Genomic DNA, 112085 nt, shown 5'->3' with positions numbered 1-112085 from the left:
GGCTTCACACTCTGCACGGCCGCCCCCTGGTCGGCCCCCTCGAGCAGCCGGGCGAACTCCTCCCGGGTGGCCGGCTGGGTCTCCGGCGCCTCGTCCACGCCCCCCGTGGTCTTTTCGTCGGTCATCGCTTCGGTACTCCTTCGGGCGAAAGTTTGCGAGAGCATACACACCGCCCCCGACCGGGACAAGTCCGGAACGGGCCGGGTTTGACAACCCCGGCGGCCTGATTTAGCTTCCCTGCGCCCCGCAGGCAAGGGAGGATGCCATGGCCGTCATGCTGTCGGTGCACCCCGTGACCCCCCAGACCCGGCACATCCGCCGGGCCGCCGAGGTCCTGCGAGACGACGGCGTGATCGTGTATCCCACCGATACCGTGTACGGGTTGGGGTGCGACATCACGAGCAAACACGCCGTGGAGCGCATCATGCGGATCAAGGGCCGCGACCCCAAAAAGCCCATGAGCTTCGTGTGCGCGGACCTCACGCACATCAGCCGGTACGCCCGGGTGTCGAACTTCGCCTACCGGATCCTGAAGCGCTTCCTGCCCGGCCCCTACACCTTCGTGCTCGAGGCGAGCCGCGAGGTCCCGCGGCTTTTGCTCACCAAGCAGAAAACGGTGGGGATCCGGATCCCGGACCACCCCGTGTGCCTGGAACTCGTGAAGGAACTGGGAAACCCGATCCTCTCGACCAGCGCGAACCTGAGCGGCGACGAGCCCCTCAACGACCCGGCCGAGATCCAGAGGGTGCTGGGCGGGCAGGTGGACCTCATCCTAGAATGCGGGGTGCTGCCCCGGGTGCCCTCCACCGTGGTCTCCCTGGTGGGCGACCGCGTCGAGGTGCTCCGGGAAGGGGCCGGCGACGCCACCTTCTTCCGGGAACTGGAGGAGGGGTGAGCGGCTCGGAGGCGAGGCGGCTGTCATCGTTTCCGATTCCACCGAACTCGCCTGGCCCACAGGGGACGTTTGCCCGGCCGGCCTCACGTCGGGACGCTCGGCAGGGAGCCAGGGGGCTCTAACCCAAGACAATACGGAAAGGAACCTTTCGCCATGTCCGGTTTCGGCGCCGTGGGAGCTTTCTTCTACCCGTTCCGGGGGCTCCGGTTCCTGGGCCGCCACCCGCGACTCCTGGGGATCGTGGCGATCCCGGTGGCCGTGAACACCCTGCTGTTCTCGCTGCTCGTCTGGTTCGCCGGCAGCCGGTTCGACCGGTGGCTCGAGGCGCTCCTGCCCCGGGGCGAGGGCTGGTGGTGGGCCCTGGCCTACTGGGCCCTGTGGGTCCTGGGGGCCGCGGTGCTCCTAGTCGTGGTGCTCTACACCTTCGCCCTGGTCGGCAACCTGATCCTCGCGCCGTTCAACGACCTCCTGAGCGACCGGGTGGAGCGGATCTACACGGGCCAGACCCTGGAGGAACCGTTTCGCCTAGGGGCCTTCGTGCGGGACCTGGGCCGGTCGTTCAAGGCCGAACTGGGGCGGATCGCCCTGTACCTCGCGGGGTTCGCCTGCGTGCTCGCCCTCAATTTCATTCCGGCCCTGGGCACGGCCGCCTCGGCGGTGCTCGCCCCGGCGCTCGCGTTCTTCTTCCTCGGCTGGGAGTACCTGGACTACTCGATGGAGCGCTGGCACCTGCCCTTCGGGGCGAAGCGGCGGACGGTCTTCCGGAACACCCCGGCCGTCGTGGCCTTCGGGTGCGGGGTGTGGCTCCTGTTGATGATCCCGCTCCTGAACCTTCTGGCGATCCCGGTGTGCGTGGCGGGCGGCACGCTCCTGTTCTGCGACCTCCGGAACGCTGGCCGGGTCGAACTGCCGGCCCCCACCGGTCGGCCCGGCACCCCGCCCCAGGAAACGGACACCCCATGATCTCCGACCCGAACTGGAAGGAGCGCTACGCGTCCCGCGTCATGGGCCGGGATGCGGCGCTTTCGCTCATCCAGCGGGGTGCCAAGATCTTCGTGGGCTCGGCCTGCGGGGAACCCCAGCACCTGGTGGAGGGGCTCGTCCAGAGGGGCCGAAACCTTGCGGACTCGGAGATCCTCCACATCCTGACCCTCGGCATCGCCCCCTACGCGGAGGAGAAGTTCTCCCGGACCTTCCGGCACAACGCCTTTTTCATCGGCGACAACACCCGCCGGGCCGTGGCCGAGGGCCGGGCCGACTACACCCCCGTGTACCTCTCGGAGCTGCCGAGCCTGTTTCGAAGCCGGCGGATCCGGCTCGACGCGGCCCTCGTGCAGGTGACCCCGCCCGACCGCCACGGGTACGTGAGCCTGGGGGTGAGCGTGGACGTGACCCGGGCGGCCGTGGAGACGGCCCGGGTGGTGATCGCCGAGGTCAACCCCCACATGCCCCGGACCCTGGGGAACTCGTTCGTCCCCGTGGAGCGGTTCGACGCGCTGGTGGAGCACGCCGCCCCGGTGATCGAGTACCTGCCGCCGGTTCCCGACGAGACCGCCCTGCGCATCGGCCGCAACATCGCGCGCCTGGTGCCCGACGGGGCCACGATCCAGATCGGGATCGGGGCCATCCCCAACGCCGCGGTGCACGCCCTGCGCGACAAGAAGGACCTGGGGGTGCACACCGAGATGTTCTCCGACTGGCTCCTGGAGCTCGTCCGGGCCGGGGCGGTGACGAACCGGCGGAAAACCCTTCACAAGGGGAAGGTGATCGCCTCGTTCTGCATGGGGTCCCGGGAGCTTTACGACTTCATCGACAACAACCCCATGGTGGAACTCCACCCCAGCGAGTACACCAACGACCCGTTCGTGATCGGCCAGAACGAGAACATGGTCGCCATCAACACCGCCCTGGAGATCGACCTCACGGGGCAGGTGTGCTCCGACTCCATCGGCCACCAGTTCTACTCGGGGATCGGCGGACAGGTGGATTTCATCCGGGGCGCCGCCCGAAGCCCCGGAGGCAAGGCCATCATCGCCCTGCCGTCCACGGCCCGAAACGGCGCGGTCAGCCGGATCGTGCCCCAGCTCTCCCCCGGGGCGGGGGTGGTCACCACCCGGGCCTCGGCCCGGTACGTGGTGACCGAATGGGGCTACGCGGATCTGTTCGGCAAGACGATCCGGGAGCGGGCCATGGCGCTCATCAACATCGCCCACCCCAAGTTCCGAAAGGAACTTCTCGACGCGGCCCGCCGGCTCCACTACGTGTGGCCCGACCAGATCATCCCCACGGCCCTCGACCTCTACCCCGAGAAGTACGAGCGGTGGGTCGAGGTGGCCGGGGTGCCGGTGCTTCTGCGGCCGGTCAAGGTGACCGACGAGCCGCTCCTCAAGGACCTGTTCTACAGCCTGTCGGACGAGTCGGTGTACCGCCGCTACTTCACGGTCATCAAGTACATGCCCCACGAGCGGCTCCAGGAGGAGCTGGACCTGGACTACGAGACCAAGATGGCGATCGCGGCCGTGGTGGAGCGCGAGGGGGTGGAGGAGATCGTGGGGCTCGCCCAGTACGTGCTCGACGAGGCGAGCGGGCTTGCCGAGGCGGCCTTTCTGGTGCGAGACGACTGGCAGGGCAAGGGGCTCGGCCGGCTGCTCGTGAACTACCTGATCGAGATCGCCCGCGACAAGGGGATCCGGGGCATCACGGCCACGGTCATGCCCGACAACCGGGCCATGCTCCACCTGTTCCAGAAGGCGGCCAAGAGGATGGAGACCCGGTTCGAGGACGGGGCCTACGTCCTGGAATTCGAGATCTGATCCCGCGGGGCCCCTCCGGCCCGGCCCCCCTCAGACCCAGTTGCGTTCAAAGCTACCGTTTCCTGATTCAGCCCGGCAAGGGGCCTGGTTCCGGCCGTGCGCGAGTGCGGCATCCGGCTTACGCCCGGCGCTCCACCAGGCCCTTTCCCGGGCCCCCGGGCTGGGTGTCTGTTGGAACGCAACGGGGTATCAGCCCCCCGGCTCCTCCACGTCGAGCCGGATCGGGGCCTCCTCGGCGTGGTAGGCCTCCTGGTAGTCCTCCCGCAGCACCTCCACCCGGCCGAACCGGGTGCTGAGCTCCAGTTTGTAGGCCAGGAACCACATCATGTAGATCCCGAAGGCCCACCACACGAGCTGCCACCACCAAAGGGGCGGAACCCCGAGGGGCCAGGTGCCCGGATCGTTGGGGTTCATCAGGCCGAAAAACGTGTTCCCCACCACGGCCAGGGGGCCGATCCCGAACAAGAACCACAGGAGCACCAGGGCCCAGGCCACCCGCTTGAGGGGGGCCTTGTCCGGGGCGACCGAGGCGTGATCCCGGAGGTACCGGTGGTAGTTGAGGCGCCGCAGGTACTCCTTGCGGTCGGGCTGGGTCACGGCCGACACGGCCACCGCCACCACCAGGTTGGCCAGGATCCCCCACCCGGCGCAGTGGATCGTGAGCGGGTAGGCCCCGAACCCCAGGGCCCGGTGGAGCGCCACGAATGGGGCCCAGTGGAAGGGGTAGGTCAGGATCACGGCCGCCATGCCCGCAACGAGCCCCGCCACCACCCCCTGCCGCGTGAACCACGGCACGTACAGGGTGGCGAGAAGCGGCACCCACATCTGGGTGCCGAACGACACGGCCAACCCCCCCAGGAGCACCAGGGCGTCCTCCGAGTAGGTGGCCACCAGCAGCGCGGCCAGGGTGATCACCACCACCCACACCCGGCCCCAGAACTTCTGCTGCCCGGCGGTGGCTTGGGGGTTGAGGTAGCGCACGTAGAGATCCCGGGTGATCATGCCTGCCGTGGTGGACATGTAGGCCGATCCGGTGGACTGCATCGCCGCCAGGGCGCAGATGGCCAGGAACCCCACGAACATCGGGGCCTGGTCGCTCACCAGGTTGATGAGAGCGGGCACCAGGTTCTCCTGTCTCCCGTCCGCCAGGAGATCCAGGGGGATCGCGCCCCGCTTCAGGAGGGCCCAACCGCCAAGGCCCTGGAGGTTCGAGAAGAGGAACAGGCACGCCCCCACCCCCAGGGCGCTGGCCCACACCTGCTGGGGAGCGAAGGGTTTGGGGTTCGTGTTGGAAAACGCCCACATGGTGAACGCCGGGGAGGCCTGGATGCCCATGAGGGCGAAGAGGTAGGTGAGGATCATGGTGCCGGTCCACATGCCCCCCACGGCCTGGTCGGCGCTCGGCACCGCCTGGATCGCCCCGGGAACGGCGACGAGCCGGTGGTACCCCTGGGGCGTGAGGGCGGGCCGGCCCAGGAGATCGGTGCCGGCGGCCAGGTCGCCCCGCACCATGTCGGCCAGCGCCTGGGTGAAGGGCCCCCATCCCCCCACCTTCACCAGCGCGATGACCCCGATCGCCACGATGCCGGCCATGAGCAGGATGCACTGGGCCGTATCGACGTAGGCCACCGACCGAAGGCCCCCCAGCACCACGTAGAGGAGCACCACGATCGAAAGGGCCCACATGCCGAAGTTCACGCCCACCACGCCTTGGCTGAGCACGTTGAAGAGCACCCCGGAGGCCTTGAACTGGAGCCCCAGGTACGGCACCGCGTAGAAGAGCGCCACCACCACCGTGAGCCAACGCATGGCGTCGCTGCGGAAGTAGTCGCCGTACATCTCCCCCGGGGTCACGTATCCGTGGCGCTTCCCCATCATCCAGATCCGCTTGAGGAAGATGACCCCGGTGAACGGGATGGCGATCACGTAGAACGCGGCGAAGGCGTAGGGCAGGCCGTCGCGCCACACCAGGGCGGGGTGCCCCACGAAGGTCCAGCCCGAAAACGAGGTGGCCGTGGCCGCCAACACGAACACCCACATGGGGATCTGGCGGCCCGCGATGAAGTAGTCGGCCGCGGTCCGGGCCCGGTAGAACCCCTTGACCCCCCAGAAGAGGCAGTACGCCCAGTAAAACCCGGTGAGCACGAAGAGCCAGATCACGGACTCGTGGGTTCCCATCGGCGGTCCTTTCGGGTCGGCGTGCAAAGGAATGGCTGGAACGCTGGGAGGCCGGGAGGCCCAACCCCGCTCCCGTTTCGGTGTTCCCCCCCCCGAGAAGCCTCGTCGGGCCCCTTCCGGGCCCAGGACGCAGGGCTGTAACGCCCGAGGCAGGGCCCGGGTGGAGAAGCGGCATCCAAGCCGCGATCCGGGCCGAAGGCCCGAAAGGATGTTGTCGCGGCCCGGAAGCGGCTCCCACAGATTGGGAGATCCGCTGACGCTGGAATCACAAAGGATTTTGGCGTCCTAGCGTCCCAGCCTCCCAGCGTCCCAGCGGGAAGTTACTTGGACCCGGTCGGTTCCTCCCGGGCGAGCAGCCGAAGCTGCGCGAGCACCCGGTCGCGCACGACCGGGGTCGGCTCGGCGGGCGCCACGAGCTCTCCGTCGCGGATCAATTCCACAGTCCGGACCTCCCAGTCGCCGCCGCAGGGGCACCGCTCGGTCGGTCGGCGCCCCCGGGGCACCACCCGGCTCGCCAGGCACAGGGGGCAGCCCAGGGTGTCCTTGCGGCCCGAGCGCTTCCCCCGCTTCGCCCGGGGTTCCCCCTCCACCTCCACGATGTCCATGGAGAAGTCCACGGTGCGGGCCGCGCTGATCGAGGTACCCACCCCGAACCCCTGGACCAGGGGCCGAAGCTCCCGGAGGTCGTCCTCGGTGAGCCCGCCGGAGAGGAAGATCCCCACGTGGCCGAACCCCCGCAGATCCAGCTCCCAGCGCACCTCCTCCACGATGCGCTTGAAGTTCCCGCGGCGGCTCGAGGGGGTGTCGAGCCGCACGGCAAAGAGATCCCGGCCCAGGGCCTCGGCCACCCGCACGGCCTCGAACTTCTCGTCGTTGAAGGTGTCGATGAGGCTCACGAGTTTCACCTTGGGCCCCACGGCCCGCCGGAACGCCCGGGTGGCCTCGACGCAGTCGCCGATGATCAGGATCAGGGCGTGGGGCATGGTGCCGGTGGGCTCGATGCCGAGCTGCTCCGCCGCGGCCACCGTGGCCACGCCGTCGCAGCCGCCCAGATAGGCGCTGCGCTCAATCATGGGCGCGATGGCCGGGTGCATGCGCCGGGCCCCGAACGACACGAGGAGCCGGTCGCCGGCGGCCAGCCGGCACCGGGCCGCCTGGGTCGCGATGCCCGAGGCCTGGCACAGGAACCCGAGGACGGCGGTCTCGTACACCCCGAACTCCCGGTAGTCCCCCTCGATCTCGAGCACCACGTCCCAGGGCCGGAACACCGATCCCTCGGGCAATCCCCGCACCGTCACGGGCAGCCGCCGCAACACCTCCAGGGCCTCGTCCATGCCCGCCAGGATGGCCCAGTCCCACCCGTCGGGCAGGCTTTTCGCCACGAACTCGGCCACCACCCGCTTGCGGATCCCCTCGTTCTCGAGCACCCGGAGCGTGCGGGTGAAATAGACGTCGGTCACCTTGCCGGACAGGATGTCGTCGTTGGTCGCGGTCCAGAGTTTCGGCATGGGCGAATCCTTCGGTGCGAGTGCGTCACGAGAAAGCTGGGAGGCTCGGAAGCGCCCCAGGGCCCCCTTGGGGCCCCCTACGCAGGACGGTAACATCCGAGTCAGGATTGAGGGTGGGAGCGGCGACCGTGTCAGGTACCAGAGGACAGAAGACAGAGGACAGGGGGTTTCTGACATCTGTCGTCTGAATTCTGATCCCTGATACGGCAGCCGCTCCCACAGGTTGGCAGAGGCGATGCCGCCCGCATCCCGAAGGCTGCTGGTCACGCCCAGCCGCCTAGCTGCCTGGCCGCCAAGCCGTCGAGCGTCCCAGCCTCCTCGCGTCCCAGCGGGAAGTTACTCGGAAGCTCCCCCTTAGGAGGCCCCCCGGGGCCTCCTCCGTGTCCTCCGTGGTTCCCTCACCGCCCCTCCCGGCCCACCAGCCGGGCCCCCAGCACCCGCTCCATCTGGCGCAGGGCGAAGGCGTGATCGTCGGGATCCAGGCCGGCCACGGCGTCCTCCACCACCTCCACGTCGTAGCCCCGCATGGCGGCGTCGGCCGCCGTGTACAGCACGCAGATGTTCGTCACGCATCCCACGAGGCGCACCGTGTCGATGCCGTGCTCCCGGAGCACCTCGTCCAACCGCGATCCGTAGAACCCCGAGTAGGTGGTCTTCTCCACGATCGGGTCGTAGGGGGAAGGCTTCAAGGCGTCCACGACCCGGGCGCCCCAGGTGCCCCGGACGGCATGGGGCGGCCAACCCATCCGGGAAAACTCCGGGTCGTCGGGCCGGTGGGCGTCGCACACGTAGATCACGGGCTCGGCCCGGAACCGGGCGTCCTCCACCTCCTCCACCATGCGCGGCAGGAGGTCCGCGGTGGACGGCACCCGGAGGCTCCCCTTCTCGTCCACGAAGTCGTTGAGCATGTCGATGACCAGAAGCGCCCGTCTCATCTCACCATCCCTCCTCCCCCACCAGGGGCACGAACCGACACCCCCCCAGGTTTTCGCGCAGGAACCGGTTTCCCTTGCGGGTGATCCTGAGGAGTTCCTGGATGCCCCGGTCGCCCACGGGGATCACGAGCACCCCGCCCTGGGGATCGAGCTGGGCCTCGAGCGACGGCGGCACCTTGGGCGCACCGGCCGTCACCACGATGGCCTGGAACGGGGCCTCCTCCGGAAGGCCCAACGTGCCATCCCCCACCACCACCCGGACGCGGTCGTACCCCAGGCGGGCCAGGCGCTCGGCCGCCTGTCGGGCCAGCTCGGGGTCGCGTTCGATGGACACGACGTCGCGGCCCAGTTCGGCCAAAATGGCGGCCTGGTACCCCGAACCGGTGCCGACCTCGAGCACCTTCTCGCCTCCCCGGAGTCCCAGCGCCTCGGTCATGAGCGCCACCATGTAGGGTTGGGAGATGGTCTGCCCGCCGCCGATGGGAAGGGGCGAGTCGTCGTAGGCCATGTGGCGCAGGTTCTCCGGCACGAACTCGTGCCGGGGCACCCGGGCCATGGCCTCGAGCACCCGCGGGTCGCGGATGCCCCGCGCCCGGATCTGGGTGTCCACCATCTGGCGGCGAAGGAGGTCGTAATCTCTCGGCATAGGGTGTCGGTGCCTATACGCCCAAGAAAGTCCGGTCACGTTCCCGACGGGGGCCCCGGCGGGACGACTGCCGCTTCGGGGCCCGGGTCACCGTGGGCTGCTGCCCAGGTTCTACCTCCGCGGCGTCCAATAGAAGGGGCGCCGTTTTTGGTGCGCGACCGCCAAGATACGGATTTCCTGGGGCCGAACCGAGTACACGATGGTGTACGGAAAATGGGGAAGCGTCCACCTTCTCACCCGTCCCCGGAGGAGGGGCGCTGCCTCTGGAAACCGGCGGATGTTCTCGATCGTCCTCTCGACTTCCCGGATGAACACCGCGCCGAGACCTGGGCTTTCCAAGTCGTAGAAATCGGCAGCCTCGTTCAGCTCCTGTTCGGCTGCCTCGTGGATCGAGACGGCCAGACTCACTTCCGACGCGCCTCGGTCCTACGGTCCAAACTCTCCGCGATAACCGTTTCCGCGGGCCGAGCCCGCGCCTCCCCTCGTTCCATCTCGTCGTCTCGGCGAACGGCCTCGTCGAGCCAAAGGGATTCCACCTCCCCTTCGCTCGTGTCGTCGAGGCTCGCCAGCAACTCCCGAACAAGGTAGGCGCGGGCCTCGGGGCTCAACCGGAGCGCCGCCTTCTTCAGTTCTTCTACGCTCATGGGCTCCCTCAGTGAGAGCAGGAATCCGCCCGGGCGGCTGCGACGCCCGCCTCGCGGAACGCGCCGCACGCGAACGCACACGAGCCAGGACGCCGTTCCTCCGGGCGCGACGCGGCACGGACCCGCGCCCGCTTTCAGGATAGGCCTCCCGCCCCCCGTGTCAACGGCCCGGCGGGCGGCGGGCGAGTTCCGCCAGCACCAGGCGGGCCACCCCCTTCAAGGTGTCGAACACCCCCACGCCCTGGGTGGCCACGGCCTCGAACTCCGGGAGCCCCGGCCGGCCCAGGACCGCCCGGAGCTGGTCCACTGTCAGGGCCCCCGGGAGGTCGCGCTTGTTGTACTGGATGACGGTGGGCACCCGGTCGCGCCGAAGCCCGTACCCCGCCAGGTTTCGGCCCAGGTCGGCCCACGACTCGGCGTTGGCGTCGACCCGCAGGGGGTCGCTATCGGCCACGAACACCACGCCGTCCACCCCTTTCAAGATGAGCTTCCGGCTCGCGGCGTAGAACACTTGGCCGGGCACGGTGTAGAGGTGGAACCGCACCTGGAACCCCCGCAGGGTCCCGAGGTTCAGGGGAAGGAAGTCGAAAAAGAGGGTCCGCTCGGTCTGGGTGGCCAGGCTGATCAGTTGGCCCTTCTGGCGGCCCGGGGCCCGCTGGTGGATGTACTTGAGGTTCGTCGTCTTCCCGCCCAGCCCGGGCCCGTAATAGACGATCTTGACGTTGATCTCCCGGGCCGAGTAGTTGACGAAGGCCATGGCATCAGAACCGGAACAGCTCGTCGATGTCCTGGTCGGTGAGGTCGGCCAGCGGCCGGGCGGCCGGGCGGCCGGCCGAACGCATCCGGCCCAGGATCCGCCGGAGCACCTGCTCGATCTCCCCCCCGGCCCGCCGCACCCGCAGCCGCACCATCCCCAGGGAGGCCTCGGTGCCGAAGATCACGGCCAGGATCACGAGGTTCCCGATCAGGCTGATGTGGATGGAGTCGCGCTTGCCCTGGTGAAACAGGATGGTGAAGTCGTTCTCCCCCACCAGGCGGGCCATGCTCGCCGTGGCCGCGATGTTCGAGGCCGCCAGCGAGCAGAAGCTCGTCACGTCGAGCCCCGAGGTGTCGCCCCACTCGGCCACGAGCTGGCCGTTCACATCGAGGAGGAGCACCGCCCGGGCCCGGCTGTCGGCGTGGACCCGGGCCAGGATCCGCCGGAGGGCCCGGTGCTCCTCCTCGAACACGACCAACTGGGGCACGCCGTCCCGGAGGGTCATGAGTCCTCCTCCAGCCCCTCGATCTCCAGGATCCGCTCGCCGGCCACGTAGGGCTTCGACACCACGGCCCGCACCCGTTCGAGCTTCTTCAAGATGTCCCGGATGCGAAGCACGTTCGACTGGATCGTGCGGCTCTTCTTCAACACATCCTCGTTGTCGGCGTGGCGCCGTTCCAGGGCCTCGGCGCACATGAGGATGGCCGCCAGCGGGTTATTGACCTCGTGGGAGACGCTCGCCACCACCCTGCGGAGGGTCTTGATCTTTTCGGCCTCGGTCAGGAGCGCCTGCTGACGCACCCGCGACACGGCCGAAGCGATCCGCGCCTGGAGCTCCCGGATGTCGAAGGGCTTCGCCACCAGGTCGTCGGCCCCCAGCTCGAGGCTCCGCATCCGGTCCTCGCCGCCGCTCCGGGCGGTCACCACCACCACGGGCACCCCGGCCGTCTGGGGCTGCGCCTTGAGTTCGCGCAGCACCTCCCACCCGTCCATGTCGGGGAGCATGAGGTCGAGCAGGATGGCGTCGGGCGGGTGTTCCTTCGCCCGCTCCACCCCCTCGGCGCCCGAAAGGGCCCCGTCCACCTGGAACCCCTCGGGCTCGAGGAAGAGTTCCACGAACCGCACGAGCGCCGGGTCGTCGTCGATCACGAGGACCCGGGTGGTCGCGGCCGCCGCTCTGGGCGGGGGGTTTTGGATGGTCAGGTCCACGGCTCGTCCTCCTCGGCCGGCGCGTTCACCCCCCTGACCTCGACGCCCAGCCCGCCCCGTGCCAGCGTGACGTCGAGGGCCTGCCCGGGGGAGCAGGTCCGGGCGTCCCGCACCACCTGGCCCTCGGCCGTGCGCACCAGGGCATATCCCCGGCCGAGTACCCGGCGGGGCCCGAGGGCCTCGGCCCGGCCCACCAGGGCCTCGAGACGAACCCGTCGTCGCGCCACGGCCTCCCGGGCGGCCCGGTGCAACCGGGTCTCGAGGTTCTCCCGGCGCTCCCGCCAGGCCCCCAGGCGCACCCGGGGGTCGAGCCCCCGCAGACGCACCTCCAGGCCCGAGAGCCGGCGCCCCGCCTCGGCGAGCGTCCGGTCCAGGGCCGCCCCCGCCCGGTCGGCCAGGGCGTCCACCTCGATCCGGCGGCGGGCCACGAGGCTCCTGGGTGCCCGCCGCCACGGGTCGGCCGCGGCGAGCCGGGCCCGAAGCTCCCCAAGCCTGGCCCCGGCGGCCCGGTGGAGCCGCGCCTCCAGAGCCCGCAGGGCCTCGACCCAGCGGGCCCATTCCCCGGCCGCCAACTCCGCCGCGGCCGAGGGGGTGGGGGCCCGCACGTCGGCGGCGAAATCCACCAGGGTCACGTCGGTCTCGTGGCCGACCCCGGTGATGACGGGCACGGGGCACCGGGCCACGGCCCGGACGAGGTCCTCGTCGTTGAAGGGCCAGAGGTCCTCCAGGCTTCCCCCGCCCCGGACGAGGAGCACCACGTCCACCTCGGGGTCGGTGGTCAGGAGCCCCAGGGCCTCCCGGAGTTCCCGGGCGGCGTTTTCCCCCTGCACGCTCGCGGGCGCCACCACCACCCGGAGCCCCGGGGCTCGGCGGCCCAGCACCTGGAGCACGTCGCGCAGCGCGGCGCCCGTGGCCGAGGTCACGACCCCCACGGCCCGGGGCAGCGGCGGCACGGGCCGCTTGCGCTCGGCCGCGAACCACCCCTCGGCCGCCAACCGTCGTTTCCGGGCCTCGAACTCCCTGAGGAGCGCCCCCTCGCCCGTCAGGGGCTCCAGGATCTCGGCGATGAACTGCAGGTCGCCCCGGGGCTCGTACACGCTCACCCGGCCCCAGGCCAGCACCTCGATCCCGTCCGCCAGGTCCACGGCCTGGAGCCGGAGCGTGGAACGGAAGCACACGGCCCGGATCTGGGCGGCCTCGTCCCCCAGGGTGAAGTAGGCGTGGCCCGACGAGGGGACCCGGAGGTTCCGGACCTCGCCCCGCACCCACGCCGTGCCCACGCCCGCCTCCACCACCTCCCGGACCCGGCCCACCAGGTCCGAGACGGTCCAGACGTCCTCGGCGGCCCAGCTACTCAGCGTACACCTCCCGCACGCCCGGGTCCTCCTCCAAAAACGCCCGGAGCTTTTTGAGCAGATCGGCCTCGAGCTGGCGCACCCGTTCCCGGCTCACCCCGAACTCCTCCCCCAGTTCCCGCAGGGTCACCGGTTCGTCGGCCAGGAGCCGTCGGTCCAGGATGGCCCGGTGGCGCTCGTTCAGGGTCTCGCGGAACTCCTGGATCCGGTGGCGCACCCGCGCGAGGAGCTCCCGCTCGGCCAGTTCCTCGCTCACGTCGGCCTCGTCGTCGGCCACGAAGTCGAGCCGCGAGGCCTCCGAGTCCTCGTCCACCGGCGCGTCGAGCGAGACGTCGCCGCCGGAGAGCCGCTTTTCCATCTCGATCACCTCGTCCTCCCGCACGTTGAGGCGCGAGGCGATGAGCCGGGGCTCCGGTCGAAACCCGGCCGCCTCCAACTCGGCCTTGGCCTTCTTCAGGTTGAAGAAGAGCCGGCGCTGGTTCTGGGTGGTACCGATCTTGACGAGGGACCAGTTGTTCAGGATGTACCGGATGATGTAGGCGCGGATCCACCAGGCCGCGTAGGAGGAGAGCTTCACCCCCCGGTAGGGGTCGAACTTCTCCACCGCCCGCATGAGCCCGATGTTGCCCTCCTGGATGAGGTCCATCAGGTTCGCCACGTTGCGCCGGAACTCGTAGGCGATCTTGACCACGAGGCGCAGGTTCGCGAGCACCAGGGTGTAGGCCGCCCGCACGTCCCCCTGCTCCCGGTACCGGATGGCCAGGGCCTTCTCCTCCTCGGGGGTGAGAAGGGGGTACCGGCTGATCTCAGCCATGTACTGCTGGAGCGGACCGGCCTCCACGAGGTCGGTGGAGGGCAGCGCGGGGAGCTCCGCCTCGTCGAAGTAGCTCTCCCCCTCCCAGACCTCGGCCTCCGCCTCCTCGGGCTCGGGTTCGGCCTCCGGTCCCTCCCCCTCCGATTCCAGCTCCTCCAGTTCCGGGAGCTCCTCGGTTCGCCTCTCGTCCATCCGTTCCTCCGACGCCGCGGGGGCGTTCGGGAACGCCCCGCGGGTTAGGGTCTTTTCCCATGACACCCTTTGCACCAGCCGCGCAGGGCTGGCCGGCCCAGGCACGACAAGCACGTCGGGGTGTGGGGGTCGTGACACGACGCGCAGTCCATGGCCCGGCCGGGCCGCAGGGGGTCGTGATCGGCCCCCAGGGCGTGGCGGAACCGGCGGTGGCGTTTGGGCACGTCGTCGTGGCACCCGGTGCACCGGCCGGCCACGTCGTCCACCTCGTGGCCGGGCCCCCGATGGCACCCCCCGCATCCCTCCGCCCGCACCCCGGCATGGGTTTCCCCCTGCCAGCGGTGGCACTCCCCACAGGCGGCCGTATCGTGGCACCGCCGGCAGGCCTCCTCCCCGCCGGGATGGAACCCCCGCCCTTCGCCGGCGGAGCGCTCCAACATAATCCGTTCCGCCCCCATGTCCACCCCGGCCCGCACCCTGCCGCCCTCGGCCGGTATTCGGACATGGTACACCCCCTCCTCGGCCGCGACCACCGGCAGCGCCCGGTCCCCGACCCGCACCCGGGGGGCTTCGGCCGCCTCGACGACGAGCCAGAGGCCCGACCGGCCTGCCCGCTGGTCCGGGAGCGGCGCGAGCACCCGCCCCCCGGCGGCCAACCCCACGGCCGCCCCCAGCCCCACCGCCGCCACCAGCAGCCACGCTCCCCGGTTCATCACGCGCTCACCCCTTGTGCTTTCAGCGACGCCAGCCATGCATCGGCCGCCCGGGCCCCGTCCACCGCGGCGCTTACGATGCCGCCCGCCCATCCGGCCCCCTCGCCCACGGGGTAGAGCCCGGGGAACCCCGGGCTCCCGAACCCCTCGTCCCTCGCAAGCCGCACCGGGCAGGAGGTGCGGGTCTCGACCCCGACGAGCACGCCCCGGCCGAGGGGCGGCACCTGCCGGGCGAGCGCCGGCAGGGCCCGGCGCAGGGCCTCGGCCACGACCCCCGGGAGGCACCGGCCGAGCGCCACCGGCACCGCGGGCCACGGGCAGGAGGTCCGCGGGATCGCCCTCGAGGGCCGGCCCGCCAGGAAATCGTCCACCCTCTGGGCCGGAACCGCCCCGGGCCCGGCGGCCTCCCACGCCCCCCGCTCCCAGGTCCGCCGCCAGCCAAGCCCGCCGAGGACCCCTCCTCCCCAGTCCGCGGGGTCCACGGTCACCACCAGGGCCGCGTTGGCCCACCGGCCCGACCGGCGGGACCCGCTCATCCCGTTCACCACGAGTCCGTCGGGCTCGGTGCCGGCCGGCACCACGGTGCCCCCCGGGCACATGCAAAACGAGTACACGTCGCGCCCCCCGGCCCGGGCCTTCACCGCGAACTCGGCGGGCGGCAGCGCCGGGTGGCCCGCCCACCGGCCGTACTGGCGCCGGTCCACCGCGGCCTGGGACACCTCGATCCGAACCCCCACCGCAAACCCCTTGGGCTCGGCCGGCACGCCCCGGCCGACGAGGGTCCGCAGGAGGTCGGCCGCCCCGTGCCCCGGGGCCAGGAACACGGCCGGCCCCTCCACCGGCCCCTCCCGGGTTTCGACCCCGACCACCCGCCCCCCGCGAACCCGCAGGTCCTCGACCCGGGTCCGGAACCGGAACTCGCACCCCGCCGCCTCGAGGCGCCGCCGGATGCCCCGAAGAACGGTCCGGAGCCGGTCGGTGCCCAGGTGGGGCCGGGCCTCCCACAGGATCTCCTCGGGGGCGCCGCAGGCGACCAGGGTTTCAAACACCCAGAGTTTCCGGGGATCGCGTCCCCGGTAGGTGAGCTTGCCGTCCGAGAAGGTTCCGGCGCCGCCCTCGCCAAAGGCCACGTTGGACTCCGGGTCGAGCTCTCCCCGGCGCCAGTAGGCCGCGACCCGCCGGGTGCGCTCGGGGAGCGCGTCGCCCCGGTCGAGGAGGATCGAGGGCACCCCGGCCGCCGCGAGCCGAAGCGCCGCGAACAGCCCCGCCGGCCCCGTGCCCACGACCACGGGCCGGCCCGGGGGGCGCGGGGGTTTCGGGGGAACCGGGGGAACCTCGGGCGTCCAGGGGGCCGCGCCCGCCGGCAACTCCCCGCCGGGCGGAGCGTCGAGGGCGAGCGCCACCCGGTACACGAACCGCGGCTGCCCCCGGCCCCGGGCGTCCAGGGACCGGCGAAGGGGCTTCCACGCCCGAACGCTCGACGCCGGAACCCCCAGGCGCTCGGCCGCCATCTCGCGAAGCCGGTCGGGGGGCTCCCCGGGCCCCAGGGCCACCCCCGAGACGGCCCACCACCCGGCGCCGGGCTCAGGCCGAGGCATCGAGCCCCCGGCGGCCGGCCAGATACCTCCGGATCACCTCGGCCGCCTCGTCCGCCAGGGGCTCGAACGACACGCTGGCCCGGTACCGCCGGGGCAGGGTGAGCCCGCCGAGCTCGGCCACCACGTTCCCCACCACCCGGGCCGACACCGTGACCACGGGCTCCCGGCCGAGCTCCAGGAGGATCTCGGGGATCCGGGTGCCCGGCCGGAGCCGGCCGAGCTCCGCCTCGTACTCGAAGGCGCAGCCGCCCTCGCTCACGTTCACCACGGGCGCGTCGCACCGAAACGGTTCGAGAAACGAAAGGGAGGCGTCCCCCACCGTGTCCACCCGGGGGCTCCGGCGCCGGCGCTCGCCCCGGACCACCGTCGGGTAGGCCACCTTGAACGCCGGCAGCTCGTCCAGGTACTGGACCTTCCCCAGGATCCGGGCCTCGAAGGTGTAGCTGACGCCCTGGATCAGGCTCTCGAAGTCGAGGAGCCGGCCGGGCACCCCGAACCGGTCCCCCTCGGGCGGAGAGAAGGTGTCCACGAAAAAGCCGTCCCGGCCGAGCCCGAGCACGACCGTGGTGAACGCCTCGCCCCCCCCGGGCCGCACGAGCACCTGGCTCCCCGCCTTCTGGAGCTGCTCCAGCACCCGGATCACCTCCTCGGGCGGGGGCGGGATCTCGGGCTCGGGCTGTGCGGGCGGCGGTTCCTTGGCCTTGGGTTTGCGAAACAGCACGGTGCGCGCTCCTTGTCGTTTCGGTTGGAACGCCGGAATGCTGGAAGGCCAGAAGGCCCAAACCCCCTACGCGATTCCAGCGTCTTTTCCTCTCCCCCCTGCGGGATCGGGCCCAGAGCCGGGAGGGTGTCGTCCTCAGAGGCCTCCGGCCCGTTTCGATCTTCGCAACCCGCGGTAGGCCGCGGGGCGGCCTGGTCGCAAGAAGCTCCGTAGGCCGCGAGGCGGGGCCTGTTTGCAAAAACAATAACTTCCGCCTCGGCCACACGGCGCGCCGCGGCCGTCTGGACCACGGGACCGACGACCGCGAGACCGGCGACCGTCGACCGTAGTCAGTGGACAGACGGCAGAAGATAGGGGGTTCTCTGACCTCTGACCTCTGAATTCTGGCCCCTGACACGGCGGCCCCGCCGGGCAGGACCCCCGCGTACCTTTTAGCAAAACCGCCTCCCCGCCGCCACCGGCCCCGTGCCGGCGGCCGTTCGGTCACCTTGACTCCCCGGGGAGCCCACAGGCGCCCCTGGGGAGCGCCGCCCACCGACCGGTCGTTTGAAAATCCGCACACCGCGTTTTATTCCTACTGAAGAAATTTCACTCAAACTGAATTTTGGTGTTGAACCCCGGAAAACCGGCGTGCTATGTTCTGCCACCGTGAACGCTTTTCACCTGTTTTGGTGGGCCGGCCCAACACCCATCGCGGAGGAGATGCCATGGACCTTGTGACCCCCTACGACAACATCCCGGTGAACCTCGACGGCCCCAACATGGCCGATTATGACGAGGTTTGCCGGACGTTTCGGCTGAACGTGCCCGAGTACTTCAACTATGGGTTCGACGTGATCGACCGCTGGGCCCAGGACCGTTCGAAGCTCGCCATGGTGTGGGCCGACCGCACCGGCGAGGACATCCGCAAGTACAGCTTCTTCGATCTGATGCAGCTCTCGAACCGGTTCGCCAACGTGCTCCGGGACCTGGGGTTCAAGAAGGGCGACCGGCTCTTCGTGATGGTGCCCCGGACCGTGGAGTGGTACGCGGTGATGCTCGGGAGCTTCAAGCTCGGCGTGATCCCGCTGCCCTCCCCCAACATCCTGGTGCCCAACGACGTGCGCTACCGGGTGAACCAGGCCGAGGCCTCGGGCGCCGTGATGTGGTACGAGCACGTGGACAAGCTCGACGCCGTGCGGGGCGAGTGCCCCACCATGAAGCACACCATCGCGGTGGGCGGCCCGGCCGAGGGGTGGCTCTCGTTCGAGGACCTGATGGCCAAGGCCTCGCCCAAGCTCGACCGCAGCGAGGTGGAGCCCACCCGGTCGGACGACATCATGCTCATCTACTTCACCTCGGGCACCACCAAGTATCCCAAGATGGTGCCCCACACCCAGGCCTCCTACGGCATCGGCCACATCATCACGGCCAAGTTCTGGCAGGATCTGAAGCCCACGGACCTCCACTGGGCCCTGTCGGACACCGGCTGGGCCAAGGCCGCCTGGGGCAAGCTCTTCGGCCAGTGGCAGATCGGGGCGGCCGTTATGGTCCACGACGCCTCCGGCAAGTTCGACGCCAAGACCCACCTGAAGCTCATCGAGAAGTGCGGCGTCACCACGTTCTGCGCCCCGCCCACGGCCTATCGGATGCTGATCCTCGAGGATCTCACGCAGTACGACCTCTCCAGCATCCGGCACTCCTGCTCGGCCGGGGAGCCCCTGAACCCCGAGGTGATCAAGGTCTGGAAGGAGCACACCGGCACCACGATCTACGACGGGTTCGGCCAGACCGAGACCGTGAACCTCATCGCCAACTACCCCTGCATGCCGGTGAAGTTCGGCTCCATGGGCAAGCCCACCCCCGGCTTCCACGTGGAGGTGGTGGACGACGACGGCAACCCCGTGCCCGTGGGCGAGGAGGGCCACATCGCGGTGAAGGTGAAGCCCGAGCACCCGGTGGGGCTCTTCAAGGGGTACTGGAAGAACGAGGAGGCCACCGCCGAGGCGTTCGTGGGCGACTGGTACTACACCGGCGACAAGGCCTACAAGGACGAGGACGGGTACTTCTGGTTCGTGGGCCGGGCCGACGACGTGATCAAGGCCTCCGGGTACCGGATCGGCCCCTTCGAGGTGGAGAGCGCCCTGCAGAGCCACCCCGCCGTGGCCGAGAGCGCGGTGGTGGGCTCCCCGGACCCCCTGCGGGGCACCATCGTCAAGGCCTTCGTCATCCTGGCCCCGGGGTTTGAGCCCTCGGACGAGCTCGTGAAGGAACTCCAGGAGCACGTGAAGAAGGAGACCGCGCCTTACAAGTACCCGCGGGAGATCGAGTTCGTGAAGGATCTCCCCAAGACCGTGTCCGGAAAGATCCGGCGGGTCGAGCTCCGCAAGATGGAGGAGGAGCGAAAGCTCGGCAAGACTGCCTGATCCCACGACTCCGGGGCGGCCCACGGCCGGGGCCGCCCCTTCCTTTCGGCCCCCCATTCGACCAAACGTTTGGTCGCTTTCGCGCGGACCCGGCCCGGGCGGGTGCCGCCAGCGGGGGCGCTGTGCTTCGGTTCCGGCGGGTCCGTTGGGAACCGCCCCCCCTACAGGAGGAAAGGAGCTTTCATGCGTTCGGCGTACCGCAAGGAGTGCTGGCTCGCCCTGACCGCGTTCGTGGTCGCGGCGTTCCTGACCCACATCTACCCGCTGTATTTCTGGTTTCCGAAGCTGACCGAGATCGAGATGTTCGGGTTCCCGGCCCACTACTTCCTCACCCTGTTCCTGGGCTGGGTGGTCCTGATGCCGCTTTATGCCCTCTACATCCGGGTGAGCGAGAAGATCGACCAGGAGATCGTGGAGACGAGCCGCCGCACGGCCGAGGTCGAGGCCCGGGCGGCCGCGGGAGGGGAGCGATGAGGCGCACGATCCGAGGGGCCCCGCCCGCCGTCCTGGCCCTGGCGCCCTGCGGGGCCTGGGCGGCCGACGGCATGCAGACCTACAAATTCGAGCCCACCCAGAGCCTCTCGACCCTGGGGCTCGTGTACACCCTGGCCATGGTCACCCTGTTCCTGTGGGTGGGTTGGTGGTCCAAGCGCCGGGTGGCCACCTCCGACGATTACTACACGGCGGGCCGGGGCATCGGGGCCCTCTCGAACGGCCTTGCCATGACCTCCAACTACATGAGCCTGGCCACCTTCCTGGGGTTCACGGCCCTTTTGTGGAAGCTCCAGTTCCTGCTCGTGGCCTTCGTGATGAGCTGGCTGAGCGGGTTCGTGCTGATCTCCGTGAGCGTGGCGCCGAGCCTTCGGCGGTGGGGCAAATTCACCAGCATGCAGTTCATCGGCGAGCGCTACGGGAACACCGCGAAGATCATCTCTGTGCTGTGCATGATCCTCTTGGCCCAGCTCTACCTGGTGGGCCAGATGAAGGGCATCGGCAACGTGTTCCAGGTGATGTTCCACTGGGACTACACCACCGGGCTCGTGGTGGGCGGCATCGTGGTGACCCTCTACGTCACCATCGGCGGCATGTACGGCCTGTCGTACAACCAGACCCTCCAGGCGATCATCATGGGCATCGCCCTGGTGCTCCCCACCTCCATCATCCTGTGGAAGCTCAACGCCGGCCCCGGAGCCCTGTTCCCGCCCTTCGGGTACACGAAGCTCGTGCCCGAGATGGTGGCGGCGCTCCCCACCTACTTCGACCCGTTCACCACGGTGAGCGGGAAAATCCCGGTGAGCTTCAAGTACTACACCGGCATCGTGCTGAGCCTCGCCATGGGCACGATCGGGCTGCCCCACATCGCCATGCGCTACTTCACCGCGCCCAGCGTGCGGGAGGGCAAGAAGGCCACCCTCTGGGGCATCTTCTTCATCGGGCTCGTGTTCTTCACCACCTTCGCCATCGGGTTTGCGGCCAAGCTCTACACCACCAAGGTGCTAAACGCCCAGGGCCTCGCCATTGACCCGAAGGAGGCCGACCTCCTCGTGGTGATCATGAGCCAGGCCTTCACCCCGGCCTGGGTGGCGGCCCTTCCCATCGCCGGCGCCCTGGCCGCGGGGCTCTCCACCGTGGGCGGCCTCCTCATGGTGATCGGCACCGGAATCGGCCACGACATCTACACCACGATCTTCCCCGAGGCCGACGACCGTAAGAAGATGAAGATGGGCCTCTTCTTCACGGCCTTCGGCGGCATCGTGACGATCCTGCTCGCCCTTCGGCCGCCCGAGTTCCTGCTCACGAGCGTCATCTGGGCCTACGTGGTCTCGGCCTCCACCTTCACCCCCGTGCTGATCCTCGGCATCTGGTGGAAGGGCGCGAACCGCGCCGGGGCCATCGCCGGCATGGTGGTGGGCGGGGTGCTTTCGGTGGTCCTGTGGTGGACCAAGGGCCAGCTCTTCGGGCTCCAGCTTGTGAACCTCGGGCCCCTGGGGCACCTGGTGGCAGCCATCTTCACGGCCTCCGCCGCCTGGTTCGTGACGATCGTGGTGAGCCTCGTGACCGGCGGGGAGAAGGACGAGAAGGTGCTTCGGGAGGTGGACCGGATCCACGGCTGGCTCGACTACGACCCGGCCCGGTACAACGGCAAGCTCTTCCCGGCCGCCCTCGCCGCCCTGGCCCTGGCGCTCATGGTCTGGTCGGCCACGCCCGACCACGCGCCGGCGAAAACCGCCCGGGCGCCGGCCCCGGCCGCCACCGTGGCCCAGAAGTAGGCCGTTCCGACGCACGCCACCAAAGCGGGGCCCGGAGGGGCCCCGCTTTTTTCACGGGCTTCGTTGTCCCCGGAGTCTCCACGGGCGGCCGGCCCGGGGCGTGACGGGCCGCGGTACCCTGGGCCCCGCCCTCCCCCGCCGCCCGCCCGTCGGCTCCCGGCTCATCCCCGCGCGCCGGCGCTCCGGGAAAGCTCCTCGAGGGCCGCCAGGGCTTCCTCCGCCTTCGCCTTCGGCACGAAGATGTGATCGTGGTGGTAGCCCGCGACCACGTTTGCGCTGATTCCGCGCTCGGCCAGCCTGCCCGAAAACGCCGCCGTCAACCCCACCGCCTCCAGGCTCGAGTGGACGCGCAACGCGATCCACCGGAACACGCCCTCATACCCCAGGCCCCTTTCGTCGGCCCTGGATTTGGGAACGACCAGCGTCAGGCCCTCCGCCTCCAAGACGGACGCCACCGGCTCCAGGTCCGCATGGTCCCCGTACCGGGCCTCCGGAAACGTGCAAAACACGTATTCCCCTCCCCTCAGCACCGGAGCCATGGACCCCAGCAGCTTCCCCAGATCCTTCTCGCCGGACATGGCTCCTCCGCCTTCCTCACGACCTCACCGAACCGCCCGGGCGGGGCCGCGGGACGGGCGTTCAGGAATCGACCGCCCGAGCACACCGCCCGTTCCCCACTCCGCCCCAGAGCCCCCTTTGCCCCCGCGATCGCCCCCCGTGGGGGCCCGGGGCGTCCCGCGGAAGCCGCGAGCTCGCCGGGCCACAACGCCACCGCTACCCCTAGGGCCCCAATAACTTCAAAGTCTGTCCCCCCACCCACGGGTTGTCAGCGCCGCCCTCGACGCTGCACGCCATGCCCGGCGTGCGTAGAGAAAGGGCCCGCCAGAACGAATCTGGCGGGCCCTTTGACGACGGACAAGCGAGGGTCAGGCGGCCTTCGGGCCCTTGCGTCTGCGATAGCCGGCAAGCCCAGCGAACCCGGTCCCGAGGAGGATCAGGGTGCCGGGTTCTGGGACAGGCGTGTACGTGAAGTTATCCATAAAAAAGCGAGAGTTGTTGTTTCCTGCGTCAGCGGTGAAGACGAGCTTGTCGATCACGGCTCCGCCCCAATCGAAAGTGAACTCCTGCCAGCTCTCGCTGATACTCACGGTCTCTGGGACGCCGATTTGTACGCCCAAAGTGTCGAAGGCCGTCACGGTCAGATTCTGGGCCTGGTTGGCAGCAAAACGAACTTTGAACGAGAAGGCGTCGAGGGTAAATCCGAGGGGCCCTTGGTAGTCCATAGAAGCGCCGCTGATGCCTCTCGCGCAGATCTCCCCGTCCCATTCACTAGTCTTCCACCCCCCGTCCCAACTAAATCCCGCGTACGAGCCACCCAGGTCTTGCAGACTCGTGCCGCGATCGTCGAAATCGATCGTTATCGCGACTGCCCGGGCGGGCACAACGCCGGCGACAAGTGCCGCCACGGCGACCATCATCCACACTGTTCCGGGTTTCATCTTTTTGTCCTCCTTCCCGGCACACACCCTGCGTTTGCCGCGTTCATCCGGGTGGGGGCTTCCATCCCCACCCAATTCCTGTTTCCCCCTCTTTTCCCGGTGAGGAGGGCGGCACCGCCGATCCCCGGACCGTGCCGCCCCAATGGTCGTGCCCCTTGCGCGAGCTATGCAAAAACCAGTCCACACCATAATGTTTCGCTTTGGCCTATTCTTCGCTCCACCAAACATCGCGGTCTGACAACGAGTTCGGGCGCAACACAGGTTCCCGACCGGTACGCCGCTGACGACACTTGCTGTGCAGTGTGTAAGTTGTTTCCACATTCTGGACTCCTGTTTCCGTCCACATACGCATCGCCGGAGGAGCAGGAGGAGAGCCCGCGGCTTCGTCTGGGCACTGAGGGTTAACGTGTCGGACGTGAGAGTTGCGCTTCAGGACGGGACGGGGAGATAAAGGATTGCGTTTTTCGCGCATCACTTTCCCCGGGTCGAGTTCCCTGTTGTGATGAGTTCTCGACGTATGCAAGGACGCGCCGGCGCGCGTCCAGCCCGTTTCCCGAAAGGCCGGTCGGGTGGGTGGTGGGTTATCCGAGGGGCTCGGCGGCCACTCTCGAGGGGCATCAACCCGAGACGCCCAACTCACCCAGGTGGGCGAGATCCGCCACGAGGTTCCCGGGGCGATGTTTACAAGGGCGAGCGTCGGCGTCTGGCATGGTTACCGGACCCTGTGGTTCGGGCGCAGGCGGACGTACAGGGCGTAGGGGAACGAGAACAGGTCCCGCAAGCCGGCCACGGTGGACACGTGCCGCACGGCGTGGAACACCCGGGTCCGAAGGGCCTCGAGAACCTCGGCCTCGTCCACGGTCCCGGCCTCCTCCACCCGCCGGAGGGCCCAGAGGGCCGCGATCCCCACGAGCGCGCTGCCCAGGAACAGGAAGTCGAGGTTTCGGAAGCTGGCCGTCAGGACGACGCCCTGGGCGTCGAGCAACCGGGAGGCCCACCGGATCTCCACGTCGATGGCTTCGCCCGCCAGGCGGTTCCCGGCCCAGCCGGCCAGCACGGGGGCCGTGGCCGCCACGGCGCCGGACACGAGGGCGTTCGCCGCGAGGAAGGTGGGAGCCCGCCCCCGGGGCGCCGCCTTGAGGACGAGGTTGCCCACGCAAAGGTTGGTGCCGGCGGTCGCCACCCCGGCCAAGGCGTGGAGCGCGAACACCAGGGGCAACGAGAACGGGTGCGGGTCGGGCAAGGTCGTGAACGGCCACAGGAGGTACACGAGGAGGTACGCCGGAACCGCTACGGCCAGCACGGCCCGGTTGCTAAACCGGTCGGCCAAGGCCCCCCACAGCGGGTAGAAGGCCACGTTCACGAGCTGGCTCACCACGGAGGCCGCCACCACGAGGCCCACGCCCCACCCCAGGGACCGGTACAGGTACACGGCGAAGAACGGGGCTCCCAGGTTAGCCGCGAACCCCCACAGCGCCGTGAAGGCCACCACCCGCCGAAACCGGGCGTCGCGAAACGGATCGGCAAGGGCGCGCCAGGCCGACGATGGGGCCCCGAGCTCCGCTTGGGGCTCTGGCACCTCGGCCAGGAACCACAGGCTGGCGAGCCCGAAAGCGCCCGCCAGGACCAGTGTGCCGGACAGGGCGGGCCCCTCGCCCACCGCCGTTCTCGCCAGGTCCACGGCGAACCCGGCGGCGAGGCCCGCGCAGGCCGCCACCGCCGTCGAGATCCCCAGACGCCGCCCCATGACCCGCCCGAGCCGCTCCTCGGGAAGGAGGTTGCGGACCCAGGAACTGAACCCAAGGGCCCCGACGGTGCCGAAGCCGTGGAATACCGCCACCAGGGCAAGGAGGGCCGGCACCCGGAACGCGGGGGGCAGCACCCAGGGGACGAGCGCGACCCAAAGCCACGACGCGCGAGCGAACAGCGTCGCCCACAGGACCACCCGCTTCGTCCCCGGCACCCTCGTGAGCCACAAACCCGCGGGCAACTGCACGAACTGCATGAGCGGGCCGAGGGCGGCCAGAATCCCGACCGCCAGGTCGGAAGCCCCCAATGCCAGCGCGTAGGCCACCAGGAACGGGCCTCCCGCCAGGGCGCCCATGGCCTGGGTGGCCACGGCGTCCCCCACCAAGGCCCGCTCGGCGCGGGCCCGGTCGGCCTCGGCCACCTCGCTGCGGGGACGGTCCCGGAACCCCTGTCGCAGCCGATCCCACACGATCCGCGGAACCTGTCGCAAGGTCATGGCCCGTTTCTCCGTTCGCCGCCCCCCGCGCCGACCGCTGGGGGGGACGCCCCCCGGATCGGCGGAGGTGGGCAAAACCTGTTGCTTGGAGAAACGACGGGGGAAGGAACGAACCGGGGGGATCCCCCCTGGAGGGGGTTATTCGATAAGCCGGGGTTGGGGACGCGTCAAGACGTCTTCCCGTTGTCGGACGATCCCAGCCCGAGTTCGGGGTAGAGGGTCTTTACGCAGTCGGGGCACAGGCCGTGGGTGAACTCCAGGCCGGCGTGGGTCTTGAGGTAGGTTTCCAGGTGCTGCCAGTACCCGGCGTCGTCGCGGATCTTTTTGCAGCCCGCGCAGATGGGGAGCAGGGTCTTGAGCTCATGCAGGGCCTTGAGGTGACGGGCGATCACCCGATTCTGGGTCCAGAGCCGGGTGAGCATCTCCCCGGAGAGCTGGGCCATGGGGTCCCGGCCACGGTGCCGCTCAAAGGCCTCCACGAACCGCTCGATGTGGCTGGCGTACTCGGCGTCGGCCGGGCGGCCGGAGGTCTCGGCCGCGTGCAGGAGGAGCACGTCCATGGCCGGATCGAGCAGGTAGAACTCGAGCCGAAACGCGGTCAGGAACGCCTCGCCGGCCCCGGCCGGGGCCGCGCCGTCCAGGAGCGCGGCGACCTGGCGTTCCAGGGCCTCCAGATCGCCGCACAGGGTTTCGGGCCGCTCGAACACCCGGGGGACCGGCTCGTCGCCCCAGGCCGCCCGGGCCCGGGCCCAGATCTCCACGTGTCCGGCCTCCTCCCGGCCCATCTCCTCCCACAGCTCGCGAAGCTCGGGCTCGGCGGCCGCGTCCGCCAGGCGGGCGTACAGGGTCTGGGCCATCCGGTCGATCCGGAGGCAGGGCTCCAACAGGCGACGGGCGGGCATCCGGGACATGGGCGTGCGGTGCTCCTGGTTCGGTTCCAGGGAAAGAGGCGGCGAAAGGTACCGCGCCCTCCGGCCCGGCGCAAATCTCACCCCGCCCCGAACACCACCTTGTTCAGGACCTCGACGACCTTCTCCTCCTCGAAGGGCTTCAGGATGTAGTGCTTGGCCCCGGCCTTGGCGCACTCCACGATCTTGTCCTTACTCGACATGGAGCTGACCATGATCACCGTGGCCCCGGGGTCGATCTTTTTCAAGAGCACCAGGGTCTGGATGCCCCCCATCTGGGGCATCACCAGATCCAGGGTCACGAAGTCGGGTTTGAGTTCCTTGTACTTCTTGACCGCCTCGAGCCCGTTGGAGGCCGTGGCCACCACCTCGCAGCCGTGGCGCTCCAGGATCTTCGTGAGCTCCTTCTGGATGTAGGGGCTGTCGTCCACCACCATCGCCCGTTTCGCCATGGGTTCCTCTCCTTCTCGCCGCCGTGCCGGCTCAGGGCGCCTCGGGCGCCAGCGAAATCACCAGGTCGAGCCTGCCCGCCTCGGTCTCGAGGGGCAGGAGAACGCTCTCCACCCCGTTTCCGAAGTCGAGGCTCACCTCGGGCCCCTCCATCACGGCCGGGGGGGTGATGCCTTCCCGGATCCCCAGGTCGTAGAGGTGGCCCGTGGCGTTTCCCACGATCGTGTTGGCGAGCTCGGCCAAAACGGCCCGCACATCCCCGGCCTCGGCCGCGGGTCCGCCGAGCATGCGCTCGCATACCGCCAGGGCCACGTCCTTTGGGGCCGTGAGGAGCACCGAGCCGTTGAGCCGCCCCTGGAGCCCGATCAGGATGCTGACCCGGTTGTCCAGAAGCATGTCCCCCACCCGGCGGGGCTTCCCCACCCTGACCTGGGTCCGGGCCATCTTCTCGAGCACCCGCACCGAGGGCACGAGAAACGCGTTCACGTACTCCGCCTTCATCGCTCACTCCACCGCCTTCGTGACCCGGATGACCTCCGCCAGGGTCGTCACGCCGGCCACCACCTTCCGCAGTCCGTCGAACCGGAGATCCCGGAGGCCCGTGGCGTAGGCCGCCCGCCGGATCTGGCTCGTGCTCGCCTTCTCCAGGATGAGCTCCCGGATCGCCTCGTCCACCTTGAGCACCTCGTGGATCCCGGTCCGCCCCCGGTATCCCGTTCCCCCGCAGTACCCGCAGCCCTTCCCCTTGTAGAAGGTCACCTTGCCCACCAGGGCCTCGGCCCCGGCCTCGGCGATCTCGGCCGGCTTGGGGTCGTAGGGCGCCTTGCACTGGGGGCAGATCCGCCGCACGAGCCGCTGGGCCAGAACGCCCAGGAGCGTCGGGGCCAGCAGGAACGGGGCCACCCCCATCTCCACGAGCCGGGTGATGGAACTCGGGGCGTCGTTGGTGTGGAGGGTCGAGAGCACCAGGTGCCCGGTGAGGGCCGCCTCGCCGGCGATCTGGCCGGTCTCGGGGTCGCGGATCTCGCCGATCATGATGATGTCGGGGTCCTGCCGGAGGATCGAGCGCAGGGCGCCGGCGAAGGTGAGGCCCCGCTTGGGGTTCACGCCCACCTGGTTGATCAGCGGGATCTGGTACTCCACCGGGTCCTCCACCGTGACGATGTTCTTCTCGATGGAGTTGATGGCGTTCAGGGCCGCGTAGAGGGTGGTGGATTTCCCGCTCCCCGTGGGCCCGGTCACGAGCACGATCCCGTTGGGCTGGCGGATCAGGGACGTGAAGATCTCCAGGTTCCGGGGGGAGAACCCCAGGTCCTCGAGCCGCACCCGCACGCTGGCCCGGTCGAGGATCCGCATGACCACCTTCTCGCCGTAGTAGACCGGCAGCACGCTCACCCGGAACTCGAGCTCCCGCTCCCCCATCTTGAGCTGGATCCGGCCGTCCTGGGGCCGCTGCCGCTCCGAGATGTCGAGATCGGAGAGGATCTTGATCCGGCTCACCACGGCGGGGGCGAGCCGCACCGAGAACGCGAACCGCTTCTGGAGCACCCCGTCGATCCGGAACCGCACGAGAAGGTTTTCCTCGCCGGGCTCGATGTGGATGTCGCTCGCGCCCTCCCGCACGGCGAGCTTCAGCACCTTGTCCACGAGCTTGACGATCGGCGCCTCTTCGCCGGCCCGCCGGAGGCTCTCGATGTCGACCCCCTCACCGCCGGAGTCCACGTCGAGCCGGCTCAGGGTGACGAAGTCGTCCCGCTCCCCCTCTTCGTCCTCTTCGCCGTCGCTTCGGTAGTGGGCGTGGATCGCCTGGAGGACCTGGGTCTCGCTCGCGAGCACCGGCTGGATCGGGCGCTTGAGCATGCCCGACAGCAGATCGATGACCTCGATCTTCGTGGGGTCGGCCACGGCCACGGTGACCTCGTCGCCGATGGCAAAGAGCGGGATCACCCGGTGCCTGCGGCAGAACTCGGCCGGCACCTCGGCCGTGAGGTCGTCTTGGATCTCCACGTCCTCCAGGTCCATCACGGCCAGGTTGAACTGGCGGCCCAGGGCCTGGAGGAACTCCTTCTCCTTGACGTACCCCGCCTCCACGAGGAACTTGCCCAGGGGCTTCCCGGCAAGCCCCCGGTGCTGGCGCTCGGCGAGGGCCTGCTCGAGCTCCTCGGGGGTGAGGGCCCCGTCCTCGACGAGGAGCTGGCCCAGCCGGGCCTCAACTTTTCTGGGAAGGGCCTGGGTCACGGCCTACTCTCCGAACAGGGCGTCGATGTCGTCCTGGCTGACCCGCACGTCCTCGGGTTCCTCCGCCGCCCGGGTGGCCTCCTCGGCCGCCTGGAGGAGCTCGGCCAGGGCCCCGTCGTCGGCCGGCGGCGGGGACGACGATGCGGGCGGGGTCGCCGCCGCGGGCTGCGGGGCCGGCTCCGCCTGCCGTTGGGCGGCGGCCATCGCCCCTCCGCACCCGCCGCAGAACCGGTCGGTCGAGAGGTTCCGGAACCCACACCGGGGGCAGAACGAGGCCAGGGCGAACCCGCAGTTCCCGCAGAAGTTTCGTTCGGGGGCGTTCACGTGTCGGCATTGGGGGCAGTTCATGGCTTCCTCACCACCACGCGGTTTCGTCCTTCGTGTTTGGCCCGGTAGAGCGCCTCGTCGGCCAGCCCGATCAGGTCCTGGGCCCGTTCGACCGCCGCCGACGGACACGCCGCCACCCCGAAGCTCGCGGTGACCCGCAGGACCTCCCCCTGGGCGGGAAACGGGTGGTTCTCCACCGTGAGCCGGAGCCGCCGGGCGAACTCGGCGGCGCCCTCCACCTCGGTATGGGGCAGGAGCACGCAGAACTCCTCGCCGCCGTACCGGCCCGCCACGTCCGAGGTCCGGATGGCCTCCCGGACCACCCGGCCCATCTCCCGGAGCACGTCGTCCCCGGCCTGGTGGCCGTAGGTGTCGTTGAGGCGCTTGAAGTGGTCGATGTCGAACATCACGAAGGAAAGCGGCGTGCCGTACCGGTCGGTGCGCTCGAACTCGGTCTCGAGCACCCCCATGAAGTGGCGGCGGTTGTAGAGGCCCGTGAGGGGGTCGGTGGAGGACAGGCGCCGGAGCTGCTCGTTGGAGGCCTTGAGGGCGTCCTGGAGGGCCTTGATCTTGAGCTGCACCTTGATGCGCGCCAGGAGCTCCCCTCCATCGAAGGGCTTGGTGACGTAGTCGCTCGCGCCGAGCTCCAGGCCCCGGATCTTGGTGTCCACGTCGGTCTCGCCGGTCAGCAGGATCACCGGCACGTCCCGGAGTTCCGGCCGCGCCCGCACGAGCCCCAGGAACTTGAACCCGTCTACCGTGGGCATCACGAGGTCGCAGAGCACGAGATCCGGGGGGGAGGCCAGGGCCTTCTTGAACCCCTCGAGCCCGTTCCCGGCCTCCTCGGCCGAGGCCACGAAGTCCACCCGGTCGAGCAGGTCGAGGACCTCCCGCCGGAGCCCGGGCGAGTCGTCCACCACCAGGACCCGGAAGTCCCGGCGGCCCATGAGCCCCTGGGGATCGTGGGGTTCCGCGGGGTCTAGCCCGGGGGCGCCCTCCACCACAGCGGCGTTCGGGTTGGTTTCCACGCTTCGGTCTCCTCCGGCCGTTCCACGCGCACACCCGGCGGCAGCCGAAGCCCGAAGAGCTCGGGATCGATCTGGGCCGCGGGCTCCACCCGTTCAACCTCCAGTACATAATCGGCAGAGGGTTCCCGAAGCTTCAGTCGGATATGAGAGGGGTATTCAAAATCGGCCCCGGCGACCCGGCCGTCCCAGGAGAGTTCGGCCTCGACCCGGCCGTCCCGGAGGAACCGGGCCCGGGCCGGCCGGTCGGCCCCCGGCTCCCACTCCACCTCCTCGGTCCACCCGTCGGGGCCCGCGAAGACGAGCACGGTCCCCCCCTCCGGGGTCTCCCAGGCCCCGACCGGCCGGCCCACACGGGGCACCCGGCCCAGGAGGATCTGGGCGAACCATAGCCCCCCGGAGTCGAGTTCCACGGCCCGGCGCTCGGCCGGGAGGTAGGCGAGGCAACGGTCCCCCCGGCACCCGAGCGACAGGACCGCGGTGCCGAAGGGCCCGGCCGCGGCGTCGAGCCGGAGGCCCTCCCCTTCGGCCACGGCCGCCCCGAACCGGGCGCTTCCCAGGGGGCCCGAACGAAACCGCCCGGCCAGCCGCAGCCGACCGGGCGAGCGGTCGAGGGCCCCGAGGCGCTCGACCCAGGGGGTCGGATCGCGGGCCGGCCCCGCCCCCGGCCGCACGAACCGGGGGCCGCATGCGGCCAGGGCCAAGACGAGCGCGAGCCCCAGGGCGCGCCGGGTCACTCGAGCTCCTCCAGCTTGCGGCGGACCGCCTCGGAGTCGGGGGCGAACTCCAGGGATTTGCGGTAGGCCTCCCGGGCCTCGTCGGTGCGGCCGAGCTTACGCAGGGCGTCGCCCAGGTGATCCCAGATGATCGGGTCCTCGGGCTGGGCCTCCAGGGCTTTCCGGAGGGTCTCGGCCGCCTCCTCGTACCGGCCCTGCTGGTAGTACACCCACCCGAGGCTGTCGGTGATGAACCCGTCTCCGGGCTTGAGCTCCAGGGCCTTCCGGATCAGCCGCTCGGCCTCTTCCAGGTGGATGCCCTTCTCGGCGTAGGTGTACCCGAGGTAGTTGAGGGCGTGGGGGTCGTCGGGGTTGAGCTCCAGGGAGCGCTTCATGTACTCGACGCTCCGCTGCCAGTCCTTCATCTTGTCGTAGAGGACCCCGAGGGTGAAGTAGACCCGGTGGTTTTGGGTCTCGTGCTCGGCCAGATAGGCCTCCAGCACGTCGGCGGCCTTCCGGAACTCCCCCCGGTCCTCCCAGAACCCGGCGAGCGCCAGGGTGACCTCCTCGTCGTCGGGGTGCTCGGCGAGCCAGCCCTCCAGGAGTTCCCGGGCCTCGTCGGGCCGGTCGAGGCTTTCGAGCGCGATGGCCCGGCGGACCAGGGCGTCGGGGTACTCGGCCGCGTCCTCGGGCACCTTCTCCAAGGCCTCCAGGGCCTCGGCGTATTTCTCCTGGGCCAGCAGGCTCACCCCCAGGAGGTACCAGGCCCGGGGATCCTCGCCATGGGCCTGGGCCATGGTGCGGAACACGGTCTCGGCCTCGGCCGGCCGGTCCTCCTGGAGGAGCAGGATCCCCAGCCGGAACCGGAGCGACGGGTCCCCCCCGCTCCAGCGCTCGGCCGCCTCGAACACCTCCAGGGCCTCGTCCACCCGGCCCTGTTTGAGGAGCACCTGGCCCAGGCGGAACCGGGCCTCCACGTCGTGGGGGTTCGCCTCGATCACCCGGCGGTAGAGGGCCTCGGCCTGCGGGGCGTTTCCGGCCTCGGCCTCGAGCGCCGCCAGGGCCCGGAGGGCCGCCCGGTGGTTGGGGTCCCGGTCGAGGGCCCGGCGGAGGGCGGCCCGGGCCTCCTCGGCCCGGCCCAGGCGGGCCAGAAGCCGCCCGCGCGCGAACCACGCGTCGGCCGAATCCGACGCCTCGGCCCACCGGGCCGCCAGTTCCGCCGCCTCCTCCAGGCTCCCCTGGGCCTCGTGGATCCGGACGGCCAGGTCGTAGGCGCGGTCGCCCGCGCCGGCCCGGGCGGCCTCGGCCGCGGCCTGGGCCGCCTCGGCGCTTCGGTTCATGACCTGGAGGAGCTGGGCCCGAAGCAGCAGAAGCTCCGGGTGCCCCGGCCGGCGGGAGAGCCCCTCGTCCACCACGGCCAGGGCCTCGCCGTACCGGCGCTCCCGGGCCAGCGTCCGGGCGATCTCCGCCCGCAGATACGCCGACGCCGGGTCCCCGTCGAGGGCGGCCTCGAGGCTCCGGAGCGCGGCCTCGGCGTCCCCCTCCCTCTGGTGGAGGTAGGCCTCGATCACCGCCGGCACCGGCGAGGCCGCCGCCAGGGCCGGGGCGAGGAGAAGGGCCACCGCCCACCGGCCGAACCGCCTCATTCCTTTGCCTCCCGGGCCAGGAGCTCCCGGGCCCGGGCCCGGAGCTCGTCGAGCCGCACCAGGGCCTCCACCGGGGTCAACCGCTCCACCTCCACGGCCGCCACCTCCCGGGCGAACCCGGTGAGCCGGCGCTCCCGGGCCGCGGCGAAGAGGTCGAGCTGCTGGGCTCCCGGGGGGCCGGCCACACGGTGGCGCAGCGCGAATCGCGGCTTTCCGCCCTCGTCGAGCTCCCCCTCCTCCAGGTTCCGGAGGATCTCGGTGGCCCGGTCCACCACGGCCTCGGGCAGCCCCGCGAGCCGGCCCACCTGGATCCCGTAGGACCGGCTGGCCCCGCCCTCCACGAGCCGCCGCAGGAAGATGACCCGGCCCTCCCACTCCTTCACGGCCACGTTGAAGTTGCGCACGCCCTTGAGCGTGCGCTCGAGGTCGGTGAGCTCGTGGTAGTGGGTGGCAAACAGGGTCCGGCACCCCAGGTCGTGGATGTGCTCGGCCACGGCCCAGGCGATGGAGAGCCCGTCGAAGGTGGAGGTGCCGCGGCCGATCTCGTCCAGGACCACGAGGCTCCGGGGCGTGGCGTTGTGGAGGATGTTCGCGGTCTCGGTCATCTCCACCATGAAGGTGGACCGGCCCCGGGACAGGTCGTCCGAGGCTCCCACCCGGGTGAAGATCCGGTCCACGAGCCCCACCGCGGCCGACTCGGCCGGCACGAACGACCCCATCTGCGCCAGGAGCACGATGAGCGCCGTCTGCCGGAGGATCGTGGATTTCCCGGCCATGTTGGGCCCGGTGATGATCGCCAAATGCTGCTCCTCGTCCAAGACGAGGTCGTTGGGCACGAACCGCTCCCCCTGGAGCGCGGCCTCCACCACGGGGTGCCGGCCGCCCCGGATCTCGAGGGCGAACCCCTCGTGGACCCGGGGGCACACGTACCCGCGCTCCACGGCCACCTCGGCCAGGGCCGCCACCGTGTCGAGCACAGCCAGGGCCCGGGCCCGGGTCTGGAGCGCCTCCAGGTGCCCGGCCACCTCGTCCCGGAGCTCCAGGAACCTCCGGTACTCCAGGGCCTTGGCCCGGTCCTCGGCCCCCAGCACCTTGGCCTCCATCTCCTTGAGCTCCGGGGTCACGAACCGCTCGGCGTTCGCCAGGGTCTGGCGGCGCTCGTACTCGGGGGGCACCAGGTGGAGATTCGCCCGGGTCACCTCGATGTAGTACCCGAACACCTTGTTGAACCCGATCTTGAGCGACCCGATCCCCGTGCGCTCCCGCTCCCGGGCCTGGAGGGCCGCGATCCAGCCCCGGCCGTCCCGCTGGATGAGCCGCAGCTCGTCGAGCTCGGGGTCGAACCCGTCCCGCAGAAGGCCGCCCTCGGTCAGGACCACGGGCGGGTCATCCACCAGGGCCCGGGCGAGGAGGTCGGTGAGCTCGGGCAGGGGGCCCAGATCGGCCCCCAGGTCCCGCAGAAGCCCGGCGTCGGCGTCCTCCAGGAGCCCGGCGAGGGCGGGCAGCGTCTCCAGGGACGACCGCAGCGCCACCAGGTCCCGGGCGTTCGCGGTGCCCATGGCCACCTTTCCGGCGAGCCGGCCCACGTCGTAGACCTGCTTCAGGGCCTCCCGGATCCGCTGGCGGGTGTCGCCCCGGCGCACGAGTTCCCCCACGGCCTCCTGGCGGCGGCGGATCGCCTCGACGTCCCGCAGGGGAAACGCCACCCACTCCCGCAGGCACCGGCCGCCCATCGGGGTGCGGGTGCGGTCCAACAGGTGCACCAGGGTGCCCTCGCGCCGGCCCCCGGAGATCGTGGTGAACACCTCGAGGTTCCGGAGGGTGGTCTCGTCGAGCACCAGATGGGCCCCCGAGGCGTGGCGGCCCACGTCCCGCAGGTTCGCGAGCGCGCTCGGGTAGTTGGCGGCCACGTAGGCCAGCACGGCGGCCGCCGCCCGGATGCCCTCCCCCAGGTCGTCCACCCCGTAGCCGGCCAGGTCGGCCCCGGCCAAGTGCTCCCGCAGGGCCTTGCGGGCCCGCCGCCGGTCGAACTCCTCGGCCGGCCGCGGGGTCACCTCGACGCCCCGGGGCCAGGCCGCCGGCACCTCCTCGCCGTCGGGCACCAGGACCTCCCGGGGGCCGATCCGCCCCAGTTCGTCGGCCAGCTCCTCCCAGGTCCGAACCTCCCCGATCCGGAACGCGCCCGTGGTCACGTCGGCGTAGGCGAACCCCACGGCGCGCCGGCCCGGCACCACGGCCGCGAGGTACAGGGCCTCCTTGGCCTCGATCATCTCGGTGTCGGTCACGAGGCCCGGGGTGATGACCTGGACCACCTCCCGGCGCACGATCCCCTTGGCCTCCCGGGGGTCCTCCACCTGCTCGCAGATCGCCACCTTGTACCCGCGCTCCACGAGCCGGGCGATGTAGCCCTTGGCCGAGTGCCAGGGCACCCCGCACATGGGCACGGCGTTCTCGCCCTTCTCGCGGCTGGTGAGGGTGATCTCGAGCTCCCGGCTCGCCACCTCGGCGTCCTCGAAAAACATCTCGTAGAAGTCGCCGAGCCGAAAGAGCAGGATGCAGTCGGGGTGGGCCTGCTTGAGCTCCAGGTACTGCCGCATCATCGGGGTGAGCTTGGCGGCACCGGGAGCCTTGGGGGCGGGGACGGCCGGCATGGCGGTTCCGGGCTAGAGGGTGGGTTCGTCCTCGGCGGGCGGGGGCACCGCGGGAGGGGATTCCTTGACCGGGGCGGCCGGGGCCGGCGGCTCGGCCGGAGGCCGGATCTCGGCGAGCTGCTTCTTGAGCGCCTCCACCTCGGCCTCGAGTTCCCGGATGCGCCGGTCGCGCTTTCGCACCTCGGCCCGCCGGGCCAGCCGCTCGAAGATGCCGTGGAACCCGGCCACGAGGAGCCCCAGGAGGAAAAAGGCGCCAAACAGCAGGGCCACCGGGAACGGCGGCGTCGAGTAGAGGTGCCACAGGTCCCAGAGCTTCACGTGGAACTGGATGGTCTGGCCCAGGGCCTGGAGGTTTTCGGGCTGGATCGCCACCAGGGCCACGGCCACGATCACCGCGGCAAGGACCACCCGTTTCAGGAACCGAAGCATGCACGCGCCTCCCGCAGAAGGGGTTCAGGAACTCGGGGCCCCGGCGGGCCAGATCCGCCGGAGCTCGTCGTACAGGTCGCCGAGGTACTGGTTCACGACCCGGACGTCGTCCAACACCGGCAGGAAGTTCGTGTCGCCCACCCACCGGGGGACGATGTGAAGGTGGAGGTGCTCGGCCACCCCCGCGCCGGCCGCCCGGCCGAGGTTCAGGCCCACGTTGAACCCGTCGGGCCGAAGCGCCTCCTGGAGCACCCCCTTGGCCTCCACGGCCAGGGCCCAGAGCTCGGCGGCCTCGTCGGCCGTGAGGTCCTCCATCCCGCCCACGTGGCGCTGGGGGAGCACCATGAGGTGGCCGGCATTGTACGGGTACCGGTTCAGGATGACAAAACACCGCTCGCCCCGGCGCAGCACGAGCTGGGTCCGGTCGTCCCCCGCGGCGAGCGCTGAGCAGAACACGCACCCCTCGGGCTTGGGGCCCCGGATGTACTCGATCCGCCACGGGGCCCAAAGGAGCTTCCGGGTCACTCGGGCACCTCCACGAACTCCACCCGCCCCACCCCGCCCGGCCCCACCTCCACCAGGGCCACGGTGCGCCGGGGGGCCCACCGGCGGTCGAAGGCCGAGCCGGGGTTCACGAACCGCACCCCCCCGATCGTCCGGTCCTCGGCGGCGTGGCTGTGGCCGAACACCACGAGCTGGACACCTTCGTTCCGGAACACCTGGGCCACCCGCTCGGCGAGCCCGGCAGGCGGCCCCCATCCGTGCACCAGTCCCACCCGGCACCCCCCGAGCTCCAGCACCCGGGTGGGCGGCAGGCGCCCCCCCAGGCCCGGGCCGTCCATGTTCCCCAGCACCCCGTGGTAGGGCCGGGGCTCCACGAACTCCAGGTAATCCACCACGGCCGGCCCCGTGTGGTCGCCGGCGTGGAGGAGCACCTCGGCCGGCCCCAGGGGGCCCCGAAGCAGGGCCTCGAGCCGGTCGTCCGGCTCGGCCAGATGGGTGTCGGAGAGAAGGCCCAAGAGCATGGTCACCGTTTGGACGTTGGGACGTTGGGACGCTGGGACGCTCGGACGCTAGGACGCTGGGACGCTGGGACGCTGGAAGGCCAAGCCCCCCCGGCGTGTATCGCGCATCAGCTCTTTCCTGCGAACACGATGGCACCTCCGATGTGCCGCGCGGGGGGAGGGCACCCCAGTTCCGTCCCCCGCCATGAGGCCCCACAGGGGCCGAGGGTTCGTCCACCCAAAACCCGACCGGCGACCGACGACCGGCGACCGGCGACCGTTTTTAGAACCTACGCTTGGAGTCCAGGAGCAGGGTCACCGGGCCGTCGTTCACGAGCTCCACCTCCATCTCGGCCCGGAACCGGCCCGTTTCCACCGGCACCCCGAGCTCCCGCAGCCGCGCGGCCACGGCCTCGTACAGGGCCTCGGCCTTGCCCGGCTCGGCCGCCCCGGTGAACGAGGGCCGCCGGCCCTTCCGGCAGTCGGCCAAGAGGGTGAACTGGCTCACCAAAAGGACCCCGCCGCCCACGGCCGAGAGGTCCAGGTTCATGCGGCCCTGGGCGTCCTCGAACACCCGTAGGCCCGCCACCTTCTCGGCCACGTAGGCCACGTCGGCCTCCGTGTCGTCGGGCTCGACCCCCACGAGCACCAGGAAGCCCCGGCCGATCCGGCCCACCACCTCGCCCCCCACCCGCACCTCGGCCCGGCTCACCCGCTGGACCACGGCCCTCACGGACGGTTCTCCTTGGCCACCTCGAGGGCCGGGGCCAGGGCCTCCAGCCGCTCGACCCACTCGGCCGCCCAGGCCCGGTAGGCCTCCCGCTCGGCCCTGGGCACCGGGTCGCCGGCCGGGTACTTTTCGGTCAGGGGGTTCACCCAGCGGCCGTTCTTCTTCACCCGGAAGTCCAGGTGGGGCCCGGTGGCGAGCCCGGTGGCGCCCACGTACCCGATCACCTGGCCCTGCCGCACCCGCACCCCCTTGCGGATGCCCGGCGCGAACCGGGACAGGTGGTTGTAATAGGTCTCGTATCCCCGGCTGTGGCGCACGATCACGGTCTTGCCCGCCTGGCCCTTCCACCCCGCGTACCGGACCGTGCCGTCGGCCACGCTCCACACCGGGGTGCCCCGGGGCGCGGCGTAGTCCACGCCCCGGTGGGGCCGGACCACCTTCAGCACCGGGTGGCGACGGGCCAGGCTGAACCGGCTCGAGATCCGGGTGAACCGAAGCGGCGAGCGCAGGAAGCTCTTCCGGACGCTTCGCCCCTCGGGGTCGAAATACCCCTCGGTCTTGTCCGACCGGTAGTACACGGCCGTGTGGGTTCCGGCCTGCCCCCGGTACTGGGCGGCCAGGATCCGGCCGTTCCCCACGAACTCGTCCCCCACCCAGAGCTGCTCGTAGATGGCCCGGAACTCGTCGCCCTCCCGGGTCTCCCGGGTGAAGTCCACGTCCCAGGAGAAGAGCTCCACGAAGGCCATCACGAGGTCGGCGTCGGCGCCCGCGGCCAGAAACGACCCGTACAGGCTCCCCTCCACCCGGCCCACCAGGCTCTTCTGGCGGCGCTCCACGGGCACGTCCACCTTCCAGGCCCGCCAGCCGCCCTCGGGCCGAGCCTCGGCCCGGTACACCTCCAGCGGGCTTCGGCGGTACTCGAACCGCAGGAGCCGCCCCTCCGGGCCCACCCAGACCTCGTAGGCGTCGCCCGGCCGCATGCGTTTGGGGTCGAGGACGGGTTTGAGCGCCTTGGCGAAGGCGAGCACCTCGGCCGCGGGCACGCCCGCGGCACCGAGCACGGCGGCCAGGTTTTCCCCCCGGCCCACCTCTCCCGCCTCGCGCCGCACGTTGGCCGCCTCCAGGAGCCCCTGTTCGGCCCGGTCGCCCAGCACCTGGACCACGGGCGGCAGCTCGGGCGCCACCACGGGCGCGAACACCGGCGCCGCGATCTCCGCCGGCAACCGCGGCGGGATCGAGGACCACAGCCGCTCGGGCCGGGCCAGGAGGAGAAAGCAGGCCGCGAGCAGGAGGGCCTGGAAGATCGCTCGGTCGGACGGTCGTCGCATGGGCTCGTCAAAACGGGAACGCGGCCGGACCCACCCGAGGGGCGCGGCGCCGCAAAGCGTCCCGGCATGGTAGCCGAAGCCCCCCACCCCTTCAAGCGCCCCGGCCCTTGTGCAACGCCCCTTCGATGCGGCACCCTTGGGGGCCGGGCGGGAGGCCCCGGGCCCGCAGAACGGACCGGGAAGACGGGATCAACGGCCCTCCCGCGTTCCCGCTTTCGAGCCTCCGAGCTTTCCAGCCCAAAGGACTCCCATGAACCACCGCCTGTTCCGCCTGCTTTTGAACCTCTACCCCCCGTTCCTCGGGGCCGGGATCCGGGTGCGCCGGGTGAGCCCCGACTACAGGGAGATCGACGTGGAACTGCCCCTTCGGTTCTTCAACCGGAACTACGTGGGCACCCACTTCGGGGGCAGCCTCTACGCCATGACCGACCCCTTCTACATGCTCATGCTGATCCACAACCTGGGGCCGGGCTACGTGGTGTGGGACAAGGCGGCCGAGATCGAGTTCGTGAAACCCGGCCGGGGCACGGTGCGGGCCGAGTTTCGCCTGGACCCGGACGCGCTAGAACGGATCCGGGAGGAAACCCGAGGCGGACGAAAGGCGCTTCCCACCTTCACGGTGGAGGTGCGGGACGGGGGCGGGGACGTGGTGGCCCGGGTCAAGAAGGTCCTGTACGTCCGGGAGAAGGCGGACCGCGCCCGGCCCCCCGCCTCGGCAGGGAGCCCGGGTGCGGCGTAGGGCGGCGCGCGGGCTCGCGGCGGGGTTCGGGGTCCTCCTCTTCGTCGCCGGGTGCCAGGGGTCGGGCCCCGGCCGGGCCACGGTGTCGGGGAAAACGGCGTTCCGGGGGATGGGGGTCGAGGGGGTGCGGGTGGAGGCGTACCGGGCGACGGCCCCGGGTCCCCCGGTGGCGGAGACCCGGAGCGGGTACCACGGGTCGTTCCACCTCCGGCTGCCGCCGGGGCGCTACCGGCTCGTGGCCGAGGGCGAGCTCCCCTCGGGTTCGGGCGCCGTTCTCCTCCGGGGAGAGACCCGGATCCGGGCCGGTCCCGATCGCCTGGACCAGGTGGTGATCCCCCTTGCGGCGGCCCCGCCCTGAGCCGGGCTCCTGGGCCCGACCCGGGTCGCCCCCCCGGGGGAGGATTTGACAACGGGGGAACCTGTGCGAGGGTGGGGGTGGAAGAGCCCGCTTCTCGTGCCACGGCCCCCGCCGGAAGGAGCACCCGATGTTCCGCGCTGCCGCCCTCCTCGCCGCCGCCCTCCTCACCCTCGGTGCCTGCGCCACCACCTCGGGCCGCCGGGTGGCCCAGGAAGACCTGGACCGGATCCAGAAGGGCAAAACGACCCGGGCCCAGGTGATCGAGATCCTGGGCGAACCCCAGACCGTGAAGCAGACGGCCGAGGGGACGATTCTCGTGTACGGGTACTCGGAGGCCCGCGCCGACGCGACGAGCTACGTCCCGTACCTGGGAAGCCTGTTCGGAAAGACCAAGACCGAGAATCAGGTGGTCTACATCTTCCTGGACAAGGCCGACGTGGTCCGGGAGATCCAGGTGGAGCAGGGCCGATCGGAGAGCGGGCAGAAACTCTGACGGTGCCCGGGGATGACTCACACGAACGGAACTATTGCCAGCTTCCCCTCGTTGCTACGGAAATCAGCGGGTGGGGGGCGTGTGGAGAGCCGGGTGCGGCCCTGCACGTCGCCGCGCCCCACCGCGCTTGGTCTGCTTCGGAAGTTCCGGACTTTCCGCTACCGGCGCCCCGAACTGCCCACCCGGCCGGAAGCTGGCCCCATGCCCTCGCGATCTCCTTGCGCGCCTCTATTGACGCCGGGTTAGTGGCAAGTGAGGCGGCGAGCAGTCGGGGCGCTCCCCAGGGCCCACCCTCGCGGCCCGGGTTTCATGGCGTGCCCCGGCCCGGGGCCGTTCCGGCCCCGGGTCCCACCCTCTCCCAGGCCAGCACGGCCGCGGCCTGGTCCTCCAGGGCTGAAACCAGTTCTGCGTACGGGAGAACTTCGGACAAGGTGGGGGCGTCGATCCAGCGCATGGGATCCCCTCCTCGCGCCAGGGAGAGGGTTCCGGCCCAGCGCGCCTCCTCCCCCGCGGCCGCGGGGGGTGGGGGCAGACCGGCGCGGGATCAGGCCCCGGGCGGGCTTCCGCGGCCCGGCGCCGTGCCCAGGTACACCACGTGGCGCCGCGCCCCGGTGACCGGCCGGTGGACCCGCACGGAGAACCCGGCACGCCGCAAGGTCTTTTCGAACCCCGGGTCGTGGTCCTCGCCCCACACGGCAAACCGGCCTCCCGGCCGCAGGGCCCGGCGGACCGCGGCCACGGCCCGGGTGCCGTAGAGGGGGTCGTCGCGGCGCCGGGCGCTGAGGTGGGGCCCCTGGTAGAGGTCGTACACCACGGCGTCGACCCCCCCGGCCGGCGCCCTCGCCACCACCCGGGCCACGTCGGCCACCTCGACCCGGACCCTGTGGTCCTCCACCGCCCGGCCGGTCAGGCCGGCCAGGGGACCCCGGCACCACCCCACCACCGCCGGGTTGATCTCGGCCACCACCACCCGGGCCGAGGCCGGAAGCAGATCCAGGACGCTCCGCAACGTATAGCCCATCCCCAGCCCCCCCACCAGGACCCGGGGGGCCGGCCGGGCCGCGAGGCCCTCGCAGGCCAGCTCCCCCAGAACCACCTCGGACCGGTGGGTCGCGCTCGACATGAGCACCCGGCCGGCCACCGTGATGAGGTAGTCCCGGCCCCCCCGGCACCGGAGCTCCAGGGGGCCCTCGGGGGTGGCCACCCGGTCCAGGGTCTCCCAGGGCAGGGCCACCAGATCACCCCGCCGGGGCCGGCGCCGCGGCCCGTCCCCCCCGCCACCGCCGCGCCCGGTCCGGCCGGGGGCGCGGGCGGCCCCCCTCGGGCCGGGGCGCCGGGGCGCCGTAGTCGAACCCGGCCAGGGTGCGGCGCTCCAGGGCCGCCCCCAGGGCCCGCTCGATCGCCCGCACCATGCCGGCGTCGTCCGGGGTGGTCAGGGTGAAGGCGTCCCCGGTGCGGCTCGCCCGGCCGGTGCGGCCGATGCGGTGGGTGTAGGCGTCCAGCGTGTCGGGCATGTCGTAGTTGATCACGTGGGACACCCCGGCCACGTCGATACCCCGGGCCGCGATGTCGGTGGCCACGAGGATCCGGTATTTGCCGGACCGAAACCCCTCCATGGCGGCCCGCCGCCGGGCCTGGGAGAGGTTCCCCTGGAGCGAGGCGGCCCGGTGGCCGGCCCGGGCGAGCTGCTCCGCGAGCCGCTTGGCCCGGTGCTTCGTGCGGGTGAACACCAGGACCGACCCGGCCGGGGTCCGGCGCAGGAGCTCCAGGAGGAGCGGGGTCTTCCGGTGGCCCGGCACGGGGTAGAGGGCGTGGGTCACGGTGGCCGCGGCCGGGGCCGGGTCCACCCGCACGGTCACGGGGTCCCGGAGCACCTCGCCCACGAGCCGCCCGACCTCCCGGGGCATGGTAGCCGAAAACAGAAGGGTCTGGCGCCCGGCCGGGAGCCGGCCGAGGATCCTCCGGACGTCGGGCAGAAACCCCATGTCGAACAGGCGGTCGGCCTCGTCGAGCACGGCCACCTCCACGCCGGAGAGGTCGCAGGTGCCCCGGCCCAGGTGGTCTAACAGCCGGCCCGGGCAGGCCACCACGATCTCGGCCCCGCCCCGGAGCCGGGCCACCTGGGGGGCCATGCCCACGCCCCCGTACACCGTGGCGCACCGAAGCCCGGTGCCCCGGCCCAGGGACCGAAACGCGTCGTGGATCTGCTCGGCGAGCTCCCGGGTGGGCGCGATCACCAGGGCCCGCACCCGGCCCCGGGGTCCCCGGCTCAGGCGCTCGAGGATCGGCAGGGCGAAGGCCGCGGTCTTTCCGGTGCCGGTCTGGGCAAGGCCCAGCACGTCCCGGCCCTCGAGGGCCGGCGGGATGGCGCGCCGTTGAATGGGTGTGGGGGAGACGAAACCGCAGGCGGCCACGCCCTTCGCCACGGGCGAAGAGAGGCCAAACGATGAAAAGCTCAAGCAACCGTCCTTTTCTTGGGGGAAGAAACCGCCACGCGGCGGAAAGGGGCTTCAGGCGGGGGCGCAGAAGCGAGGTGGGGCCACCCTACAGGGAATCGCCGGGAAAAGCAAACCGGGGGCTTCCTGCGAGGGGCTCCCGCCGGGCCGCCGCGACCGAACGCTCTCCCCTACCCCTCGGCCACCATCCGGATGGCGGCCCGGGGGCAGAAGGCGGCGCAGATGCCGCAGCCCTTGCACCAGGCCAGGTCGATCGCGATCCGGCCCTCGGGGTCGCGGGTGATGGCGAGGTCGGGGCAGAGCTGCCGGCACACCTCGCACCGGTCGCACCCGGCCGTGCGAAGGCAGGCCCGGGCCAGCGTGGCCGCCCGGTCGGACACGGCCCCCGTGGGGAGGGGCACCGAGTCCGGGGGGGGCCAGGCCGGACGGCCCAGGAGGGCCAGGGCGGACGCGGCCGCCCGCCGGCCCGAGGCCAGGGCCTCGGTGAGGTAGCCCGGCCCGGTTGCGCCGTCCCCGGCCGCAAACACCCCGGGGAGGCCCGGGACCTCGCCCCCGGGGCCCGTGCGGACCCGGCCCCGGCCGTCCAGGAGGCCGGCGGGCAGGAACGGGTGCTCGGGCGCCTGCCCCACGGCGGCCAGCACCCAGTCGGCCCCGAGCTCCTCGACGCGGGCCCCCGGGGCCACGGGCTCCCCCCGGGGGGCGGGGCGCGTCTCCCGGAGCCGCAGGAAGACCCGGTCCCCCCGGGTCTCCACGGCCTCGGGCGCCCGCAGGAACCGGAACCCCACCCCCTCGGCCCGGGCCCGGGCGACCTCGTCGGGATCCGCCGGCATCTGGGCCTCCTCCCGGCGGTAGGCCACGAGGACCTCGTCGGCCCCGGCCCGCACGGCCGCCCGGGCCGCGTCGAGGGCCACGTTGCCGCCCCCCACCACCACGACCCGGCCCGAAAGGGCCGGCGGATCCCCCCGGCAGAAGGCCCGCAGGAACGACAGGGCGTCGAGGCACCGGCCTCCGCCCCACCCGGGCACCCCGAGCCCCAGGCCCCGGCCGGCCCCGAGGGCCAGCACGACCGCCCCGTGCCCGGCCCGGAGGCGCTCCAGGTCCTCGGGGTCGCGAACCGGGGTCCCGAGCCGCACCTCGGCGCAGAGCCCGAGGATCGGCGTCAGGTCCGCGGCCACGGCCTCCCGGGGCAGCCGAAACGGCGGGATCGCCTGGACGAGCATGCCCCCGGGTTCGGCCGCGGCGTCCACCAGGGTCACCCGGCACCCGGCCAGGGCCAGGTCCCGGGCCGCCGCGAGCCCGGCCGGCCCCGCCCCCACCACGGCCACCCGGGGCCCGCCGGCCGGGGGGCCCGACGCCCCCCAGGGCGCGTCGCCCCCGGCCAGGGCCGCCACCTCGGCCTTGAGCCGCCGGGCCTCCACGGCGGGGGCGGCCGCGCAGGCCGCCTCGCAGGGCCGGTGGCACAACACCCCGCTCACGGCCGGCAAGGGGTTCGGGCCGAACACCAGGGCCGCGGCCGCGGCCAGATCGCCCCGGGCCAGGGCCTCGGCGTAGGCCCCGGGGTCCTGGCCGAGGGGGCAGGCGGCCCGGCAGGGCGGGGCCTCGGCCAAGCCGGCCCGGGCCCACCCGGGGGCGCAGGCCCAGTCCCGGTCCTCGCCCAGGGTTTCCAGCACCGAGGCCGGACACGCCCCCCGGCACACCCCGCAGGTCCCGCACCGGGCCGGGTCGATCTCGGGCCGAAACGCCCGGGTCACGGCCCGCCCCCCAGGCCCCGGGCCCGGCGCCAGCCGGCGAGCCGGTCCGCCAGGCCCCGGCCCAGGCGCAGGCCCTCCTCCAGGGCCCTTCGGTTGAGGTCCCGCAGCCGCGCCGGCACGCTCTCGGCCACCGCACGGGCCACCGCGTCGGCGGTCACGAGGGCCGTGGCCCCCACCACCGCGCCCAGGAGCACCACGTTGGCCACCTGGGGGCTTCCCAGCCGGTCCCGGGCCGTCTCGACCGCCGGGACGCCCAGGTGGGGCCGGCCGTCGCCGGCCGCGGGCGCCACGGCCCGGTCGGCCACGACCGCGCCGTCGGGCCGGAGCCACGGCCGGTACCGGCCGTAGGCCTCCGGGGCCAGGGCCACCAGGAGATCGGGCTCGGTCACGTGGGGGAAGTCGGCAGGTTCCGGGGCCAGCACCACTCCGGCCCGGCAGGCCGAGCCCCGGGCCTGGGCCCCGTAGGACCCCGCCCCGGCGGCCCACAGCCCCTCGGCCACGGCCGCAAGCCCCAGCAGGTGGCCCATGAGGAGCACCCCCTGGCCCCCGAACCCGCAGAAAAGGACCTCCACCCGGCCGGTCACGGCACGAACTCCCCGACCACGATCCGGCCGGCCAGCGCCTCGGGCCCCAGGGCCTCGGCCTCCTCCCGGGGCACGATCCGGTCCCGCAGCCGCCGGAGGGCCTCGGCCGGGTCGGCCTCGTCGTTTCGCCGGCCGTACTGGGTGGGGCAGGGGCTCACGGCCTCCACGAAGGCGAACCCCGGCGTCCCGATGCCCCGGGCGATGGCCCGGGCCAGGCGGTCGGGCTGGACCACGGCGTACCGGGCCACGTAGGAGGCCCCGGCCGCGGCCACGAGCCGGCAGAGGTCGAAGGGCCGGTGGGGGTTGCCGGCCGGGGTCGTGGCCGTGCGGGCGCCGGCGGGGGTGGTGGCGGCCACCTGGCCCCCGGTCATGCCGTAGATCGCGTTGTTGGCGCACACCACGGTCACGTCGAGGTCCCGGCGGGCCGCGTGGATCAGATGGTTCCCGCCGATGGAGGCGAGGTCGCCGTCGCCGCTCACCACCAGGGTCACGAGTTCCGGGTTGTATAGCTTGGCGCCCGTGGCGAAGGCGAGCGCCCGGCCGTGGAGGGTGTGGAGGGTGTCGGCCCGGAGGTGGGGCGAGGGGATCCAGGCCGCGCAGCCGATGCCCGAGACCACGAGGAGCCGGTCTTCGGGCACCCCGGCGAGATCGAGGGCCCGGGCCACGGCCCCCAGGAGGATGCCGTGGCCGCACCCCGGGCAAAACGGGGTCGCCCCGAGCCCGTCCCGCAGCCGGTGGCCGAGGTCCCGGCTCACGGTGCCGCCTTCCGCACCCAGGCCGCCAGACGGCGCGGATCGATCACCTCGCCGTTCACCTGGTGGAGCCCGGCCACCGGGCAGCGGGCGACCTTCCTCACCTCCCCCTCCACCTGGCCCAGGTTCATCTCGGGCACCCCGATCCACCCCACCCGGCCGGCGAGCTCCGCCACCGCCTCCTCGGGGAAGGGCCACAGGGTCTGGAGCCGCAAGAGCCCCACCGGCACCCCCTCGGCCCGGAGCCGGCCCACGGCGGCCAGGGCCGACCGGGCCGTGAACCCGTAGGCCACGAGCGCGATCTCGGCGTCTTCGAGGTGGTACCCCTCGGTCCGGCAGATCTCGGCCCGGCGGTTCCAGACCTTGCGGTGGAGCCGGGTCACGAGCCGCTCGTGGACCTCGGGGTCCTCGGTGCGGCGCCAGCCCCAGGGGTCGTGGGTGGACCCGGTCACGAGGAGCCGGGCCCCGTCGCCGAAGCAGGGCATGGGCCCCACCCCGTCGGGCTCGTCGGCCCCGAAGGGCGGCCGGGTGGGGTCCCGGTCCCGCAGGGCCACCCGGACCTCGGCCGGCAGGTCGGCCCGCTCCCTCAGGTGGCCCACGGCCTCGTCGGCCAGGAGCACCACCGGCACCCGGAACCGCTCGGCCAGCTCGAAGGCCCGCACCGTGAGGTCGAACATCTCCTGGACCGACCAGGGGGCGAGCGCGATGACCGGGTAGTCGCCGTGGGAGCCCCACCGGGCCTGCTGCACGTCGCCGGCGCCCGGGCGGGTGGCCTGGCCGGTGGAGGGGCCGGCCCGCTGGACGTCGGCGATGACGAGCGGGGTCTCGGTGAAGGCCGCGTACCCCAGGGCCTCCATCATGAGGGAGAACCCCGGACCCGAGGTGGCGGTCATGCCCTTGGCCCCGGCCCACACCGCCCCGATCACGGCCCCGATGGAGGCGATCTCGTCCTCCATCTGCACGAACACCCGGCCGAGCTCGGCGAACCGGGCCGCCAGGCGCTCCATGATCTCGCTCGAGGGGGTGATGGGGTACCCGGCGTAGAAGTCGCACCCGGCCGCCACGGCGCCCTCGGCCGCGGCCTCGTTGCCCGACAGGTACCGGGGGCCGGGCTCGAACGGGGTGGGCACGGTGCGCAGGACGACGGCCACGGGGAACTCCGGGGGGGAGCGGTGAGGGGTGACGGGTGATCCGTGACGGGTGATCGGTGACGGGTTACGCGTGACGAGCGGCGACCGACGACCGATCCTAATACAGAATCTGGCTCAGGAACAGCTTGGTGCGCTCGTGCCGGGGGTTGTCGAAGAACTCGTGGGGGGTGTTCTCCTCCACGATCTGGCCCGCGTCCATGAAGATGACCCGGTCGGCCACGCTCTTCGCGAACCCCATCTCGTGCGTCACCACGAGCATGGTCATGCCCTCCTCGGCGAGCTCGATCATGACGTCGAGCACCTCCTTGACCATCTCGGGGTCCAGGGCCGAGGTGGGCTCGTCGAAGAGCATGATCTTGGGCTTCATGCACAGGCTCCGGGCGATCGCGACCCGCTGCTGCTGCCCCCCCGAGAGCTGGCCCGGGTACTTCTTGGCCTGGTCGGCGATCCGGACCTTCTCGAGGAAGTGCATGGCCATCTCCTCGGCCTCGCGCTTGGGCATCTTGCGCACCCAGATCGGGCCCAGGGTCAGGTTCTCCAGGATCGTGAGGTGGGGAAACAGGTTGAAGTGCTGGAACACCATGCCCACCTCGGCCCGGATCCGTTCGATGTTCTTCACGTCGTTGGTCAGCTCGATGCCGTCCACGATGATCCGGCCCCGCTGGTGCTTCTCGAGCCGGTTGATGCACCGGATCAGGGTGGACTTGCCCGAACCCGAGGGCCCGCAAATGACGATCCGCTCCTTGGGGGCGACCTCCAGGTTGATGTCGTTCAGGACGTGCAGGTCCCCGAACCACTTGTGCACGTGGATCATCTGGATGATCGCCTCTTCGGGCGATTTGACGGGGGCGGACGCCTCGGGGGCGCGGGCCATCGTGGACCTCCTACCGGGTGCGGCCGGGGGTGAGCTCCCGCTCGAGCCGGCGGCTGTAGCTCGACATGGAGAAGCAGCCCAGGAAATACAACAGCGCCAGGAACAGGTAGGCCTCCGAGCTGAACCCCATCCACTGGGGGTTCGACAGCGTGGCCTTGGTGGTGTTCAGGATCTCGTAGAGCCCGATGATCACCACGAGGGAGGTGTCCTTGAACGCCGACACGAGCACCCCCACCGTGGGCGGGATCACGATCTTGAGGGCCTGGGGCAGGATGATGAGCCGCATGGTCTGCACGTAGTTGAGACCCAGGGACTCGGCCGCCTCGTACTGCCCCCGGGGGATCGCCTGGAGCCCGCCCCGCACCACCTCGGCGATGTACGCCGCGGTGAAGAGGATGATCGCGGCAAGGGCCCGGAGGATCTTATTGACGGTCATGCCCTCGGGCAGGAACAGGGGGAACATGACCGACGACATGAAGAGCAGGCTGATGAGCGGCACGCCCCGGATGAGCTCGATGTAGGCCACGCACAGGCTCTTCACGGCCGGCATCCGGGACCGCCGGCCCAGGGCCAGCACCACCCCCAGGGGGTAGGCGGCCACCATGCCGAACACCGAAAGGAGCAGGGTGAGCGGCAGGCCGCTCCATTTCTCGGTCTCGACCACGGGAAGCCCGAACACCCCGCCCCGCATGAGAAACCCCATGACGACCAGGGCCCCGAACCAGACCCACCCGAGCCGCCGGTTCCACCGGGTGCGCTCCTTGGAGTACCACAGGAGCCCCAGGAGCATGGCCATGGCCAGGGCCGGCCGCCACTGCTCGGGGTGGGGGTAGAACCCGAACAGGATGAACCGGAGGTTCTTCGTGACCACCGACCAGCAGGCCCCGCCCCCAGCCCGGCAGGCCTCGGACGTGGAGTACCACAGGGCGTCCCAGAACGCCCACCGGACGAACCCGGGCAGCACCGCGGCCAGGCCCGCCACCGTGATCACGGTGAGGACCGTGTTCCACCAGGTGCTAAACAGGTTCACCTTCATCCAGCCCCAGACCCCGAGCCGGGTCGAGGGCGGGCGTACCGTCTGGGCAGGGGCTTCGGCGCTCACCGTTCCACCAGCGCGATCCGCTTGTTGTACCAGTTCATGAAGGCCGAGGTGGACAGGCTGAACATGAGGTACACCACCATGATCAGCACCACCCCCTCGATGGCCTGGCCGGTCTGGTTGATCGTGGTGTTGGCCACCGACACGAAGTCCGGAAACCCGATGGCCACCGCCAGCGACGAGTTCTTCGTGAGGTTGAGCATCTGGCTCGTCAGCGGGGGCACGATGACCCGCAGGGCCTGGGGCAGGATCACCAGGTTCAGGGTCTGGCCCGGGGTGAGCCCCAGGCTCATGGCCGCCTCGGTCTGCCCGTGGCTCACCGACTGGATGCCGGCCCGCACGATCTCGGCCACGAAGGCCGAGGTGTAGAGCACGAGGCCCAGGAGGAGCGCCGCGAACTCGGGGCTCAGGGCGAGCCCGCCCCGGAAGTTGAACCCCTTGAGCACCGGCACGCTCACGGCCGTCGGCGCCCCCCCGAGCCACCACCCGAGAACCGGGAGTCCCACGAGGACCCCCAGGCCCACCCGGAACGTGGGGAAGATCTTTCCGGTGGCCTCCTGGCGCCGGCGGGCCCACCGGCGGATCGCCCACACGAGCAGGCAGGCCACCAGGAACGCCACGGCCGCCCACCGGTAGGCCGGGTGGCCCTCGGGCACCGGCAGGAGGAGCCCCCGGTTGCACAGGTACACCCCGGGCAGGGGGTGCAGGGCCTGGCGGGGGGAGGGCAGGATCTCGTTGAACAGGGCGTACCAGAAGAAGAGCTGCAGGAGCACCGGCACGTCCTGGAGGGCCTCGATGTACCCCCCGGCCAGCCGGGAGACGAGCCAGTTGGACGACAGCCGGGCGATGCCCACGAAGGTGCCCAGGATCACGGTGAGCACGATCCCGATGAACGAGACCCGCAGGGTGTTGAGCACCCCCACCCACAGGGCCTTCAGATACGTGTCGGCCGCCGAGTAGGGGATGGGGGACTCCCCGATCTCGAACCCGGCCTCCCGGCCCAGGAACCCGAACCCGGTGGCGATGTTCTGCCGGGCCAGGTTCGCCTGGACGTTCTGGAACAGATAGTAGCCCACGGCCAGCACCACGGCGAGGACCGCGGCCTGGAAGGCCAGGGACCGGAACGCCGGATCGTTCCAGAAGCGGGTGGCGCCGGCGGGGGCGTCAGCGGGTCGGGCCATGGGGTCTCGGTTGCGTCGGGGATCGAGGGGCAAGGAACGGGGCCGGGCGGATCGGCGATCCGCCCGGCCCCCGGGGGATCGCTACTTGAACGGCGGCACGTACATGAGCCCGCCGTCGGTCCACAGGGCGTTGAGGCCCCGCTCCAGCTTGAGCGGGGTGTTGGGGCCGACGTTGCGCTCGAACACCTCGGCGTAGTTGCCCACCTGCTTGATGATGTTGTAGGCCCACTTCTCGTCGAGGCCGAGGGCCTTGCCGTTCCCGGGCGTGACGCCCAGAAACCGCTGGACCTTGGGGTCCTTGCTCTTTAGCATCTCGTCCACGTTCTTCGAGGTGATGCCCATCTCCTCGGCCGCGATCATGGCCATCACGGCGTAGTCCACGATGTCGCGCCACTGCTCGTCGCCGTGGCGCACGGCCGGGGCCAGGGGCTCTTTGGAGATGATCTCGGGTAGGATCACGTAGTCGTCCGGGTTGGGGGCCACGGCCCGGGTGCCGGCGAGCTGGGAGGCGTCGGAGGTGAGCACGTCGCACCGGCCGGCGAAGAAGGTCTTGGCGAGCTCGGCCGTGTTCTCGATCACCACCGGCTTCCACTCCATGTTGTGGGTGCGGAAGAAGTCGGCCGCGTTCATCTCGGTGGTGGTGCCGGGGAGCACGCACACCGTGGCGCCGTCGAGCTCCTTGGCGCTCTTGACCCCGAGCTTCTTGGGCACCATGAAGCCCTGGCCGTCGTAGTAGTTCACGTGCACGAAGTCGAGGCCCAGGGCCGTGTCGCGGGTGAGGGTGCGGGTGGCGTTGCGGCACAGGACGTCGATCTCGCCCGACTGGAGCGCCGTGAACCGCTGCACCGCGGTGAGCGGCACCCACTTCACCTTGGAGGCGTCGCCGAACACGGCCGCGGCGATGGCCCGGCCGGTGTCCACGTCGAGCCCCCTCCACACGCCCTTCTCGTCGGGCATGCCGAACCCGAAAAGGCTCCCGTTCACGCCCACGATCACGTATCCTCGGGCGCGCACGGCGTCCAGGGTCTTCCCGGCCAGGGCCGGGCCCGCGGCCAGCACCGCGGCGAGGGTCAGGGTGGCGATGCGTCGCAGACTCATGGTCCTCCTCCTTTCCGGGCGCGGGGCGCGCCGCGTTCGACGGGAGCCGACTGGGTACCACAGGGGCCCACCGTTTGGCAAGGCCAAAGCGTTTTTGATAAATATGAACGCTTTCCGTTTCCTGTGAACCACAGACCGCCGCCGGCAGTAGGCCCCCGGCCCGGCCCCTTGTCAAGGCGAGAAGGAACCTCCATGTCCAACAGCAGGTTGGTTTTGGGCCTGGCCGGGGCGGCCGTGCTCTGGGGCGGCACCTTCGTGGCCGGCCGGGTGCTGGCGGCCGAGGTGCCGCCGGTGGCGGCCGCGTTCGTGCGGTTCGCCTTGGCGGGGGCGGCGCTTGCCGCCCTGGCCCGCCGGGAGGGGGTACCGCTTCCCCGGGACCGCCGGACCCTGGGACTCCTCGTCCTCCTCGGGATGACCGGGGTCGCCGGGTACAACCTCCTCTTCTTCACCGGGCTTCGCACCGTGGAGGCCGGCCGGGCCGCGCTCATCATCGCCAACAACCCGGTGGCCATCGCGGCCGGGGCCGCCCTGGTGCTCCGGGAGCCCCTGGGCTGGCGGGCCGGGGTGGGGATCGCCGTGGCCGTGACCGGCGCCGCCGTCATCGTGACCCGGGGCGAGCCCTGGGCCGTGCTCTCGGGGGGCATGGGGTGGGGGGAGCTTTGCATCGTGGGGTGCGTGGTGTGCTGGACCGCCTACACCCTGATCGGCCGGGTGGCCCTGCGGGGGGTGACCCCGCTCCAGGCCTCGGCCGGGGCCTGCGTGGCCGGGGCCCTTCTCCTGGCCGGGCCGGCCCTGGCGGCCGGGGTGCTCCCGAGCCTGCCCCGCTGGTCGGCCCGGGCCTGGCTCGCGGCCGCCTACCTGGCGTTCGGGGGCACGGTGCTCGCCTTCGTGTGGTACTACCGGGGGGTCCAGGCCTTCGGCGCGGCCCGGGCCGGGGTGTTCATCAACCTCGTTCCCGTGAGCGGGGTGTTTTTCGGCTGGCTCCTCCTGGGGGAGCGGCTCGATCCCTCGGTCTGGGTCGGCGCGGCCCTCGTGGGCGCCGGCATCGCCCTCACCCGCCGGGCGCCCGCCCCGCCTCCTCGAACCGGTTCGTTCTGAGGTTCTTTCGCACCCGGAACGGGTCGAACACCCGGCCGTTCATGGCCAGGTACACCCCGGGCGGGAGCGTCTGGACCGCGGCCACGGCGAACCCCAGGTTGAACGGGGCGTCGGTGGACCGGAACCGCCCCGGCTGGATCGCGCCGGTGAGCACCACGGTCTTGCCCGGAATCCCGGCCAGGGCCCGGCCCGTCTCGGCCATGGTGTCGGTGCCGTGGGTCACCACCACCCGGTCCTCGGGCGCGCGCTCCACGGCCTCGCGGATCCGGGCCCGGTCCTCGGGGGTGATCTCCAGGCTGTCCTTCCGCATCAGGGGCTCCACCACGTACTCGAACGCCACCCCGGCCTCCCGGAGCACCTCCCCGGCCAGGGGCTCCCCCACCTCGTAGGTGCTCTTGGCGTCGAAGTACACCTTGTCGATGGTGCCCCCCGTGGTGATGAACCGGATCCGCATGGGGCCTCCTCGTGGCCGCGTCCTCGTCGGGAAACCTCCCGCGGTTGTTCCTCCCGCCATTCCCCAGGGGCCCGGGCGGGGCCCGCTCAACTTCGCGCCTCCTGAATGCCCCACGCCCTCGGGTTCGGCAACCTTACCGCGCCCGGCGTTCCCTGAGAAAGGCCTGCGGGGACACAATGCGGATCCCTCGGTACGCCCCGAGCCGCAGAAGGTGCCGGTCGCCGGTGACCACGACCTGCGCGCCCGCGGCGAGCGCGGCCTCCAGGATGCGGTTGTCGTCCGGGTCCTCGGCGACCGCTTCCACGGCTTCCTTCGGCGACACGAGGTGGAAGGTCTCGCGGATCGCGTCCAGGATCTCCGCCACCTGGTCCCCTGTGAGGCCGAACTTCGGTCGCTGGAGGACCTCCTCGACCTCCCGGCAGATCGCCAGGGAAACCGCCCCGACCACCGCACCGGAAATCACCTCTTTTAGCACCTCACGGGGCGGGCCGCCGAAGAGAACCGCCGACACGAGCACGTTCGTGTCGCACACGATCCTTGTCGGCCCCTCACCCACGCCCTCTCCGCTCCCGGCGCACGGCCTCGACCTCCCGGTCCACGTCCTCGGGGGTCAGCCCCCGATCCTCCCGGAGCCGATCGCCGAACTCGAAGATCCGGCGCCAGCGCCGCTGCCGCTCGATGTGCGCCCGCACGGCCTCCCGCAGGAACTCGGAGCGGCTCTTTGCCTCCTGCCGCGCCTCCTCATCGATCAGCGCCAGAAGCTCGGGCGGAAACGAGATATTGACGGTCACGGATCGCATCGCCGGGTCACCTCCTCTGCGGGGTCCGCCCTGAAACATACAAAGTTTGTATGACCCCGGCAAGGAGCGCGGCCCGGAACCCGCCACGCATGAGACAGCCGCCTTCGCTGGAATCCAGAAGGGGTTCGCCCGCCTAGGGTCCGGTTCTGAGCCGCGCGCGGATCTCCCGGATCACCCGGTTGCGGTCGTAGCGGGGGGCGAGGAGCCGGTCGCCCAGGGTGTCTCCCACCAGGCGGTGGAGCACGGTGCGGGGGGGAAGCCGGCGGACGAACGCCGCGGCCCGCTCGATGTAGGCCTCTTCCGGAAGGGGGGCCACCTCGCCCCGGCGCCAGAGGGCCGCGAGCGGCGTGCCCTCGACCACCGCGAGCTGGTGGAGCTTCACGCCCTCGACCCCGAGGTCGGCGAGAAACGAGGCGGTCTGGGCCTCGTCGTCGGGCGCCTCGCCGGGAAGGCCCAGGATCACGTGGGCGCAGGCGAGAAGCCCCCGGGCCCGGGCCCGCCGGACGGCGTCGGCAAAGGCCTCGGCGGTGTGGCCCCGGCCGAGCCGCCGGAGGGTCTCGTCCCGGGCCGACTGGAGCCCGAGCTCGAGCCAGATCTCCCACCGGTCCCGGTAGCCCGCCAGGAGATCGAGCACCGGGTCGGACACGCAGTCGGGCCGGGTGCCCACACACAGGGCCACCACCTCGGGAAACGCCCGGCAGGCGTCCCAGAGGGCTTTCAAGACCGGCAGCGGCGCGTGGGTGTTCGTGTGGGGCTGGAAGTAGGCGGCCACCCGGGTCACCCCCCGGGCCCGGAGCCGCTCGATCCCGGCCGCGAGCTGCTCCGCCACGGGCCGCGGATCGCCCGCGCTCGGGGCGAACGAGGCCGGGTCGCAAAACAGGCACCCGCCCGTGCCCACGGTGCCGTCCCGGTTGGGGCACGAGAGCCCGGCGTCCAAACTCACCCGCCGCACCTCCCCCCCGAACCGGGCCTTCCAGTACCGCCCCGCCCCGGGGTAGGGATCAGGCGGCCAGGGGCGCGACGGCATCCCGGAGGCCCTCGAGGCGCGGCACGAGGTCGGCGCCCTGGCCCCGGCGCTCCTCCACCGCCCGCTCCAGGGCCGAGAGGTCCTGGAGCGCCGCCTGGGCGAGCTCCCGGTAGGCCGCGATCCAGGCGTCGGCCAGGGCCTCGAGGTTCGCGGCCACGAGCTGGTACTTCACCTGCTCGTTGTAGTGGAGCAGGTTCGACCGGGCCTCCTCCAGGAGCACCTCCCGCACCGCCTCGGCCCAGTCGGCCAGCATGCCCTGGGCGAACCCGGCCCGGTCGGTCCGGCCCACGAGCCGGCGGGCCCAGCCGGCCGCGGCCTTCCGGGTCCACTGGGCCGCGAGCCCGAGGGCCCGGTCGGCCGGGTGCTCCCCGCCGGCGTAGGTCACGGCGCTCGGAAGGGGGATGACCCGCCGGCCGATGGAGGGGTCGAGTTCGGGGGGGTCGAAGGGCGCCACCGGCAGCCCCAGGCGCTGGGCCTCTCGGTTGTAGGCCTCGACGTTTCGCACCAGGAGTTCGGCCGGGCCCCGGGCCGCGTCCTTGAGGGCCGAGCTCGCCTCGGCCCACACGGCCCGGATCGCCTCGACGGCCCGGGGGTTCAGCTCCTCGACCTTGAGCGCCTGGAACGCCGCCCGCATCTCCTGGTACACCCGGGCCATCTCCCGGTGGAACCGCTTGCGGTCGCCCGTGGCGCCGAGTTCGGGCGCCGGGAGTTCCCGCACCTTGGCCAGAAACCGCTCGGCCACCTCGCCCCCCGAGGGGTGGAACTGGCGGTCCACCCTGCGGAACGCCCGCTCCCGCACCTCGGCGGCCGCCGCCCGCACCGCCTTCTCGAAGGCCCCGAGGGAGGCCTCCACCTCGGCTCGGGCCCGGACCAGGGCGTCCTGCTCCGCGGCGAGCCGGGTCGTCTCCTCGCGCGCGAGCGTGAGGGCCGAGTCCACCCGGGCCAAGAGAGCCCGGGCCGCGCCCCGCACGGCCGACCGAACGGTGCGCTCGGTCTCCCGCTCCCGGGCCTCGGCGACGGTGTGAAACAGGGCCTCCCGGAACCCCGGGAACCCGTCGAGGGCCCGGGCCGGGGACTCCTCCCAGAGCTCCAGGAGCAGTTCCTCCTTGCGCTCCACGGCCGCGCCGGCCTCGCGCTTCGCGAGCAGAAGGCCGCGCAGGGCCGAGACCACGGCCACCTCCACCCGGCCGGCCAGGGGGGCGAGTTCGGCCGCCACCCGGTCGCGGATCGCGGCCAGGTCCTCGGCCGTGGGGTGCTCCCCGAGGTCGGCGTTCAGCACGAACCGGGCCGCCTCCAGGAGCCCCAGGGCCTTGATGTCGCGCACGAACCGCAGGTCGGCCTCCCTGAGGCCCACCCGGCTCGAAACGACGTACAGGATGCCATGGGCGCCCAGGAGGTATTCCTGCACCTTCTCCCGGTGGCGGGGGTTGGGGGAGTCGTAACCCTGGCAGTCCCCGAGTTCCACGCCCCCGGGGAGTCCGGTGCCGGGCAACTCGATCACGAGGTCGTCCACGTACACGGCCAGGGCATCGTCCCCGGCAAACGCCCGGTGCTGCTCGAACCGGTCGGGGCCGAGTTCCAACTCCCGGGGCTCCTCGCCGAGCCATTCTCGGATGCGCTCGTACCCGTCGAGATAGGCCCGCAGCAGGGCCACGTTGCGGTCGAAGCTGCCCCCCTCCCCCAGGGCCCGGTCCCCCAGCTCGTCCAGGGCCTCCCGGAGCCGCCGACGGTCGGCCTCGGACCGGAGGTCCACCCGCCGGCCGTCGTCGCCCGCGGCCAGCAGCAGGGCCGCGTCGGTGGCCTCCCGGTTCACCTCGGCCCACCCCTTGAGCCGGAGCCGGGCCCGGGGCTCGGGCCCGGGGCGCACCCGGGTCACGAGGGAGGTGATGATCCCGGCGCCCCGGCGAAGCACGTCCCGGCCCACCAGGGCGTTCACCAGGGTGCTCTTCCCGCTCTTCACGGTGCCGGCCACGGCCAGCCGGAACCCGTTCGCCCCTTCGAGGCTCCGGAGCCGCTCGATCCAGGGATCCACCCCGGCGCCCTCGGCCCCCACGAGTTCCCGGAACGTCTCCAGCAGAAACACCACCGGCTTGCACTCTTCCGAAACGTTCGTCACTACGACCCCACACCCGCGGCGGTTTGCCGCGCTCCATCAGGCCCGATCCGTCATCTCCCCCAGGGGAAAACCGCGGCCGGGCATCCTACCGGCGGCCCCGAGGGGTGTCAACGCGGCCCCGGCCGCTGCGGCGCCCGCGAACCGGCGGCACAAAACGCCTCCCCCGCTTTAGCCTCGCTCAAGATTTTTAGCCTTGCTGAAGTCCCCGGGAAGTTGCTACCCTGAGACGGCGTTTGTTGGGGCCTCATCCACTCTCATCATCCAACGAAGGAGGAGCCATGGGCCGGTACGACGAGATCTACCGCAGAAGCCTCGAAGACCCGGAGGGGTTCTGGGGGGAGGCGGCCGAGCAGATCGCCTGGACCAAGCGCTGGGACAAGGTGCTCGACGACTCCAACCCGCCCTTCTACCGCTGGTTCGTGGGCGGCGAACTGAACACCTGTTACAACGCCGTGGACCGGCACGTGGAGGCCGGCCGGGGCGACCAGGTGGCCCTGATCTACGATAGCCCCGTGACGAACCAGGTCCAGAAGTTCACCTACCGGGACCTCCAGGATCAGGTGGCCCGGTTCGCCGGGGTGCTCCGGGGCCTCGGGGTCGAAAAGGGCGACACGGTCATCATCTACATGCCCATGGTGCCCCAGGCCGTGGTGGCCATGCTGGCCTGCGCCCGGCTCGGCGCGATCCACTCGGTGGTGTTCGGCGGGTTCGCGCCCAACGAGCTGGCGATCCGGATCGACGACGCCAAGCCCAAGGTGATCGTGTCGGCGTCGTGCGGGATCGAGGTGACCAAGGTCATCGAGTACAAGCCCATGCTCGACAAGGCCATCGATCTGGCCAAACACAAACCCGAGAAATGCGTGATCCTGGCCCGGCCCCAGGCCCAGGCCGCCCTCACGGCCGGCCGGGACTTCGACTGGGACGACCTCATGGCCAAGGCCGAGCCGGCCGAGTGCGTGCCGGTCAAGGCCACCGATCCCCTTTACATCCTCTACACCTCGGGCACCACCGGCATGCCCAAGGGGATCGTGCGCGACAACGGCGGCCACGCCGTGGCCCTCCGGTGGAGCATGGAATACATCTACGACACCAAGCCCGGCGAGGTGTACTGGGCCGCCTCGGACGTGGGGTGGGTGGTGGGGCACTCCTACATCGTGTACGGCCCGCTCCTCACGGGCTGCACCACCATCCTCTACGAGGGCAAGCCCGTGGGCACCCCGGACCCCGGCGCGTTCTGGCGGGTGATCAGCCAGCACGGGGTCAAGGTGCTCTTCACGGCGCCCACGGCGTTCCGGGCGATCAAGAAGGAGGACCCCAACGGGGACTACTTCAAGAAGTACGACCTGTCGAACTTCAAGTACCTGTTCCTGGCCGGCGAGCGGCTCGATCCCGACACCTACCACTGGGCGTCGGATCTCCTGAAGCGGCCCGTCATCGACCACTGGTGGCAGACCGAGACGGGCTGGCCCATCGCGGCCAACTGCGCCGGGATCGAGCTCATGCCGATCAAGCCCGGGTCCCCCACCAAGGCCGTGCCGGGCTACGACGTGCGGATCCTCGACGATGCGGGGAAGGAACTGGGGCCCAACCAGGAGGGCATCGTGGTGGTGAAGCTGCCCCTGCCCCCGGGCACGCTCCCCACCCTGTGGCAGAACGACGAGCGGTTCCGCCAGTCGTACACCGACCCGTTCCCGGGCTACTACTTCACCGGCGACGGCGGCTACAAGGACGAGGACGGGTACCTCTACATCATGGGCCGGGTGGACGACGTCATCAACGTGGCCGGCCACCGGCTCTCCACCGGGGCCATGGAGGAGGTGATCGCGACCCACCCGGCCGTGGCCGAGTGCGCCGTGATCGGGGTGGCCGACAACCTGAAGGGCCAGGTGCCGGTGGGGTTCGTGGTCTTGAAGGCCGGCGCCGAGGTGGACCCGGATCAACTGAAGGCCGACCTGGTCAAGATGATCCGGGAGCAGATCGGGCCCATCGCCTGCTACAAGGAGACCATGATCGTGAAGCGCCTGCCCAAGACCCGCTCGGGTAAAATCCTCCGGGGCACCATGCGGAAGATCGCCGACGGTGAGCAGTACCGGGTGCCCTCCACGATCGACGACCCGGCGATCCTGGGCGAGATCGAGGAGGCCCTGAAGACCGTGGGCTACGCCAAGTAGCCCCAAGCGCAGGCTACCGCGCCACGGCCCGCCCCGGCCCGACCGGGGCGGGCCGTTTCGTGCCGCCGGCTCTCCGGGGCACGATGGATTTCACCACGGAGGGCACGGAGAGCACGGAGGGGAAACCCTTTTCGAGTCTCGCAACGCCCGCAAAGATCGCAACGAATTTCCCGCGGCGCGCGTGCGGCCGTGGTGTGAGAGACGATTCTCTCCGCCGCGGCCTGGCGATCGCGGTATGGAGGACCTTCGCAACGCTCGCACCCGGATCCCGTAGCGCGCGTTGCGGGCGTGGCGTGAGAAAAAGAAGGAGAGGCGTTACCGTGAACGACCTTCGCGACGAGCTCGTGGCCGAGATCCGGCGGCTCGTCCGGGAGCATCCGGCCAACCGGTTCCCCGGCACCGACGAGCCCATCTTCGACGAACCCCTGGTGGGGTTCGCGCCGGCGGACGACCCGATCTGGGGGAAGTACAAGGACATCATCGGGCCGTTCCACTGGTCCCCCCAGGAGGCCCTGGAGGCCGGGGGCGGCCGGGGCGAGGTCCGCACCGTGGTCTCCTGGATCCTTCCCATCACCGAGGCCACCCGGCGGGACAACCGGGCCGAGACCCGGCTCCCCTCCCGGCGGTGGGCCCACACCCGGTGGCACGGCGAGGCGTTCAACGAGGAACTCCGGCGAGCCGTGGTGGGGTTCCTGGCCGAGCGCGGCCACGGGGCGGCGGCGCCCTGCCTCGTCGACGGGTGGACGGTGGTGACCGACCCCCGGGTGGGGCTCGCGTCCACCTGGTCCGAGCGCCACGCGGCCTACGCCGCGGGGCTTGGCACCTTCAGCCTGAACGACGCCCTGATCACCGAGCGGGGCATCGCCCACCGCACCGGGTCGGTGGTGACCACGGCCGAGATCGCGCCCACCCCCCGCACGGCGGCCCATCACCGGGCGAACTGCGCCTTCTACTCGGCCAAGGGGTGCGGGGTGTGCATCGGACGCTGCCCCGTGGGCGCGATCAGCGAGGCCGGCCACGACAAGGAGCGCTGCCGGGCCTACACCTACGGCCGGGTGATGGACGAGGTGGGGGAGACGTTCGGGGTCAAGGTGGCCGGGTGCGGCCTGTGCCAGACCAAGGTGCCCTGCGAGCACCAGGTGCCCCCGGCGGCCCGGGAGGGGTAGCCGGCGGCGGCGTTCAGCCCCCGAGCCAGCGTCGGTCCCCCAGGAGCAGGAACGCGCCTTCGGCCAGCACGAGAAGGTTCAGCGCCATGCTCACCCCGTGGAGGCGGCCGAACCGGCGGCGCAGGGGGTGGTCGGGGGCCAGATTCTCGAAGGAATGGATCTCGGCCTTGACGGCCCGGGCCCGGGGGTGGACCCAGAACTGGTTCGCCCCGGCCGCGAGGAGCGCCGTGACGAGAAGCCCCAGGGCCACCCGGTGGGGCGTGCCCCAGGGGCCCTGCCGGGCGAGGAGGTACAGGACGAGCGCCGCGGCGACGAGGGCGGTCACGTAGGGGAAATACACCGGGAACACGACCCCCACCACCCGCCCGGCCTCGTCCCGGGGGAACGAGGCGAAGATCGGCGGGGTCACCACGAAGGTCACGGCCGCCACCCCGCCCACCCACAGGGCGAGCACGAAGCGAAACAGGGTGCTCCAGACGCGCGAATTCAAGGCCCCTCCGTCCGCCAAACGACCGGGGGGTGGGAAACCAACGAAGAAGGCGGCCCCACCCGGCCGCCCGATTCCCCTCCCTCCGCCGGGCGCCTCACGCCCGGACGTCCAGGTTCCCACCCACCCCGAGCGACCGGAACAACTCGGCCGCGAGGGCTTCCTGGGTGTCCAGGATCTTCTTCATCACCGCCATGCCGGCCTCGCCCTTGGCCTGTTCGGCCTTGAGCCCGGTCATCTCCTCGATGAGCCCCATGGTGAGGTCGCCGTTTCCCAACGCGCGCAGATCCATCGGTTTCTCCTCGGTTGCGTCCGGGGGTCCTCCGCTGGGACGCTGGGAGGCTTGGACGCTAGGAGGCCGAACTGCTTCGTGATTCTCGCCTCATCTCCGGCCCAGCACTACGGAGGCAGCCCTCCGGCGGTATTGCTCCGGCGGCTAAATAGGCACGGTCCGGGGCATGGGGCCTGCTGGAGCGCCGGGCGTGGCTCCTACAGTCGCTGCATCCGGCACTCAGCCAACGACTGGGACTATTCCGGCCAACCGGATGGACAAAACGCCCAGAGTTCTTGGCCGGTTCCGTCCGTCCGGCTGAGTGCCGGATGCAGCGTAAGCCGGGTGCTGCACTCACGCACGGCCGGAAGCAGGCCCCATGCCCTGGCGACTTCCTTGCGCGCCTCTATTGGCGCTGGGTTGATAGTAACGCCGTCGGCGGGCCTTTGGCCCGGGTCCCCTTCCCCTTCGGCCGGCGGGTCCCGGGACTTGAGGGGAAGCCGTCAGGGCCGGTCCGCGAGGACCCGGACCGCCTCGGCAACCCCCTTTACCAGCTCGGCCATGGCGCCGTAGTGGAGGGTGTCGGGCGTGTCGGTGGGCCGGTGGTAGTGGGGGTTTCGGTAGAAGGCCGTGTCGGTCACCATGACCGCCGGCCAGCCCATGGCCCAGAACCACCGGTGGTCCGAGAAATCGGTCCCCGGCACGAACCGCCCGGCGGCCAGGGTCTCCACCGGGAGGGCCGAGGCCGCCCGGAACGCGGCCGCCACCTCCCGCACCAGCCCCCGGGACCGCCAGTTCCCCACCACGGCCACGAAATCCGGCACCGACCGGTAGAACCACCCCATGAGCGGGAAGGGAAACGCCTGGCGCCCCTGGGATCCCGGATAGTACCCCACCATCTCGAGGCAGAGCATGGCGGCCACCTCCCGGCCCGCCGCCCGGAGCGAGCTCGCGTAGACCGCGCTCCCCATGGCCCGGGAGGGGAACACCGGGGGCTCCTCCAGGGTGAAGAACGCGAACTCCACGGGTCGGCGGAACCGCTGGCCGGCGAGGGCCTTCGCCGCCTCGAGGAGCACGGCCACCGCGCTCGCGTTGTCGTCGGCCCCGGGCGTGCCCCACACCGTGTCGTAGTGGGCCCCCGCCACCACGAGCCCGGCCGCCTCGTCCCGGCCGGGAAGGGCCGCGATCACGTTGTGGTAGGTGCGCCCCCCGTACGGGACGTCCTGGTACCGGGGCGCGTAGCCGGCGTCGCGGAGGATCCCGGCGATGGAGTCCCGGGCCCGGGCCAGGGCCTCGGGCTCCTCGGCGCTTCGCGGCCCGATCCGGACCGCGAGTTCCTCCACGTGGGCCCGAAGCGCCCGCGCCTCGGGGCCGTCCGCCCGGACCGGCCCGGGGGCCGGCGCGAAACACCTCACCTTCAGGAGCGAATAGGCCAGGAAGCAGACCAGGACGAACACGACCGCCAGGGGCGCGAGAACCAGCACCCGGACCACGGTCCCACGTCCCGGCTACCGGGCCGCCCCCACCTCCCCCTCGGCCGCCGCCATCTCCACCAGGGGCACCCGCCAGCCCGGCCGGTCGAGATACTCGTCGGCCACCTCCTGGGGCAGGCTCCGGTACAGGAGCCGGGCGGTCACCCGGAACGGCCCCTGCGCGTCGTCGGGCAGGCCGATCTCGTACCGTTCGGTCCGGGTTGACCGGGGCGGGATCGAGGTGTCGTCGGCGATCGCGGCGATCCGCCACGGCTTCCAGGTGGGCCGGCCCTCGGCGTCCACGGCCCGGGCCCCGAACCGACGGGCGGCCGGATCGCGCCGCCCCCGGTCGTCGAGCCCCCCGCTCCGGAACACGACGGCCCCCTCCCGCCCCAGGTCCTCCACCACCACCTCAAGCCACATCTCCCGCAGCTCCGTCATGGAGGTGGGCAGGTTGTGGCCGGCCCGGGCGTTCTCCACCCCCACGGCCACCTCGAGCACCCGGCCGGGCGCGGCGGCGTCGGGGAGTTCGAGGCGGAGCCGGGCGGCGCTCTGGAGCCGGAGCCGGGCGTCGTTGGCGTGGCGCCAGTGGTTGAGGAGCGTCGGAATGGCGGCGTTCGCGCCCGTGAAGTCGTGGTCGAAGAACGGGGAGCGCACCGTGTCGAAGCTGCTCGTGAGCCCCCGCCGCACGGCCTTCTCCAGGGTGTCGGCGACCCGGGCCGCCACCTCGGGGGGCACCATGTGGCAGTCCTGGCACTGGATCCCGGCCCGGGCGTACTCGCTACGCTTCCACTCCTCGTAGGTCCGGGCGATCTCGGTCTCGTTCACCGGGTGAAACACGTTGTGACAGGCGCCGCAGAACTCGCTCTGGGTGTGGATGTCGGAGTAGGCCGTGGCGTGGAACGAGCTGTGGGCGTCGGCGTAGGGCCCCCGTTTCGGCCCCTCGGGCTCCACGGCGAGGCCCGAGTTCCCCGGGTTCCCCCCCTTTTCCAGGAGCTTCACCCCCACCACCGAGTGGCAGAAGTCGCAGGTGACCCCCTCGTCGGCCCGGGGGTCGATCACGATCTCCCCGCTGTCGCGGATCCAGACCTGCTCCGTGAGCGCCCCCACCGGGGCGTGGCATCCCGCGCAGAACCGGTCGGTGGCGCCGGCCGTGTCCCGGGAGGCCTCCCGCCACAGGGCCCGGTAGAGCGGGTCGGCCAGGGCGTTGGCGTGCATGGAGCCCCGCCACTGCTCGTACTGGACCGGGTGGCAGTAGCCGCAGGTGTCGGCCGAGGTGAACTGGCCCGGCGTGGCGGGCAGCCCCGTGGTGGTGTTCAGGATCTTGGGGTAGAAGACCGGCTCGGCCGCAAAGGCCGGGACGGCGAACACGAGGGCGAGGACCAGGGTGAAGCGTCGCATGGGGGCCTCCCTGTCTGCGAGGAACCACCCCCACGGTACCAGGATCCGCCCGCGTCGCAACCGGCCCCCAAGCGGGCCGAAGGCCGCACGAGGACCCGCCCGGGTTGGGAAACTCGGGAGCCCACGAGGCGGCCTGCTCGCGGACCACCGCCCCGGGGGAAGGCGCCGGTGCGCGAACTGGCGGGCGGGGCAAGGAGGGCAGCGGGCCCGTGTCAGGAGTCAGTGGACAGACGACAGAGGACAGGGGGCTCTCTGACCTCTGACTTCTGAATTCTGGCCCCTGATACGGCAGCCTCTCCCACGGGTTGGCAGGCGCGATGACGCCGGAGTCCCGGACGCTCTTGGCCGCCTAGCTGCCGAGCCGCCTAGCCGCCTCGCGGAAGTTCCTTGCGCGATCGGCCCCGGCGGGGCCCCACAGCCATCCAGGCAACGGTCGGTCCGGCTACTCCCCTCGCAGCGCCCGCCACACGGGCCGGTCGAGGAAGCTCCCCGGGGCGTCGGCCTCCATCCGCCGGAACAGGGGGTACGGCATCGCGAAGCTCAACACCCGTTCCCCCAGGCTCCGCCGCACCTGGAGGCGGGCCGAGGGGTCCAGGAGACCCAGCACCGCGCGGGGGTGCTCGGCGCGGGCCTCCCGGTAGGGGTAGATCCCGATCGCCTGGCACCCGGCCGCAAACGGCGCGATGACCCGCTCGTTGTCCGGCCCCCGGTAGTTGGCGAGCACGGAGAGCGCCGCCACCTGGTCCGGGTCGGCGAAGAACACCACGACCTCGGGCGGCGGTTCGTCCTCCCCCACGGCCGAGAGCGGCCGAAAGACCACGGCGCCGGCGCCGGTGTCGGTGATGGGCAGGCGCGCCACGAACGCGCGGACCACCTCGGGGGAGGCCAGGTACCGCTCCCCCTCCAGGAACTCGTCCAGAGCCTCGGGCCGCATGTGGGGCCGAAGCCCCTCGGCCACGGCCCGCCCCTCGGGGGACGAGGCGTTGCCGGTGGAGAGGAACCGGCAGAAGCACTCGGGCCCCCCGGGAAAGTTCCGGTACTGGTCCCCGAACCCCAGGCCCACCCCGCCCCCGAAGCATCCGAACCGGCCCCGGGCCACCGCCGCCGTGCGGCCCCGGGCCGCGGCCGCCGCAAGCCACATGACACACCCCCACCGGCCCGGCCGGAACCCGACGGCGCCCTCGGGGGCCTCGGGGACCCACCAGATGCCCACGGGCTCGGTCCGAAGCCCGATCTTCTCGGCGATCACGCTTCGCATGGCGAACCTCCCGGAAAGGCGGTCTGCGGTCCGCGGTCCGCGGTCCGCGGTCTGCCGTCCGCACGTCCGCACGTCCGCACGTCCTGCCGTCCTACCGTCCGCGCAGCCCCGCGTCCCACTCCCGGTACCACGCCACGAACCTCGGGATCCCCACCTCGATGGGGGTGGTGGGCTCCCAACCCCAGAGTTCCTTGGCCCGGGTCACGTCGGCGTAGGTGCGCGGCACGTCGCCCGGCTGCATGGGCAGGTAGTTCTTCCGGGCCGTTTTGCCCACGGCCTCCTCGAGCACCTCGATGAACCGCTCGAGGCGCACCGGCCGGTGGTTCCCCAGGTTCACCACCTCGAACGGGAGCGGGGTGTCGATGGCGGCCACCACGCCCCGGACGATGTCGTCGATGTAGGTGAAATCCCGCTCCATGTCGCCGTGGTTGTAGACGTCGATGGGCTCGCCGGCCAGGATCTTCCGGGTGAAGGTGAACAGCGCCATGTCGGGCCGGCCCCAGGGTCCGTAGACCGTGAAGAACCGAAGCCCGGTCATGGGGATGCCGTAGAGGTGGTGGTACGTGTGGGCCATGAGCTCGTTGGCCACCTTGGTGGCGGCGTAGAGGCTCACGGGCCGGTCCACCCGGTCGGTCTCGCTGAAGGGAACCTTCTCGTTGGCCCCGTACACCGACGACGACGAGGCGTACACCAGGTTCCCGGTGCCCCGGTGCCGGCAGGCCTCCAGGATCCGCAGGAACCCCATCAGGTTCGCCTCGCCGTAGGCCACGGGGTTCTGGAGGCTGTAGCGCACCCCCGCCTGAGCCGCCAGGTGGCACACCACGTCGAAGGGCCCCTCGTCGAACGCCGCCTCCACCGCGGCGGGATCGGCCACGTCGCCCCGGAGGAACCGGAACCCTTCCCGGCCCTCGAGCCGGCCCAACCGGGCCTCCTTGAGCCGAACGTCGTAGTAGTCGTTCAGGTTGTCGAAGCCCACGACCCGGTCGCCCCGGTCGAGCAGGAACTCCGCCACCGCGGCCCCGATGAACCCGGCCGCACCGGTCACGAGTACGTTCACGGAGGATCTCCTTTCCGTTTGGACGTTGGGACGCGCGGACGTGCACCGCGGCGTCCCGACTCAGGCTACGCCTGCGGCCAACCGGACCGAGGAACACGGCGTTCCCCGCCGAGACCGCGGCGGCCCGGCCGACGGGCGGATCGTACCAGATGCCCGGGCCGGAGGGCCACAATCCCGCGGAAATCTGCGCAAAAACCGGGGCTTTCTTGACCCTTCCGAAACCCGGCTGGTATACTCCGCGCCCTGTTCGCTGGCCCTGCGCCGGCGACGTTTCGCGCAAACCGTCCCCCGTTTCCGGCAGGCATCCGCCGGGTTCTCCGAAGGAACCATGGACACCTCCGAAGCCATCCGCACCCGACGCAGCGTGCGCCGGTTCCGGCCCGACCGGGTTCCGGCCGACCTCATCGACAGGCTCCTCGACGCCGCCCGGTGGGCCCCCTCGGGCCTCAACAACCAGCCGTGGCGTTTCGTGGTGGTCGAGGACGCCGGCGTTCGGGAGCAACTGGCCGGCTGCACGAAGTACGGCCGGATCCTCCGGGCGGCCCCCCTGGCGGTGGCCGTGTTCCTGAACACCGAAACCTCCTACCACCGGGAGAAGGACATCCAGGGGGTGGGCGCCGCCCTGCAGAACCTGCTGCTCGAGGCCCACAACCTGGGTCTGGGCGCCTGCTGGCTAGGCGAAATCCTGAACCAGCGGGAGCGGGTGGAGGAGATCCTCGGCGTGCCGGCCCACCTCGAACTCATGGCCGTGGTGGCCGTGGGCTACCCGGAGGGCGACCGCCACGGGAACCCCGAGCGGTTGCCCGTCGAGGACCTGGTCGTCGCCCGGTTCTGACCCGATCCGTCCCGCGAGGTTCCCATGGAGAGACCCGTCGTCAAGTTCGGCACCTCCGGCTGGCGCGCCGTCCTGTGTGACGCCTTCACCTTCGAAAACGTGCGGATCGTGGTGCAGGCCATCGCCGACCACCTCAAGGCCGGCGGCCTCGACGAGCGCGGGGTGCTCGTGGCCTACGACACCCGGTTCCTGGGCGACCGGTTCGCTCGGGTGGCCTGCGAGGTGTTCGCCGGGAACGGGATCCCGTCGTTCCTGCCCCCCCGGGACGTGCCCACCCCGGTGGTTTCCTTCGACATTCTCCGGAACGAGCGGGACGGCGCGGTGAACTTCACGGCCTCCCACAACCCCCCCGAGTACAACGGGGTCAAGTTCAGCCCGGCCTGGGGCGGCCCGGCGCTGCCCGAGACCACCCGCGACATCGAGGAGCGGGCGAACCGCCGCATGGCCGAGGGGTCGTACCTGCGGATCCCCTTCGAGGAGGCCGAGGAGAAGGGCCTGGTGCGGCCCCACGACCCCCGGCCCGCGTACCTCGATCGGATCCGGGACCTCGTGGACCTCGACGCCGTCCGGAAGGCGGGGCTGCGGCTCGCGGCGGACCTCCTCCACGGCACGGCCCGGGGCTATTTGGACGAGCTTCTCCGGGAGGCCGGCTGCGACCTCACGGTGCTGAACGACCGGCCCGACCCCCTGTTCGGGGGCCGCCCGCCCGAGCCGAGCCGCGAGAACATCCCCGAACTCCTGGACCTCGTGGCCTCGGACCCCACGGTCGCGTTGGGGCTCGGGACCGACGGCGACGCCGACCGGTTCGGGGTGGTGGACCGGGGGGGCGCCTTCGTGGAGCCCAACTACTTTCTGGCGCTCCTGTTCGACTACCTCGTGACCGAGCGGGGGTTCGAGGGGGGGGTGGCCCGCAGCGTGGCCACGAGCCACCTCCTCGACGCCGTGGCCCGAAAGCTCGACCGGCCCGTGTACGAAACCCCCGTGGGGTTCAAGTTCATCGGCGACCTGATCCGCCGGGGCGAGGTGGCCCTGGGGGGCGAGGAGTCGGCCGGGCTCTCGATCCGGGGCCACGTGCCCGAGAAGGACGGGATCCTCGCCTGCCTGCTGGCGGCCGAGATGGTGGCCCGGCGCGGGAAGCCCCTGCTCCGGCAGTTGGAGGAACTCTACGCCGAGGTGGGGCGGTACCGGACCCGGCGGGTGAACTTGCACCTTACCCCGGCCCTGGAGGACGCTTTCGGCGCCAAGGTGGCGTCCCCGCCGGGAGAAATCGCCGGGCGGAAGGTCCGGGAGGTCGTCACCGTGGACGGCCACAAGCTGCTCCTCGAGGGCGATGCCTGGATCCTCGTGCGGAAATCGGGCACCGAGCCGGTGGTGCGGCTCTACGCGGAAGCCCCGACCGACGAGGCCCTGGACGAGCTCGTGGCGGCCGGCCGGGCGTGGATCCTGGGGAACTGACCCCGAAGCAAACCTCCCTCACGACGAGGATGGGACGATGATTCTGGAACAATTGGTTGTCGGGCCGATCCAGGCCAACTGCTACATCCTGGGCGACGAGGCCACCGGCGAGGCCGTGGTCATCGACCCCGGCGGCGACACCCCGGTGATCCTCAAGGCGCTCCAGGCCCGGGGGCTCAAGCCCGTGGCGATCGTGGCCACCCACGGCCATTTCGACCACGTGGAGGGCCTGGCGAGCATGAAGCGGGCCACCGGGGCGCCCGTGTGCGTGCACCCGGCGGAGATCCCGCTGCTCCGGGGCCTCACGAGCCAGGGGCTTCTCTTTGGCATGCGGGTCGAGGCCGCACCCGAGCCCGACGTGCTCCTGGAGGAGGGGCAAATCATCCCCTTCGGCACGCTCGGGCTCCGGGTTCTCCACACCCCCGGGCACAGCCCGGGTTCCGTGAGCCTCCTGATCGACAAGAAGGTGTTCGTGGGCGATCTCCTGTTCGCCGGTTCCATCGGCCGTACCGACCTCCAGGGCGGGGACTACGACACCCTGATCCGCTCGGTGCGGGAGAAGATCTTCACCCTGCCGCCCGACACCGTGGTGTACCCGGGCCACGGCCCGGCCACCACCGTGGCCACCGAGATGCGCACCAACCCCTTCTTCGTGTACTGACCCATGCTCCGCGGCAAGGAGATCCTGCTGGGCGTGACCGGCGGCATCGCCGCCTACAAGAGCGTGTACCTGTGCCGGGAGCTCACGGTGCGGGGCGCCAACGTGCACGTGGTGATGACGAAGAACGCCATGAACTTCGTCACCCCGCTCACGTTCCAGACGATCTCCGGAAACCCCGTGACCCACCGGATGTTCGAGCTCTTTCGGGGTCCCGAGATCGGCCACGTGGCCCTGGCCGACCGGGCCCACGCCCTGGTGGTGGCCCCGGCCACGGCGAACATCCTGGGCAAGGTGGCCAACGGCCTGGCCGACGACTTCCTCTCCACCATGATCATGGCCACCCGGGTGCCGGTGCTCTTCGCGCCGGCGATGAACGTGGTCATGTGGGAGAACCCCGCGGTCCAGGAGAACGTGCGCCGGCTCCGGGACCGCGGCTACGCCTTCGTGGGCCCGGTGGAGGGGGAACTGGCCTGCGGTGTCGAGGGCAAGGGCAAGATGGCCGATCCCCTCCGGATCGTCGAGGCCCTGGAGGGGGTGCTCACCCCCAAGGACCTCCGGGGCGAGACCGTGCTCGTCACCGCCGGCCCCACCATCGAGCCCATGGACCCGGTGCGGTTCATCTCGAACCACTCCTCGGGGAAGATGGGCTATGCCCTGGCCCGGGCGGCCGTGCGCCGGGGGGCCCGGGTGATCCTGGTCACGGGCCCCACCTCGCTCCCCGATCCCCTGGACGCCGAGGTGGTGCGGGTGACCACGGCCAGGGAGATGCGCGACGCCGTGATCGCCCGGGCGGAGGAAGCCACCGTCACCCTGATGGCGGCGGCCGTGTGCGACTGGCGGCCCGCGGCCGCGGCGTCCCAGAAGATCAAGAAGCGCTCGGGCGCCCCGCCGTCCCTGGAACTCGAACCGAACCCCGACATCCTGCGGGAACTCGGGGCGCGCAAGCGGCCGGACCAGATCCTCATCGGGTTTGCGGCCGAGACCTCGTCCCTCGAGGAGAGCGCGAAGGCGAAGCTCGAGGAGAAGCGGCTCGACGCCATCGTGGCGAACGACGTCACGGCCCCGGGGGCTGGGTTCCACGTGGACACCAACGAGGTGGTGATCTTCACGGCCTCCGGGGAGCGGATCGGCGTGCCCCGGATGCCTAAGGACCGGGTGGCCGACCGGATCCTGGGGCTCGTGGCGAAGATGCGCCGCGGCACCCAGAAGCCGGGTTGGGAACCCCAGGCCGAGCGGCCCGAGTTCTGGAAAGAAGGGTGACGGGGTTCAGGCCTCCGCGGAACTTCGGTCCGCGGTCGCCGGGCTGCGGTCTTCGGTCCCTCGGTCCCGGCTGCGGCGGCTCTCCGTCTGGCCGACAGCGGAACGTTATTGTTCTTGCGAACAGGCTGCCCCGCGGCCTACCGGAGCTTTCAGCTTTCTACCTTTCCAGCTTTCTAGCCTTCCAGCAGGGAAACCCCATGAAACTTTGTGTCATCGGAACCGGATACGTGGGTCTCGTCACCGGCACCTGCTTTGCCGAGATGGGCAACGACGTGGTGTGCGTGGACATCGACGAGGCCAAGATCGAGAAACTCCGCCGCAAGGAGATCCCCATCTACGAGCCGGGGCTCCAGGAGATCCTGGAGCGCAACGTGGACGAGGGGCGGCTCACGTTCACCACCGACCTCAAGGAGGGGGTGGAGCGAAGCCTCCTTCTCTTCATCGCGGTGGGAACCCCCGAGGGGGAGGACGGCTCGGCCGACCTCCAGCACGTGCTCGCCGTGGCCCGCTCCATCGGCCAGGTCATGGACGGCTACCGGATCGTGGTCATCAAGTCCACGGTGCCGGTGGGCACGGCCGAGAAGGTGCGCGACGCGATCCGGGCCGAACTCGAGGCCCGGGGCCTCGACGACCTGGAGTTCGACGTGGTGTCGAACCCCGAGTTCCTGAAGGAGGGGAACGCGGTCCAGGACTGCCTCAAGCCCGACCGGATCATCGTGGGCACCGACAACGTGCGCACGGCCGAGATCCTGAAGGAGCTCTACGCGCCCTTCACCCGCACGAACCACCCGATCATCGTCATGGACATCCGGTCGGCCGAGATGACCAAATACGCCTCGAACGCCATGCTGGCCACCAAGATCTCGTTCATCAACGAGATCGCCAACATCTGCGAGCGGGTGGGGGCCGACGTGGGGGCCGTGCGGCTCGGGATGGGGGCCGACTCCCGCATCGGGTACCAGTTCCTGTTTCCCGGGGTGGGCTACGGCGGCTCGTGCTTTCCCAAGGACGTGAAGGCCCTGATCCAGACGGCCCGCCAGGCCGGATACGAGGCCCAGGTGCTCCAGGCGGTGGACAGCCTCAACAACCGCCAGAAGTCCGTGCTGGCGGAGAAGATCCTCTCCTGGTTCGACGCGGAGGGGATCGATCCGGCCGGGGCCACCGTGGCCGTGTGGGGGCTGGCGTTCAAGCCCAACACCGACGACATGCGCGAGGCCCCGAGCCTCACCGTGATCGGCCGGTTGCGGGAGGCCGGGTGCCGGATCCGGGCCTACGACCCGGTGGCCGAGGGGAACGCCCGGAGGATCCTGGGCGAGGGGGACGGGCTCACCTACTGCACGAACAACTACGAGGCCCTGGAGGGGGCCGACTGCCTGGCCATCTGCACCGAGTGGGGGGTGTTCCGCCGGCCCGATTTCGACCGGATGAAGGCGCTCTTGAAGCGCCCGGCCATCTTCGACGGCCGAAACCTCTACGAGCCGGCGAACATGAAAAAACTCGGGTTCACCTACTTCGGGATCGGGAGGCAGTAAACAGGCCGGGCGGCTGGACAGCGGGGCGGCTTGGCGGCGGGGGGCTCCCTGGCCCCGTTTCAACCCTCTCCGTGTCCTCCGTGCCCTCCGTGGTGCGTGCCCCTGCCGCCTCACTCCTGGCCGGGCCGCCGATCCCGGAGGCTCCGCAGGGCTTCCTCCACCTCGGCCCTTCGCTCGCCGGGGGGAAGGTGCTCGAGGGCCTGGCGGTAGTGGCGGGCGGCCAGGTCGGGCCGGCCCTTCTCCCGGTAGTAGTCCCCCAGCAGGGCGTGGCCCTCCCCGAGCTTCCCGGCCTTCCCCAGCGCCATGCCCCGGTAGTACGGAAGCTCCTCCCATCCGGGGTCGAGCCGCGCGAGCTCGTCGTACACGGCGAGCGCGTCCTCGCCCCGCTCCGCCTCGAGATAGGCCCATCCCAGGTCGCGCAGGGCCGGCGCCGTGGCCCGGCCCTCGGACCGCAGACGCTCGAGCAGCGAAACCGCCTCATCGGTCCGGCCTTGCCGGAGCCAGGTGGCCGCCCGCTCGTGGAGGATCTCCGGATCGCCCGGGGCCAGGGCCTCGGCCTTCCCCAGGGCATCCAGGGCCTCCTCGTAGAGGCCCCGCTCCCGCAACAGGAGCGCGAGGCCGAGCCACGAGGCCGGCCGGCCGGGGGCCTCCCGGGTCCGCTGGCGGAACAGGTCCTCCCCCCAGGGCCTCGGGTCCTCCACGAGCACCCGGGCCTGGGCCCGCCACAGGCGGTCCGGGTCGGGCGGCGGGAGCTCGGTGCCGGGAGGGATCAAATCCGCGAGATACACGGACCGGTTTTCCGGCAGGGGGTGGGTGAAGAGGTAGGCCGGCACGCCCTCGGGGGTGGGCGAGCTGCGCCGGATCGTCTCCATGAACCGCACGAGCCCCCAGGGGTCGTACCCGGCCGCCACCAGGGCCCGGGCGGCCCGCCGGTCGGCGTCCTCCTCGTCCTCCCGGCTGTACTGGAGCATCTTGGCCTGGGCGCCGGCCACCCCGAAGGTGGCGATGGCCGCCCCGGCCTTGGGGTTCCCCAGGAACGCCCCCGCCAGCACCGCCGCCATCGCCCCCAGGTTCACTTTGGCGGCCTTCTCCATGCGGTGGGCGATGTGCCGGCCCTCCACGTGGCCGATCTCGTGGGCGATCACGCCCGCGAGCTCCGCCTCGTCGGCGCACGAAAGGATGGTCTGGCTCGTGACGAACACGTGGCCCCCCGGCACCGCGAACGCGTTGATCCGCGGGTCGGCCACCACGTGGAACCGAAGGTCGAAGGTGTCGGCTCCCATGGCCCGGGCCACCCGGGTTCCGACGTCGCGGAGGTACCCGTCGAGGTAGGGGTCGTCCAGCACCCGGAACTCCCGGCGCACCTGGGCCACCACCCGTTCCCCGAGCTTTCGCTCCTCGGCCCGGGTGAGCGCGCCGCCCCCCGCCGGCCGCGCCCCGGCGCAGGCCGCGATGGCCGCGGCGGCCACGAGCCCCCCCAACCAAAATGTGAGCCGTGTCTTCGCCACCATGCGGGCAGGGTACCGGACACTTCCTGCCCGCGCCAAGGGGGGCAACCGGCGGGCCCGGAGTCCCGATTGACTCCCCCTCCTTACCTAACTATGCTCGAACGTAAGGAGGTCGCCATGCTGCTGAAGGTCACCACGAAACGGCAGGTCACGTTCCCGGCCCACGTGCTCGAGGCATTGGGGGTCCGGCCCGGGGATCGGATCGAGCTCCGGGAGTGCGAGGAGGGATACCTCCTCCTCCCACGGCGCGTCGACGAGTCCCGGCTCGCGCCGTTGCGGGACAAGTTACGCAAAGGCAAGGGAACCTTCGACCTGGAAACGTTTCGAAGAGAACGCCATGACCCGTCGCTTCGGGATTGACACCTCGATTCTCGTACGCCTCCTCACCGGCGATCCTGAGGACGAGTTCCGGGCCTGCGTGGAAGCCCTGACCCAAAAGATCGAGGGGGAAGGCGCCGAGGTGTTTGCTTCCAACATGGTGATCGCGGAGGCGTACATGGCGGTCCAGCACCACTACGGCGTGACCAAGGCCGAGGCCCGGCAGGGCCTCCTGAGCGTGCTCCAAAGCGGCCTCGTGGCCCCGCTCAACGGCCGGGGCGTGCTCGACGCCCTCAAGGAAACCGGGGGCTGTGGGTTGGTGGACCGCCTCATCGCCGACGACTACCGGGCGGCGGACCTCCTGACCCTGACGCTCGACCGCAGGATGGCCCGCCTGCCGGGCGCCCGCCGTCTGTGATCCCGGACGTTATTGCTCCGGCGGCTAAACAGGCACGCTCCGGGGCATGGGGCCTGCCGGAGCGCCGGGCGTGGCTCCTGCAGCGGCCGGTTGCCGCACTGACGCGCGGCCGGAAGCAGGCCCCATGCCCTGGCGACTTCCTTGCGCGCCTCTATCGGCGCCGCGTTGATAAGATCGTTCAACGCGCAATGCCCTCGCCATTACCTCACCTCACTCTGGCAGGAGAGACCGGTATGCCTTCGAGATCCCCGAGGTTGTTCTGGTGGTTTGCCGCCTTCCTTTTCCTTTGCCTGACACCCGCTGCCCAAGCCGCCACGGCCCGGGAGATCGACGTGGGGGTGGACGTGGCCCTGGAGCGGTTCCAGAAGGAGGTGGTGGGGGCCGCCGCCTTACTCGCCTCGGCAAAAGGAGTTCTCGTCTTTCCAAAGGTGATCAAGGCGGGGTTCGGCGTCGGCGGGGAGTACGGGGAGGGCGCGCTGCGGGTAGGGGGGAAGACCGTCGCGTACTACAGCACGGCCGCCGCCTCCATCGGGTTCCAGCTCGGGGCCCAGGTGAAGACCGTGATCCTGCTCTTCCTCACCCAGGAGGCCCTCGACGGGTTCCGGCGCTCCGAGGGATGGGAGGTGGGGGTGGACGGGTCCGTGGCCCTCGTGAACATCGGGGCCGGGGGGACGATCGACACGACCACCCTGAAGAAACCCATCGTGGCCTTCGTGTTCGGCCAGAAGGGCCTCATGTACAATCTGACCCTCGAGGGGGCGAAGTTCACGCGGGTGGACAAGGACTGAGCCTCCACCAGACTGCCCCCCTACGCCCGGGACAACAGAGAGTGGATTGGGGCCATTTTCACCCCTTTTCCCCGCCCTTCACGGCCGTGGTCCAGATGGCGACCCGCAAAACTTGCCCGCCATCGGTTGACAAGATACAGAATTCTCTTAGGATAGCTTGTGCAATCCGACCACACACGGTCTGGAGATATTCTCATGAGACGGACAACCATCACCGTCCCCCAGGAACTCGTGGACGAACTGGTTTCCCTGGTGAACGCCCGGTCCAAGACGGACGCGGTGCTGCAAGCGATCAAGGAGGAGATCCGGCGGCGCAGGAGAGACCGAATACGGGACATGGCCGGTCAACTCGACTTCGACCTGACAGCGGACGAACTGCGTCATGAAGACGACAGAACCGGCCTCCGGTAGGATCCTGGTCGACACCTCGGTGTGGATCGAGTTCTTCCGCGGGCGGGAACCGTGTCGCGCCGCCGTGGATCGGTGGATCCAAGAAGACCGAGTTGTCTGCGTCGGATTGGTGCTGGGAGAACTTCTCCAGGGGGCTCGGTCCCGGCGGGAACAGCGGGTACTCGAAGAGTTCTCCCGCGTGTTCCCGTTCCTCCCCGAAAGCCCGACCCTATGGGCCCAAGCCGGCCTGCTCGCGAACCGCCTCCGGCGCGAGGGGACCACCGTGGGCCTGGCCGACTGCTATCTGGCGGTGTCGGCCGTCGCAGCCGGAGTGCGCATGGCCACCCTCGACCGCCATTTCGACCTCATCGCCCCCGCGGCCGGTCTCCGGCTGGAGCCGATCGGGTGAGCCCGTCCAGCCCGGCGGACCCCACGGGGCTTTACCGGGGGGCGCCTTCGCGGATCCACTCCTCGATACGCCGGATCTCGGCGTCGGACAGGGGGTCGGCGCCCAGGGGCATCAGGGGGCGGTCGCCTCCCTCGGTGATCCGGTCCAGGAGGTAGCTCGCGGCCGGGTCGCCCGGCACCACGCGCTTTCGGTCGGGCCGGCGGTGGGCCGGGGCGTTCACGAGGTCGTCGTAGGCGCGGTCGTCCCCCAGATGGAGCCCCCCGGCCGGGCGGTCGCCCGTGTGGCACCCCGGGCGGGCGCAGTGGGGGGCGAGCACCTCCTCCACCAGGGCCGCGAAGGCCCCCTTGGTCGGCGGTGGAGGCTGTTCCGAAACTCCCTGCTGGCACCCCGCCAGGAGGACGGCCGCCGCGAGCCCCACAATTTCCTTTCTCATCCTCCGTCTCCTTTCCCCTGGGCCCGCCAGAGCTCCACGATGCGGGCCAGGACCTCGTCCTTCGTGCGAAGCATCTCGTCCTTGGAGCGGCAGCTCACCCGGCCGGCGCCGGCGCCGGGATGGCCGTCGCCGATGTTCAGGGCACGCATGATCTCGCCCACGTCCTTGGGCTCCCCGGACCGGTTCTGGCGAATGGTGAGCGACATGGAAAACCCCAGGTCGTTCGTTTTGCGGCCGTTGCGAAACGCGCACTCCACCGACACCACGGCCAGGGCCTCGGGGTAGAGCACCTGGGCCAAGTTCTTCCAGACGAAGGGCTTACGGTTGTGGCGGGTGAGATCCACCAGGACGATCGACGGCTCTATGTCGAGCGGCCGGGCATCCTGCTCCAGGAGCCGGAGCATGTTCTCCTCTTCCGCCAGGTAGGCCTCGTAGCGCCGGCGCACCGCCTTGGCCCGGGCCACCTTCTCGAGCCCGTGGTCCCGCAGGGCGTAGACCAGGTTCCGGTAGAACAGGTTTCGCTGGGAGGGCGACCGGAACTCGCCCTTCATGGCGTTGGCCACCACGTGGGCCGGGGTTTCGGCCCGCCACTCCTCCACCGAGGCGTAGTCGAAGCTGTCCACCACGTCCACGGCGCCCACGAGCTCGGCGAAATGGTCGGGGAGCTTCCGCCCCTCGTCCAGAAGGTACTGGTACACGACCCGGGCGCAGGACTTCTCGGGGGCGAACCGGCCCGGAATCGAGGCCGGATCCAACCCGCGCTCCTCCAGGTCGGCCAGGTTGCCCTGGTGGTGGTCGAACCACAGGGCGCACTCCGCGGGGTACGGCAGGTCGCACACGATGTCCCGGGCGGTCACGGTGGCCCGGGCCTGCTGGATCTGCACCGGGCCCGCGAAAAAGATGCGGTTCACGCCGTAAGCCTTGGAGCACAGGGCGGCCGAGGCCACGCCGTCCAGGTCGTTGTGGGTCACGATGGTTTCGTACATGGGAAGTTCGGTCCTCGGTCTGCGGTCAACGGTCTGCGGTCGGGGGCGGACGGCCCCTGGGCGGCTCGGCTGCCGGGAATCGTGAATCGTTCGGTCGCTGGGCGCCCCCGGCGAAACACCGGCCTAGGCGAATCCCCCGTCCGTCAGGGGGCGCGAGGCTCCCGCCCGGGGGCTGCAGGCCGCCTAGCCGCCTAGCCGCCTAGCCGCTACCAGTTTCGGGAACTCCCGGTCGAACCACGCCCGGGCCTCGGCGTGGTCCGGGAAGGTTTTCTCCCAGGCCCGGAACCGGGCCCCGTGGCGCCGGCCCTCGGCCGGGCCGTGGCGGACGTGGAGGAGGTGGTGCACGAGTTCGTGGTGCACCACCGAGGCCACGGCCGCCCGCGGCACCCCGGGTCGGTCGAGCACGGGGTGCACCCGGATCACGGCCGGCGGGCCGGGGCTGTAGGACCCCACCCGCACCACCCGGCGGCCCGGGCTCCGGCGCCGCCCCCAGGAGACCGCCACCGGCGGGAGCCCCCCGAACCCCGGCAGGCGAAGGAGGTCCTCCAGGATCTCGGCGAGGTCGTGGGCCCGGCCCCGGGGCCGCACCACCACCCGCCGCGGCCGGGGTTCGCCCCGGTGCCGGCGGAAGTGCTCCAGGGCCGGCCCGAGCCGGGTTCGGTCCCCGTCCAAGAGAAACCGGCCGAGCCCCTCCCACACCTCGGGCGGGGCGTGGCGAAACGAGCGGTGAAGCCGCACCGTGACCTCCCCGGCCGACCGCCGCACCGAGGCGTACACCCGGCGGTTCTCCGTCCACACCCACCGCACCGCCCCCCCGAGGCGTGCCGAAAGGGCCTTCTCCACGGCCTCCCTGCCGCCGACCCGGGGGTTCACCCCTCCGCCTCCCGCCGCAGGTCCCGGAGCCGGACCAGGATCTCCTCGATCAGGGCCTCCCGCACCACCCCCAGGGGCACCGGGGCGTGGTCGGCCACCCGGGTCATGGGCACCCCCACGAGGCCGCAGGGGGTGAAGTGCCGGTATACCCGGGGGTCGTTCGCCACGTTCACGGCGATGCCGTGCCGGGTGATCCAGCGGCGCACGGCCACCCCGATCGAGGCGATCTTGGCCGGCCCCACGAACACCCCCACGGGGTCCCGGCCCGGCCGGGCGGGGATGCCGAACCGCTGGAGCGCGGCGACCCCGGCGTCCTCCAGGGCCCGCACGTACGCCCTGAGGTCCCGGCCCCGGGTCCTCAGGTCCACGATGGGGTAGATCACCACCTGGCCGGGGCCGTGGTAGGTGGCCCGGCCTCCCCGGTCCACGGGCACCACCTCGACCCCCCGGGCCCGCCACTCCTCGGCCGAGAGCCCGGCGTCGCCCGGCTGGGTGGACCGGCCCAGGGTGATCACCGGCGGGTGCTCGAGGGCCAGGAGGATCTCGGGGCCTTCGCCCCGCAGCAGGGCCTCCCCGAGGCGCTTTTGGAGTTCCCATGCCTCCCGGAACCCCACCCGGCCGAGCCGGCGGACCTTCGGGTCGGTCATGCCGGCTCCGGCCGGATCCGGGCCACGACCTGGTCGGGGGCCACGTCGGCGCCGGCCTCGGCCAGCACCTCCACCACCACACCGTCCACCTCGGCCTCCACCTCGAACACGGCCTTGTCGGTTTCGACCTCGAACAGGACGTCGCCGTCCCGCACCCGGGCGCCCGGCTCCACGTGCCACGCCACGAGCACGGCCGTGCCCACGTCGTCCCCCAGCCGGGGTACCCTCACCTCCACCAGCGCGCTCATCCGATCTCCTCCTGACGAACCCGGAGCCCGGCCTCGATCGCCTGCGCCAGACGATCCGCGTCCCCCCGGAACCCGGCCGCCCTGAGGGTGGTCAGGAACTCCCGGTGGGGCCGACCGCGGCGATAGGCGGGCTCCCGGGGCGGATGGGGAAGATACCGGTCCACGAGGTCGAGGTCCATCTCCACGAGGAGGCTCGCCTGGTAGAGAAACCCGCCCCGCCGGGCGAAGGCGCTCGACCCGAGCACCTTGCGCTCGCCCGCGCAGAGGTCCCCCGTGCCCCGGGGAGCGAGGCGAAGGCCCGTCGCCCCTCCCGCGACCTCGGCCAGCACCTCCACGGTGCGGCGAAGGAGCCTCCCCACCCCCACGGGGCTCTCCAGGGGCCGGGACACACTCACCACCCAGCATCCGGGAGCGAGGACCACGGTGCCGCCCCCCCCGCGGCGGCGGTACACGGGCACCCGGTCGGCCCGGCACCGGTCGAGGAACACCTCGGCCTCGGGCCGGCCCGACCGGCCGAGCACCACGGCCACCTCGGTCACCGGCCACACCCGCACCCCCCCGCCCCGGGCCAGGACGTCGGCCGCCAGGAGGTCCTCGTCCCAGGCGATGGGCCGAACCCCGGGGGCCCCGGATCCCCTCACCCCGTCTCCCCCCGAAGGGCCTCGAGCTTCGCCACGAACTCCCCGGGGTCCTTGGGCGCCCCCTCCACCATGGCCCGCCCCGGCAGCCAGGCCCGCTCGATCCGAAGGCACAGGAACCGCAGCGCGGCCCGCCGGAGCCACGGGCCGAGGTCCCGGGGCGGCGGCTCCGGCGCCTCGGCGCCGTAGCCCCGGAGGAACGGTTCGGCGCGGGCCGGGTCCAGGCCCTTCCCCGCCCACGCCGCGTCCAGGAGCGTCACGGCCAGGTCGTAGGGGAGCGGCCCCCGGCCCGCCATGTGGAGGTCGAGAACGGCGCGCACCTCGGCCGCCCCGGGCGCAAAGAGCACGTTGTCCAAGAAAAGGTCGGCGTGCACGAGGCCCCAGGGCGCCGCGGTTTCGTCCACCCGCTCCTGGTAGGCGGCCTCGTCCCGCAGGAGGGCGGCCACCCCGGGCCGGCCCGCCTCGATCTCCCGGGCGAGACGCCGGGCCAGCGGCACGAGTTCGGCCGCCGCCTGGGGGCCCCCGCGGCTCACCGGAGCGCCCCGGCCCACCCGGTGGAGCCGGCCGAGGCACCGGCCCAGGGCCTCGAGCCGCTCGGGCCCCGGCCGAAGGTCCATCTCGCCTTCGACCCAGGGCACCACCACGGCGGGCCGGCCGCACACCTCGCCCACGTCCCCCACCGGCGCCGGGCAGGGCACGCCCCCGGCGGCGAGCGCCCGGGCCAACTCGGCCGTCTCCCGGGCCCGCCCCGGCGGCTCCCGCTCGAGCAGGGTCAGCACGTACCACCGCCCCCCGGCCCGCACCCGGTAGTTCGTGTTCTCGATGCCCTGCCCGATCGGCTCCATCCGTTCCAGGGCCCCCAGGCCCCGGGCCCGTAGGAACGCCTCGGCCTCTTCGGGGGGAACCGGGGTGTACACCGCCACCGGCTACCCTCCCCGTTCGGCCGCCGCGTTGGCGAGCCGGATCCAGGCCTCGGTCCCGAGGGCCTCGGCCCGTTCCCGCCCGGTGAGGCCGGCCGCCTCCAGGCACCCCGCCGGGTCGGCCACGGCCCCGGCCAGGGCGTTCCGGAGCATCTTCCGGCGCTGGCCGAACCCGGCCCGGACCACCCGCCACAGGGCGGCCTCGTCGGCCAGGGGAACCGCGGGCTCGGCGAGCACGTCGAGCCGGATCACCTGGCTCTCCACCTTGGGCGGGGGCGTGAACGCCCCGGGCCCCACCCGGAGCACGCTGCGCACCCGGCAGAAGGCCTGGGCGAGCACGCTCAGGCCCCCCCGGGCCCGGCTGCCCGGGGGGGCCAGGACCCGCTCGGCCACCTCCCGCTGGAGCATCACCGTGATCGACGAAAACGCCCGGCGGTCCTGGAGCAGCTTGGCCAGAAGGGGGCCGGAGATGTTGTAGGGCAGGTTTCCGGCGAGCCGAAAGCGCCCCCCGGCCCGTTCGGCCAGGGCCGGGTAATCCACCGCCAGGGCGTCGGCCTCCAGGACCTCCAGCCCCTCCCACCCGAGGGCCCGGAGCCGCTCCACCATCCGGGGGTCGGCCTCCACGGCCCACACCCGGGCGCCCGCGTCCAGGAGCGCCCGGGTGAGCCCGCCGGGCCCCGGCCCGATCTCGAGCACGCGCTCGCCCGGGGCCGCGCCCGCGGCCTCGGCGATCCGGCGGATCACCCCCCGGTCGTGGAGGAAGTGCTGGCCGAGGCCCTTTTTCGGGGGGGGAACCGAGGGGGCCGGGCTCACAGGTCCTCCAGATCCCAGGTGGGCACCGCGTCGAGGTCGGCGCCGGAGCGGTACCCCGTGAGGTAGCGGTGCAGTCCGGCCGCCGCCACCATGGCGGCGTTGTCGGTGCAAAGCCGGGGCCGGGGCACCACGAGGCGGATCCCCATCCGCCCGGCCAGATCCGCGGCCCGGGCCCGGAGCCGGCTGTTACAGGCCACCCCGCCGCACAGCACGAGGGTTTCGGCCCCGGTCTCCTCCACCGCCCGGCGGGCCTTGGCCAGGAGCACGTCCACCACGGCCTCCTGGAACGAGGCGCAGGTGTCCCGGAGTTCGGCCTCGGTGAGGCCCTTCAGGAACTTCTCCCGGTGGGTGCGAACCGCGGTCTTCAGGCCCGAGAAGGAAAAATCGAGGGACGGGTCCGCGAGCATGGGCCGGGGGAACCGGTACGCCTCCGGGTCGCCCTCCCGGGCCAGCCGGTCGATCACCACCCCGCCCGGGTAGCCCAGGCCCAGAAGCTTCGCCACCTTGTCGAAGGCCTCGCCGGCCGCGTCGTCGAGCGTCTGGCCCAGGAGCCGGTAGCCCCCCCGCCGAGGGCTCCAGTAGAGGGCCGTGTGGCCGCCCGATACCACGAGCCCCACGAAGGGGAACCCCACGTCGTGCTCCAGAAACGCGGCCGCCAGGTGGGCCTCCAGGTGGTTGACCCCCACGAGGGGGAGGCCCCGGGCCCAGGCCAGGGCCTTGGCGAACGAGAGCCCCACGAGGAGCGCCCCCACGAGGCCCGGCCCCCGGGTCGCGGCCACGGCGTCGAGGTCGGCGAGGTCCACCCCGGCCTCCTCGAGCGCCCGGCGCACCACGGGCACCACGGCCTCGATGTGGGCCCGGCAGGCCAGCTCGGGCACCACCCCGCCGTACTCGGCGTGGAGCGCGGCCTGGCTCGCCACCACGTCGGCAAGGAGGCCCCGCTCCCCGCGCAGCACGGCGGCGGCGGTCTCGTCGCAGGAGGTCTCGACGGCGAGAATCAACGGGTCGGAACGGCTCAAACGGGTCTCCTCGGGAGCGTTCGGCGGGGCGGCGAAGCGGTTGGCGACCCGGCCGCCCCCCTTCCCTGTCGCCTGAGTTCTGTCCTCTGACTCCTGACACCGGCGCGGGTTCATACCATCCCGCGGCCCGGGCGTCCAGGTCTGCCCCCTTGCATGGCATACATTTGTGTGCTTTACTTCTGCCGGGCGGCTCGGCCGCTTGGCGGCGTGGCGGGTCGGTTCCGGCTAGGCCCATCTCGCCGCCAAGGTCTGGGAACTCTCAGCCTCCCAGCTTTCCAGCCTTCTAGCCTTCCAGCCGACCAAGGAGCGTCCCATGGCCCCCACCCCGCCCGGTGAGACCCGGCAGAAGGTGTTCCGGTTCGTGCGCGACCGCATCCTCGCGGGCCACCCGCCCACGGTGCGGGAGGTGCAGGAGGCCCTGGGGTTCCGGTCGGTCCAGACGGCCCGCAAGCACCTGGAGCGGCTGGTGGCCGAGGGCCGGCTCGTGGTGACCCGGGGCAAGGCCCGGGGGTACCGCCTGCCCGGGTCCGCCACCCCCACCGTGCTCGTGCCGCTCCTCGGGCGGGTGCCGGCCGGCCCCACCGACACCGCCGTGGAGCACCTGGAGGGGTACCTGCCGGTGGAGGCCCGGGGGGAGGAACCCGAACTCTTCGCCCTGCGGGTGCGGGGCGACAGCATGGTGGGCGCCGGCATCCTGCCGGGCGACCTCGTGGTGGTCCGGCGCCAGGCCACGGCACGCACGGGCGACATCGTGGTGGCCCGGGTGGGCGACGAGGCCACCGTGAAGCGCCTCCGGCTCACCCGGGGCCGGGTGGAACTCCTGCCCGAAAACCCCCGGCACGAGCCCATCGTGCCCGACCCGGCCGAGGTGGAGATCCTGGGCAAGGTGATCGAGGTGCGTAGAAGGCTGGAGTAGGAGCGGCCGGCCTGGCTGGGAAGCCAGAAGGCGGGGACGCTGTGACGTGAGAACGTTGGGGCGTTAGGACGCCCCGTGCGGACGTCATCACGTCCGCACGCCCAGCCGCCCAGCCGCCTAGCCGCCCAGCCGCCCAACGGAGAATTCTATGTCCCTTGCCGCGCTTCGCTCGATTCCCGTGGTGCCCGCCTCGCGGCTCGGCCGGTCGGCCTCTCCGGCCGAGTGGAGCCTGGAGGGCCTGGCCGGCCGGGTGGTGGAGGTGTCGGGGTGGGCCCACCCCGCCCCCCTCACGGCGGCCGTGCTCCTCGTGCGCGACGCCCAGGCCCGGGGGGAGCCCGTGGCCTGGATCACCCCGGAGGAGAGCGCCTTCTACCCCCCGGACGCGGCCGAGGCCGGGGTGGACCTCGACGCCCTGGCCGTGGTGCGGGCCCCCGGCCTCCGGGAGGCCCTGCGGGCGGCCGACCATCTCCTCCGGTCCGGCGCCTTCGGCCTGGTGGTGCTCGACCTGGGGGACCGCCGGGACCTCACCCTGGCGGCCCAAACCCGCCTCGGGGGCCTCGCCCAGGAGCACGGCGCCGCCCTCGTGTGCCTCACCCGAAAGCCCGACGGGGCCCCCTCCCTGGGGTCGTTGGTGTCGCTTCGGGTGGGGGCCGGCCGGCGGCGGCTCGGGCCCGGCCGGTTCGTCTGCCGGGTGGAGGCGCTCAAGGACAAGCGCCGCGGCCCGGGCTGGGGAAAGGAGGTCCCCTGCCGTGCCCCGGACGGCCTACGTTGAGGTGCCGGACCTGCCCCTCCAGGTGCTCCTGCGGCGCCGGCCGGAGTGGGCGGGGCTTCCCGCGGCCGTGGTGGACCGCGACCGGCCCCAGGGCCGGGTGCTCTGGGCCAACGGCCCGGCCCGAGGGCGCGGGGTGGTGCCGGGCCTCCGGTACGCCTCGGCCCTGGCCCTGGCCCCGGACCTCCGGGCCGGGGAGGTGCCCCCGGCCGACCTGGAGGGGGCCCGGGCCGGGCTCCTCCGGGCCCTCCAGGGTCTCACCCCCGGGGTCGAACCCCATCCCGACCGGCCCGGGGGGTTCTGGCTCGACCCCCGGGGGCTCGGGCGCCTGGCCGGCCCGCCGGAGCGGTGGGCCCGGGCCGTGGCCCGGCGGGTCGGGGCCGAGGGGTTCCGGTGCCGGGTGGTGGCCGGCTTCACCCGGCTCGGCACCTTCGCGGCGGCCCAGCGGCCGGGGCCCGCCGGGGTCGTGGTGTTCCGGAATTCGGCCGAGGAGGAGGCCGTGGCCCGGCGGGTGCCCCTGGGGCGGCTCGGGCTTCCGCCCGGGGAGCGCGAGCGGCTCGCCCGCCTGGGGGTGCGCACCCTGGGGGGCCTCCTCGGGCTCCCGGCCGCGGACCTGGCCCGGCGCATCGGCCCCGGGGCAGCCGGGCTCCGGGCCTGGGCGGCCGCGGGGCCGGAGGGGTTCGCCCCGGAGCCCCTGCCCTCCCCGCTCGCGCGGCGGGCCCCCTTCGACCAGCCCGAGGGGAACCTCCACCGGCTCCTTTTCCGGGCCAAGGGGCTTTTGGACGAACTCCTGGCCGAGTTGGCCGAGCGGGGGGAGGCCCTGGCCGGGCTCACGGTGCGCCTGGGGCTCGAGGACGGGGCGGTGCGGGAGGAGCGGCTCCGGCCGGCCCGGCCCACCCTGGATACCCGCCAGGTGCTCAACCTCGTGCACCTGCGGCTCGAGGCCGGGGGGCTCGGGGGCGGGGTGGAAGACCTCGAACTCGAGGCCGAGCCCGCCCCGGCCACCCGGGAGCAGCTCCGGCTCTTTGCCGAGCGGCCCCGCCGCGACCCCCGGGCCGCGGCCCGGGCCCTGGCGCGGCTGCGGGCCGAACTGGGGGAGGACGCCGTGGTGCGGGCCCGGCTCCTCGACGGCCACCTGCCCGAGGCCCGGTTCGCCTGGGAGCCCCTGGGCGAACTCCCCCCGGCCCGGCCCCGGCCCGAGGCGGAGCCGGTGCTCGTGCGGCGGATTTTCTCCCGGCCCCGCCCCCTGCGGCCCCTGGGGCGCCACGACCCCGACGGCTGGGTGCTCCGGGGCGAGGCGGCCGGCCGGGTCGAGGCCCTCCACGGCCCCTACGAGGTGAGCGGCGGGTGGTGGCGCACCCCGATCCACCGGGAGTACCACTTCGCCGAACTCTCCACCGGCGAGGTGCTCTGGATCTACTACGACCGGTTCCGGCGGCGGTGGTTCTGGCAGGGGGAGGTGGAGTGAGGGGCCACGAAACCCGATTGCGGGCGGTTCACCGCCTCCGGGCGCCCCCTTTGGACTTGACATCCGAGAGCCGGCGGAAGTATTTTTTGTTTTATATAAAAAACATTGTTCTGTATACACAACTAACCCGGGGACCCGGCAGGCCGAAGCCCCTTCCCCGTCCACGGGGGGCCGTGCAACCCCATGACCCCATCCCCTTCCTCCTACACCCGCCGCGTCCCGGCCGTGGACCAGGCCGTCCAGCTCCTTTTCTGCCTAGCCGCCCATCCCGGTCTGCCCCTCACGGAGCTCTGCCAGCGGGTGGGTATCCACAAGAGCAAGGGGCTCGCCATCCTCAACACCCTGGCCGCCAGGGGGCTCGTGATCCGCAACGAGACCTCCAAAACCTACGCCCTGGGCCCGGCGCTCCTCGCCCTGTCCCGAAGCGTTCTCGATCACTCGGAGATCCGCACCCTGGCCGCCCCCTACCTGGAACCCCTCAGCCGGGACACCGGGGGCTCGGCGTTCCTGGGCCTGCGGGTCGGCGACCGGATGTTCGTGGTGGCGAGGGCCGAGGCGCCCTCCGGCATCGGGGTCACGATCCGGGTGGGGCACGGGTATCCCCTGACCTGGGGCGCCCACGGGAAGGTCCTGGCCGCCTTCGCCCCCGGGGAGGAGCGGCGGCGGATCCTCGGAGCGCCCGTGCTCCACTTCTACGGGGCCCAGCCGCGGGAACGGGTGGACCTCGCCGGCCTCGAGGCCGAGCTCGCGGCCTGCCGCACAGCCGGCTATGCCGTGGACCCCGGCCGCGTCCAGCCCGGCATCGCGGCCGTGGCCGCGCCGGTTTTCGGTTCCGGGGCCGCCCCGGTGGGCTGCGTGATCCTCGTGGGCCCGTTCCCGGCGGATCGGGCCGAAGCGTTCGGCCCGCGGGTCAGCGAGACGGCCCAAGAACTCGGCCGGGCCCTGGGGCCGGTGCTGGAAGCCCTCGGCCGGAGGGAAACCGAAGATGCCCCTTCCCCCGGCGCCTGAAAGGACCCGCGGGCCGGCCGGAGGCGGCATCGGGCCTGCGCGCCGCCCGGCGTTCCGGCAGGCCCCGGGCACGACCCCGGAGCGGAACCCACCGGACTTCCCTTACGCGAGGAGGATCCCATGAGCACGTTTCGGCCCCACCAGGTGAACCGGGAAATGGAGGTGTACGGGTACGACCGGGTGGTCCGCAGCCACTGCCGCATGTGCCACGGGGGCTGCGGGGTGCTCGTGTACTGCCGGGGCGACCGGGCCGTGAAGATCGCGGGCGATCCCGACTGCCCCATCAGCCGGGGAGCCCTGTGCCCCAAGGGGATCGGCTCGCTCCAACTCGCCTACCACCCCCAACGCCTCACCCAGCCCCTGCGCCGGGTGGGCCCCAAGGGCAGCGGCCGGTGGGAGCGGATCTCCTGGGACGACGCCCTCGACGCCATCGCCGAGAAGATGCTCCGGTTCAAAGAGACCCACGGTGCCGAGTCGGTGGTGTTGGGCTACGGCACCGGCCGGGAAAACGAGGCCGTGATCTACCGGTTCGCCAACACCTTCGGCACCCCCAACGTGCTTACGGCCGGCCATTTCTGCTACGGCCCCCGCATTGCCACCGGCCTCATCACCTGCGGCGGCGTGCCCGTGGTGGACTACGAGAACCGCCCCCGATGCCTCGTCCTTTGGGGCAACAACCCGGTCATCTCCAACCCCGACGAATACAAGGGCGAGTCGTTTTCCCGGGCCCTCGACGAGGGGGCCAAGCTGATCGTGGTGGATCCCCGCCTCACGCGGGCCGCGGCCCGGGCCGACCTGTGGCTTCCGCTGCGGCCGGGCACCGACACCGCCCTGGCCCTCGGCCTGGCCCAGGTCATCGTGGAGGAGGGCCTCTACGACCGGGAGTTCGTGGAGCGGTACGTCCATGGCTGGGAGCCGTTCGTGGAGCGGGTGCGGCAGTATCCGCCCGAACGGGTGGAGGAGATCACCGGGGTGCCCCGCCGCACGGTCGTGGACGCCGCCCGGTTGTTCGCCACCACCAAGCCCGCGGCCATCCAGTGGGGGGTGGCGATCGAACAACAGAACACCTGCGCCGACAACAACCGCGCCCTCATGGCCCTGATGGCGATCACCGGCAACATCGACGTGCCCGGCGGCCAGGTACTGTTTCGGCCGCCGCCGGTGCGCTCGGTGAGTGAGTTCGGGGCCCACAAGCTCCTCCCGCCCGAGCAGCGGGCCAAGCGGCTCGGGCGGGATCGGTTCCGGCTGGCCGACCATTTCGCCATCATCACGCCCAAGGCCGTGTGGGACGCCGTGCTCACCGGGCAACCCTATCCGGTCAAGATGCTCTTCTTCATCAGCTCGAACCCGCTGCTCACCCGGGCGCAGGCCGGGGAGGTGCGTCGGGCCCTAGAAGCCGTGGAGTTCATGGCCGTGGCCGACTTCTTCCTCACCCCCACGGCGGAACTGGCCGACATCGTCCTACCCGCGGCCACCTGGCTCGAGATGGATTACATCGGCGACTACTGGAAACGCCACGGCTACCTGGTGGCGCGCCGGAAGGTCATCCAGGTGGGCGAGTGCCGCTCGGACCACGAGATGCTCAACGACCTCGCCCACCGGGTGGGCCTGGGGCACCTGTGGTGGGACTCGTTCGAGCAGGCCCTCGACCACATCCTGGAACCCATAGGGATCACGTTCCGGGAGTTTCTGCGCATGGAACACGTGCGGGGCGAGGTGCGCTACCGCAAATATCGGCAGAGCGGCTTTTCGACCCCCACGGGCAAGTTCGAACTCGCCTCCACCCTGCTCGAGAGGTGGGGGTACGACCCGCTGCCCCAGTACCGGGAGCCGCCCGAAAGCCCCGTGAGCACCCCCGACCTGGCCCGGGAGTTCCCGTACATCCTGATCACCGGGGCCCGGCTCCCGGGGTTCTTCCACACGGAAAACCGGCAACTCCCGGGGATGCGGGAACTCCACCCGGATCCGCAGGTGGAGATCCACCCCGACACCGCCGCCAAGGAGGGGATCGCCGAGGGGCAGTGGGTGGAGATCTCGTCGCCCCGGGGCCGGTGCCGCCAGAGGGCCAAGATCACCGCAGCGGTGCCGCCCCACGTGGTGGCGGCCCAACACGCGTGGTGGTTTCCCGAGGAGGGCGACCCCGGCCACGGCTGGGACCGGGCCAACGTGAACCTCCTCACCGACAACCGCTACGAGGCCTGCGACCCGGCCATGGGCGCCACGCCCGTGCGCACCCTGCTCTGCCGCATCGCCCCCGTTCCGGAGGAGGGAGGACCGTGATGAACCGGTTTCGGCTTTGGATCGACGAGGACCGCTGTTGGGGGTGCCTGGCGTGCGAGGCGGCCTGCAAGCAGGAAAACCCGGCCCCCTTCGGGGTGAAGCGGCTGCGGATCGTGGAGGACGGCCCCCGGCGCGTGGGGGACCGGTGGGAGTTCCGGTTTGCGGCCCGACGATGCCTGCACTGCGACGACCCGCCCTGCGCCAAAGCGTGTCCTACCGGGGCCATCGTTCACCGACCGGACGGGGTGGTGGTGCTCGACGAGGAGAACTGCTCCGGGTGCCGGGCCTGCCAGGAGGCGTGCCCCTTCGACGCCGTGGCGTTCGATCCGGAGCGCGGCGTGGCCGTGAAGTGTAACCTCTGCCATCACCGCCTCGACGCCGGGCTCCTGCCGGCCTGCGCGGAACCCGTGTGCCTGGCCCGGTGCATCCGGCTGGAGGCGACGGACCCAGCGTGAACGCCCCGGGGATCCGAGGGCTTCCGGCCTGACGAGGCCGTTCCCATGGTTCCCGCCCTGTGGTGCAAGAGCAACTACTCGTTCCTCGAGGGGGCGAGCCACCCCGAGGAACTCGTGGAGCGGGCCCAGGAGCTGGGGCTCTCGGCCCTGGCCCTCACCGACCGCGACGGGGTGTACGGCGCGGTGCGGGCCCACGTGCGGGCCCGGGAGCTGGGGGTGAGGCTCCTCGTGGGCGCCGAGGTCACGGTGGCCGACGCCGAGGACGCCCCGGCCTCCACCATCGTGCTCCTGGCCCAGGACCGGGGAGGCTACGCCCGCCTGTGCCGGCTCCTCACCCGGGGCCGGCTCCGGAGCCCCAAGGGCGCCTCCCGGGTCACCTGGGACGAGGTGTGCGACCACGCCCCGGGGCTCCTGGCCCTGTGGGGCGGGGACCGGAGCCTGCTAACGGCCCCCGAAGAGCCCGGGGCCGTGGCCCGGCGCCTCCGGGAGGCCTTCGGCGACCGGCTCTACGCGCTCGCGGCCCGCCACCGCCGGGCCGAGGAGGTGGCCGCCGAGGCCCGCCTCCGGGAGCGGGCCGAGCGCTGGGGGATCCCGGTGGCGGCCGCGGGGGAGGTGCTCTACCACGCCCCCGACCGCCGGCCCCTCCAGGACGTGCTCACGGCCATCCGTCACCGCACGGCCGTGGCGGCCCTGGGCCGGCGGCTCCGGCCCAACGCCAACCACGCCCTGCCCCCGCCCCACCGCCTCGAGGCCCTGTTCGCCGACGACCCGGCCGCCCTGGCCCGGGCCCGGGAGGTGGCCGAGCGGTGCACCTTCACCCTCGCGGAACTCCGGTACCGGTACCCGGCCGAGGCCCTGCCCGACGGCACCACCACCGGCGACCTCCTGCGGCGGCTCACATGGGAAGGGGCCCGGGAGCGGTTCGGCGGCCGGGTGCCCCCCCGGGTGGCCGAGCAGATCGACCGGGAACTCGCCCTGATCGACGAACTCGACTACGCCGGGTACTTCCTCACCATGTGGGAGATCGTCCGGTTCTGCCGGGAGCGGGGCATCCTGTGCCAGGGCCGGGGCTCGGCCGCCAACTCGGCCGTGTGCTACTGCCTGGGCATCACGGCCGTGGACCCCACCCGGGTGGACCTTTTGTTCGAGCGGTTCCTCTCGCGGGAGCGGGCCGAACCGCCCGACATCGACCTCGACATCATGCACGAGCGCCGCGAGGAGGTGATCCGCCACGTCTACGAGCGCTACGGCCGGGACCGGGCGGCCATGGTGGCCAACGTGATCCGGTACCGGGTGCGCTCGGCCGTGCGCGACGTGGGCAAGGCCCTGGGGCTTTCGGAGACCGTGCTCGACCGGGCGGCCAAGGCCCTGGGGTACCGGCCCGGGTCGGCGGCCGACTTCTGGGGCCTGACCGGGCTCGACCCCCGAAACCCGGTCCACGACCACCTGTGCCGGTTCGTCCTGGAGATCCAGGACTTCCCCCGCCACCTCTCGATCCACCCCGGGGGGTTCCTGCTCGGCCACGAGCCCGTGTGCGACCTCGTCCCCATCGAGCCGGCCACCAAACCCGGCCGCACCGTGATCCAGTGGGACAAGGACGACCTGGAGGACCTGGGGCTGTTCAAGGTGGACCTCCTGGGCCTCGGGGCCCTGACCCAGCTCGACCGGGCCTTCCGGCTGGTGCGGGAGCACTACGGGGTCGAACTCTCCATGGACCGGATCCCCCCCGACGACCCGGCCACCTTCGACATGATCTGCCGGGCCGACACCGTGGGGGTGTTCCAGATCGAGAGCCGGGCCCAGATGGCCATGCTGCCCCGGCTGCGGCCCCGCTCGTACTACGACCTCGTGATCCAGGTGGCCATCGTGCGGCCCGGGCCCATCACCGGCGGCATGGTCCACCCCTACCTGCGCCGGCGCCAGGGCCTGGAGCCGGTGACCTTCCCCCACCCCAGCCTCGAGCCCGTGCTCGCCAAGACCCTGGGGGTGCCGCTCTTCCAGGAGCAGGTCATGCGGCTTGCGATGGTGGCGGCCGACTACACCCCGGGCGAGGCCGACCAACTTCGGCGCGACATGGCCGCCTGGCGGAAGACCGGCCGGATCGAGCGGCACCGCGACCGGCTGGTGGGCCGCATGGCGGCCAAGGGCATCCCCCGGGAGTTCGCCGAGCGGGTGTTCGAGCAGATCCGGGGATTCGGGGAGTACGGGTTCCCCGAAAGCCACGCGGCGAGCTTCGCCCTCATCGCCTACGCCACGGCCTGGCTCCGGTGCCACTATCCCGACGTGTTCCTCTGCGCCCTTCTGAACGCCCAGCCCATGGGGTTCTACCACCCGGCCACCCTCGTGGAGGACGCCCGGCGCCACGGGGTGGAGGTGCGGGGGGTGTGCGTGAACGAAAGCGAGTGGGATTGCGCACTTCAGGAGTCAGAGGACAGAAGACAGAGGACAGGGGACGGGGAGGCCCCGCCCCCCGCCGGGAGCCCCGGCGGGGGCCGAGAGGAGGGGAAGCCCAAACCCACCACGGTCCGAGCTTCGTCGACCGACCCATCCCCGCAAGAGGCCCCGGAGGGCCTTCCGGAGCCGGACCCTGTCCTCTGTCCTCCGACTTCTGACTCCCGATACGCCGTGCGGCTGGGGCTTCGGTACGTGAAGGGGCTTTCGTTCCGGCGGGACTGGCCCCGGATCCGGGAGGCCCGGCGTGGGGGGCCGTTTCGGTCGGTGGACGACTTCGCCCGGCGCACCGGGCTCGACCGGGGCGCCCTCGACCGCCTCGCCGAGGCCGGGGCGTTCGAGGGCTTGGAGCCCGACCGCCGCCGGGCCCTGTGGCGGGTCGGGGCGCCCCGGGATCCCCTGCCGCTCGCGGAACCCGCGCCCCCCGAGCGGCTGCCGGCGCTCTCCCCCTTCGCCGAGGTGGTGTGGGACTACGGGGCCACGGGCCTAAGCCCCCGGGGGCACCCCCTGGAGGCCTTCCGACCGGCCCTGGCGGCCCGGGGCATCCCGTGCGCCCGGGAGGTGGCCGCCCTCCCGGCCGGCGCCCGCACCCGGTACGCCGGCCTCGTGATCTGCCGGCAGCGGCCCGGCACGGCCGCGGGGACCACGTTCTTCACCCTGGAGGACGAAACCGGGTTCGTGAACGTGGTGGTGTGGAAGCGGGTGTTCGACCGCCACCCCCGCTTGGCCCGCACGGCCGCGCTCTTGGGGGTGACGGGCCGGATCGAGGCCCAGGACGGGGTAGTCCACCTCGTGGCCGAGGCCCTCTGGGAACCCCGCCTCCCCCGCCCCACGGCCCCCCCGAGCCGGGACTTCCGGTGAGGGCCCGGCGGACCGCCAGGCAACCCGTTTGCGAAACCAGACAGGCCGCCCCTCGGCCACGGACCGCGTCTCGGATATGGGAGGAGATATGGGAGCGCCGCCCGTGCCAGGTGCCAGGAGACAGACGACAGAAGACAGGGGTTCTCTGACATCTGACCTCTGAATTCTGCCCCCTGATACGGCAGCCGCCCCCACAGGGTGGGACGAGCTGAGACGCCGGAATCACAGGGGGTTTTGTCTCCTCGCGTCCCAGCATCCCAGCGTCCTAGCGTCCTAGCGGAAATCACTTGGACGCCCCCGCCCGGTCAGTTCTCTGCGAGGCCCAGTTCCGCGAGCACCAAGGCCCGGAGATCCTGCGGCAGGTCCAAGGCCTCCACCGCCTCGGCCGTGGGGGTGCCGTAGCCGCCGAGCCAGCCGTTCAGGCGCGCCGCGGCCGTGGAGTCGGCGGCCGCGTCCTCGCCCCCGAAGTGCTCCACCAGGGCCCGCCACAGCCGCCCCCGGCTCCGCAGGACGTACTTCTGGTGGTAGGCCTCCGCCCGGTAGAACGGCCCGGCCGGCTCGAGGGCCGTGCGCACGGGCCCGCCCAGGCGCCCCTCCACCTCCCGGAGGCTCTCCCGGGCCGCCCGTTCCTGCTCGGGGGTGTGGTAGAAGAGCGCGTTTCGGTACTGGCGCGACCAGGGCCGGCTCCGGGGGTCGTGGGCGTCCCAGAACACGGCCAGGAGGTCCCGGTAGGAAACCTTGGTCGGGTCGTACACCACCCGCACGGCCTCGCTGTGGTCGCCGATGGACCGGTAGGTGGGGGAAGGAGTGGTGCCGCCCGCGTACCCCGCCGTGACCCGAAGCACGCCGTCGATACTCCCGAACCGGGAGTCCACGCCCCAGAATCACCCCAGGGCGAAGGTGGCCGCCTCGGCCGGCACCCCGCCCGACCCGGGGATGGCCTCCTTCGGATTTGTCGAAACCACGCGCGCCGTCTCCATGTTTCCTTCTCCCGGATCGGGGGGCTCCACCGAGGGGCAGGCCGCGCCCGCGGCCCAGGCGGCCACTGCCCCCAGGACCCACGCGGCCGCAACCCCCGCACAAAGGGTTCGGTTCATGTCTACTCCCCCCTCGGAAGCGGCGCAAACGCGAGGGCCGCCGAGTTGATGCAGTACCGAAGCCCGGTGGGCGCCGGCCCGTCCGGGAACACGTGCCCGAGGTGTCCCCCGCACCGGGCGCAGTGCACCTCCGTGCGCACCATGAAAAACTTGCGGTCCTCCTTGGTGCCCACGTTCTCCTCGGCCACGGGCCGCCAGAAACTGGGCCACCCGGTGCCCGAGTCGAATTTGTGCTCCGAGAGGAACAGGTCGGTGCCGCACCCCGCGCACCGGTACACGCCCGTTTCGTGGTGGTCCCAGTACGCGCCGGTGAACGCCCGCTCGGTGCCCTCCTGCCGGAGCACCCGGTACTGCTCGGGGGTGAGCCGCTCCCGCCAGTCGGCATCGGAGAGGCGAACCGGCTCGGCCTCCACGTACCCGCCCTTCTCCACCGAATAGATCCGCATCGTTTGGCTTCCTTTCTCCCCCGCCCATCCGGCCGCAACCGTGATCCCCACGACCACGACCGCGCCCCAGACCCTCGTCAACGCTCTTGATTGGCGCATGCCCTCGTCTCCTTTGTCGGGCCGCCGGCTTCCGGCTTACACCGGCGGCCCGACGCTACACGATCACCGTAGGCGCTCCACCTCGACCCATCCCACCGGGGCCAGAAACCGGTGGGAGGCGTCGAGGGCCGATCCGGCCAGCCCTTCCGCCGCGGTCACCACCCCGGGGTGCACCCGCACGCCACCGCCGGCCTCGCGCTCCGGGTTGTACCCCTCCCCACCCCCGGCGGGCCCCGGGATCGTCTCCGCCGTTTCGGTGTTCGTCTCGGTGCCGGCGTCGTAGGGGATCAACTCCGCCCGGGCCACACCGCCCACCGGGAGGTTGCCCGCGGCCACCCGGGCGGCCGCGAACCCGTCGTTCGTGTTGACCAGCATCCCCGCCACGTCGACCGCCAGATCGGCGGACACCTCGACCGACCGCGTGACGGTCCACGACGCCCCCGGCGCCACGGCCGAGGCGGCCGCCACCCGGTCCACGACGGCCGGATTCCCCGCCGCCTCGGCGAGGAGGGCCGCCCCGTCCCCCGCCTCGGCCAGCCGCTCCAGCCCATCGGACGCCGTCTCCCCCACGGCCCACGGCTCGTACCCGGCCTGGTGAACGATCGCCACCGGCGGCGAGAGGGGCTGGCGGTTCGTGGCGTTGATCACGGTGATCCGGTACTCGGCCCGCCGCGGGCCGTCGCCGTCGTCGCCGCCGCACCCCGTGAGCCCCACCGCCCCGGAGAGGGCGGCAAACACCGAAAACGTCCACAACACGGTTCGCATGGCGCCCCTCCTATCGGACCGTGATCCGCACGGCGGCCACCGGGTTGAGCCACCGGTGGACCGCCGGATCCAGATCGCTCGGGCCGCCGTCGGGGTCCGTGTCGCCGAGGGTCCCCCGGTGGACGTGGACCGTGGGGTTGGCATCGGCGCCGGCGGCCCCCGTGGCCCCCTCGCCCGCGTGCTCCCCCGGGTCGGCCGGGATGCCCGGCTCCCCCGGGGCCCCGCCCCCCGTGATCCGCTCGTCGTTCGCCTCGGTCCCGGCGTCGTAGAGGTTGAGGGTCAGCCGGTACTCCCCCGGCTCGGCCGGGATCGGCCACCGGTCCAACCCGACAAACCCGTCGTTCGTGGGCAGGGCCATGGCCACGATCGAAAGGAACCCGTGACCGCCCGCCCCGGTGTCGAGCCGGGCCGTGGCCGTTTCGCCGGGGCCCAGAAGCCCGCCCGCCGGGTCGGCCACGGTGTCGGCGTCCGCGCCGCCCAGGTCCGCCAGAAGGCCCGTAAGATCCCCTCCCTCGGCCATCGCCCGAAGGCTCCCGGAGGCCGGCTGCCCCACCTCGAACAGGAACTCGTCCGCCCCGTGGGCCGTCACCAGAAGGGGGGTGAAATACACGCCATGGGTCGCGTTGGTGACCTCCACGGTCACCTCCGCCGCCACGGCTCCGCCGGCGAACCAGCCCAGGATCGCCACCGCACCCACCAGTCCTCGTCGCATGCCGTCCTCCTTCGCCCCTCGGGCGTCTTGGGGAAACCCACCGTGGGGACAAAGGTAGCGGGGAAAGATCCCGTGCTTGTCCGGAAATCCTAACGATTTCGTCACGGGGTGGAATTCGGCCCGGGGCGGGCCGGTGCGGGGGCCTCAGGCCTCGGGCGAAGGCGGCGGCTCGGGCAGGGTGAAGGAGAACTCGGCGCCCCCCTCGGGCCGGTTCCGGGCGGACACGGTGCCCCCGTGGAGGGCCGCGACCCGCCGTACGATGGCGAGCCCCAGGCCGTGGCCGTCCCCGGCTTCCGGCCGGCCCCGAAACCGCCGCTCGAACACGTGGGGCAGGTCTTCGGGGGGCACCCCGGGGCCCTCGTCGCAGACCGAGGTCTCCACCCACCCCGGGCGGACCCGGCGGAACCGCACCGTCACGCGGCCTCCGGAGGGGCTGTGGCGGGCCGCGTTGTGCAGGAGGTTCTCCACCGCCCGCTCCACGAGCCCGAGGTCGGCGCGCACGAACAGGGGCTCCTCCGGCGGTTCGACCCGCACCTCGACCCCGCGGGACCGCGCCACGCCGGCGAAGGACTGCACCGCGTCCTGCACGAGTTCCTCCAGGGGAAATGTCTCGGGGGAGGGGGCCGCGTCGGGGGCGTCGAGCCGGGCGAGGGCCATGAGTTCGTCCACCAGGCGCGCGAGCCTTCGGCCGGCCGCGAGGGCCTCGGCGAGATGCCCGGATCCCTCCGCCCCCTCCCGGACGCCCTTTCGGGCCGCGGTTTCCAGATGGGCCAGCAGGGACGCGAGCGGGGTGCGAAGATCGTGGGAGATCCCCTCGATGAGGGCGCGCCGCTCCTCGTCGGCCCGGCGGATCCGGGCCATCTGGTCGGCGATCCGTTCGCGCATGCGGTCGAAGGCCGCCGCGAGCGCCCGCAGTTCGTCGCCGTCCTCCCTGGGATCGACCGTTTCCCCGGCCTCCCGTTGGAAGGCCTCGACGCGGCGGCGAAGATCGCGCACCGGCCGGGTCACCCAGAAGAACCCGAGGAGCCCCAGCGCGAACACCGCCACGAGGAGCCCCGCCGTGTTGAGCAAAACCAGCCGGGCCACGTAGCTTCCGCGAAACAGTTCGAGGGCCCCCCGGTAGGGCTCCCCGGCCAGGACCACGTACAGGTACCCCCGCAGCTCCCCGTCGGCCCGCACCTCCGCCGCCGAGAACAGCGCCCGTTGCCCGGGGGCCCGGGGGTTGTCGCCCCACACGGGTCCTTCCCCGGTTCCCGCGAGAAACCGCCGGACCGGTCCGAGGTCGATCGCCTCGAGCCGCACCCTGCCGGGCGGCGCCGAATAGGCCAGCAGCCGGCCCCGGGGGTCGGTGAGGTACACCTCGATCGAGGGGTTCACCTGCATGAGGGTGTGGAAGATCTCCCGGAGCCGGTCCTCCCCCACGGCGCCCCCCGCGCCGATCAGGCCGTCGGACACGAACCGGCGGGCCAGGTCCCGGTGGAGCCGGTAATGGGCGTCGGTGAGATACCGCCGGGTTGCCCAGAGGGTGGTGGCCACCGAGGCGACGGCCACCAGGGCCAGGAGGCCCGCCAGCACGGCGGCCAGCCGGGCGTACAGGGTGCGGAACACCTTCACCGTGCCCCCCCGTCCTCGTCGTCCGGGAACGTGTAGCCCACGCCCCACACCGTGCGCACGTAGCGGGGTCGCCGGGGGTCGTCCTCGATCTTGGCCCGCAGCCGGTTGATGTGGGAGTTGACCGTGTGTTCATACCCCTCGTGGCCGTACCCCCACACCGCCTCCAGGAGCTGGGCCCTCGTGAACACCCGGCCCGGATACCGGGCCAGGTGGAGGAGCAGGTCGAACTCGGTGGCCGTGAGGGCCACGGAGCGCCCCTCCACCCAGACCCGGCGCCGGGCCGGGTCGATCCGCAGCCCGCGGCGCTCCATGGGCGCCTCCTCGGCCGGGTCGGCCGACACGGCCCGCTCGGCCCGGCGCAGGAGGGCCCGGACCCGGGCCACGAGTTCCCGCACCCCGAAGGGCTTCGTCAGATAGTCGTCGGCGCCGAGTTCCAGCCCCAGCACCCGGTCGGGCTCCGACCCCCGGGCCGTGAGCACCAGCACCGGCACCGCATTCCCCCGCGCCCGCAGATCGCGGCACAGATCGAGCCCGTCGCCGTCGGGCAGGGAGAGGTCGAGCACGATCAGGTCCACCCGCCCGGCCCGCAGCCGGGCCCGGGCCTCGGCCAGCGTGCCGGCCCGCTCCGCCTCGAACCCGAAGTCCCGCAGGTTCTCCGCCACCACCCCGGCGATGCCGGGGTCGTCCTCCACCACCAGGATCCGCCTTGCCACCTCGTCGATCCCTCCTTCGGCCGGATTCGCCCCGGCGCACGGCTTGCCCCGGGGCCGGGTCCTGGCATCCTACCGGAACGCTCCCGCTTCGCCAGGAGAAGACGCCATGCAATCCACCGCCGTCCGGTTCCCCGGCCCCGGCGGGGCCGAACTCGCGGGCCGGCTCGACCGGCCCGAGCACGGCCCGCCCCGGGCCACGGCCCTGTTCGCCCACTGTTTCACCTGCGGCAAGGACCTCAAGGGGCCCGTGCACCTGGCGCGGGCCCTGACCGAACGGGGCATCGCGGTGCTGCGCTTCGACTTCGCGGGTCTCGGGGAGAGCACCGGGGCGTTCGCCCGGACGACCCTGGCCGGGAACCTGGCCGACCTCCGGGCCGCGGCCCGGTTCCTGGAGGCCCGGGAGGGGGGGCCCCACCTGCTCGTGGGCCACTCCCTGGGAGGCACGGCGGCGCTCCTGGTGGCGGGGGACCTCCCGGCGGTGCGCGCCGTGGTGACCCTCGGGGCCCCGGCCGACCCGCTCCACGCCACAAAGCACCTGGTGCCCACCGAGGGCCCGGCGTTCCGGATCGAGGGCCGCCCCTACACCCTGGACCCGGGGTTCGTGGAGGACCTGCGCCGCCACGACGTGGCCTCGGCCGCCCGGGCCCTCGGCCGGGCGCTCCTCGTGCTCCACAGCCCCCTCGACCGGGTGGTGGGCCTGGAGCACGCGGCGCGCCTCTACCAGGCCGCCCGGCATCCCAAGAGCTTCGTGAGCCTGGACACGGCCGACCACCTGCTTTCCGCGCCGGCCGACGCCCGGTACGCCGCCGGGGTCATCGCGGCCTGGGCCGAGCGCTACCTGCCCGAGGCGGCCGGGCCCGGCCCGGAGCCCGCGGCGGTCACGGTGCGCACCGCGGCCGGGGGGTTTCGCACGGAGATCGCCGCCGGTGCCCACACCTTGGTGGCCGACGAGCCCCGCTCCGTCGGGGGCACCGAGGAGGGGCCGTCGCCCTACGACCTTCTCCTGGCCGCCCTCGGGGCCTGCACCACCATGACCGTGCAGATGTACGCCCGGCGCAAGGGCTGGCCGCTGGCCGAGGCGGTGGCCCGGCTGCGCCACGAGCGGATCCACGCCAAGGACTGCGAGGGGTGCGGGGACGGGGGCGGAGGGATGCTCGACCGGGTGGAGCGGGTGGTGGAACTCGTGGGGGAGGGCCTCAGTGCCGACCAGCGCGCGCGGCTCTTGGAGATCGCGAACCGCTGCCCGGTCCACCGCACTTTGACCCGGGGGGTCCAGGTCGAAACCCGGGAAGGCGGGGAGTGAGGGCGGTTGGGACGCGAGGACGCCGGGACCTTGGGATGCGGGGACGCGGGGGCCCGGGAGGCGGGACACCTCCCCGCGGGATCCCGGCCTCAGGCGCTCGCCAGGGAATCGCCCTCGGTCTGGGGGGCCCAGAGCCGGGTGCGGTTCCGCCCCCCCTGCTTGGCCTCGTAGAGGGCGTGGTCGGCCCGCTCCAGGAGCTCCTCGGCCGACTCGGCGCCCCCGGGCCACCAGGCGCCCCCGATGCTCACCGTGAGCTTCCCCCCCGGCACGGCATCCTCCCCCGGGAACCGGGTGCGGGTCACGGCCTTCCGCAGCTTCTCGGCGGCCGCGTGGGCGCCCTCCCGGCTCGTCTGGGGCAGGATCACCACGAACTCCTCGCCCCCGTACCGGGCCACGGTGTCGATGCCCCGGGTGTTGCGGGTGAGAAGCTCCGCGAGCTTCCGAAGGGCCGCGTCGCCTGTGAGGTGGTCGTTGCCGTCGTTGAGGCGCTTGAAATGGTCGATGTCGATCACCAGGAGGGCCAGGGGGATCCGGTGGCGGGTGGCGTGGTTCCACTCGGCCTGAAGCCGCTCCTGGAAATAGCGGCGGTTGAAGAGCCCCGTGAGCTCGTCGCGCACCGAGAGGTCGCGCATGGCCTGGTAGAGCCTGGCGTTCTCCAGGGCGATGGCCGCGGTGTCGGCGAAGATCCGCAGAAGATCCACCTCGTGGTCCGGAATCGGGGAAGCGCCCCCGGCCGCCAGGAACCCCACCACCCGGTCCCGGGCCCGCATGGGGACGACCACGAGATCCCCGGCTTCGCCCCGCTCCCGGACCTCCTCCCCCCGAAGCACCCGGGCCGTCCAGGGGCCCGGCGCGTCCTCCACCTCCCGGGGCCCGGTCCCGTCCACCACGGCCAGCCCGCCCGGCGCACGGCCCCACAACCCGATCCGCACCGGGCGGCCGCCGAACACCTCCCCCAGCCGGGCCCCCAGGCGGTCCACGACCTCCTGGGGCTCAAGGGATGCCGCGAGATCCTGGGCCAGTCGGCTCACGGCCTGGAGCTCCCGGTTTCGCCGCTCCAACTCCTCCTTTTCCCGGCGCAACTGCTCGGCCTGGGCCTCGAGGGTACGGTTCAGCTCCAGGATCTCGCGAAACGCCTCCCGGTTCTCCAGGGCCTCGGCCAAGGCCCGCAGAAACTCCTCGGGGGCGAGCGGTTCCTCCAGGTACTCGTAGGCGCCGCTTTTCAGGTAGACCAGGGCCTCACGGGGATCGGGCGCCGGCGTCACGGGCAGGAACGTGGCCTCGGGGGCCCGTTCCCGCAGCCGGCCCAACGCGTCCTCGGGCGACGGCGCCTCCAACGCGTCCACCCGGAAGGCCACCACGTCCCAATCCCCTGCGGGCGCCCGGTCCAGGGTGTCGGCGCGGCTCACGGTGAGGGTGAATCCCCCCACCGCCGTCCCGCTCGGGGGGATCCAGGACCGCTCGGGGCCGATGACGAGGAGGGTCCGGACCACGGCGCTCATCCCGTGGCCGCGGGAGGCAAGATACCGATCTCGCGGATCTCTTTGAGCTTGCGCTCGATCTGGCCGATGACCTCGGCCAACCGCTCCCGCTCCCGCTCGTCCTCCAGGATCTCCGCCTCCTGGAGCGCCCGGCGCTTCTTCTCCAGAAGGGATTGGAGCTTCAGGAACGTCTTGCGGAGATCCCGGTTGATCTCCTCGAGTTCCTCCCTCAGGCTGGCTCCCTGTGCCACGGAAAACCTCCTTTCGGCGGACGGGTCGCGGTTCCCGGCGGAGGCCCCCTCTCCCACCGGCCGGGAGCGCCCCAAACCCTAACATAGCGAAAGCACGAAAACAATCGTTCTTCCAGAGGATTCCGGCGTTCTTGACTCCCCTGTCCCCCTGTCCTAGCATGCCGCCACCATGCGCGCACCCCCTACGTCGCGAACCGCCCCGGGCGGCGGTCCCTCCCCGGTCCGGCGGCGCCTTCTTTCCACGCTCTGGCTCCTGGGCCTGGCCGCCGCAGCCGGCCTGGTGACGGGGTTTCCGTTCTCCGCCCGGGCGCCCGTCTACCCGGCGGGCGAGGTGGCGCCGGAAAACGTGAAGGCCCAACGGGACTTCACGGTCCCCGACGAGGATGCCACGTTGGCCCGGCAGCGGGCCGCGGTGGACGCGGTGCCGGACGTGTTCGACCTCGACCCCGGGGCCCTGGAGGAGGCGCTCGAGGCCGCCGCTGCCGCCCTGAACGTCGATCCTCCCTCCCCGGTCGGGCCCGAGGGGCCGGTGGTCCCCGATTGGGGGGAGGCTGCCCAGGAACTCGGCCGACGGTTGGGGATCGAGGTCTCCCCCGAGGCCGCCCGGACGGTCCTGGAGGCCGGGACCCGCCGCCGCGTGCTCGAACGGGTGCGCGGCCTTCTTCGGCCGCTCTTCCAGCGGGGCGTCGCGGCGGCCCCCGAGGCGCTCACGCCGGCCGGCCGCCCCCGGGTGATCCGGGACCTCGGCACCCGGGAGGAACGCGCCCTCACCCCCTGGACTCTGCCCCTTTCCCTCGACGAGGCCCGGATCGCCCTCGCCCCCGAAGAGGCTCAGGGCATGGAACGGGTGGCCCGGGCCGTGGCCGGGCACGTCCTCCGGCCCAACGTGACCCGCAACGCCGACGAGACGGCGCGGCGGCGCGACGAGGCCAGAAAGTCGGTGGCCCCCGTTCGGTATCTCATCCGAAGCGGCGAGATGATCGTGCGGGAGGGGGACCGGGTGAGCCCCGAACAGGAGCGGCGGCTCCGGACCCACGCCGAGCTCGTCGGCACCGGGGTGGGCACCCGCCGGGCCCTGGGGCTCGTGGCCCTTTGGGCCCTGGGGATCTGGATCCCCTTCGAGTACGGCCGGCGAAACGTGAAGAAGTTCCGGAGCGACCCCAGGGACCGGGTGCTCCTGGGCGGCCTCGTGCTGCTCCTCGCCTTCCTGGAGCGCGGTTGGCTCGCCGTGGCGGCGGGCGCCGGGGTCCCGGGCGGCGTGGCGGCCGCATCCCTTGCCGTGCCGCTCGCGGCCGGAGCCCTCACGGTGCGGGCCGTCCTGAACTCGGAGACCGCCGTGATCTTTGCGGTGCCCCTGTCGCTCCTCGGAGCCCTGGCGACACCGGCCCCGCTCCAGGCGGCCCTCGTCCACCTCACGGGGGCCCTGGTGGGGGCCCACGGGGTGGGACGGGCCGGCCGCCGGGCGGCCTACCTCCGGGCGGGGATGTGGGCCGGTCTGGCCCAGGCGGCCGTGGCCGGGGCCTACGCCCTCCTGGGCACCGAACCCTGGGCCCAGGCCGGCTGGGCGGCCGCGTGGGGGCTCGCGGGAGGGCTATCGGCGGGCGCCCTGTCCCTGCTCCTGGTCTTCCTCGCCGAGGCCGTGCTGGGCTACACCACCGACCTCAGGCTCACGGAGCTTTCGAGCCTCGACCACCCGCTCCTGCGGGACCTCATGCTCCGGGCGCCCGGAACGTACCACCACTCCCTGGTCACGGGGTCGCTGGCCAAGGCGGGGGCCGAGGCCATCGGCGCCCGGGCCCTCCTGGCCACGGTGGCCGCCTACTACCACGACATCGGGAAGATCTCGAAGCCGTCCTACTACATCGAGAACCAGGCGGCCGGCCGAAATCCCCACGATCGCCTCTCCCCCCGGCTTTCGAGCCTGATTCTCACGTCCCATGTGAAGGAGGGGGTGGAACTGGCGCGCCGGCACCGGCTCGGGCGGGAGATCGAGGCCATCCTCCAGCAGCACCACGGCACGGGGCTCATCCGGTACTTCCACGAAAAGGCGGCGCGGCGGGAAAACGGGGAGGTCCGGGAGGCCGACTACCGCTACCCCGGCCCCAAACCCCAAACCCGGGAGGCCGGGCTCGTTCTCCTCGCGGACGCCGTGGAGGCCGCGTCGCGGACCCTGCCCGACCTTCGGCCCGCGCGGATCCAGGGCATGGTCCAGAACATCATCAACCGGACCTTCGCCGACGGGCAGCTCGACGAGTGCGACCTGACGCTCCGGGATCTCCACCGGATCGCCGGGGCCTTTTCCCGGATTTTGACCGGGATCCACCATCAGCGGATCGACTACCCCCTCTTGGCCCACAAGGAACGCCGCGCCCATGGAGATCTGGATCCGAAACGATCGGCCGGAAGCCGGGATCGACGAGGAGAGGCTGCGCAACCGGCTGAAGAGCGCCTTAAGCGCCTCGGGCTGTGACGAGGCCACGGAGCTCTCCGTCTGGCTGTGCTCGGACGAGGACATCCGGGACCTCCACCGCGCCTATTTCGGGCTCGACACCCCCACCAACGTGATCAGCTTCTCGCAGCGGGAGGGGGAGTTCGCAGACCCGGACACCCCGGTGCTGGGCGACGTGGTGGTGAGCCTCGACACGGCCGCCCGGGAGGCCGAGGAGGCCGGCTGGGCCCCGGACGACATGGTGTTCTACCTGTGTCTCCACGGGGTCCTGCACCTGCTCGGGTACGACCACGAGGGCGATCAGGCCCACCGGGCCGCCGAGATGGAGGCCCGGCAGGAGGAACTCTTCGAGGCGATCGCCCGTGAAGCCTGAGACCTGGCTCGAAACCCTCAATTGCGCCGTGGAGGGGGTGCTCGAGGCCGTGCGCACCCAGCGCCACATGCGCTGGCATTCGGTGGCCGCCCTGGCCGTGCTCATCCTCGCGCCCCGACTCGGGGTGACACCCGGGGAGTTCGCCCTCCTGTGCCTCGCCGCGGGGCTCGTTTTGGCGGCCGAACTCCTGAACACGGCCTTCGAGTCCGTGGTGGACATCGCCTGCCCCGACTTCGATCCCCGGGCCCGATCGGCCAAGGACGTGGCGGCCGGCGCCGTGCTCGTGGCATCCTTCGGGGCGGCGGCCGTGGGGTGGGTGGTGCTGGGTCCCCGGCTCTCCCGCCTCGGCGCGGCGCTTCCCGCCGGCCCCACCGGCCCCATGGCCGCCGCCGCGATCCTCCTGGCCGTGCTCGTGGCCGTGGTGCTCCTCAAGGCCCTCCTGGGCCGGGGCACCCCGCTCCACGGCGGCTTCCCGTCGGGCCACGCCGCGGTGTCGTTCGCGGCGGCTACCCTCCTCGCCCTCCACACCCGGGACTGGCTCGTGGCCGCCCTGGCCTGCCTGCTGGCGCTCATGGTGAGCCACAGCCGGCTCTTGCTCCGGATCCATTCCCGGGCGGAGGTGGCGGCCGGGGCCGTCCTCGGCACGGCCATCGCCCTGGGGCTTCACTTCCTCGTGCTGGGAGGACCCCCGCGATGAACGACGGGCCGAAACCCTCCCCCTGGGCCATTCTGGTGGACTGGATGCGCCGCCGGCTCCGCCCCCGGCGGGATCTGGTGCAGGAGATGGAGGACCTGATCGAGGAGGGCACGGCCGAGGGCGTGCTCCATCCGGAGGAGGAGGAGATGCTCCTCTCGGTCCTCTCGCTCCGGAAAACCCGGGTCCGGGAGATCATGGTGCCCCGGACCGAGATCGTGGCCGCCGAACAGGGCGACGCGTTGCCGGACCTCGTGCGCCTCATGGTCGAGGAGGGGCACTCCCGGATCCCGGTGTACCGGGGGAGCCTCGACGACGTGATCGGGTTCGTGACCGCCCGGGACGTGCTCCGGTTCTGGGGCTCGCCCCCCCCTTACCCCAAGCTCGAAACCATCTGCAGACCGGCCGTGTTCGTGCCGGAAACCCTCACCTTGGAAGCCCTGCTGGAGGAGTTCAAACGCAGCCGGGTGCCCCTGATCCTGGCCGTGGACGAGTACGGCGGCGTGTCCGGGCTCGTGACCCCCTCCGACGTGGTGGAGGAGATCGTGGGGGAGATCGAGGACGAACCCGACCTGGAGGACGAGGTCCTGGAAACCCGGGAGGGCTACCGGGCGGCCGGCCGGGTGAGCCTCGAGAAACTCGAGGACCTCCTGGGCACCGAACTGGAGGTGGACGGGGTCGAGACGATCGGCGGCCTCGTGTTCCACGTGTTGGGACGTGTTCCCCGCCCCGGGGAGGTCTTTCGGTACCGCGGACTTGAGTTCCTCGTTCGGGACGCCGATAAGAGGCGGGTTAAGGAAGTCCTGATCCGCCGCTCGAACGAGGAACCGTCCGCCGGTGAGACGAAACGACCCTAATCGTTCCCTTCCCCCGGGCCCGCTGGCCCGGGTGGTTGCCGAGGCGCCCGGCCGGGCCGAGGCCGTGGCCGCCTCGCTCGCCTCCCTGGGGGTACCGGCCGAACCGACCCCGGACCTGGACGCGGCCCTCGGGGGCGGGCAACCCGTAGCCGTGGTGACGGGGGCGGATCCCTTGCGCCTCAGGGCCGTCTGCGACTGGGCCCGGGGACGTCCCATGCCCCCCCCCGGGGTGATCCTGGTGCATCCCGGGGACCTTCCCCCCGAGGCCGCGCCCCGGGCCTACCGAACCCTTCCCGACACCGCATCGCCCCGGACCCTGGCTAACGCCGTGATGGCGGCGGCCCGGGACTGGGCCGAGTTCGCCCGGGCCTGGCCGCTTCCGTGCTCCGGCCCGGGGGAGAGGGAACTCGACCTGGTGGCGGCCCTGGTGGAGCGGGAGCGCGGGCTCGCGATCCGGGCCGACCGACGTCGTGCCCTGGCCGAGGCGATCTCGACCCGCCTGGTGGCCCGGCTGGTCCCCACCTGCCAGGCCTATGTGCGCAGACTCGGATCGGCCCGGTTCCGGGCCCAGGAACTCGAGGCGATCGCCGCGCTCCTGGCCGTGAACGAGACCCATTTCTGGCGCCACGCGGGCCAGTTCACCGCCCTCATGGCCGAGGTGCTCCCGCGCCTGCGGGGCCGGCCGGTCAAGGTTTGGTCCGCCGGGTGCGCCTCCGGGGAGGAAGCGTACTCGCTGGCCATCGCATGCCTCGAGGTGCTGGGCCCCGACGCGGACGTGGAGATCCTGGCCACCGACGTCCACGGCCCGAGCCTCGCCCGGGCCCGGGTCGGCCGGTACAACGACCGGGCGGTCCGGAACCTGCCCCGGCCGCTCCTCGACCGGCACCTGCGGCGAACGGACGGGGCATGGGAGATCGCCGATCACGTGCGCCGCCTGGTCCGGTTCGAGCGCCAGGACCTCCTCACGCCGTGCGCCCGGGAGTGGGCCCGGGCCCGGGGGCCGTTTGCCACCGTGTTTTGCCGGAACACCCTGATCTACTTCCGGCCCGAGTCGGTGTCGGAGGCCCTGGACCTGTTCGTGTCGGCCCTCGAACCCGGCGGCGCGCTCTTCCTCGGCCCCTCCGAAACGATCTGGCCGCGGCGCCCCGACCTCGCCCCGGTACGCTCCACCGGTTGCTTCTACTACCGCCGGAGTCACATCGCCCCGGCGGCGCCCCCGAAACCCGAGCCGAGACGGCCGGATCCCGAGGGCCGGCCGGACCTGGCCGCCCTTTACCGGGCGGGCGTCGCGCTCCTGGACGCCGAGGAGTTCGCCGAGGCCCGACAGAGATTTGACGCCATCCTGGAAGCCGCCCCCCGGGACCCCCGAGGACTGCTGGGCCGAGCCCTCCTCTTGGCCAACGAGGGAAGGGAACGGGAGGCCCTGGCCCTGGCCTCCGCTGCGGCCGCCGGTTCCGGAGCGCCCGCGGAGGCCCATTACCTGTGCGGGCTGCTGGAGGAGCGAAACGGAAACGACGCGGCCGCCCTGGAACGCTACGGAGCGGCCCTCGACCGCGACCCCGCCCTCGTCATGGCGCGGGTCAGCCGGGCCTGGATCCTGGCCCGGCGGGGGGAACGGGGGGCCGCCGAGGCAGAGGCCGAGGCCGCGCTGGGGCAGAGGGTCGCGGCCGCGCGGGTTCCCCGGTGGATGACCGGCGGCATGGACCCGGAGGCGGTGTTCGAACTGCTGGAGCAAGCCTTTCCCGGGGCTGCGGGGCCCGCCAGGAGAACGGGAAGCGATTGACCCCGGGGTCCCCGGGAGCCGAGGCAATCCCCGTGATCGCCCTCGGACCCTCGGGCCGTAGCCCCAGAGCGAGAGGGAAGCGCCATGAGTCCTTCGTCGGAAGATCTGTCGGCCTGGCTCGAGGCCGTGAGGGCCGAGTACTGGAACCGCCAGGACGACGAGGAGACCGAACTCGGGTCGGGCTCCCTATCCCTCCTCGTCGAAGCGGGGGGACGGCGCCTGGCGGTCCCGGCGGCCGCGGCCAAGGGAGTGGTCCGGCGCCCCCGGGTGACCCGACTGCCCGGGGTGCCCCCCCATATCCTGGGCGTGGCCGGGGTACGGGGGGAGGTGGTGTCCGTGGTGGACACGAACGCCTACCTAGGGCTTCCCCCGTCCCAGGGGGGGTACCTGGTGCTATTGGCGAGCGGCCCGGTGCGCGCGGCCTTCACCGTGGACCGAATCGTGGACGTGGTACCGGTGCCGGACGAAGAGGTACGGCCGGTCGAAGCCCCGTGGCCCAACGCCCCGGCCGGGGTGGTCGCGGGCCAATGGGACACGGAACCCCCCGTCTCGCTTCTCGACCCCGACGCCCTCGTGCGGGGATCGGCCGTTCCGGAAACGGAGACGACGGAGTAGGAACGAAACCCCGGAACGAAGGAACGCAACGGCCGGGCCGGGGCCCGAAGTTGGGGGTTGCGATGCCGTTCGAATCGAAGTGGGCTTTCCGGCCTCCCAGCATTCTAGCTTCCTAGCGGACATGGAAGGAGTGTGCCTCATGTTGCGCGCGTTTCGCAGAAGCCTTTCGGCCAAGATCGCCGTGTCCACCGCGGCCACGCTCGTGGTCCTCCTGGGGCTCGCCAGCGCCTACACGGCCTGGGTCCAACGCCGCACCGTCGTGGACCTCCAGACCCGGACGAACGAGAGCTTCGCCACGTTCGTGTACAACACGCTCCTCTTTTCCATGGTCGAAGGGCAGATGGAGGAACTCCAGAAGATCCTGGAGAACGCCGTGTCCACCGCGGGGATCGAGGCCCTGCGGATCGTGACGCCCGACGGCACTGTGCGCTACAGCGGACGGCCCGCGGAAATCGGCAAAAAGCTGGACGACCCGGCACTGGAGCGGCTCGTCCAGTCGGGCTCCAAGGCCACGGGTCTCCTGGAACTGAGGCGGGCCGGCCACGTGACCGAGGCCGTGCCGCTTCACAACCAGGGGGTCTGCACCACCTGCCACGCGTCCGACGCCCCCTATCTGGGGGCCATTCTGGTGGGGTTTGACTTCTCGGACTTCGACGCCCAGTTGGCCACGATCCGGAACCGCCAGTTGGGCCTTTTCGCGGTGACGGTCGTGTTGGTCGCCCTGGTGGTCTTGGTGAGCGTCCGTTCGCTCGTGCTCCGGCCCATCTTCCAACTGGAAACCACGGCCCGGCGCATGGCGGGAGGCGACCTGACCCAGGAGGTGTCAATCCGGGGCGAGGACGAGATGGCGCGACTGGCGGGGCACCTCGACACCCTGCGCACCCACCTTCGGGATACGCTGCGGCGCTCGGCCTCGGTGGCCACGGCGCTCGCCGACGCGGTCGAGAAGCTCCACGATTCGAGCGAGTCGCTGGTGTCCATCGCCATGGAACAGTCGAGCGGCGCGGCCGAACAGGCCTCGGCCGTGCAGGAGGCCACCACCACCGCCGAGGAGATCGCGGCGACCTCCAACGAGATCTCGGCCAACGTGGAGAGCGTGGAACGGGTGGCGGAGGAGACCTTCAACGCCTGCGTGAAGGGGCGCGACGCCGTGCGCGACGCCGTGGCCGGGATGCGGGAGGTCAAGGAGCAGGTGGGCGCCATCGCGGCCTCGATGATGGATCTGGGCAAGAAGTCCCAGAAGATCGGGGGCATCGTGGACATCATCGACGAGATCAGCGAACAGACCCATCTCCTCGCGGTCAATGCCGCCATCGAGGCCGCCGGCGCCGGGGAGCACGGCAAGCGGTTCGGGGTGGTGGCCGGGGAGGTGCGGCGCCTGGCCCAGCGCACCGTGGAAGCCACCGGCCAGATCAAATCGCTCGTGGAGGAGATCCAGAACTCGGTGAACGCGACGCTCCTGACCACGGAGAAGGGGACCACCACGGCCCGGGCCGGCGCCGAGCGGGTCGACCAGATCGGGGAGAGCCTCGAGACGATCCTCGCGCTCGTGCGCCAGACCAAGGAATCGGCCAAGGAGATCACGGTGGCCACGCAGCAGCAGGCCACCGCCGGGGAGCAACTGGTGCTCACGATCACCGACATCAACGACGTGGCGGTGCAGGTGAACCGCTCCGCCGAGCAGGTGGAAAAGGCGGTGATCAACCTGAAGGAACTGGCGCGGCGGCTCAAGGACCTGGCCCAGGAGAACCTGGGCGCCCAGGGGTTCACGGTCTGATCCCGCGATGCCGGTGGACGAAAAGTACGTCCGGATCTTCCTCGAGGAGGCCGAGGAACTCCTCGAGCGGTTGGGCGAGCGGCTCCTGCGGCTCGAGCAGGACCCCGGGGACACCGAGGCGCTCCGAAGCGCCATGCGGCTCGCGCACACCGTGAAGGGGAGCTCCCGCATGGTCGGCCTGGAGGCCGTGAGCCGGGAGGCCCACGCCCTCGAGGATCGCCTCAAGGCCGCCGCGACCGAGGGGTTCACCCCCGACACGGTGACCGAACTGCTCCAGGGGGTCGACCGGCTGCGCCGCGAACTCGAGGGCCTCTCGGCTCCGGCCGGGCCGCCCCCTTCCCCGGCCGGCACCGAGCCTCCCTCGGCGCCGCCGCCCGACGAACCGGCCCGTTTGAAGGTCGCCACCGGGCGGCTCGACGAACTCCAGAACCTCGTCGACGACCTGGCCACCCAACGCACCGCCATCCTGGCCCGGATGGAGCGGTTCCGGCGGGCGTTTGCCCACCTCGGCCTCCTGCGGTGGCAGGATCCGGACCGCCCCCTGGAACCGGAGGAGGTCGATGCGCTCCGGGGCATGGCCCGCATGGTGGCCGGCCGAGGATTCAGCCAGTTCCTGGACGAACTGGGCCATCTCGACCGCCTGGTGGGAGAACTCCAGAACCAGGTCCTCGCGCTTCGCATGGTTCCCCTGGGGGATCTCCTGGAGGGGTTCCGGCGAACCGCACGCGACCTCGCCCGGGAACTCGGCAAAGAGGTGGAGATCGTCGTGGAGGGGCGGCTCACCGAGGTGGACCGGTCGCTCCTCGGGGCGATCCAGGGGCCTCTTTCCCACCTCGTCCGTAACGCGATGGATCACGGGATCGAATCCCCGGAGGAGAGGGAACGGGCCGGGAAACCCCGACGGGGCCGCCTGACCCTGCGCGCCTATCACCGCTCCAACGCCGTGACGATCGAGGTGGAGGACGACGGGCGGGGACTGGACCCCCGGGAGATCCGGCGCAAGGCGGTCCAGAAGGGCCTCCTCTCGGAGGAGGAGGCCCGAACCCTCACCGACGACGAGGCCCTCTACCTCCTCTGCCGCCCCGGGTTCTCCACCCGGGACCGGGTGAGCGAGGTGTCCGGCCGGGGGGTGGGCCTCGACGTGGTGAAACTGCGGGTCGAGAAGCTCAAGGGGTCCCTCGTGATCCAGAGCGAACCCGGCCGGTGGTCCCGGTTCCGGCTTTTGCTGCCCCTGTCGCTCACCACCCTGTCGGCCCTCGTGGTCCGAGCCGGCGACGAACCCTACGCCTTGCCGGCCCTGTTCGTGGACCGCTGCGAGTCCGTGCCGGTCCGGGACCTCGAGGCCCGGGGCCGGCTGTGGGACGCGGGGGATCGGGTGGCACCGGTGATCGACCTGGCCGCGGCGCTCGGGGTGGAGCGGGGGAGGCCCGCGGCCCGGGTGGGCGTGGTCCGGCTCCGGTTTCGGAACCGCGCCATGCTCCTCGAGGTCGACCGCATCGAGGGGGAAAGGGAGCTGGTCCTAAAGCCCCTGGGACCCCATCTGGCCGGGGCGCCCTTAGTGCTCGGGGTGTCGTTCCTGCCGTCGGGGGAGGCCTTGCCGGTGCTGAACGTTCTGGATCTCTATTCGCGCTGGGCCGAGTGGGAGGCCAACCATCGGGAGGTGGCGCACGCCCCCCGGGGCCCCATGCGGATCCTGGTGGCCGACGACTCCGTCACGACCCGCCACATGCTCGAGCAGGTGGTGCGGGCGAGCGGATACGAGCCCGTGCTGGCGTCGAACGGCGCCGAGGCCTGGGAACTCCTCCGGCGCGAGCGCATCGACCTCGTGGTCACCGACCTGGACATGCCCGAACTCGATGGGTACGGGCTCATCCGGAGGATCCGGTCGACCCAGACCACCGCCTCGCTTCCGGTCGTCGTCCTCTCCAACCGGACGGGGGACGCGGAGCGTGTCCAGGAGGCCGGCGCGAACGCGTTCCTGCCGAAGGACCGCTTCCGGCAAAGGGAGTTTGCGGCCATCGTGTCGGAACTGCTCGGTCAGGGGGAAGGGGCGCGGTAACCCCCGGGCGGCCGGCGATACCCGCCTTCCCGCACTCCAGCCTCCTGCCCTTCTAGCGCAACAGAGGGAGACTGCCGTTGATCCGGATCATGCTCGTAGACGATTCCCGGGTGGTGCGGGCGGTGCTCCGGGACCTCCTGGAGGCCGACCCCGAGATCCAGGTGGTGGCCGAGGCCGAAAACGGCCTGGAGGCCGTGGAGCGCTGCGAGGCGCTCCGGCCCGACGTGGTGATCATGGACGTGCAGATGCCGGTGATGGACGGGCTCGAGGCCGTGGAGCGGATCATGCTCCGGTGCCCCACGCCGGTGGTCATCCTGAGCGCCACGGTCAACCCGGGGGAGGTGCAAAGCGCTTTCCGGGCGGTCCGGGCCGGGGCCTTCGAGGCCCTCCCCAAACCCGACGCCTCGGTGACGCCCGAGGCCTACGCGGCCGTGGCGGAGGACCTGCGCTCCCGGGTGAAGCTTTACGCCAAGGT

At 71.9% G+C, this 112085-nt stretch carries 111 protein-coding genes and 1 pseudogene (1 of these 112 only partly in view); 39 read left to right on the top strand and 73 right to left on the bottom strand.

What is annotated here, in order from left to right; genetic code table 11:
• On the bottom strand, positions 1-125 hold the 5' end (the start) of the coding sequence (locus ACYQ8L_RS00825; RefSeq protein ID WP_459939851.1) for a S1 RNA-binding domain-containing protein. The gene continues 1342 nt to the left of window position 1, outside the view; the window shows 125 of its 1467 coding nt (coding positions 1-125); its start codon is at positions 123-125; its stop codon lies off the left edge, out of view.
• A 140-nt stretch (positions 126-265) separates the two neighbouring features.
• On the opposite strand from ACYQ8L_RS00825, the gene ACYQ8L_RS00820 reads away from it, so the two are divergent.
• From ACYQ8L_RS00820 to ACYQ8L_RS00810, 3 genes are all read left to right on the top strand, one after another.
• Positions 266-895, top strand: a complete 630-nt coding sequence (locus ACYQ8L_RS00820; RefSeq protein WP_459939850.1) for an L-threonylcarbamoyladenylate synthase — start codon at positions 266-268, stop codon at positions 893-895.
• 153 nt (positions 896-1048) lie between these two features.
• On the top strand, positions 1049-1858 hold the full coding sequence (gene cysZ / locus ACYQ8L_RS00815) for a sulfate transporter CysZ (RefSeq protein WP_459939849.1): 810 nt from the start codon (positions 1049-1051) through the stop codon (positions 1856-1858).
• Positions 1855-3708 (top strand): GNAT family N-acetyltransferase, encoded by a 1854-nt coding sequence (locus ACYQ8L_RS00810; RefSeq protein ID WP_459939848.1) that lies wholly within the window; start codon positions 1855-1857, stop codon positions 3706-3708. Before cysZ ends, ACYQ8L_RS00810 begins: the two co-directional genes overlap by 4 nt.
• A 189-nt stretch (positions 3709-3897) precedes the next feature.
• On the opposite strand, the gene ACYQ8L_RS00805 is transcribed toward ACYQ8L_RS00810, so the two are convergent.
• The 14 genes from ACYQ8L_RS00805 to ACYQ8L_RS00740 form a co-directional block, all read right to left on the bottom strand.
• The gene (locus ACYQ8L_RS00805; RefSeq protein ID WP_459939847.1) at positions 3898-5886 is read right to left on the bottom strand and encodes a sodium:solute symporter family protein; all 1989 of its coding nucleotides are present in this window, start codon (positions 5884-5886) and stop codon (positions 3898-3900) included.
• Positions 5887-6206: 320 nt separating this feature from the next.
• Complete coding sequence (locus tag ACYQ8L_RS00800; protein ID WP_459939846.1) at positions 6207-7394, bottom strand: nicotinate phosphoribosyltransferase; 1188 nt, start codon at positions 7392-7394, stop codon at positions 6207-6209.
• Positions 7395-7792: 398 nt separating this feature from the next.
• Positions 7793-8329: a cysteine hydrolase family protein gene (locus ACYQ8L_RS00795; RefSeq protein ID WP_459939845.1), complete on the bottom strand. Its 537-nt coding sequence runs from the start codon at positions 8327-8329 to the stop codon at positions 7793-7795.
• Between the two features lies 1 nt (position 8330).
• The gene (locus ACYQ8L_RS00790) at positions 8331-8975 is read right to left on the bottom strand and encodes a protein-L-isoaspartate(D-aspartate) O-methyltransferase (RefSeq protein WP_459939844.1); all 645 of its coding nucleotides are present in this window, start codon (positions 8973-8975) and stop codon (positions 8331-8333) included.
• A gap of 111 nt (positions 8976-9086) precedes the next feature.
• Positions 9087-9383 carry a type II toxin-antitoxin system RelE/ParE family toxin gene (locus ACYQ8L_RS00785; RefSeq protein WP_459939843.1) on the bottom strand — a complete coding sequence of 99 codons (297 nt, stop codon included), beginning with the start codon at positions 9381-9383 and terminating at the stop codon, positions 9087-9089.
• The gene (locus tag ACYQ8L_RS00780) at positions 9380-9619 is read right to left on the bottom strand and encodes an addiction module protein (protein ID WP_459939842.1); all 240 of its coding nucleotides are present in this window, start codon (positions 9617-9619) and stop codon (positions 9380-9382) included. Before ACYQ8L_RS00780 ends, ACYQ8L_RS00785 begins: the two co-directional genes overlap by 4 nt.
• Positions 9620-9779: 160 nt before the next feature.
• The gene (locus ACYQ8L_RS00775) at positions 9780-10376 is read right to left on the bottom strand and encodes a GTP-binding protein (protein ID WP_459939841.1); all 597 of its coding nucleotides are present in this window, start codon (positions 10374-10376) and stop codon (positions 9780-9782) included.
• A gap of 4 nt (positions 10377-10380) precedes the next feature.
• Entirely contained in the window at positions 10381-10881 is a 501-nt protein-coding gene (locus tag ACYQ8L_RS00770) for a roadblock/LC7 domain-containing protein (protein WP_459939840.1), read from the bottom strand.
• Positions 10878-11585, bottom strand: a complete 708-nt coding sequence (locus tag ACYQ8L_RS00765) for a response regulator transcription factor (protein WP_459939839.1) — start codon at positions 11583-11585, stop codon at positions 10878-10880. The genes ACYQ8L_RS00770 and ACYQ8L_RS00765 overlap by 4 nt, the downstream gene beginning before the upstream one ends.
• On the bottom strand, positions 11576-12943 hold the full coding sequence (gene xseA, locus ACYQ8L_RS00760; protein WP_459939858.1) for an exodeoxyribonuclease VII large subunit: 1368 nt from the start codon (positions 12941-12943) through the stop codon (positions 11576-11578). Before xseA ends, ACYQ8L_RS00765 begins: the two co-directional genes overlap by 10 nt.
• Positions 12936-13946, bottom strand: a complete 1011-nt coding sequence (locus ACYQ8L_RS00755; RefSeq protein ID WP_459939838.1) for an RNA polymerase factor sigma-32 — start codon at positions 13944-13946, stop codon at positions 12936-12938. The genes xseA and ACYQ8L_RS00755 overlap by 8 nt, the downstream gene beginning before the upstream one ends.
• A gap of 44 nt (positions 13947-13990) precedes the next feature.
• Positions 13991-14659, bottom strand: a complete 669-nt coding sequence (locus ACYQ8L_RS00750; RefSeq protein ID WP_459939837.1) for a cytochrome c3 family protein — start codon at positions 14657-14659, stop codon at positions 13991-13993.
• Positions 14659-16257: an NAD(P)/FAD-dependent oxidoreductase gene (locus ACYQ8L_RS00745; protein ID WP_459939836.1), complete on the bottom strand. Its 1599-nt coding sequence runs from the start codon at positions 16255-16257 to the stop codon at positions 14659-14661. The genes ACYQ8L_RS00750 and ACYQ8L_RS00745 overlap by 1 nt, the downstream gene beginning before the upstream one ends.
• Entirely contained in the window at positions 16244-16978 is a 735-nt protein-coding gene (locus ACYQ8L_RS00740; protein ID WP_459939835.1) for a flagellar regulator YcgR PilZN domain-containing protein, read from the bottom strand. The genes ACYQ8L_RS00745 and ACYQ8L_RS00740 overlap by 14 nt, the downstream gene beginning before the upstream one ends.
• 707 nt (positions 16979-17685) lie before the next feature.
• On the opposite strand from ACYQ8L_RS00740, the gene ACYQ8L_RS00735 reads away from it, so the two are divergent.
• The 3 genes from ACYQ8L_RS00735 to ACYQ8L_RS00725 all read left to right on the top strand — a co-directional run bounded on the left by ACYQ8L_RS00735 (position 17686) and on the right by ACYQ8L_RS00725 (position 21653).
• Positions 17686-19383 carry an acetate--CoA ligase gene (locus ACYQ8L_RS00735; protein ID WP_459939834.1) on the top strand — a complete coding sequence of 566 codons (1698 nt, stop codon included), beginning with the start codon at positions 17686-17688 and terminating at the stop codon, positions 19381-19383.
• 183 nt (positions 19384-19566) lie between these two features.
• The gene (locus tag ACYQ8L_RS00730) at positions 19567-19857 is read left to right on the top strand and encodes a sodium/substrate symporter small subunit (RefSeq protein WP_459939833.1); all 291 of its coding nucleotides are present in this window, start codon (positions 19567-19569) and stop codon (positions 19855-19857) included.
• Positions 19854-21653: a solute symporter family protein gene (locus ACYQ8L_RS00725; RefSeq protein WP_459939832.1), complete on the top strand. Its 1800-nt coding sequence runs from the start codon at positions 19854-19856 to the stop codon at positions 21651-21653. Before ACYQ8L_RS00730 ends, ACYQ8L_RS00725 begins: the two co-directional genes overlap by 4 nt.
• 161 nt (positions 21654-21814) lie before the next feature.
• Here the strand turns inward: ACYQ8L_RS00725 and ACYQ8L_RS00720 are convergent, their stop codons facing one another.
• From ACYQ8L_RS00720 to ACYQ8L_RS00640, 17 genes are all read right to left on the bottom strand, one after another.
• Positions 21815-22231 (bottom strand): ACT domain-containing protein, encoded by a 417-nt coding sequence (locus ACYQ8L_RS00720; RefSeq protein ID WP_459939831.1) that lies wholly within the window; start codon positions 22229-22231, stop codon positions 21815-21817.
• A 348-nt stretch (positions 22232-22579) separates the two neighbouring features.
• A complete protein-coding gene (locus ACYQ8L_RS00715; protein WP_459939830.1) occupies positions 22580-23152 on the bottom strand; it encodes a PEP-CTERM sorting domain-containing protein in 573 nt (190 codons plus the stop codon).
• A gap of 712 nt (positions 23153-23864) precedes the next feature.
• Positions 23865-25397 carry an MFS transporter gene (locus ACYQ8L_RS00710; protein WP_459939829.1) on the bottom strand — a complete coding sequence of 511 codons (1533 nt, stop codon included), beginning with the start codon at positions 25395-25397 and terminating at the stop codon, positions 23865-23867.
• A 167-nt stretch (positions 25398-25564) separates the two neighbouring features.
• Positions 25565-26308 (bottom strand): hypothetical protein, encoded by a 744-nt coding sequence (locus ACYQ8L_RS00705; RefSeq protein ID WP_459939828.1) that lies wholly within the window; start codon positions 26306-26308, stop codon positions 25565-25567.
• 77 nt (positions 26309-26385) lie between these two features.
• Complete coding sequence (locus tag ACYQ8L_RS00700) at positions 26386-26757, bottom strand: response regulator (RefSeq protein WP_459939827.1); 372 nt, start codon at positions 26755-26757, stop codon at positions 26386-26388.
• 31 nt (positions 26758-26788) lie between these two features.
• On the bottom strand, positions 26789-27256 hold the full coding sequence (locus tag ACYQ8L_RS00695) for a chemotaxis protein CheX (protein WP_459939826.1): 468 nt from the start codon (positions 27254-27256) through the stop codon (positions 26789-26791).
• A 3-nt stretch (positions 27257-27259) separates the two neighbouring features.
• On the bottom strand, positions 27260-28993 hold the full coding sequence (locus tag ACYQ8L_RS00690) for a GspE/PulE family protein (RefSeq protein ID WP_459939825.1): 1734 nt from the start codon (positions 28991-28993) through the stop codon (positions 27260-27262).
• A 3-nt stretch (positions 28994-28996) separates the two neighbouring features.
• Complete coding sequence (locus tag ACYQ8L_RS00685; protein ID WP_459939824.1) at positions 28997-29341, bottom strand: zinc ribbon domain-containing protein; 345 nt, start codon at positions 29339-29341, stop codon at positions 28997-28999.
• Complete coding sequence (locus tag ACYQ8L_RS00680) at positions 29338-30348, bottom strand: diguanylate cyclase (RefSeq protein ID WP_459939823.1); 1011 nt, start codon at positions 30346-30348, stop codon at positions 29338-29340. Before ACYQ8L_RS00680 ends, ACYQ8L_RS00685 begins: the two co-directional genes overlap by 4 nt.
• Positions 30300-31082, bottom strand: coding sequence for a hypothetical protein (locus ACYQ8L_RS00675; RefSeq protein ID WP_459939822.1), 783 nt, complete (start codon positions 31080-31082; stop codon positions 30300-30302). The genes ACYQ8L_RS00680 and ACYQ8L_RS00675 overlap by 49 nt, the downstream gene beginning before the upstream one ends.
• Positions 31079-32707, bottom strand: coding sequence for a tetratricopeptide repeat protein (locus tag ACYQ8L_RS00670; RefSeq protein ID WP_459939821.1), 1629 nt, complete (start codon positions 32705-32707; stop codon positions 31079-31081). The genes ACYQ8L_RS00675 and ACYQ8L_RS00670 overlap by 4 nt, the downstream gene beginning before the upstream one ends.
• On the bottom strand, positions 32704-35358 hold the full coding sequence (mutS, locus tag ACYQ8L_RS00665; protein ID WP_459939820.1) for a DNA mismatch repair protein MutS: 2655 nt from the start codon (positions 35356-35358) through the stop codon (positions 32704-32706). The genes ACYQ8L_RS00670 and mutS overlap by 4 nt, the downstream gene beginning before the upstream one ends.
• A 12-nt stretch (positions 35359-35370) precedes the next feature.
• A complete protein-coding gene (locus ACYQ8L_RS00660) occupies positions 35371-35787 on the bottom strand; it encodes a LapA family protein (protein ID WP_459939819.1) in 417 nt (138 codons plus the stop codon).
• Between the two features lie 24 nt (positions 35788-35811).
• Positions 35812-36312 carry an HIT family protein gene (locus ACYQ8L_RS00655; RefSeq protein ID WP_459939818.1) on the bottom strand — a complete coding sequence of 167 codons (501 nt, stop codon included), beginning with the start codon at positions 36310-36312 and terminating at the stop codon, positions 35812-35814.
• Positions 36309-36812: a metallophosphoesterase family protein gene (locus ACYQ8L_RS00650; protein WP_459939817.1), complete on the bottom strand. Its 504-nt coding sequence runs from the start codon at positions 36810-36812 to the stop codon at positions 36309-36311. Before ACYQ8L_RS00650 ends, ACYQ8L_RS00655 begins: the two co-directional genes overlap by 4 nt.
• 262 nt (positions 36813-37074) lie before the next feature.
• Positions 37075-37524: a D-aminoacyl-tRNA deacylase gene (dtd, locus tag ACYQ8L_RS00645; protein ID WP_459939816.1), complete on the bottom strand. Its 450-nt coding sequence runs from the start codon at positions 37522-37524 to the stop codon at positions 37075-37077.
• Positions 37521-38849, bottom strand: a complete 1329-nt coding sequence (locus ACYQ8L_RS00640; RefSeq protein WP_459939815.1) for a M23 family metallopeptidase — start codon at positions 38847-38849, stop codon at positions 37521-37523. Before ACYQ8L_RS00640 ends, dtd begins: the two co-directional genes overlap by 4 nt.
• A gap of 250 nt (positions 38850-39099) precedes the next feature.
• On the opposite strand from ACYQ8L_RS00640, the gene ACYQ8L_RS00635 reads away from it, so the two are divergent.
• The 3 genes from ACYQ8L_RS00635 (at position 39100) to bamE (ending at position 40439) form a co-directional block, all read left to right on the top strand.
• Positions 39100-39588, top strand: coding sequence for a DUF4442 domain-containing protein (locus ACYQ8L_RS00635; protein WP_459939814.1), 489 nt, complete (start codon positions 39100-39102; stop codon positions 39586-39588).
• Positions 39578-39946: a hypothetical protein gene (locus ACYQ8L_RS00630; RefSeq protein WP_459939813.1), complete on the top strand. Its 369-nt coding sequence runs from the start codon at positions 39578-39580 to the stop codon at positions 39944-39946. Before ACYQ8L_RS00635 ends, ACYQ8L_RS00630 begins: the two co-directional genes overlap by 11 nt.
• A 127-nt stretch (positions 39947-40073) precedes the next feature.
• A complete protein-coding gene (gene bamE / locus ACYQ8L_RS00625) occupies positions 40074-40439 on the top strand; it encodes an outer membrane protein assembly factor BamE domain-containing protein (RefSeq protein WP_459939812.1) in 366 nt (121 codons plus the stop codon).
• Positions 40440-40746: 307 nt separating this feature from the next.
• On the opposite strand, the gene ACYQ8L_RS00620 is transcribed toward bamE, so the two are convergent.
• From ACYQ8L_RS00620 to ACYQ8L_RS00570, 11 genes are all read right to left on the bottom strand, one after another.
• Positions 40747-40893 (bottom strand): hypothetical protein, encoded by a 147-nt coding sequence (locus ACYQ8L_RS00620; RefSeq protein ID WP_459939811.1) that lies wholly within the window; start codon positions 40891-40893, stop codon positions 40747-40749.
• 90 nt (positions 40894-40983) lie between these two features.
• Positions 40984-41673, bottom strand: a complete 690-nt coding sequence (locus ACYQ8L_RS00615) for a spermidine synthase (RefSeq protein WP_459939810.1) — start codon at positions 41671-41673, stop codon at positions 40984-40986.
• A gap of 4 nt (positions 41674-41677) precedes the next feature.
• A complete protein-coding gene (locus ACYQ8L_RS00610) occupies positions 41678-42898 on the bottom strand; it encodes a DEAD/DEAH box helicase (protein ID WP_459939809.1) in 1221 nt (406 codons plus the stop codon).
• A 167-nt stretch (positions 42899-43065) separates the two neighbouring features.
• On the bottom strand, positions 43066-44646 hold the full coding sequence (locus tag ACYQ8L_RS00605) for an FAD-dependent oxidoreductase (protein ID WP_459939808.1): 1581 nt from the start codon (positions 44644-44646) through the stop codon (positions 43066-43068).
• A complete protein-coding gene (locus ACYQ8L_RS00600) occupies positions 44643-45230 on the bottom strand; it encodes a 2-oxoacid:acceptor oxidoreductase family protein (protein ID WP_459939807.1) in 588 nt (195 codons plus the stop codon). Before ACYQ8L_RS00600 ends, ACYQ8L_RS00605 begins: the two co-directional genes overlap by 4 nt.
• On the bottom strand, positions 45227-45985 hold the full coding sequence (locus ACYQ8L_RS00595; RefSeq protein WP_459939806.1) for a thiamine pyrophosphate-dependent enzyme: 759 nt from the start codon (positions 45983-45985) through the stop codon (positions 45227-45229). The genes ACYQ8L_RS00600 and ACYQ8L_RS00595 overlap by 4 nt, the downstream gene beginning before the upstream one ends.
• On the bottom strand, positions 45982-47133 hold the full coding sequence (locus tag ACYQ8L_RS00590; protein WP_459939805.1) for a 2-oxoacid:acceptor oxidoreductase subunit alpha: 1152 nt from the start codon (positions 47131-47133) through the stop codon (positions 45982-45984). The genes ACYQ8L_RS00595 and ACYQ8L_RS00590 overlap by 4 nt, the downstream gene beginning before the upstream one ends.
• Positions 47134-47230: 97 nt before the next feature.
• Positions 47231-48007: an amino acid ABC transporter ATP-binding protein gene (locus tag ACYQ8L_RS00585; protein ID WP_459939804.1), complete on the bottom strand. Its 777-nt coding sequence runs from the start codon at positions 48005-48007 to the stop codon at positions 47231-47233.
• A 10-nt stretch (positions 48008-48017) separates the two neighbouring features.
• Positions 48018-49109: an amino acid ABC transporter permease gene (locus ACYQ8L_RS00580; protein ID WP_459939803.1), complete on the bottom strand. Its 1092-nt coding sequence runs from the start codon at positions 49107-49109 to the stop codon at positions 48018-48020.
• Positions 49106-50287 carry an amino acid ABC transporter permease gene (locus tag ACYQ8L_RS00575; RefSeq protein WP_459939802.1) on the bottom strand — a complete coding sequence of 394 codons (1182 nt, stop codon included), beginning with the start codon at positions 50285-50287 and terminating at the stop codon, positions 49106-49108. Before ACYQ8L_RS00575 ends, ACYQ8L_RS00580 begins: the two co-directional genes overlap by 4 nt.
• A gap of 81 nt (positions 50288-50368) precedes the next feature.
• Entirely contained in the window at positions 50369-51385 is a 1017-nt protein-coding gene (locus ACYQ8L_RS00570) for an amino acid ABC transporter substrate-binding protein (RefSeq protein WP_459939801.1), read from the bottom strand.
• A 192-nt stretch (positions 51386-51577) separates the two neighbouring features.
• Between ACYQ8L_RS00570 and ACYQ8L_RS00565 the strand changes: the two genes are divergently transcribed.
• Positions 51578-52483 (top strand): DMT family transporter, encoded by a 906-nt coding sequence (locus ACYQ8L_RS00565; RefSeq protein WP_459939800.1) that lies wholly within the window; start codon positions 51578-51580, stop codon positions 52481-52483.
• Here the strand turns inward: ACYQ8L_RS00565 and ACYQ8L_RS00560 are convergent.
• From ACYQ8L_RS00560 to ACYQ8L_RS00540, 5 genes are all read right to left on the bottom strand, one after another.
• On the bottom strand, positions 52437-52937 hold the full coding sequence (locus ACYQ8L_RS00560; RefSeq protein ID WP_459939799.1) for an asparaginase domain-containing protein: 501 nt from the start codon (positions 52935-52937) through the stop codon (positions 52437-52439). The genes ACYQ8L_RS00565 and ACYQ8L_RS00560 overlap by 47 nt on opposite strands.
• Before the next feature lie 133 nt (positions 52938-53070).
• Entirely contained in the window at positions 53071-53493 is a 423-nt protein-coding gene (locus ACYQ8L_RS00555) for a putative toxin-antitoxin system toxin component, PIN family (RefSeq protein WP_459939798.1), read from the bottom strand.
• Positions 53486-53737 (bottom strand): ribbon-helix-helix domain-containing protein, encoded by a 252-nt coding sequence (locus ACYQ8L_RS00550; RefSeq protein ID WP_459939797.1) that lies wholly within the window; start codon positions 53735-53737, stop codon positions 53486-53488. The genes ACYQ8L_RS00555 and ACYQ8L_RS00550 overlap by 8 nt, the downstream gene beginning before the upstream one ends.
• Positions 53738-53870: 133 nt before the next feature.
• Positions 53871-54764 carry a tRNA modification radical SAM protein MnmL/YtqA gene (mnmL, locus tag ACYQ8L_RS00545; protein ID WP_459939796.1) on the bottom strand — a complete coding sequence of 298 codons (894 nt, stop codon included), beginning with the start codon at positions 54762-54764 and terminating at the stop codon, positions 53871-53873.
• The gene (locus ACYQ8L_RS00540) at positions 54739-56850 is read right to left on the bottom strand and encodes a dynamin family protein (RefSeq protein WP_459939795.1); all 2112 of its coding nucleotides are present in this window, start codon (positions 56848-56850) and stop codon (positions 54739-54741) included. The genes mnmL and ACYQ8L_RS00540 overlap by 26 nt, the downstream gene beginning before the upstream one ends.
• Before the next feature lie 308 nt (positions 56851-57158).
• Here ACYQ8L_RS00540 and ACYQ8L_RS00535 point away from each other — a divergent pair, with 308 nt between their 5' ends.
• Both ACYQ8L_RS00535 and ACYQ8L_RS00530 read left to right on the top strand, forming a co-directional pair.
• Positions 57159-59051, top strand: a complete 1893-nt coding sequence (locus ACYQ8L_RS00535) for a propionyl-CoA synthetase (RefSeq protein ID WP_459939794.1) — start codon at positions 57159-57161, stop codon at positions 59049-59051.
• Between the two features lie 320 nt (positions 59052-59371).
• Positions 59372-60217: a 4Fe-4S binding protein gene (locus ACYQ8L_RS00530; RefSeq protein ID WP_459939793.1), complete on the top strand. Its 846-nt coding sequence runs from the start codon at positions 59372-59374 to the stop codon at positions 60215-60217.
• A gap of 13 nt (positions 60218-60230) precedes the next feature.
• Here ACYQ8L_RS00530 and ACYQ8L_RS00525 read toward each other — a convergent pair whose 3' ends face one another.
• The 6 genes from ACYQ8L_RS00525 to ACYQ8L_RS00500 form a co-directional block, all read right to left on the bottom strand.
• Positions 60231-60707, bottom strand: a complete 477-nt coding sequence (locus tag ACYQ8L_RS00525) for a DUF4149 domain-containing protein (RefSeq protein ID WP_459939792.1) — start codon at positions 60705-60707, stop codon at positions 60231-60233.
• A gap of 94 nt (positions 60708-60801) precedes the next feature.
• The gene (locus tag ACYQ8L_RS00520) at positions 60802-60996 is read right to left on the bottom strand and encodes a YjfB family protein (protein WP_459939791.1); all 195 of its coding nucleotides are present in this window, start codon (positions 60994-60996) and stop codon (positions 60802-60804) included.
• 482 nt (positions 60997-61478) lie between these two features.
• Positions 61479-62468 carry a M28 family peptidase gene (locus ACYQ8L_RS00515; RefSeq protein WP_459939790.1) on the bottom strand — a complete coding sequence of 330 codons (990 nt, stop codon included), beginning with the start codon at positions 62466-62468 and terminating at the stop codon, positions 61479-61481.
• Positions 62469-62483: 15 nt separating this feature from the next.
• On the bottom strand, positions 62484-63848 hold the full coding sequence (locus ACYQ8L_RS00510) for a multiheme c-type cytochrome (protein WP_459939789.1): 1365 nt from the start codon (positions 63846-63848) through the stop codon (positions 62484-62486).
• A gap of 442 nt (positions 63849-64290) precedes the next feature.
• Complete coding sequence (locus tag ACYQ8L_RS00505) at positions 64291-65106, bottom strand: DUF169 domain-containing protein (protein ID WP_459939788.1); 816 nt, start codon at positions 65104-65106, stop codon at positions 64291-64293.
• 91 nt (positions 65107-65197) lie between these two features.
• Positions 65198-66163, bottom strand: coding sequence for an NAD-dependent epimerase (locus tag ACYQ8L_RS00500; protein ID WP_459939787.1), 966 nt, complete (start codon positions 66161-66163; stop codon positions 65198-65200).
• Positions 66164-66491: 328 nt separating this feature from the next.
• On the opposite strand from ACYQ8L_RS00500, the gene ACYQ8L_RS00495 reads away from it, so the two are divergent.
• From ACYQ8L_RS00495 to ACYQ8L_RS00475, 5 genes are all read left to right on the top strand, one after another.
• Entirely contained in the window at positions 66492-66998 is a 507-nt protein-coding gene (locus ACYQ8L_RS00495) for a nitroreductase family protein (protein ID WP_459939786.1), read from the top strand.
• 24 nt (positions 66999-67022) lie between these two features.
• Entirely contained in the window at positions 67023-68453 is a 1431-nt protein-coding gene (locus ACYQ8L_RS00490) for a phosphoglucomutase/phosphomannomutase family protein (RefSeq protein WP_459939785.1), read from the top strand.
• A gap of 37 nt (positions 68454-68490) precedes the next feature.
• Complete coding sequence (locus tag ACYQ8L_RS00485) at positions 68491-69114, top strand: MBL fold metallo-hydrolase (protein WP_459939784.1); 624 nt, start codon at positions 68491-68493, stop codon at positions 69112-69114.
• A gap of 3 nt (positions 69115-69117) precedes the next feature.
• The gene (gene coaBC / locus ACYQ8L_RS00480) at positions 69118-70374 is read left to right on the top strand and encodes a bifunctional phosphopantothenoylcysteine decarboxylase/phosphopantothenate--cysteine ligase CoaBC (protein ID WP_459939783.1); all 1257 of its coding nucleotides are present in this window, start codon (positions 69118-69120) and stop codon (positions 70372-70374) included.
• 197 nt (positions 70375-70571) lie between these two features.
• Positions 70572-71906: a UDP-glucose dehydrogenase family protein gene (locus ACYQ8L_RS00475; RefSeq protein ID WP_459939782.1), complete on the top strand. Its 1335-nt coding sequence runs from the start codon at positions 70572-70574 to the stop codon at positions 71904-71906.
• 110 nt (positions 71907-72016) lie between these two features.
• On the opposite strand, the gene ACYQ8L_RS00470 is transcribed toward ACYQ8L_RS00475, so the two are convergent.
• A complete protein-coding gene (locus ACYQ8L_RS00470; RefSeq protein WP_459939781.1) occupies positions 72017-73417 on the bottom strand; it encodes a M48 family metalloprotease in 1401 nt (466 codons plus the stop codon).
• A 114-nt stretch (positions 73418-73531) separates the two neighbouring features.
• Between ACYQ8L_RS00470 and ACYQ8L_RS00465 the strand changes: the two genes are divergently transcribed.
• The 5 genes from ACYQ8L_RS00465 to vapC all read left to right on the top strand — a co-directional run bounded on the left by ACYQ8L_RS00465 (position 73532) and on the right by vapC (position 75737).
• Positions 73532-73774, top strand: a complete 243-nt coding sequence (locus ACYQ8L_RS00465) for an AbrB/MazE/SpoVT family DNA-binding domain-containing protein (RefSeq protein ID WP_459939780.1) — start codon at positions 73532-73534, stop codon at positions 73772-73774.
• A complete protein-coding gene (locus tag ACYQ8L_RS00460; RefSeq protein ID WP_459939779.1) occupies positions 73752-74150 on the top strand; it encodes a PIN domain-containing protein in 399 nt (132 codons plus the stop codon). Before ACYQ8L_RS00465 ends, ACYQ8L_RS00460 begins: the two co-directional genes overlap by 23 nt.
• Before the next feature lie 233 nt (positions 74151-74383).
• A complete protein-coding gene (locus tag ACYQ8L_RS00455) occupies positions 74384-74938 on the top strand; it encodes a BPSL1445 family SYLF domain-containing lipoprotein (RefSeq protein WP_459939778.1) in 555 nt (184 codons plus the stop codon).
• A 195-nt stretch (positions 74939-75133) separates the two neighbouring features.
• Positions 75134-75349, top strand: coding sequence for a DUF2191 domain-containing protein (locus tag ACYQ8L_RS00450; RefSeq protein WP_459939777.1), 216 nt, complete (start codon positions 75134-75136; stop codon positions 75347-75349).
• Positions 75321-75737 carry a type II toxin-antitoxin system VapC family toxin gene (vapC, locus tag ACYQ8L_RS00445; protein ID WP_459939776.1) on the top strand — a complete coding sequence of 139 codons (417 nt, stop codon included), beginning with the start codon at positions 75321-75323 and terminating at the stop codon, positions 75735-75737. Before ACYQ8L_RS00450 ends, vapC begins: the two co-directional genes overlap by 29 nt.
• Before the next feature lie 31 nt (positions 75738-75768).
• Here vapC and ACYQ8L_RS00440 read toward each other — a convergent pair whose 3' ends face one another.
• The 9 genes from ACYQ8L_RS00440 to tsaD all read right to left on the bottom strand — a co-directional run bounded on the left by ACYQ8L_RS00440 (position 75769) and on the right by tsaD (position 82314).
• A complete protein-coding gene (locus ACYQ8L_RS00440; protein WP_459939775.1) occupies positions 75769-76170 on the bottom strand; it encodes a c-type cytochrome domain-containing protein in 402 nt (133 codons plus the stop codon).
• The gene (locus tag ACYQ8L_RS00435; RefSeq protein WP_459939774.1) at positions 76167-77156 is read right to left on the bottom strand and encodes a hypothetical protein; all 990 of its coding nucleotides are present in this window, start codon (positions 77154-77156) and stop codon (positions 76167-76169) included. Before ACYQ8L_RS00435 ends, ACYQ8L_RS00440 begins: the two co-directional genes overlap by 4 nt.
• 183 nt (positions 77157-77339) lie before the next feature.
• Complete coding sequence (locus tag ACYQ8L_RS00430) at positions 77340-78029, bottom strand: SprT-like domain-containing protein (protein ID WP_459939773.1); 690 nt, start codon at positions 78027-78029, stop codon at positions 77340-77342.
• A complete protein-coding gene (gene lipB, locus ACYQ8L_RS00425; RefSeq protein ID WP_459939772.1) occupies positions 78026-78676 on the bottom strand; it encodes a lipoyl(octanoyl) transferase LipB in 651 nt (216 codons plus the stop codon). Before lipB ends, ACYQ8L_RS00430 begins: the two co-directional genes overlap by 4 nt.
• Positions 78673-78924, bottom strand: coding sequence for a biotin/lipoyl-containing protein (locus ACYQ8L_RS00420; RefSeq protein ID WP_459939771.1), 252 nt, complete (start codon positions 78922-78924; stop codon positions 78673-78675). The genes lipB and ACYQ8L_RS00420 overlap by 4 nt, the downstream gene beginning before the upstream one ends.
• Positions 78921-79565, bottom strand: coding sequence for a lipoyl protein ligase domain-containing protein (locus ACYQ8L_RS00415; RefSeq protein ID WP_459939770.1), 645 nt, complete (start codon positions 79563-79565; stop codon positions 78921-78923). Before ACYQ8L_RS00415 ends, ACYQ8L_RS00420 begins: the two co-directional genes overlap by 4 nt.
• Entirely contained in the window at positions 79562-80485 is a 924-nt protein-coding gene (locus tag ACYQ8L_RS00410; protein WP_459939769.1) for a homoserine kinase, read from the bottom strand. The genes ACYQ8L_RS00415 and ACYQ8L_RS00410 overlap by 4 nt, the downstream gene beginning before the upstream one ends.
• A 3-nt stretch (positions 80486-80488) precedes the next feature.
• Positions 80489-81295, bottom strand: a complete 807-nt coding sequence (rsmA, locus tag ACYQ8L_RS00405) for a 16S rRNA (adenine(1518)-N(6)/adenine(1519)-N(6))-dimethyltransferase RsmA (RefSeq protein WP_459939768.1) — start codon at positions 81293-81295, stop codon at positions 80489-80491.
• Positions 81292-82314: a tRNA (adenosine(37)-N6)-threonylcarbamoyltransferase complex transferase subunit TsaD gene (gene tsaD, locus ACYQ8L_RS00400; RefSeq protein WP_459939767.1), complete on the bottom strand. Its 1023-nt coding sequence runs from the start codon at positions 82312-82314 to the stop codon at positions 81292-81294. The genes rsmA and tsaD overlap by 4 nt, the downstream gene beginning before the upstream one ends.
• Before the next feature lie 313 nt (positions 82315-82627).
• Between tsaD and lexA the strand changes: the two genes are divergently transcribed.
• From lexA to ACYQ8L_RS00365, 7 genes are all read left to right on the top strand, one after another.
• Positions 82628-83230, top strand: a complete 603-nt coding sequence (lexA, locus tag ACYQ8L_RS00395) for a transcriptional repressor LexA (RefSeq protein ID WP_459939766.1) — start codon at positions 82628-82630, stop codon at positions 83228-83230.
• Positions 83231-83378: 148 nt separating this feature from the next.
• A complete protein-coding gene (locus ACYQ8L_RS00390) occupies positions 83379-84002 on the top strand; it encodes a recombinase A (RefSeq protein ID WP_459939765.1) in 624 nt (207 codons plus the stop codon).
• A complete protein-coding gene (locus ACYQ8L_RS00385; RefSeq protein WP_459939764.1) occupies positions 83980-85467 on the top strand; it encodes a Y-family DNA polymerase in 1488 nt (495 codons plus the stop codon). The genes ACYQ8L_RS00390 and ACYQ8L_RS00385 overlap by 23 nt, the downstream gene beginning before the upstream one ends.
• Positions 85468-85650: 183 nt before the next feature.
• Positions 85651-86475, top strand: a complete 825-nt coding sequence (locus ACYQ8L_RS00380; protein ID WP_459939763.1) for an IclR family transcriptional regulator — start codon at positions 85651-85653, stop codon at positions 86473-86475.
• 120 nt (positions 86476-86595) lie between these two features.
• Positions 86596-88755, top strand: a complete 2160-nt coding sequence (locus ACYQ8L_RS00375; RefSeq protein WP_459939762.1) for a molybdopterin-containing oxidoreductase family protein — start codon at positions 86596-86598, stop codon at positions 88753-88755.
• Positions 88755-89210: a 4Fe-4S dicluster domain-containing protein gene (locus ACYQ8L_RS00370; RefSeq protein WP_459939761.1), complete on the top strand. Its 456-nt coding sequence runs from the start codon at positions 88755-88757 to the stop codon at positions 89208-89210. Before ACYQ8L_RS00375 ends, ACYQ8L_RS00370 begins: the two co-directional genes overlap by 1 nt.
• 45 nt (positions 89211-89255) lie before the next feature.
• The gene (locus tag ACYQ8L_RS00365) at positions 89256-92522 is read left to right on the top strand and encodes an error-prone DNA polymerase (RefSeq protein ID WP_459939760.1); all 3267 of its coding nucleotides are present in this window, start codon (positions 89256-89258) and stop codon (positions 92520-92522) included.
• A gap of 305 nt (positions 92523-92827) precedes the next feature.
• Here ACYQ8L_RS00365 and ACYQ8L_RS00360 read toward each other — a convergent pair whose 3' ends face one another.
• From ACYQ8L_RS00360 to ACYQ8L_RS00330, 7 genes are all read right to left on the bottom strand, one after another.
• Positions 92828-93397 carry a peptide-methionine (S)-S-oxide reductase MsrA gene (locus tag ACYQ8L_RS00360; protein WP_459939759.1) on the bottom strand — a complete coding sequence of 190 codons (570 nt, stop codon included), beginning with the start codon at positions 93395-93397 and terminating at the stop codon, positions 92828-92830.
• 9 nt (positions 93398-93406) lie between these two features.
• The gene (locus tag ACYQ8L_RS00355; RefSeq protein ID WP_459939758.1) at positions 93407-93619 is read right to left on the bottom strand and encodes a hypothetical protein; all 213 of its coding nucleotides are present in this window, start codon (positions 93617-93619) and stop codon (positions 93407-93409) included.
• Between the two features lie 2 nt (positions 93620-93621).
• Positions 93622-94065, bottom strand: a complete 444-nt coding sequence (gene msrB / locus ACYQ8L_RS00350; RefSeq protein ID WP_459939757.1) for a peptide-methionine (R)-S-oxide reductase MsrB — start codon at positions 94063-94065, stop codon at positions 93622-93624.
• 162 nt (positions 94066-94227) lie between these two features.
• Complete coding sequence (locus ACYQ8L_RS00345; RefSeq protein WP_459939756.1) at positions 94228-94929, bottom strand: spondin domain-containing protein; 702 nt, start codon at positions 94927-94929, stop codon at positions 94228-94230.
• Positions 94930-94939: 10 nt separating this feature from the next.
• A complete protein-coding gene (locus tag ACYQ8L_RS00340; protein WP_459939755.1) occupies positions 94940-95641 on the bottom strand; it encodes a spondin domain-containing protein in 702 nt (233 codons plus the stop codon).
• 144 nt (positions 95642-95785) lie between these two features.
• Positions 95786-97255 carry a sensor histidine kinase gene (locus ACYQ8L_RS00335; RefSeq protein WP_459939754.1) on the bottom strand — a complete coding sequence of 490 codons (1470 nt, stop codon included), beginning with the start codon at positions 97253-97255 and terminating at the stop codon, positions 95786-95788.
• Positions 97252-97968: a response regulator transcription factor gene (locus ACYQ8L_RS00330; RefSeq protein ID WP_459939753.1), complete on the bottom strand. Its 717-nt coding sequence runs from the start codon at positions 97966-97968 to the stop codon at positions 97252-97254. The genes ACYQ8L_RS00335 and ACYQ8L_RS00330 overlap by 4 nt, the downstream gene beginning before the upstream one ends.
• A 106-nt stretch (positions 97969-98074) precedes the next feature.
• On the opposite strand from ACYQ8L_RS00330, the gene ACYQ8L_RS00325 reads away from it, so the two are divergent.
• Complete coding sequence (locus ACYQ8L_RS00325; RefSeq protein WP_459939752.1) at positions 98075-99271, top strand: bifunctional alpha/beta hydrolase/OsmC family protein; 1197 nt, start codon at positions 98075-98077, stop codon at positions 99269-99271.
• Between the two features lie 89 nt (positions 99272-99360).
• On the opposite strand, the gene ACYQ8L_RS00320 is transcribed toward ACYQ8L_RS00325, so the two are convergent.
• On the bottom strand, positions 99361-100764 hold the full coding sequence (locus tag ACYQ8L_RS00320; protein WP_459939751.1) for a GGDEF domain-containing protein: 1404 nt from the start codon (positions 100762-100764) through the stop codon (positions 99361-99363).
• Between the two features lie 5 nt (positions 100765-100769).
• Entirely contained in the window at positions 100770-101003 is a 234-nt protein-coding gene (locus tag ACYQ8L_RS00315) for a hypothetical protein (protein WP_459939750.1), read from the bottom strand.
• 280 nt (positions 101004-101283) lie between these two features.
• On the opposite strand from ACYQ8L_RS00315, the gene ACYQ8L_RS00310 reads away from it, so the two are divergent.
• The 9 genes and pseudogenes from ACYQ8L_RS00310 to ACYQ8L_RS00270 all read left to right on the top strand — a co-directional run.
• Positions 101284-103473: an HD family phosphohydrolase gene (locus tag ACYQ8L_RS00310; RefSeq protein ID WP_459939749.1), complete on the top strand. Its 2190-nt coding sequence runs from the start codon at positions 101284-101286 to the stop codon at positions 103471-103473.
• Entirely contained in the window at positions 103376-103825 is a 450-nt protein-coding gene (gene ybeY, locus ACYQ8L_RS00305; RefSeq protein WP_459939748.1) for an rRNA maturation RNase YbeY, read from the top strand. The genes ACYQ8L_RS00310 and ybeY overlap by 98 nt, the downstream gene beginning before the upstream one ends.
• On the top strand, positions 103815-104522 hold the full coding sequence (locus tag ACYQ8L_RS00300) for a diacylglycerol kinase (protein ID WP_459939747.1): 708 nt from the start codon (positions 103815-103817) through the stop codon (positions 104520-104522). Before ybeY ends, ACYQ8L_RS00300 begins: the two co-directional genes overlap by 11 nt.
• Positions 104519-105376 (top strand): hemolysin family protein, encoded by an 858-nt coding sequence (locus tag ACYQ8L_RS00295; protein ID WP_459939746.1) that lies wholly within the window; start codon positions 104519-104521, stop codon positions 105374-105376. The genes ACYQ8L_RS00300 and ACYQ8L_RS00295 overlap by 4 nt, the downstream gene beginning before the upstream one ends.
• Positions 105357-107159, top strand: a complete 1803-nt coding sequence (locus tag ACYQ8L_RS00290; RefSeq protein ID WP_459939745.1) for a CheR family methyltransferase — start codon at positions 105357-105359, stop codon at positions 107157-107159. The genes ACYQ8L_RS00295 and ACYQ8L_RS00290 overlap by 20 nt, the downstream gene beginning before the upstream one ends.
• 84 nt (positions 107160-107243) lie before the next feature.
• Complete coding sequence (locus tag ACYQ8L_RS00285; RefSeq protein ID WP_459939744.1) at positions 107244-107774, top strand: chemotaxis protein CheW; 531 nt, start codon at positions 107244-107246, stop codon at positions 107772-107774.
• A 139-nt stretch (positions 107775-107913) separates the two neighbouring features.
• Entirely contained in the window at positions 107914-109551 is a 1638-nt protein-coding gene (locus ACYQ8L_RS00280; RefSeq protein WP_459939743.1) for a methyl-accepting chemotaxis protein, read from the top strand.
• Positions 109552-109558: 7 nt separating this feature from the next.
• The gene (locus ACYQ8L_RS00275) at positions 109559-111610 is read left to right on the top strand and encodes a hybrid sensor histidine kinase/response regulator (protein WP_459939742.1); all 2052 of its coding nucleotides are present in this window, start codon (positions 109559-109561) and stop codon (positions 111608-111610) included.
• 89 nt (positions 111611-111699) lie between these two features.
• Positions 111700-111996, top strand: a pseudogene (locus tag ACYQ8L_RS00270) (response regulator); the annotation flags it as partial.
• Positions 111997-112085 lie beyond the last annotated feature (89 nt).

The organism is Deferrisoma palaeochoriense (assembly GCF_054656955.1).
This window is presented reverse-complemented; position numbering and strand designations above follow the sequence as displayed.

Coding starts and splice junctions, on each gene's coding strand:
- ACYQ8L_RS00460 (WP_459939779.1), top strand. CDS start 73,752: ATGACCCGTCGCTTCGGGATTGACACCTCGATTCTCGTACGCCTCCTC.
- ACYQ8L_RS00810 (WP_459939848.1), top strand. CDS start 1,855: ATGATCTCCGACCCGAACTGGAAGGAGCGCTACGCGTCCCGCGTCATG.
- ACYQ8L_RS00490 (WP_459939785.1), top strand. CDS start 67,023: ATGGAGAGACCCGTCGTCAAGTTCGGCACCTCCGGCTGGCGCGCCGTC.
- ACYQ8L_RS00345 (WP_459939756.1), bottom strand. CDS start 94,929: ATGCGAACCGTGTTGTGGACGTTTTCGGTGTTTGCCGCCCTCTCCGGG.
- ACYQ8L_RS00475 (WP_459939782.1), top strand. CDS start 70,572: ATGAAACTTTGTGTCATCGGAACCGGATACGTGGGTCTCGTCACCGGC.
- ACYQ8L_RS00790 (WP_459939844.1), bottom strand. CDS start 8,975: ATGCCGAGAGATTACGACCTCCTTCGCCGCCAGATGGTGGACACCCAG.
- ACYQ8L_RS00435 (WP_459939774.1), bottom strand. CDS start 77,156: ATGTACGAAACCATCGTGACCCACAACGACCTGGACGGCGTGGCCTCG.
- ACYQ8L_RS00285 (WP_459939744.1), top strand. CDS start 107,244: ATGAGTCCTTCGTCGGAAGATCTGTCGGCCTGGCTCGAGGCCGTGAGG.
- ACYQ8L_RS00340 (WP_459939755.1), bottom strand. CDS start 95,641: ATGCGACGAGGACTGGTGGGTGCGGTGGCGATCCTGGGCTGGTTCGCC.
- ACYQ8L_RS00820 (WP_459939850.1), top strand. CDS start 266: ATGGCCGTCATGCTGTCGGTGCACCCCGTGACCCCCCAGACCCGGCAC.
- ACYQ8L_RS00585 (WP_459939804.1), bottom strand. CDS start 48,007: ATGGCCCGCGCCCCCGAGGCGTCCGCCCCCGTCAAATCGCCCGAAGAG.
- ybeY (WP_459939748.1), top strand. CDS start 103,376: ATGGAGATCTGGATCCGAAACGATCGGCCGGAAGCCGGGATCGACGAG.
- ACYQ8L_RS00780 (WP_459939842.1), bottom strand. CDS start 9,619: ATGAGCGTAGAAGAACTGAAGAAGGCGGCGCTCCGGTTGAGCCCCGAG.
- ACYQ8L_RS00565 (WP_459939800.1), top strand. CDS start 51,578: ATGTCCAACAGCAGGTTGGTTTTGGGCCTGGCCGGGGCGGCCGTGCTC.
- ACYQ8L_RS00505 (WP_459939788.1), bottom strand. CDS start 65,106: ATGCGAAGCGTGATCGCCGAGAAGATCGGGCTTCGGACCGAGCCCGTG.
- ACYQ8L_RS00465 (WP_459939780.1), top strand. CDS start 73,532: ATGCTGCTGAAGGTCACCACGAAACGGCAGGTCACGTTCCCGGCCCAC.
- ACYQ8L_RS00550 (WP_459939797.1), bottom strand. CDS start 53,737: ATGCGATCCGTGACCGTCAATATCTCGTTTCCGCCCGAGCTTCTGGCG.
- msrB (WP_459939757.1), bottom strand. CDS start 94,065: ATGCGGATCTATTCGGTGGAGAAGGGCGGGTACGTGGAGGCCGAGCCG.
- ACYQ8L_RS00775 (WP_459939841.1), bottom strand. CDS start 10,376: ATGGCCTTCGTCAACTACTCGGCCCGGGAGATCAACGTCAAGATCGTC.
- ACYQ8L_RS00635 (WP_459939814.1), top strand. CDS start 39,100: ATGAACCACCGCCTGTTCCGCCTGCTTTTGAACCTCTACCCCCCGTTC.
- vapC (WP_459939776.1), top strand. CDS start 75,321: ATGAAGACGACAGAACCGGCCTCCGGTAGGATCCTGGTCGACACCTCG.
- ACYQ8L_RS00510 (WP_459939789.1), bottom strand. CDS start 63,848: ATGCGACGCTTCACCCTGGTCCTCGCCCTCGTGTTCGCCGTCCCGGCC.
- ACYQ8L_RS00710 (WP_459939829.1), bottom strand. CDS start 25,397: ATGACCTTGCGACAGGTTCCGCGGATCGTGTGGGATCGGCTGCGACAG.
- ACYQ8L_RS00750 (WP_459939837.1), bottom strand. CDS start 14,659: ATGAACCGGGGAGCGTGGCTGCTGGTGGCGGCGGTGGGGCTGGGGGCG.
- ACYQ8L_RS00370 (WP_459939761.1), top strand. CDS start 88,755: ATGAACCGGTTTCGGCTTTGGATCGACGAGGACCGCTGTTGGGGGTGC.
- ACYQ8L_RS00700 (WP_459939827.1), bottom strand. CDS start 26,757: ATGGCGAAACGGGCGATGGTGGTGGACGACAGCCCCTACATCCAGAAG.
- ACYQ8L_RS00485 (WP_459939784.1), top strand. CDS start 68,491: ATGATTCTGGAACAATTGGTTGTCGGGCCGATCCAGGCCAACTGCTAC.
- ACYQ8L_RS00520 (WP_459939791.1), bottom strand. CDS start 60,996: ATGGATCTGCGCGCGTTGGGAAACGGCGACCTCACCATGGGGCTCATC.
- ACYQ8L_RS00495 (WP_459939786.1), top strand. CDS start 66,492: ATGGACACCTCCGAAGCCATCCGCACCCGACGCAGCGTGCGCCGGTTC.
- ACYQ8L_RS00390 (WP_459939765.1), top strand. CDS start 83,379: ATGTCCCTTGCCGCGCTTCGCTCGATTCCCGTGGTGCCCGCCTCGCGG.
- ACYQ8L_RS00660 (WP_459939819.1), bottom strand. CDS start 35,787: ATGCTTCGGTTCCTGAAACGGGTGGTCCTTGCCGCGGTGATCGTGGCC.
- ACYQ8L_RS00535 (WP_459939794.1), top strand. CDS start 57,159: ATGGGCCGGTACGACGAGATCTACCGCAGAAGCCTCGAAGACCCGGAG.
- ACYQ8L_RS00365 (WP_459939760.1), top strand. CDS start 89,256: ATGGTTCCCGCCCTGTGGTGCAAGAGCAACTACTCGTTCCTCGAGGGG.
- ACYQ8L_RS00720 (WP_459939831.1), bottom strand. CDS start 22,231: ATGTCCGGCGAGAAGGATCTGGGGAAGCTGCTGGGGTCCATGGCTCCG.
- ACYQ8L_RS00650 (WP_459939817.1), bottom strand. CDS start 36,812: ATGCTCTTGGGCCTTCTCTCCGACACCCATCTGGCCGAGCCGGACGAC.
- ACYQ8L_RS00295 (WP_459939746.1), top strand. CDS start 104,519: ATGAACGACGGGCCGAAACCCTCCCCCTGGGCCATTCTGGTGGACTGG.
- ACYQ8L_RS00560 (WP_459939799.1), bottom strand. CDS start 52,937: ATGCGGATCCGGTTCATCACCACGGGGGGCACCATCGACAAGGTGTAC.
- ACYQ8L_RS00770 (WP_459939840.1), bottom strand. CDS start 10,881: ATGACCCTCCGGGACGGCGTGCCCCAGTTGGTCGTGTTCGAGGAGGAG.
- ACYQ8L_RS00800 (WP_459939846.1), bottom strand. CDS start 7,394: ATGCCGAAACTCTGGACCGCGACCAACGACGACATCCTGTCCGGCAAG.
- ACYQ8L_RS00380 (WP_459939763.1), top strand. CDS start 85,651: ATGACCCCATCCCCTTCCTCCTACACCCGCCGCGTCCCGGCCGTGGAC.
- ACYQ8L_RS00570 (WP_459939801.1), bottom strand. CDS start 51,385: ATGAGTCTGCGACGCATCGCCACCCTGACCCTCGCCGCGGTGCTGGCC.
- ACYQ8L_RS00440 (WP_459939775.1), bottom strand. CDS start 76,170: ATGAGAAAGGAAATTGTGGGGCTCGCGGCGGCCGTCCTCCTGGCGGGG.
- ACYQ8L_RS00745 (WP_459939836.1), bottom strand. CDS start 16,257: ATGCCTCGGCCTGAGCCCGGCGCCGGGTGGTGGGCCGTCTCGGGGGTG.
- ACYQ8L_RS00455 (WP_459939778.1), top strand. CDS start 74,384: ATGCCTTCGAGATCCCCGAGGTTGTTCTGGTGGTTTGCCGCCTTCCTT.
- ACYQ8L_RS00280 (WP_459939743.1), top strand. CDS start 107,914: ATGTTGCGCGCGTTTCGCAGAAGCCTTTCGGCCAAGATCGCCGTGTCC.
- ACYQ8L_RS00640 (WP_459939815.1), bottom strand. CDS start 38,849: ATGCGACGACCGTCCGACCGAGCGATCTTCCAGGCCCTCCTGCTCGCG.
- ACYQ8L_RS00725 (WP_459939832.1), top strand. CDS start 19,854: ATGAGGCGCACGATCCGAGGGGCCCCGCCCGCCGTCCTGGCCCTGGCG.
- ACYQ8L_RS00685 (WP_459939824.1), bottom strand. CDS start 29,341: ATGAACTGCCCCCAATGCCGACACGTGAACGCCCCCGAACGAAACTTC.
- ACYQ8L_RS00805 (WP_459939847.1), bottom strand. CDS start 5,886: ATGGGAACCCACGAGTCCGTGATCTGGCTCTTCGTGCTCACCGGGTTT.
- ACYQ8L_RS00325 (WP_459939752.1), top strand. CDS start 98,075: ATGCAATCCACCGCCGTCCGGTTCCCCGGCCCCGGCGGGGCCGAACTC.
- ACYQ8L_RS00670 (WP_459939821.1), bottom strand. CDS start 32,707: ATGAGGCGGTTCGGCCGGTGGGCGGTGGCCCTTCTCCTCGCCCCGGCC.
- ACYQ8L_RS00355 (WP_459939758.1), bottom strand. CDS start 93,619: ATGAACCGAACCCTTTGTGCGGGGGTTGCGGCCGCGTGGGTCCTGGGG.
- ACYQ8L_RS00705 (WP_459939828.1), bottom strand. CDS start 26,308: ATGTCCCGGATGCCCGCCCGTCGCCTGTTGGAGCCCTGCCTCCGGATC.
- ACYQ8L_RS00795 (WP_459939845.1), bottom strand. CDS start 8,329: ATGAGACGGGCGCTTCTGGTCATCGACATGCTCAACGACTTCGTGGAC.
- ACYQ8L_RS00715 (WP_459939830.1), bottom strand. CDS start 23,152: ATGAAACCCGGAACAGTGTGGATGATGGTCGCCGTGGCGGCACTTGTC.
- ACYQ8L_RS00695 (WP_459939826.1), bottom strand. CDS start 27,256: ATGAAGGCGGAGTACGTGAACGCGTTTCTCGTGCCCTCGGTGCGGGTG.
- mutS (WP_459939820.1), bottom strand. CDS start 35,358: ATGCCGGCCGTCCCCGCCCCCAAGGCTCCCGGTGCCGCCAAGCTCACC.
- ACYQ8L_RS00420 (WP_459939771.1), bottom strand. CDS start 78,924: ATGAGCGCGCTGGTGGAGGTGAGGGTACCCCGGCTGGGGGACGACGTG.
- bamE (WP_459939812.1), top strand. CDS start 40,074: ATGTTCCGCGCTGCCGCCCTCCTCGCCGCCGCCCTCCTCACCCTCGGT.
- ACYQ8L_RS00275 (WP_459939742.1), top strand. CDS start 109,559: ATGCCGGTGGACGAAAAGTACGTCCGGATCTTCCTCGAGGAGGCCGAG.
- ACYQ8L_RS00450 (WP_459939777.1), top strand. CDS start 75,134: ATGAGACGGACAACCATCACCGTCCCCCAGGAACTCGTGGACGAACTG.
- cysZ (WP_459939849.1), top strand. CDS start 1,049: ATGTCCGGTTTCGGCGCCGTGGGAGCTTTCTTCTACCCGTTCCGGGGG.
- coaBC (WP_459939783.1), top strand. CDS start 69,118: ATGCTCCGCGGCAAGGAGATCCTGCTGGGCGTGACCGGCGGCATCGCC.
- ACYQ8L_RS00735 (WP_459939834.1), top strand. CDS start 17,686: ATGGACCTTGTGACCCCCTACGACAACATCCCGGTGAACCTCGACGGC.
- lipB (WP_459939772.1), bottom strand. CDS start 78,676: ATGACCGACCCGAAGGTCCGCCGGCTCGGCCGGGTGGGGTTCCGGGAG.
- ACYQ8L_RS00620 (WP_459939811.1), bottom strand. CDS start 40,893: ATGCGCTGGATCGACGCCCCCACCTTGTCCGAAGTTCTCCCGTACGCA.
- ACYQ8L_RS00755 (WP_459939838.1), bottom strand. CDS start 13,946: ATGGACGAGAGGCGAACCGAGGAGCTCCCGGAACTGGAGGAGCTGGAA.
- lexA (WP_459939766.1), top strand. CDS start 82,628: ATGGCCCCCACCCCGCCCGGTGAGACCCGGCAGAAGGTGTTCCGGTTC.
- ACYQ8L_RS00375 (WP_459939762.1), top strand. CDS start 86,596: ATGAGCACGTTTCGGCCCCACCAGGTGAACCGGGAAATGGAGGTGTAC.
- mnmL (WP_459939796.1), bottom strand. CDS start 54,764: ATGCCGTCGCGCCCCTGGCCGCCTGATCCCTACCCCGGGGCGGGGCGG.
- ACYQ8L_RS00730 (WP_459939833.1), top strand. CDS start 19,567: ATGCGTTCGGCGTACCGCAAGGAGTGCTGGCTCGCCCTGACCGCGTTC.
- ACYQ8L_RS00575 (WP_459939802.1), bottom strand. CDS start 50,287: ATGGCCCGACCCGCTGACGCCCCCGCCGGCGCCACCCGCTTCTGGAAC.
- ACYQ8L_RS00470 (WP_459939781.1), bottom strand. CDS start 73,417: ATGGTGGCGAAGACACGGCTCACATTTTGGTTGGGGGGGCTCGTGGCC.